This is a genomic window from Francisella salimarina (assembly GCF_007923265.1).
Taxonomy (GTDB): domain Bacteria; phylum Pseudomonadota; class Gammaproteobacteria; order Francisellales; family Francisellaceae; genus Francisella; species Francisella salimarina.
Genome location: NZ_VOJA01000003.1, coordinates 1 through 115343 on the forward strand (window position 1 = coordinate 1; position 115343 = coordinate 115343).

A 115343-nucleotide genomic window follows, 5' to 3' on the forward strand; every position below is an offset into this window, starting at 1 on the left:
AGAATATGATATCAATAATAGGTACATTAATAGCTTTTGCTACGTATAATTTTATTCTTTGCTTGCCAAAAAAATATTCAAGAGCTAATTAGTATTAGTGAAGATATATTAAGTATAATGAAAATATAAATAGAATGTAAGTAATTGGAAATGCAAATCTAGAGAATATATCTAGTCTCTTAGCAAAGCTTTGTTTATCTAGTTTTATCAGCCAGTATACAATTAGACTTTCTAGGACTGTTGAAAATAGAATAGTAAAGGATAGTAATAAGAAGCCGTCTGTGAAGGTTAGATAGTCAATATCTGGCATTTCCCCCTCAATCAAAAACTGGTATGCGATAACGGATAAAATCCCTATAAATGCTATATTTAACCTGTCTGATAATGCTTTAGTGTCCATCCAGAATACGGCCCACATTGCTAATACTAATAGTGTCAATGGGATTAATACTTTTAAGAGAATATTAGTAGGCTTTCTTTCCAATGAAATACTAAACTCCAGCATTGACACTTTCTCTGACTTTCCATAATAGTATTTTGTAGGATTTGTATTTACTAAATTAAAGTTAGTAAGGTGCCATTCTGCTATATTTACATTTGGATGGTCTTTAACGTAATCTTTAACAGTAATCCTATGATTTGGTTCTACTACCAATTTTACTTCGTTAGAGTCGTATCCAAACGGAATTATGTATGCTTTTAAGGTCTGCTTATCAAATGGGAATTTCTCAAGTTGCATAGGTGTTTCAAGATGTAGTGTTCGTTGTTCTGTATATACAACATTTCCATCAGGATAAATTTTTATTTGTCTTGCTTTTATTTGAGGAGACCCAACTTCATTTATTATTGATATTTGAGGTTTCCACCCTTCAAAAATTTCATCATATTGAAAGTCTCCTTGATATAAAATGTAAGGAGTTTTTTCTTCATTTGCATTAAACTTTAATCTTGGATCATTCCATCTGAATTTGAAAATAACATCAATTTGTAATTGCTCATTAACTTCATCTAAGCTTTGTATATCAGTAATGAATGCAGAAGTCTTTACAATTGTAGGTTCTTGTGGAGGAGTACTGCCATATCCGAACATATTTTTATAATAAGCTAAAGATATAAGTAGTAAAAAAAATAATTTTAAAAGATTATTGTTAAGCATGATTACTAACTAGTTTTTATTCTTTATAGATATTTTACTAAACTAGTATATTTAAACCAAATTTTGATCAATATTAATTAATAAATATATTTTTGTATTTAATTAGAATATGATTAATTGAATAATGTTGATTATTATATTAATAAAAGGCTTCATGATAGTAAACAATAAATTAGATCCGTTAAATGGGATTAAAACTAAAGCAAATAAAATATAAAAGCCATATTTTTGTAAATTACTATACTTATATGCTATGGCTTTAGGTAAAAAAGAAGCTACTATTTTACTACCATCAAGAGGAGGGATTGGTAGAAGATTTAGGATCATAAGCACAATATTAATCATTACGCCGTAAAAAGCCATTCCTTGTATATAGGGATATGAAGTTATATATTTTGCTATTATTGCCCATATTATTGCCATTAAAAAATTCGCTAGAGGGCCAGCAATGGCTACAAGAGCAATATCAAGTCTAGGATTTTTTAAGTTGCTATAATTTATTGGGACTGGTTTAGCCCAACCAAAAATAAAAGGAAATCCGGAAGCTAAAGATCCTATCAGCATTAACCCTGGTACTATGATAGTTCCAATTAAATCTATATGAGAGACTGGGTTTAAACTAACTCTTCCCAATTTATATGCAGTATTATCACCTCTATATTTTGCAATATAACCATGCGCAGCTTCATGTATTGTTATTGCAAATACTAATGGGATTATAGCCATTAGAGATGTTATTAAAATATGGTTAAGATCCATACGACATGTTTTAGAAATTTTAATTTTGCAATTATAGTTACTAGACGTATAAATATAAAGCTAAATAATTAAATTAATAAAAAAATCTAGAATGGTGCATATAAATACTTAATATTTAATATTTAGTGTGGTATAAATTTAAGTGTAGCCTAATTAATATTGAGTTTAATTAGATTTTATTAAATTTATAAGGAGTGTTTCTATGAAAAAAATAATAACTGTAATTTTGGTATCTTGTGTACTAGCTTCATGTGTCTCTACATATGAGCCTGTACCAGCAGATAAACAATCTCAACAATAAAATGAGGAGACTATTATGAGAAAAAATATTCTTAGAGTAGCAGTTATAACAATACTTTCAATGATTTTGATGTCTTGTGTTGTCAAGCATGAGTGTCCAACTAAATTAGATGCAAATGGTAATAAGTATATGGACAGAAATGCCTGTGCACAAAATACATATTTACTAGGGTTTATTCCGTTAGGTTAGAATCTTGGAGGAATAAAATGCTGATACTTAAATATTTTTTGGCAGTATTTTCTTAAGATTTCTTTAAAAAGGTGTGTCCTATAAATTATAAGATTTTATCAATAAAATTAAACTTCTAAATTTGCTGTATAAAAGGCTTGTTGCAGATAATAAAGTAGGTAATATCCTATCTGTGGGGGTCGATTTGTGTTTCATTTTATTTATAGGAGACTCGTTATATGGCAAATCAATATTCGGGAAATTTTGAACAAATTGTAAAAAATAGATTCAACTGTTCAGCAAAAGAAGTTTTGTTAAAATGTCAAAGAGAAGGTTTAAGTTATCAGGAAGCTGAAAAGGTTCTGGGATTTAAGCACGTAACTATTAGAAAGTGGGCGAAGAGATTTGATATTAAGTTGCCAGCTAGGTTTAGATTTGATGAAGATCGTTTTGGTCAAAGCAAAGAGATTGCTTATGTGAATGAGTGTAAGTCAAATAACATTAATAAGGCTAATATCTTTAGTCGTTGTTGGATAAATATGAATCTCTATTCGGCAATCAAAGCTAAATCCTGATTAACTGAAATTTCTGTATTATTTTCGCTTTGGCAAAATGTTATATTGTCATTAGGAGTTAAGATGATAACTGTTGAGCCAAAGTTAAACCAGCCAAGTGTATCTCCTTTTTTGAATTCTATATTAAAGTTGTCACTGTTGTAATTCCAAGTTTGTACATCTCTATAGTAGCTTGGGGCTACTTTGCCGTGCCAAACTGTTTCGATACCGGCAACAAGTAAAGCACCTACAAAAATCACTGCAACTTCACCAATTTCTGTATTGAAGTAACAAACTAATCTCTCATTTTTTGCAAATAAATTATCAACATTTTTTGCAGTGGTTTGGTTTACAGAAAAAAGCTTGCCAGGTATATAAACCATTTTTGTTAGCTTGCCATCGATAGGCATATGGACTCTATGATAATCTTTGGGAGATAGGTATATAGTTGCAAATTTTGTGAAATTGGTTGTTGAACTATCAGCTATTAGTGCCTTTAGTGTAAAAGTTTTTCCCTTAGCTTGAATTAAACTGCCATTAGTAATATTTCCAAACTCACTTAGAACGCCATCTGCAGGAGAGGAGATAACTTTTTTATCTGAAGATATAGGTCTTAATCCATCTTTTAATTCTCTTATGAAGAAGTTGTTAAAAGAAGAATATTTGTTTATATCAATTTCTTTAGCCTCATCTATATTGATTTTAAATTTTTTTATGGCTAAATTTATTAGATAATTTTTTAGATGTCTATTTTTTGATTCTGCTAATCTACTAACTAGTCTCGATGTTAAAGAATGAGGGATTATGTATTGCAGAAATATAAAAAGTTTATCTTTCATTGATCTTTTACTCTTGAAGCTTTTATTATTATTAGTATAGCACTGTGTTATAATGTTTAGTTAATTTAATTAGCTAGTTACTATATATTTGTAGATGAAAAAAAGTTTCCAAATTTTCATTTTAGTGAGTCTTGGTTTATTGTTACAAAACTGTGCAACTAATGATGTAGATAATGATTTCACTGCTGAAAGTCTTTCTAATGAGAGCTTTAGCTGGGATATATTTAGAAATAGGAAGTATGAGTATGCTAAAGTTCAGGTTAAAGAAGAGCCTTCTTTGATAATTCCTACAGGTTTAAATGGTGAAAAAATCAAACCAGCTTTAAAGCTTCCTGATGGTGATGATAAGTACGCTAGGTCACAAGTTCCTAAAGCATATCAGCAGATGTTACCTCCAAATTATACAGTCAAGTTTGATATGGCTAAAATAATAAGTGATCAAATATCAAAAGTTTCCATAAGTGTTGTTTATGATGATTCTGGATCTTTGAAACTTGTATTTAGAGAGCCACTATCTATAACCATAAATTTACTAGATGACTATTTCAAAGATCATCCTAATAGTTATACCATAACATCTGAGAAAGATGAAGTGTTATCGGGACATTTGATTACAGTTAAAGATGCTCAAAAAGATAGAATATTTGTTATTAAGGCACGTAAAATTGATGAGCTCTCTAGTTTGGTTAAGATAAATGCTGTCTTTACTGGAGATGGTCAGTCTCAAGCACCTGATCATATTTCAGAAGGTGTTCGATTACTAAGTGATATTCGTAAAGAATTAAATAATACCGAATTAAAAAGCGATAATAATCTAGAAATTGCTAAAAAAGCGGAGTTGGATATGGCGGCATCTGAAGCTAATGCGAGTAAAGGGCAGTCAAGTTTAGGAGGATTGTTAGGTTCTGCTAAGAAGAGCAAGTTCGGTTTTGGTTCATATGATAGGACTATTGATAAATCTATACAGCAAGATGAGACAGACCAGATTCAAAATCAGATGAAAGATTATACTAAAATTACTGCGCCATCCGACAATAGTGTCTACGATAGTCAAGCACAAGCACAAGAGTTAAATACATAGGTGATAGAATATGTATGATATTTCAGTTTTTATCGGAAGATTTCAGCCTTTTCATAGGGGGCATCTGTATAACATATTAGTAGCTTTGGAAAATAGTAAGAAAGTTATTATAAACGTAGGAAGTTCATTTAATGCTCCAAATATAAAAAATCCATTTTCATTTGAATTTAGAAGGCAGATGATTATTGAGGACTTAAAGGTAGCGGGCGTTGATTTAAGTTTAGTTGAAATTGAACCACTAGCAGATTATTTTTATCAAGAGCAAAAATGGGAAGAGTCTTTACGTCAAAATGTCTATAAGTACGCTAGGATAGATGAAACTATAGCTATTGTTGGACATATTAAGGATGACTCTAGCTATTATATTAAGAGTTTTCCAGAGTGGGGATATATACCAGTAGATAATTATAAAAATTATAATGCCACAGAGTTTAGAAAATATTTTTATAAAGGCGAAATTCTTGATGAGTATATGTGTAGTCGAACACTAAATCAGGGAGCATTTAAATTATTAAATGCTTTTATGCAAAGCGTAACATATCAAGATCTGGTTGCTGAAAATAATTATGTTGTCGACTATAAGTATTCATGGAGAAATGCGCCTTATAAACCAAACTTAGTTACAGTGGATGCTCTAGTTATAGTAAATAATCATATTCTTCTAGTCCAAAGGAAAGGTTTCCCTGGTAAGGGGTTGTGGGCGTTACCAGGTGGATTCTTGGAGTGTGAAGAGACTATATCTCAAGCGATAGTAAGAGAGTTGTTTGAAGAAACAAATATAGATTTAAGTATTGAGCAATTATCTTTAGCAAAAAGGTGTGAAAAAGTCTTTGACTATCCTGATCGTTCTGTTAGAAGTCGAACTATTAGTCATGTTGGTGTTTTTATATTGGAAGAATGGCCGAGTTTACCAATAATAAATGCCGCAGACGATGCTAATAAAGTTCAGTGGGTTTCTATAGATTCAATTATAAATAGTATGTATGATAGAATGCTAGAAGATCATTATCAAATTATCACAGTTCTGCTAGAAGAGTGTGGTGTATAGGGATATAAGGAGTTTTTTGTTATGAGTTTATCAGTTGTTATTTTAGCCGCAGGAAAGGGTTCAAGAATGAACTCTAATAAGCCAAAAGTTTTACAAACTTTAGCAGGAGAAACCTTAATTAGGCATGTGATAAATAGAGTTGAACCTTTAAAGCCCAGTAATATAATTGTTGTTACAGGTCATCTAAAAGAGATGGTTGAAGAAGAACTTACAGATAAAGGTGTTACCTTTGTAGAGCAAAAAGAACAGTTAGGAACAGGGCATGCAGTACTACAGGCCTTACCTCAGATTAAAGAGGATAAAGTCTTAATTCTATATGGTGATGTGCCTTTAATATCTACAGAAGTCTTGGCTAATTTGATTAAATCAGCAAGTAATGATCTAGCTGTTCTTACCGCTGTTGTAAACAATCCAACAGGTCTTGGACGTATTGTAAGAGACAAGTTTGGTGCAGTAAGCCATATAGTCGAAGAGAAGGATGCTACAGATGGACAGCGCCAGATCAAAGAGATAAATACAGGTATATATTGTGTATCTAGAGATCACTTGGAAAAATGGCTGCCTAATCTAGGTAATACTAATGCACAAGGTGAGTATTATCTTACAGATATAGTAGCAATGGCAAGAGAGGATAACATCTCTATAACGGTAACTCACCCTGTTGAAGAATTTGAAATACAAGGTGTTAATGATAGAGTTCAACTCGCGCAACTTGAAAGACAGTGGCAGAAGCATATTGCTGAAGTAATTATGTCAAAAGGTGTTAGTGTTGCGGATCCTAATAGAATAGATGTGCGCGGTAAACTTGAGGTTGGCAAAGATTGTTGGTTAGATGTTAATGTAATCATTAAAGGGCAAGTGAAGCTTGGCAATAATGTAGTAGTTGGAGCGAACTGTATTCTAAAAAACTGTACTATAGAGAATAATGTCAAAATAAAGGCTAATAGTATGGTTGATGGATCCATTATTCGTGAAGGAGCTATTGTTGGACCTTTCGCTAGAGTTAGACCGGAATGTGATGTCAAGGAAGGTGCTGTTATTGGAAACTTTGTTGAAACAAAAAAAACTATTTTAGGAAAGGGATCAAAAGCATCACATTTGACATATTTAGGTGATAGTGAAATCGGAGCTAATTGTAATATTGGAGCAGGTGTAATAACTTGTAATTATGATGGAGTTAATAAGCATAAAACAACAGTAGGAGATTATGCGTTTATCGGATCTGATTCACAGTTAATTGCTCCAGTTAATATTGGTCCTGGTGCAACTATTGGTGCTGGATCAACTATTGCAAAAGATGTTCCAGCTGATAATCTTGCTATCTCAAGAGCAAGACAGCGTCATATTGATACTTGGCAGAGACCTGTCAAAAAAGACGATAAGTAAAAACTAAGGTATATAATGTTATGTGTGGGATAGTAGGTGCCAATTCTACAAGAAATGTTACAAATATTTTGATTGAGGGGCTGAAAAAACTTGAATATCGTGGTTATGATTCTGCTGGTTTAGCAGTAGTTAATGATTATAATCAAATAGATATGTGTAAAGAAGTGGGTAAGGTTGTTGAGTTAGAAAATGCTGTTAATGACTTATCAGATTTCAAAGGTAATATAGGTATTGCCCATACTAGGTGGGCAACTCATGGTAAACCTTCAAAAGAAAATTCTCATCCGCATGCTTCGGAGAAATTTTGCATAGTACATAATGGTGTAATTGAGAATTTTGCTGAATTAAAAAGATCATTAATTAAAGAGGGCTATCATTTTAAATCAGACACTGATACTGAAGTTGTGGCTCATCTATTAGATAGAGAATGGGATGATTCTAAATCTATTATTGAGAATATCAAGATTATAACCAAGCTTTTAAAAGGAGCATATGCCCTAGCAATAATTTCACAGAAGTTTTCTGATAAGATCGTTGCCGTTCGCTCAGGCTCTCCTCTAGTTATAGGAGTGGGTATTGATGAGAATTTTATTTCATCTGATACATTATCGTTATTGCCAGTTACTAATAGATTCTCTTATCTTGATGAGGGCGATATAGCTATTATATCTAAACAGGATGTTGAAGTCTTTGATAGTAAAGGAATACCTAAAAATTTAGAAGTTGAAGAATATAACTACTCATCTTTAAGTGCTACTAAAGATGGTTATAAGCACTATATGCTTAAAGAGATATATGAGCAACCAGAAGCTATATCAAATACTATCATGGCATCATTAAATGATGGTGAAATTAGTTTAGATAATTTTGATAGAAAAGCTCAAGAGCTATTTGAGAAAACTAAACATATAAGTATAGTTGCATGTGGTACTAGTTATAATGCTGGTATGACTGCTAAATACTGGATAGAAAAGTATGCAAAAATTCCATGTAGTGTTGAGATAGCTAGTGAGATTAGATACAGAGATAATATTGTCGTCGATGGTTCATTATTTGTTAGTATCTCACAATCTGGAGAAACTGCGGATACTTTAGAATCTCTAAGAAAAAGTAAAAAGCAGAACTATATTGGTAGTATGTGTATTTGTAATGTACCAAATAGCTCTTTAGTACGAGAGTCTGATATTGCTTTTATGACAAAAGCAGGTGTTGAGATTGGTGTCGCATCAACAAAGGCGTTTACAACACAGTTAGTAGCATTAGCAATATTTACACTTGTAATGTCTAAATTGAAGGAAAGTTTATCAAATGGTGAGATTGTAAAATATACTAAAGAACTTAATAATATCCGCGCATTAGTTATGGGTGCATTGAAATTAGACCCTGAAATAGACGAGATAAGTGAGTACTTCTCTGATAAAGAGCATACAATATTTTTAGGAAGAGGATTGTATTACCCAATAGCAGTAGAGGGCGCTTTAAAACTCAAAGAAATATCTTATATTCATGCTGAAGCTTATCCTTCAGGTGAGTTAAAACATGGACCACTAGCATTAGTAGATAAAAATATGCCAATAGTTGCTATGGTACCTAATGATGATTTATTAGACAAAACGCTTTCTAATCTTCAAGAAGTTCACGCTAGAGGTGGAAAGCTAATTCTTTTCGTAGATAAGGAAATAAAAGATAAAGTTAGCTTTGATAATAGTATTGTTTTGGAATTAGATGGTGGACATGATTTTAGTGCGCCAATAGTATTTACAATACCACTTCAGCTTTTATCTTACCATGTAGCTATAATTAAAGGTACAGATGTAGATCAGCCTCGAAACCTAGCTAAGTCTGTTACTGTAGAATAATGATGCTGTAAATTCTGATAGCATTCCCTAAATTATTTTATATAAAAGGTATTCATTATGGATTTTAATAAATCTTTGTCATCTGAAAATATTAGACTTGAAATAATGACTAGAGGAGATTTTGATAGGTTATACAATATAGCTAAAGATCCTGAAATATGGGCTCAGCATAATGATAAATCACGTAGTCAAGTAGATGGGTTTAAAAAGTATTTTGATGATGGTTTAAAAAATCCTCAAAATTGTTATCTGATTTTTCATAATAAAGAACTTGTTGGTTCTACTAGATACTATGAGTATGACTGTATTAAAAAATCAATAAAAATAGGTTATACATTCTATGCTAAAGAATATTGGGGTACAGAGCTTAATAAAAAGGTTAAAAAACTAATGCTAGACTATGCCTTTGAATCAGTCGAAAATGTACTTTTTGATGTTTGGTATAAAAACATTCGTTCGCAAAAAGCTGTGTCCAAATTAGGAGCTAAACTTTGTGAGAATGATACTTCTCGTGAAAGACTAGTTTTTATATTAAATAAAAAAGATTGGGAAAATTTAAGAAATAATTAGATGTAAGCTCTTCTTTGAGCTATTCTAGCTCTTTTGATAGCTTGACGTTTTGCTATCTTTCTTTTTTCAGTTGGCTTTACGTAGTGCTGTCTATCTCTAAGCTCTTGCTTGATACCAGCTTTTTCGCAAGCACGTTTGAAGTTTCTTAGGCTTATGTCAAATGGTTTGCGCTCGTCTACTCTAATACTTGGCATTATAGTACCTCAATATTTATAGCTTCAGGGCCTTTTCTACCTTCTTGAGTTTCAAAAGTAACTTGTTGACCTTCAGCAAGTGTTTCACCATTAAGTTTTGAAATATGTACAAATACATCTTTACCACCATTCTCAGGAGTGATGAAGCCAAATCCTTTTTGATCGTTGAAAAACTTTACTGTACCTTGTGATTTATTATCCATTTTTATTCTCTTTAGTTATTTGTTTAGTTAGTTCTAGCACATTACTGCTAATTATTGTATGGATTTATGAAATGACAATTTAAGAGATTAAGCAAAAACTGAAATTAAATACTCAGAGAAACTTACTCATAAAGATTCCCTTGTTCCTTACTGTATAGATTGTATTATAAAATAGTGCTAAAAGATACAATTTAGAATAAAATATTTAAAACTCACTAAGTACATCTGAAGTAGTATTTAGTCTAGCTTAGACCTTTTAGCTTGCAGAAGATCTTTTGCACTTGACCATTGGTTTACTCGAGGTTCTAGATTTTTGATTTTTTTATCAAATTCTGCCTCAAGATTTATATCGTATAGATTAGCAATTTCAAGAACACATACCAAAACATCAGTTAATTCTGATTTGATTTTTTCATTATCTAAAGTTTCTTCATAGATTTCTTTCTGCATTATTTCATTAGCTAGCTCTCCAACTTCTTCTGTAAGAGCAATAAAACTAGCTAATCTTGGGTGAGAAATATCTTTAAAAAGCCTATCTATAATTTGTTGAGCTTCTTTGATTTGCATGAGATTTTTTAAGAATTAATTTCTGTTATTATTTATTCTACAACACTTATGTCTACAGAAGGACGTAAAGTTGAACAAACAGCTAAAGCTTCGTGTACTGGATGATCAGCGAACTTTTCAAAAGGAGCATTTGCGCCTGCCTTAGTGTTGATGCATGGGATAGTCTGTTGCATCAAGTTGTAGTCAAATCGAGGTGCCCATTTACGAGATCCAAGTCTAGCTGTAGTTGAACAGTTATCAACCATATGAGCAACACCTTTGAAGTGCATGTATGGGTTTAGTGAGTCAACTGCTTCAATGATAGACTCATTGACAATTTCAGAGTATGCATGGCCTTTTTGAGCTAAAACATCAGATTGAGCCATTATACAAGCTATATATACCCCTGCTGTAATTGGATCAATAGGAGTTGTGTGCTGGTCACGTTCAGCTCTTACCTTTTCACCAACTTTCCATAGTTCAGTTTTGTCAATTTTGCCCATTGGTAGACGATCATGACGAGCACCAGCCATTACAACTGAGCGAATTTCATTACCGCTTTCAACATCTTCATAACACTCAATTAAGATATCAAATAGAGGAGTGTAAGCAGCATTGTAAGCATTTTCAAACTTTTGCTTGTCTTCGGCAGATTCTAAGCTTTCGTACACTTTTTTCATTCCTTGCGTAGAGATAATCTTAGAAATAGGTCCAGTGATTGCTTCAGCAGTACGTCTGAAAGCTTCTTCTTTGTCCATACCATTATCAGTGAAGTAGCGATAAAGCACTTCGATGATGCCATGTACACCACCAAGTAAAACACCTCTTTCACCAAAGATATCAGAACGATATTCCATTTCCATAGTTGTTGGGAATACAAATGGTGCACCACAAGCTATAGCCCAAGCTAGAGCCTGTTCAGTTGCTCTACCGTTAACATCTTGATATACACCAATACTGCTATTGATACCGGCACCATTTACTGTCTTACCTTGCTCGTATAAGCGACGAACGGAAGGCCCCATACCCTTTGGACACATTGCAACGATATTTATATCATCTCTAACCTTGTAGTTAATGCTCTCAATAAAGCCAATTAAGAAACCATGAGAGAAACCTAGAGTTGCTCCAGGTTTAACAGCTGCAAAAATCTTATCGTAAAGTTTAGCTTGAGCAGCATCAGAGATTAGGATAATAGCCATATCTGACTCTTTAATAACATCAAACATTTCACCTAAAGTACCATTTTCTTTAGTGAAACCTACAGCTTCAGCTTGTTTTTCTGAGCTTGAACCAGCACGTAAGCCAACCTTAACTTTGATGTCTGTTCCCTCTAAAGAATCACGTAAATTCTGAGCTTGAGCTGGACCTTGAGATCCCCAACCGATTACACCAATCTGCTTAATTCCCTCAAATGCTTGAGGAAGTTTTTCAAATAGATGACGACCACCAGCAACGATAGTCTCATTTTGTCCACCTAAGTTATATTCTTTAACTTCAAAAATATTGCTTTGAATCTTCATTTTATTCTCCAGTATTAAGCTTTTTTATTATTAGTCTAACTATAAAGTTATACAAAGACTTGCTTGAAATAAAGTGAAAAATTTGCAACTATTTATTGCAGATAATGCAATAAAATACAGATATGATTGACAAAAAAGAATTAAAGGCCTTTAAAATTTTGGCTGAAACTCTACATTTTGGTAAGGCAAGCGAGAAATGTTTCTTAACACCGTCAGCATTAACCCGCCTTATCCAACGTATTGAACAAGAAATGGAAGTGGTACTTTTTGAGAGAGACAATAGAAATATTAGACTAACAGATGCTGGTAAGATTTATTATCAATTTGCTAAAGATATGCTACAAAAATATGAAGATTTAAACTGTATATTACACCCTAAAAAAGGTCAGGTAATAGGCGATATTAGGCTATCTTGTACCGTAACAGCATCATATGTGGTTTTACCAAATATCATTAAGAAATTGCATATTAATTATCCAGGCATAAAAATACAGCTAACTACAGGTTCAATAAAAAACTGTACTAGCCAGCTTGAAGAGGATGCAACAGATGTAATTATAGCTATTTTGTCAAAAGATATTCCTAGTAATCTTTGTGTTAAAGAAGTGTTGACTACAAAAATGGTAATGATCGCTCCTGCTGTAAAGAAAGTTAATAATTTAAAGCAAGCAATTGAAAATATACCTTTTATAAAGCCAGCCCATTATATTGGTGGTAGTAATTTAGATGAGTGGTTTAAAAAGCAAGATTTAAAACCTGAAATATATGGTGATGTGGATGGTAATGAGGCTATCTTGTCACTGGTATCATCAGGTATTGGAACTTCTATTGTGCCAGAGGTGATATTAAGACACAGTCATCTATCTAAATCTGTAAATATAATAAAAACTCAAGGTCTGCCAAGTATATCTGTTGGAGTGGTAATGAGAAAAGAAGCTTTATCTTCGCCTGTTAAAAAGATGTTTTGGGAGCTTGTTGAAAGCTTGGGTGTCATTGAAATTTAAATTTCTTATGCGTTAAACAATTTTTTAACATCCTTTTGCTGTATCTATATATTCACTTGTTGATAGTTTATAATGTATATCTAAATTTTTTGATAAAAGTAGTTGTATTACATGAGTGAAATAATAATAAAAAGTCCAGAAGAAATAGAGAAAATGAAAGTAGCTGGTAAATTAGCAGCAGAAGTTTTAGAAATGATAACTCCTTATGTAAAAGAAGGTGTGACAACAGCAGAGCTAGATCAAAGGTGTCATGATTATATAGTAACGGAGCAAGATGCTTATCCAGCACCATTGAATTATCATGGTTTTCCAAAATCTATTTGTACATCTATAAATCACGTAGTTTGTCATGGAATACCTGCTGATAAAAAACTTAAGAAAGGCGATATCTTAAATATAGATGTTACTGTAAAAAAGGATGGCTATCATGGTGATACTAGTAAAATGTTCATGATTGGTGAACCATCAGTTATGGCTAAAAAATTAGTTGAGGTTACTCATGAATGTCTTTGGAAAGGTATAGAAGTAGTAAAACCGGGTAATCATTTTGGTGATATAGGTGCAGTAATAGAAAAACATGCTAAGAAATTTGGATACTCTATAGTTGATGCTTTTTGCGGTCATGGAATAGGCGCAAACTTTCATGAGCCACCACATGTTATGCATCATGGTAAAGCTGGAACAGGAGCTAAGTTTGAAGAGGGTATGATTTTCACAATTGAACCGATGATAAATGTTGGTAAAAGAGCTGTATCTGTTTTAAAAGATGGTTGGACAGCTGTAACAAAAGATAGATCTCTTTCAGCTCAGTGGGAGCATACAATCTTAGTTACGAAAGACGGTTGTGAGGTCTTAACATTAAGAGAAGAAGAGAAGAATTTTTAAAAAAGTTTTTCACCACCTACCCCCTTTACAAGTGGTATGGTGAATGCGGCTTACTTTTTGCATTGCACAAAAAGTAAGCAAAATGCTAGCACTTAGCTAAAAGCCAATGATGTCTTCAAAACTTGTCAATTGTAAATTGATTCAAACAATTGAAGCCGTTGATACATTGACTTAATAACCGCTTGCTGCGATGTGCATGTAAATAAATGAGATTTCAATATAAGTTAAGATTGTGTAGGTTGTATTTAAAATGACAAAACAAGTAACTCAAAAACTCGTAAATCAGAAATGTGAACTTTTACGTTCGCAGAATGAAGAAATCACAGTCAATAAAGTTAGAAAACTTATTGGAGAGGGTGTTTCTATTATTGATTTGGTTGAGAAGGTTACTTTATACAAAGACAATAGAAAGCAAGCTATTGCAACTGGAGATTGTGAGCAGGAACTAACAATAAATACAGTTGCTAAAGATGAGTTACTAGAAGCTATTAAATCCACACTCAAAGAGTCAGATATTAAAGAAGATAAGCTCTCTTATGCTTTACGTAGCAATATAAAGCAGTATATTGATAAAGAAATATCTAAAAGCATAAATAAAATAAAGCAAAAACAAGTAGAGCTATCTAATAAAAATGATAGTTTAGAAATAGCAAATCTTACTTTAGACAGGCGTTATAAAGAGTTACTAGAGAAATACAATGAATTAAAAGAAGAGTCATATAGTTTGAAACAGAGCTACAACTCTAAGTCTATAAAATATATGGAGAAAGAAGCTAGTGAAAAGATGATGCTGGCTTGGGAAGACTTTAAAGGAGTTAAGGAGCAGTTATCAAGCCTTGGTGCGTATGCTAAAGTAGCTGTCTATGACAAAAGGGGAGTGATTGTTATAAAATTCCCTGCTACAGATTTTCTAACACAGGAGTGTCGAGCAGGTGTTAGTAGATATTTAAAAGCAAAAACTGTCTTTGACTATAATATTCAGGCTTGGGTTCTTTCTGGATTTAAAGATATACTTAAAACATTGGATTTTTTACAAAGAAATAAGTTCGTGTTCTCAAAAGAGCTAGAAACAATAGCTTATCTGAGAAGACAAAAAAGCTAAGAAACTATTTCTTTGTATACCAATATCTACTTATCTAGTATAGAACGTCTTGTTGATATATAATTTATTGATAAATATTTATATTTTTCTGTAAAAAATGGATTTATTCTCAAGCTTAGAAAGTACTCAGTCTGTAGGAGAGTTTTCTGAACAAGCATATTTAAATTACTCGATGTATGTAATATTAGATCGAGCACTACCGCATATTTCTGATGGGCTTAAGCCTGTACAAAGACGCATTATTTACGCGATGAGTGAAATTGGTTTAAGCCATTTGTCAAAATATAAGAAATCTGCTCGTACTGTTGGTGATGTACTAGGTAAGTATCATCCACATGGAGATAGTGCTTGTTATGAAGCAATGGTGTTGATGGCGCAGAATTTCTCATATCGCTATCCATTTATTGATGGGCAAGGTAACTGGGGCTCAATTGATGATCCAAAATCATTTGCTGCAATGAGGTATACTGAGTCGCGTTTATCTAAGTATGCAGTATTATTGTTAGATGAGTTGAAAAAAGGTACTGTTGATTGGGTCAAAAACTTTGATGGTACAATGGATGAACCAAAACTTTTACCAGCACAAGTACCAAATATCCTCCTAAATGGAGCAATGGGAATTGCGGTGGGGATGTCAACATATATACCTCCTCATAATATTACAGAAGTGATTAATGCTTGCTTACATTTATTGTCTAATCCCAAAGCTAGTATTGAAGAAGTATTAGAAATAATTGAGGCTCCTGATTATCCAGGTGGAGCTAATATAATCAGTAGCAAAGAAGAGATCGCTGAAGTATACAAGTCTGGTAATGGCTCTATACGTCAGCAAGCTGTATATGAGTATGATAGTCATGGTAATGTGATAATTACTCGATTGCCTCATCAAGTTTCAAGTGCTTCGGTAATGGAGCAAATTGCTAATCAGCTTAAGCAACAAAAGATCACATGGATTAAAAATATCCAAGATGAATCAGATGATAAAGAGCCTGTCAAAATAGTTCTATATTCGGCGTCGACAAAGAAGAATATCCAAAAAATAATGGGGCATCTATTAGCTACTACTGATCTTGAAAAAAGTTTCCGTGTAAATATGAATATGATTGGTCTGGATAATAGACCTCAGGTTAAAAATCTCTTAGATATACTTAATGAATGGTTAGAATATCGTAAGCGTACATTACGCAGAAGATTACAAACTAGTTTGGATAAGGTTTTAGATAGGCTACATATCTTAGAAGGTTTGTTAATAGCTTTTTTAAATATTGATGAAGTTATTGATATTATCAGAAACTATGATGATCCAAGTGTAGAACTCCAGAGTAGATTTGCACTTTCTGAAATTCAGGCTGAAGCAATTTTGAATATTAGACTACGTAAATTAGCGAAAATTGAAGAAATTGAAATTAAAAAAGAGCAAAAAGAGTTACAAAAAGAGAAAGAGTTACTTGAAGGGTATCTAAACAGTGAAGTTAAGTTTAGAAACCTAATGAAAAAAGAACTAAAGCAAATTCTTGCTGACTTTGGTGATAGTAGACGCTCTAAAATAATTCAAGCTGATAAAGCACAAGCTCTAGAAGAGAAAGATCTTATGCCTAGTGAGAGAGTAACGGTTATCTTATCAAAAGCTGGCTGGGTAAGATGTGCTAAAGGTGATAATATTGATCCTAAAGGTTTAAGCTATAAGCCTGAAGATAAGCCATACCTATCTACTTCAGGTAACAGTAATATTAGGCTAATTTTCTTTACTAAACTTGGCAAAGCATATTCGATGTATGTTGATAAATTTCCATCAGCTAGAGGGTATGGCGAGCATATAACCACATATATTCCTTTAGATAGAGAAGATGAAATTATCAGTATGGAGTTTGTTAATGCTTCTACGCATTTCTTAATTGTTAGTACTAGCGGAAAAGGCTTCGTGATACCAGCTGAAGATCTGATAGCAAATAAAGTTACAGGTAAGAATATATTTGATGCTGATGATGTCTTTAAGTTTATACCGTATGATAAAGGTTTGAAAATGCTTGCAGTTAGCTCACAAGGTAGAGCTATTATTCGTGATTTTGAAAGTTTTGCAGTGCTTAAAAAAGGTAAAGGTAAAGCTATAATTAAACTAGATAAAAAAGATAAACTTAAATTTATAGAATTATTCAAACCAGAGCAAGAGCTTACTCTTAGTGCGGGTAAGAGGTTTATTCGTATTGATAATAAAAACTTTGAAACATACTATACAGATAAGCCATCAGGTGGAGGTGTATTATTACCTCAAGGATTTAGAAAGATAACAAAAATAGATATAGAGAGTGTAGAATGAAAAAAATAGCAATATTAGGGGCTATGGAGATAGAAATCCAGCCGATATTACAAAAGTTAGAAAAATACGAAACTGTAGAATATGCAAATAATAAATATTATGTTGCTAACCATAATGGTATAGAGCTTGTTGTAGCTTATAGCAAGATTGGTAAAGTTTTCTCTAGTTTAACTGCAACAATAATGATAGAACATTTTGGCGCTGAAGCAGTTTTATTCACAGGTGTCGCTGGAGGGCTTCAAGATTTACAAGTGGGTGATATGATTGCTGCAACTGCTACAGTTCAACATGATGTTGATATTACAGCTTTTGGTTACCCTTATGGCAAGATTCCAATTTCTGAAGTTGAGATTGAAACATCAGTAGAACTATTAGAGCAAGCTAAAATTACTGCAAAAGAGCTTGATCTGAATCTACATACAGGTGTGATTGCTACTGGGGATCAGTTTGTTCATTCAGCTGAAAGAAAAGAGTTTGTAGTAAAAGAGTTTGATGCGAAAGCTATAGAGATGGAAGGAGCTAGTGTTAACCTTATTTGTAATGAGATGAATGTTCCTAGTCTTATATTAAGAAGTATATCAGATACGGCTGATGGCGATGCTCCTGATAATTTTGATGAGTTTGCAAAAATGGCAGCAAACCGATCAGCAGAGTTTGTAATGAAATTGGTTGATAAAATAAGATAGTAATATGATTTTTAAGTCTGGGCAAAAACTTTTAATATTGTTGCTAGTATTAGTATCGACCTATAGTTATAGCTTGACAGATAAGCAAATTAAAAATGTTCAACAGGCTATAGATCAGCTACAGCAAAGAAACTATCAAGATTATTTGATAGCTAAAAGTGAAAGTAAAATCTCTGATAAAAAAACAAAAACTTATTTAAAGTACAAAGAGATATCTCTGCATCCTGATAAATTCTCTCAACAGCAAATCCAAGATTTTTTTAAAACTCATAAAGATGAGTATTGGGCATCTGAGTTATGTGATGATTTAGCAATATACTATGCTAAAACTAAAAATTGGAAGATGTTTGAGAAATACTATGATGGTGATTTGCAAACTGTAGGACAGTGTTGGGTTGCAGATAATCAGAATAAAATAAATAAAAAGAAAGCAATAAAGCAGTTTGCAAAATATTGGCAAAAAAATAAGTTTAATGCTCCTGAGTGTGTTGGACTAGATAAAGATGTAAAAAAATACACTAAAAAAGAAAAGCAATGTATATTAGATAAAGCATATAACCTTGCGTTGGGTAATGATTTTGGCGATTCTTCTAAACTTTTATCAAAGTATGTAAAACAAGATCAAGAGTATGCTGAGTATATAAATCAATGGAAATATGTTAACTATAATCTTAGTGTTAGTACGTTAGATAAATTCATAAGAAAATATCATAAGTATCCAAAGTTTACAGAAGTGATTTTAGATATTGCTAGTGATAATGTAAAAACTGATGCTTTGAAATATGCTAAGGTTTGGCAAAAGTTAAAGTATAGAAAGTTTCTGAGCTATAAAATACAACAACAAATAGATGAGAAAATAGCAATTGCTCTTGCACAAAAGCATGATAGTAATGCGAAACAATGGCTATTAAAAATTGATAAAAAGCATATCTCTAAAATTGCAGAGCACTGGATCTTAAGAATTGACTTGTATAATTCTAACTACAGTGGTTATGTTGAAGATTATCTTGGTAGTTCGAAACAAGTACAACAAGGAGTAATATGGAAATATTGGTTAGCTTATAGTTATCAAAAACTTGGTATGCTCAAAAAAGCTAGACCAATATATACTGAATTAGCTAAGGCTCCTTATAACTACTATGCATACCTATCAGCTGATGCTATGGGATTAGGTTATAACTACGGTGATAATACCTATAATGGTATATCCTATTCTGAAATCCAGAAACTTGAATTAGATCCAGATGTTAAACATGCTATTGAACTTCACAAACTAGGCCAGTTTAAAGACTCCGTAAAACTTTGGAAGTGGGTGATTCGGAACAAGTTCTCGAGTGGACATAGAGATGAAATTCCTCTTTTGGCACAACTAGCTTGGCTTTATGAAATGTACTATCAAGCAATATTTAGTATGCATATGATGGGTATTGATAGTCATGTACACTTATTATATCCAGATGCATTTGATGATATTGTACAAGAGCAATCAACTAAATATGATTTAACTCAATCGTTAATTTATTCAATAATGAGAAAGGAGTCATTATTTGAAATTGAAGCAAAGTCATATATTGGTGCAAAAGGTTTGATGCAAGTCACGATACCTACAGTTAATTTTATATCTAATAAGTACAAATTAGGGTATAACATCAGTAACTCATCTGATGAAGTATTTGATCCTTATATAAATATTAAAATTGGCTCAGCGAATTTAGATTTTTTAGATAGTTTATTTAAGAACAATTTAGTTCTAGCTATTGCTGCTTATAATGCTGGACCTGGTAATGTGAATAAGTGGCTCACAAATAAACAAGTGCCTGTAAAACAATGGATTGAGAATATACCATTTGGAGAAACTCGCCACTATGTGAGAAAAGTATTAGTTAATATGGTTGTTTATAATAATGTTATTTTGAAGGATAGTAAAAAGATAAAGTTGAGCAATCTACTAAATACAGAAGTATCTAATAAATATAATTTTAAAAACTGATTTCGTATAGTAGTGTTGGGCTTTTATCATTAATAATGTTAGTATTTCTATCAAAATGATTCCTTATATTATTAAATTTCAATGAAAAAAGTTATTATAGGTAGTTTAGCACTTTTGTCTATCAGTGCCGGCTATACTCTCACAAGCCAACAAGAAAAATATTCTCAGCAAGCAATTAAAGCTTTAGATAAAAAAGATTATAAATCTTATTATTACTTAAAATCAAAACTGAAAGAAACAAGTATATATCCATACCTTCAATACAAAGAAATAATCGCAGATCCAGCTATTTTTGAGCCGGCGACAATTGATGATTATTTAAGAACACATCAAGATAGCTATTGGAATAATCAAATCAAAGAAGATCTTGCTAGTTATTATGCTAATAAAAAAGATTGGCAAGACTTTAAAAAGTATTATGCTGGTGGTTTAGGGATATCAGGGAAGTGTTGGTCAATGCAGGCTGAATATGAGTTAGGCAATAAGTCTAAAGCTATAGATGAGTACGGACAGCTTTGGCAAAATCGTATCTATATGCCATCAGCGTGTAATGATATGCAAAAGTATTGGGATAATTCTGAAGATAAATCAAGAGACTATCTAATTACAAAGGCATATACTCTAGCTTTTGCTAATAAGTTTGATGATAGTTTATGGTTACTAAATACTTATGTTAAAGACAATAAAGATTATGTGAACTATATATCAGCATGGCGAAATACGATAAAAAACCCTAATAATCTAGACGATTTTATAAGTAAATTTCACAATTATAGAAATTTTGACAAAATATTCGTTGATATATCGAAAGATTTGGTTAGAAAAAATTCTGAGAAATATGCAAAAATATGGGATAGTTTAAGAAATAAAAGATATCTTAGTAATCAGACCAAGCAGCAGTGTATTTCAGCTATAGCAGTTAGTTTTGCTAGGTCACAATCACCTCAAGCTAAACATTGGCTAGCGAGGGTTGATAAAAAATATCTTGATACCACTGCATGGGAATGGCTATTGAGAGTTGATTTATATAATCAAAATTTCAAAGATTATATAAAAACATATAATCAGTTACCTAAAAAGTCTCAACAGGATGAAGCATGGAGATATTGGCTAGCATATAGTTACGAACAAACAGGACAAAAAGCAAAAGCTAATGAAGTGTTTGAAAATTTAACTAAGACCCCTCTGGATTACTATTCATTCCTAGCATCTGACAAGCTTGGTAAGCCATATAACTTTGGTAATGATAATGCTGATAAATTAGATAGTCGTGAAGCCAAGAAGCTTGAATCAGAAGAAGCTATTCAACAAGCGATAGATTTATATCAGATTGAGCAATTTAAGGATTCTACAAGCCTTTGGAAATGGACAATACGTAATAAACTTAAGAATAAAGATATTACACAGATCAAAGAGCTAGCTAGATTAGCAGAAGATAATAAAATGTACTATGCTGCAATATTTAATATGGCTGTAATTGGTAAATACAATAATATTGATATGTTGTTCCCAAAAGCATTTTTGGCTACAGTTGAGAAGAATGCTAAAAAATTTGGCATAGACCAAGATCTTGTATTATCAATAATGCGTAAAGAGTCATTATTTGATGTTGAAGCCGGATCATGGGCAGGAGCAAAGGGGCTAATGCAAGTAACAGAGCCTACAGCCAAATTTATTGCAAAGAAATATAAATTACCTCTTATTGGTAATAAATCCGAAGGCATGGCTAGCCAGATATTTATACCGGAGAATAATATTAAGCTTGGTACAGCTAATTTATATTTCTTGGAAAAGCTCTTTGATAAAAATCCTGTATTGGGAATAGCTGCTTATAATGCTGGTCCAGGAAATGTTGCTAAATGGCTAAACAGTAAAGAGGTTCCAGCAACCATTTGGATAGAGAATATTCCATTTGGTGAAACTCGTCATTATGTTAGAAAGGTTCTAATGTATATGATTGTATATAATAATTTTGTATTTAAAGACAAAAAGAATCATATTAGTAATTTCTTGGACTATAAAATATCTGATAAACAGAGCTTTAGAAAATAAACTCTTAAAAATCTAAATAGTATATTATAATCAATGGTAATTATTTCGTTATAGTATAAAGCTAATGCGTGTAATAAGTGGTGTTAAAAGAGAGAATTTATTAGCATACTTTCTGACATACGTTGGGTATATGACTCTAACAATCTCAATGACCTTAACACCATCGTTAGCATCTAATTTGCATCTGTCTAATTATGTAACTCAGATAGCTATGAGTCTATCATTTTTTATGTTTAGTGTTTCTGCGATTTTATTTGCGACTTTATCAGATGTTTTTACAGCAAAGAGAGTACTATTTTTTTCACAGAGCTTGTCTATATTTGGTTTAGTTTGCATAGGACTATCAGATAGTATCTATACTGTATATATTGGTTTTGTGAGTTTGGGGCTTGGTACAGGATGTTACTCGTCTATCGCTAGAGCATTGGTATCACGTAATGCTGACAATAATAGCCAAATGAAAAAAGCATATTCGGTTTTATCAGTAATGATAATAGTTGCACCGATAGTTAGTACATATTTAGCTTTATTATTGATTCCGATTTCTTGGCGAGCAGCTTATTTTTGTATGGCAACAATTGAAGTGGTATTATTTATTTTTTCAATAAAGATATTAACTGCTGATGCTCAAAGACAGGTCGTAATTCCAGCATCTAAAATATTCTCTGGCTTTGCTCATGCACTATCTCAGCCTAGATACTTGTTAAATGTAATGATTGTAGCGATACTCTTTTCTTTTTATTTAGGTGTCTTGATGAGCTCATTTAAAGGTTTGTTAGTTGATGAATTAAATATGTCGATGGATGTCTTTACTATAGTATTTTTGGTAACATCTTTACTATATATTCTTGGGATATTTAGTTATCGTATTAAGGCAGATAGTAGTCATAAGAAACGCTATAATTTAGGTGTTTTAGCTATTATATTTATCTTTATAGCTCTATATAGTTTTTTAGAAATATCATCATATAGTACTGTGACAACCTTGCATTTAATATGTTATTTTTTAGGCTTTTTTATACCAATGGCTACAGGTGCTGCTATGAGCAATATCACTAAAGGGCATGGTACAGCGGCAGCGATGATAACATTCTCAGTGGCACTGTGTATGTCAATATGGGGATTTCTAAAAGCACACTTTAATATGTCAAATTATCATTTTATACTATTGGCTTTGTGGATTAGTTTTAGTCTAGCACTATTGCTTAAGATTATTATAGTTTTCGTCTTGGATAGAAATCAAAAATAAAATCGTAAATTTTATTTCTGGCCCTGATTATTACTAGATTCAAGCTGAATTTCTTTTGTGGAAACAAATTTGATTCCCATATCTTTTCCAATTTTCAAAACTTCTGAGATTAGGAACAACAAAATAAAAGCAATTTTCAAGAACCCATGAAATAATGAGTATTTTAAGTTTTTTGACATACTTATGTACTCAATAAAAGGTGTTCTTCTGGTGATTCCAAATTGACAGTATCTCATAGGCAATTTATTTAGCTAGGTATTCTTTTTTAGAAAGAATATTGTAAGCCTGATGTTACAAAATTCTGAGAGTCTCCAGAAAATGAAATGGTATATGTATATGTTACTTTTAGACTAAGGTTGTCGATATACTTGATAGGGAACATTACACCTACTGGGAAGACTGCAAATCCTCCCCATGTATTATTTGTATCTAAATAGCTACTAGGGGCGTTACGTTGGTTGGCTATACCGTTAATATTAGTATGTCCTATTCCAAGTCCAGCGGCAGCATAGGCGGTTATATAGTTATTTATTTTGTAATAGTATTTTGCAGCCCCAGCAAAGTAGTTATTAACTTGGGTTGTATTATATTGGCTAACAAGAAAGTTTTGGTATACAAACTCTACAGCATAAGATTCGCTAAATCTATATCCTAAGTTAGCAACTACAGTTCCACCACCTTTAGACATGTTAGTTTGTTGTCCCCAACCACCATTAATTGCTACATATATTGATGGTTTAAATGTTTTCTTAGTTATATCGTCAAGATCATTAATGTTATAGTAATTTGGAGGTAGTTGATAAAGGCCTCTAGTATCTTTTTCAAGCTTACTGGAGTCTGATTTAATATTAGTATCAAGTTCAGTATTTGCTAACGCTTGGTTTGCTATCAAAAAAAGAATTATACTAAATAAGAGGCTTTTTGTTTTCATACTTATCAATAAAGTTTTTAGGGTATGAGTTACTCTGAATAATTAGCATCAAACTGAATTTTTTGTGATGGTGCCAACTTGATACCGATTTCTTCAGCTAAATCTAGCACGCTCATAATAAATTGTTCCCTCTGTTCTAGCTCTTCTCCCCAATCTGTAGATATAAAGAAAACATAGACTAATATTTTGATAGATGCTGGTTTTAAATCATTTACACGTATATAGTATCCCTCTTTTCTCATATGAGGGGTGTTTAATACTAGCTCATTGATAGCGTCAACATAGGACCTGAGTTTAGCGGTAGTCGTTGATTCGTCAATTTCAAGAGTAGTCATATATCTTCTATATATTCTCTCACCCATATTATTGATTTGTGAAGTTACAAAAGCATAGTTAGGTATAATAAGAGCAGAGTCCTCGAAAGTTCTAATAGTTGTACTTCTTAGTCCTATTTTTTCAACTATTCCTTCTTTGTCTTTTATAATTACCCAATCACCAATTTTTATTGGTCTTTCCATAGCTAGGATTATTGAGCCAAAGAGATTTTCAATTGTATCTTTACCAGCTAATGCAATAGCAAGACCACCGATTCCAAGAGCTGTTAAGAAGTGAATCATATCAATCCCTAGCTCTTCGATTATGATTCCGGCAATTATTAATATAATAATAAGATTAATTACTTTATTAGCTATTACTATAGCAAACGCAAATCTTGCAGATCTATTTTGATCCTTAACTTTTTTGTAAGAAGAGATTATGAATGAGCATAGTACATTCATAATCTCTGTACATAAGAACATTATTACAATTCCATATACAATTTTAAAAATTATATCGAAATAGTTGGAAGCATTTGTGAATATGATTAATGAGTTAAAAAAGAAAAAATATGCAGCATACATTGATACTATTAGTGATGTCGCAATATTTAATTTCCTCATTGTTTTATAATCTTTATTTTCAAAAAGACTACGTGTGATTCTAAATATAGGCCTTAAAACTATAAATAATACTTTATAAATTACATAAAATATCATTAGTGAGATTATTGATATAATACTAATATACAGATTTGGTCCATACTCTTTTAGAAGGCTAGGAATATTTTCCCAGATAGAGTTACGTAGATTAGATCCAAAAGGAGCTCTTATATTGCTATCTAAATCATCTAAAAATATACTTACCCCATCTATCTGAGCATTTTTAGGGAAAATCCAGTTTTTAGTCTTGCTATCCTTATTTGTAATATTTTCTAAATATATACTTTTGCCTGAAATAGGTGAGGTGTAGACCATTACTAAATTACTACCTGGAAGAACTTCTCCAGGTATATTTCGTATAGTGATTTTAGCAGTTTTGAAGACTCTATCCATACTGAAAGCTATAAATGAAGCAAAATCTTTTCTAATATTCTCCTTAATCCAGCTGGTATCCATTATGTTTAAAGCATCTGCCATTTTGAACTTATATGCATCATTAGCTCCAAATATGAACTGCATGTATGATAATACTGGCATTGATATATTTCTTATATTATCTTCGCCTAGGCTCTTTTCTTTTTTGAAGTCGGCAAATTTCTTGAGTGTATTAGTGTCTGTGAAATTTTCTTTTGTAAAATACCAATTTCCATGACTATTTTTTGCTAAATAAAATGTTTGTTTGTCATTGCCTTTACCTAGCGTTAAATTTAGTTTATTTCCTATGGTATTAATAGGCACATCACTTATTTTAAAATCGGTTTTTAGTATGGCTACTAGCATGGTATCAATATCTATATCTTTTTCACTGCTAGTATAATCATTAACTTTGACAGGTTCAGGAGAGATAGTGTTTATCACATCATAATAGTAATTATGGTATCCCATCCATAGACTCAAAGCTTTGTATGTGAAATTAGTAAATAAATTTTGAGGTGTTTTATTATTGAATTTATCCATTTCACTCTTACTCAAGAACCCGAATGAGCCATCTTCTAGAGCTTTATATTGAGTCTCTGATAAATATGTGGCATTAATCATTGGTTTAATATAGAGGTATGCGGATACTATGAACAATATTAGAAAAACTATTTTAAAAATTAATAGTGCTTTAGATAAATTCTTATTTTTATTCATATTTTATAAACTTTAAGATAAGTAACTAAGTGATTTTAGATTAATGAAAAAAGCTATGCAATTTATTTTTAGCCTTGTGTGTTGATAAGGGTAGAAGATATTAACTAAGTTATCATACGTAAAGAGATATGATTTTAAATATTATTTATAGTAATATTTGTAGCTAAGTTTATAAATGATAAGTAACTAAGATGTTTTCTCACCTTCGTATCCATACTGGATTTTCTGTTGTTGATAGTACTGTTCGTTTGGGTGATCTCTTTGCCAGAGCAAAAGATAAGAATATCCCTGCAGTAGCACTGACGGACGTATGTAATTTATTTGCTGCAGTTAAGTTTTATAAGCAAGCTTTGTCAAATGGGATTAAGCCTATCTTTGGTGTAGAGCTAAAGATTGATACTGAGTTTGGTGTTTGTGATCTGGTTTTATTGGCAGAGAATAATCAAGGCTATCAAAATATTGTTGATTTAGTTTCAAAAGCATATCAAGAAGCTGAGAGGTTTGGCTCAATTCCACTAATTCCCAAAAGTTGGTTGAAAGATACTAAATTAGATAATGTTATTTGTTTAAATGGTGGTCAATATGGCGAACTTGGACAAGCTGTATTGGCTAAAGATATTGAAAAAGCAGAGCAAGTAATAGCTGAAAATATCGCAATATTTGGTGCTGATAACTATATCGTAGAGATTCATAAGCTTGGATATGAAAATGAGGGCTTGTATAACGAGAAAGCGCTTGAACTTGCAAGTAAGCATAATCTTATAGCTGTAGCGACAAATTTGACAGTGTTTATGGAGTCAGATGATTATGATATCCATGAAATCAGAGCTTGTATCAATGAAAAAACGACAATCCTTGATGAGTCGCGCAAATCTAAATTTACAAGAGAGCAATATCTAAAATCAGCTGATGAAATGTATCAAACTTTCTCAGAGTTACCAGTATTGTTAGAGAGTACTTTAGCAATAGCAAAACGCTGTAATGTAACATTTGATTTGGGTAAACCATGTTTGCCAACGGTAGATATTCCAGATGGTTTGACAGAAAGAGAGTACTTTTCAAAGCTATGCTATCAAGGTTTAGATAAACGTTTAGCAAAAATTTTAGAAAATAGACCAGCTGATAAGCATGAGCATATTATAAAAGTTTACAAAGATAGACTACAACGCGAGATCGATATTATCTGCGATATGGGCTTTCCTGGCTATTTCTTGATAGTTGAAGATTTCATTAGATGGTCAAAAGAGAATGATATACCAGTAGGTCCAGGGCGTGGTTCTGGTGCTGGCTCATTAGTAGCTTATTCATTGCTTATTACCGATATTGATCCTTTACCGTATGGTTTACTTTTTGAGAGATTTCTAAATCCTGAAAGGGTATCTATGCCTGATTTTGATATTGATTTCTGTATCCAAGGTAGAGATAGAGTTATCAAATATGTAGAGCAAAAATATGGTAAGCAAAGTGTTGGGCAAATTATCACCTACGGTACTATGGCAGCTAAAGGTGTAGTGCGAGATGTAGTGCGTGTAATGGGTCAGAGTTTTGGTTTTGGAGATAGGATTGCTAAGCTAATACCAGAAACACCAGGTACTACATTTAAAAAAATCTTGCATGAAGGTGAACCTCTATATGATGAAATGCAGGCAGATGAAGAAGTTGCTGAGATTGTTGAAAAAGCTCAAAAATTAGAAGGTCTACCACGAAGCTTGGGTAAGCATGCTGCGGGTATTGTGATATCGCCAACGGTGATATCAGATTTTGCTCCTGTATATTGTGAAGATAAAGGTGGAGATATAGTTACCCAATTTGATAAGGGAGATGTTGAAGATGTTGGTCTTGTTAAGTTTGATTTCTTGGGGCTGAAAAACTTAACAATTATCAAAAATGCTATTGCAAGTATCAATGCTAAAAGACCAGCTAATGAAGTGCCTCTAGATATTTCTGATATTCCTCTTGATGATGAGAAAACATTTAAACTGCTTCAAGCTGGTAAAACTATCGGTATATTTCAGCTAGAGTCACAAGGTATGCAACAGATTGTCAAAGATCTTGGCACATCAAACTTTGAGGAGATTATCGCCTTAGTAGCATTATATCGTCCTGGTCCGATGGAGAATATCCCAACATTCGTAGATCGCAAACATGGCAGAAAGCAAACTATCTACTTACATCCATTATTAGAAGAAGTGCTTAGAGAGACTTATGGTATCCCAGTTTATCAAGAGCAGGTAATGCAAATGGCGCAGAAGCTAGCTGGTTACACTCTTGGTGGAGCAGATTTATTGCGTCGTGCGATGGGTAAGAAAAAGCCAGAAGAGATGGAGCAACAGCGTAAAATCTTCAAAGAGGGTGCCGCTAAATATCATAATATCGAAGCTGGACTTGCTGATGAGATATTTGACCAAATGGAAGCTTTTGCTGGTTATGGATTCAACAAATCTCATGCCGCGGCTTACGCGTTGATTGCTTATCAAACTGCTTGGTTAAAAGCTCATTATCCTGATGAATATATGGCTGCTCTTATGTCAGGGGATATGGGTAATACAGATCAGTTGGTTAAATTTATTTTAGATGCTAAGAATATGGGTATAACAGTCTTAGCACCAAATGTAAATAAGAGTGTCTATGATTGTATTGCAGCTTCAAAAGGAACGATTTTATTGGGTCTAGGTGCTATCAAAGGTCTTGGTGGTGAGGCTATCAAGAGTATACTTAATGAGCGAGAAGCTTCAGGGGAGTTTAGTTCTATTTTTGACTTAACTCGTAGAGTGGACTTGCGTAAGGTTAATAAAAAAGCACTAGAAGCCTTATGTTTTGCAGGAGCTATCAAGGATATATCTAAAAATAGAGCAACAGCTTTTAACTCTATCGAAAAAGCTATCAAAAACGCTGGTTATGTGAATGAAATGGCTGCTGCTGGGCAAAATGATTTATTCGGTTTCACAGAACAAGAGAGTGATACTGATACAGAGCTTGAAAGAGAATGTATTGTAGAGGAGTGGAATCTTAGAGAGCTTTTGATTAATGAAAAAAAAGCATTAGGAATGTATTTCTCAGGGCATATTATTGATGGTGAAAGTCATTGGCGTAATCATGTTAGCTTTAGTGATCTTGAGAAAATCCAAAAACCAAATATGGATGGTAATTCTGTAAGAATTATTGCAAGTATGATAACACCACCAGCTAGACGAAAAACTAAGACTGGTAGAGTTCTGTATATTATTAATATTGATGATGAATTTGATAGAGCAGATTGTCTAGTTGGTGAAGATGTGTTTGCTGCAGTTAAGGATAATATCCAAGTTGATGATGTGGTTGTAGTAGAGGGTAAAGTTAGCTATGATAAACAACGAGAGTGCAATAAACTAAGTGTTGATAAGGTACAACCGATATCACAATATATTGATGAGAATTTTAGTAAAGTTGAGCTGAATCTTAGAAGTCAAAATGTAAACCCTACAAACCTAAAAAAAGTATTAGATAACCTCAAGAAAAATATAGCTACTACTGATATTCAAAGAGAAAATGTCTTAGAGATAAAAGTATCTCTAGATGATGTTGACGCTAAGTTTGAATATTTTCGAAAGCCATTCTCGGTGTATGAGTTTGTTAATGATATCAGTAGGTTAATAGCTGAGGGTACTACTGTTAGTTTGAGTGGGGTTTAAAATATATAAAGTCATTCTAGGCTTGAGCATAGAATCTAAAGAAAGGTTTAGCAATGGCATTTGTGTATATTCTTGCGAGTAAATGTAATGGAACACTTTATATAGGTGTAACATCAAATTTAATCAAAAGAGTTTACGAGCATAAGCAGGGTTATTCTGATGGTTTTACGAAAAAGTATGATGTCAAAAAGCTAGTATATTATGAGCAGTTTAACAATATAATAGACGCTATTTATCGTGAGAAAAGATTAAAAACTTGGCAAAGAAAATGGAAACTAGACTTAATAAATAAGTTTAATCCTAGGTGGTTAGATTTGTATGCTAGTATTTTAGCATAGTGGGTTTAATTTCACATTTTGGTTTTTGGATACTACGGTCGGAGCCGTAGTATGACGACTAGTGGATATATATTAGGACTTAGTAAAAAAGCTGTCATTCTACGATACTGAATCAAGTTCAGCACAGGCTTTGATCGTAGAATCTAAAGAAAGGTTTAGCAATGGCATTTGTGTATGTTCTAGCGAGTAAATGTAATGGAACGCTACATGGGCGCGTAACACTTGGGCAAATAATATAAAAAATTACAGAGGTAAAAAAATGCGATATGTAGTGATACTGATAATATTGATTATTCTAGCTCTACTTTTTTTGTAGAGGAGTAGATAGATGTCTAAATTTTTAAGGTATTTCCTCATTATTGCAATACTGATAATTACAGCGTCACTTATTACAAGTAAGAAAGATAATGAGATAGTTCCAACAGTTGTTAGCGTTCAAAAACTCGGTGAATTATCTACATTAAGAGTCATAGTCAGTGGTAATTCTTTATATGTCTCTGATAATGGTACATTAGTAGAAAATACTGCTAAATATAGCTACAAAGCATCTGCTAATTTATCAACGAATATTGATGAATCTGATATCAAAATTGATGCTAAAGATAAAACTATAATACTAAAAGTTAAACCACCCAAAGTAACATCCGTTACAATAGATTTTGATAAAACTAAGCAATTAAGTAGGCAAGCATATACATTTAAGGTATTGCCTAGATTAGGCGTTATAAATACTGATCCTGATAATCATCTGGCAAATATCGCATATAAAGAAGTTCAAAAGCTTACAGATAATGAAGCTTCATCAAAAGAGCATATTGAAGAGGCGAAAAATAAGTTTGTTAGTTTGATGAATAAACAGTATCAACCATTAGGTTGGAAAGTAGTAGTGGATTGGGTGGGGTAATATTTGAAACTCTTAAGGCAGAATTCCCTGGTTTTAAGCTAAAAATATCAACAATAGATTTACATTTAAAAAGTAATGATGCTAGTTATAAAGATTTTAGAAGTTGAAAAATCTTAGCGAATAGTGATTATTCAGAATCTAACTAAAAGCTTTTGAATATTGATGACTAAATAAAGATTTATTCTTTATCTTATTAGACACTTTATAATAATTTCTAACACCTAAAATCGGTACAAATACCTCAATATAGAATGTTAATATTCCAGCTAATGACATTGCAATTAAAAACATATTTTGAGAAAGACTCATTAAAACCAGTGGTGGAAAATAAGTGCAGATTAAGACTTTAATGTAAGCATTTTGTCCAAAGGCATCTTTTAAAGCATCGATCACACCTATTGAGATACAGCAGAAAGAGCCTATCATAGATATTAATTGAAAAGCGCTCAACATATTGCTAATAGTGTATGACTGAGTAAAAAAGCTAATACTATTATTAAAAGCTATAAGCTGATTTTTACTATTATAAATACTCATCATTCCATGACTACCTTCTGCTGGTATTGTAAAGAATATTGCTAAAATCCATGCTATATAAATCAGCGCTATGACTGTCGTACTAAAGATAAGCAAGAAAACAAAAGATTTAAAAGAAATACGATTATCATAAAACTTTGCTAAACTTGGGATAATAAAGTGATAACCAAAAGCATTAAATAATACAAATAAGAATGAAAATGCTCCTATTGATTGAATAGGATAGCTATCAATGCTAAGACTAATTTTGCTTGTAGAATAAAAAATTAGAAATATAGCTATGATAATAAGAGAGAGTTTAGCTACGACAAATATAACATTACTCTTGATTATAATTCTAGAGTTATAAGTTGTAATTCCACCTAGTATAAATACTAGAATCACACCAGATAATAAGTAACTTAAATTACTATTTTGTGCAAAGTATAAGCTTACGGATGAACTAATGCCAGATATGTAAGTTGTCAGTGTTAAATATAGTATTAATAGATAACCTCCAAAAACAGTAACCTTAGCTCCTTTAAAGTTTAAGAATTTGGTAGATAGCGAGAAATATGTATTGTGCTTAACTGGGAGGTTATAAGATATCTTTAATATACATAATCCTGTAAATGTCATTATTAACCATACTAAACATATTGCCAATAAGCTTCCCACAAATCCTAAGTTAACAGCAGCTATAGGTAAACCTATGATGCCACCACCTATAGTTGAACCAATAATCAAAAATACACCTATAAACTGCTTCATATTTCATTATTTTGAATAATTATTCATATATAGTAGTTTAAAAACATCTCTTTTGGAATATTTTTTATCATGGAAGTGAGATTTTTATTATTTTCTTGAATAAAAATTCACAAATCAGTTAAGCTTATTAGATGCTACCTACCGTGATAATTTAGTCTTATAGACTATTGTAAATTTGTCCTAAAATGCAAAATACTCTCCAAGTGGGTTGGTTCAAAGTTATTACTTTGATTGGATTTTTGTACTATACTTATTAGCAAGATTAAAAGTAGATTTTTATAATGAAGTATTATAAGCATATAGATGGTCTTAGAGCACTAGCAGTGTTAGCTGTAGTGTTATTCCATTTAAATATTAGTTGGATTAAGTCAGGCTTTCTTGGAGTTGACATATTTTTTGTTATTTCAGGGTTTCTAATAACTAGTATTATTATTCGTGATTTAGAAAATAAGACTTTTTCTATCAAGAACTTTTATCTAAGAAGAATGAGGCGTATTTTGCCTGCATTAATTGTGGTCCTTATATTTTCGACAATTTTTGCATGGTTAATTTTATTACCTCAAGATTTAAGAGATTATTCTAAGTCGTTAGTTAGTGCTTTGGGATCATTTTCAAATTTATATTTCTTTAGTTCACTAAGTTTTGGCTACTTTAGTACCGACTCAGAATTGATGCCTCTATTGCATACTTGGTCACTAGGGATTGAAGAGCAGTTTTATATTTTTTGGCCATTGTTTTTGATAGCCGCTTTTAATATTCCTGTTAAGCTAAAAAACCAAGTTGAGGTGTCTATACATCATAAACTATTGTATGGTTGTATAATTTTGACCATTTTGTCATTGGTTTCTTTGATATTTTTAAATGGCTCAGAGTATTACTACTTTCCGGTTACAAGAGCCTTTGAGTTATTGTTTGGCTGCTTTTTGGCGATATATTCAGTTAACAAAGAAATCACTATAAGCAAGTTGACAGCAAATGTCCTAGGATTAATATCTGTTGTATTGATGCTAGTACCTATACTCTTTGTAAAAGTATTTTATCCAGGTTTGGGTATGATAGAGGCTTGTCTTGGTGCTGCTTTATTTATATATGTGGGCTTAAATAATAATGTCTCTTTCATACACAGAGTTTTCTCACTTAAACCATTGATTGCGATTGGTTTAATATCATACTCATTATATTTATGGCATTGGCCGATAATTGCTTATGTTAATTATCTGAGTATTGATAGTACTTACCTTATCAAGGCTATTATTCTTATCGTTAGTTTTTGCTTAGCTACACTAACTTATTTCTTAGTAGAGAAACCTTTTAGATATAAGTTTAAGATGCCATTTTCTAAAACATTAATTGTATTATGGATAATCCCAGTATTACTAGCATCTTCATTTGCCTTATGTACTAAATATATCAAAAACTTTGCTGTTAATATTCCACCGCCGATTGTAGATCTTCGTAAATTAAATGGTATTTATGGTTTTGAGAGAGTTGATGAGAATAAATGTTTTTTACAAAACTCATCTCCAGAGTTTACATCAAAAATGCTGCCTCCGGAAAGTAAATGTTTAATAGGTGATGCTTCACAAGATAAAGATACAAATATACTATTTATTGGTGATTCTCATGCTCGTGCAGAGTTTCCAATGTTGGGGGTATGGTTATCAAATATTCATAAAAGTGCTTATTTAGTATCTCAAAGAAGTACTCCTTTTATAGAAAATCTTCCTAATACAGAATTAGGAGTATCAATGATTGATAGAAACAATGCGTTGAAAGACTTAATAAGAAAGCAGTCTTTTAAATATGTTGTTTTGGGTGGTGATTGGTCTGAGAAAAGTAATCAACCTTACATCTCAGGCATTGAAGAATCTATAAAATTGATAATAAAAAATCATGCCGTTCCAGTAGTAATACTGGATACACCAAAACTACCAAAAGGTTTTAATAACTATTGTATTGTTTCAACAGCTAAGTTTATTTTATTGTTTGATCCTCATCATTGTGAATTACCTTTGGAGTATGTGCAAAAGCAACAAGAAAAGTTTATTAAACTGATTTATAAGCTTAAAGCCAAGTATCCTGAAATGGTGTTGATAAATCCTAAAAAGGTCTTATGTAATGATAGTTATTGTAAGACCTCTCTAAATGGTATACCTGTATATTTAGATGGTCACCACCTAAATTACTTAGGTTCTCAAGAGATAGCTAAAGAGTATCTTAAAAAGTATGGTAATCCTTTAGCGCCTATAATTAAGTAAAGTTAGGAAATGTAGTTTTTAGTATGAAATCACAATTTATACAATACAATGACTCAAATAATGAGGTGCTATATCAAAGGTGCAAACCTATAAATGATATTCAAAGTTCTGAAATACAAAATATCATAGCTGAAATGTATGAAAAAATGCAAGGCAATGGTATAGGACTTGCGGCTAATCAAATTGGCTATCCTTATCAAATATTTATGATAGAGTTTGATAGTTCTAATGCAAGATATCCATTAAGTTTTGATAGTGTTCCTTTCCAAGTTTTTATAAATCCTAAAATTACAAAAGCGTCTGAGGAACGAGTTAGTTTTTGGCATGGCTGTTTAAGTGCCTTAGGAGAAAAAAGAGGTAAGTTAGCAACATATAAAGAGATTGAGTATGAAGCATATAACCAGCATGGTAAGAAAATTACAGGTAAGTTAGACTCTATAGCTGCGGTAATATTTCAACATGAGTTCAATCATCTGCTTGGTTCTGTGTATGTTGATTTTGATACTGAATATATGGATAACGAAGAGCTTCAATCAAGATTTGCTAGCGGAGAAATCAACGCTTATGAAGACTGTGGTGATGAAATACCATTGATCATAGATGATTATGTTATCGGTAACGATATTTAGGAAGTGCCTGTTTTTTGACAAAACTGTTAAATATAGAGTTGACATAATAATTAATGAGAGTATTATATCACGCATTGACGATAATAGCAGTCTGGAACCACCTGATCCCATTCCGAACTCAGAAGTGAAACGGTCTTACGCCAATGATAGTCTGGCAATGCCCAGGTGAAAGTAGGTAATCGTCAAACCTTTTTCAACTTTTTATCTTTTTTTCAAAATATTTTAAGTTTTTTTCCGAAGGAAGTTTAAATATGGCTGACCGAAGTTAGTTTTCAAGTTAGTTATGTATAGACTCGTTATATAGCTTTATGTGTCCAGTTGTGTGGGGGCGGATCAACATAAACCTTCTAAATCAAAACCTAACTAAGCCAGCCATATTTAGAACAACAAATTAGATATTATTGATGCTGTTACTATGTAAGCTATAGTTAGTCCACCTAAATATATTGGTAAAGCACAAAACTGAGATTTCAAATTTTTTCTCATATCTATTCACTTACATGTCTTTTTGTCAATGAGGCATATAATATAACAATATAAATATTTCAACAATTAGTAAAAATTAACAAGGCTAATCAAATTTTGATAATTAGATATTTTTTTGAAAAATTCAGCTAAGTTTATTTGAAATGTTTTTAGTCCCTTAATATGTTATTATACATGGTAATTTTATTTGCAAAACAAAGCTTAAATGTTTAGAAGTCTTCCTCTTTTTATAGGGTTAAGATATATCCGTGCTAAGAAGCGTAATCGGTTTATATCTATTATTTCTGCTATATCTTTTTTGGGTATATCTTTGGGAGTTGCTGTATTAATTACAGTAATGTCTGTGATGAATGGTTTCGATCAACAAATCAAAAATAGAATTTTGATGATGGTACCACCTTTGAAAGTATATCAGATGGGTGGGCAAGTTACTGATTGGCCAAAATTAGCAAAAGATGTTGAGAAAAGTGCGCCAAGTGTTACAGCAGCAGCTCCTATCGTGGAGTCTCAAGGATTGTTAAGTGCAAATAATGGTGGTAGTACAACTGCTTTTGTACAGATACAAGGTATAGAACCAAAATATCAAACTAAGGTGTTACCAATTGGTGATCATATCATAGAAGGTAAGTTATCATCACTAGATGATAATGAGGGGTATAATATCGTTTTAGGTAGTGCTTTAGCAAATAGCTTAGGTGTTACCGTAGGAGATAAAGTTACTTTAATAGTCCCTAAAGTAAGCTTAACACCTGCAGGGATGATTCCTAGAATCAAGCAATTTAAAGTATCCGGTATATTCTCAGTAAGCTATCAATACGATGCTTATTATGCGATGATTAATATCAAAAATGCTCAAAAAGTATTTGAGACTGGTAATTCAGTATCATCTCTTCAATTAGGCCTAGAAAATATCTACGATGCACCTCTCGTGAAAAATAAACTTAATGATGGCGCTATACCTCCGTATTATTTCACTCGTGATTGGACTGATGAAAACAAATCTTTCTTTGATGCTTTAAAAATGGAAAAGACAATGATGTTCTTTATCCTGTTGCTAATAATTACGGTTGCTGTATTTAATTTATTATCATCTTTAGTGATGGTTGTGACTGATAAGCGAAGTGATATAGCTATTCTTAGAACAATGGGTATGTCATCAAGACAAATTATAACTGTGTTTATCTACCAAGGATTTATAATTGGTTTAATTGGTACAGTTATAGGAGTTCTATTGGGGATTTTACTGTCGACTTATGCTACAGAGATTGTTAATTTCATCCAGCATGTTACAGGGAGACAATTCTTGAGTGCTAGCGTGTATCTGATTAATTATATCCCATCGGAGCTTATGTGGTCAGATGTATTTAAGGTTACTTTAGTTTCTATGTTTTTAAGTTTCTTAGCTACACTTTATCCGGCTTGGAGTGCTTCTAAGGTTCAACCAGTGGAGGCGCTTAGATATGAGTAATGTAGTTTTAAGTTGTAAGAATGTCTCAAAAAGTTACACAGAATTTAAGACAGATATAGCTATACTAAAAAATGTAAACCTTGAAATTAATAAAGGAGAAAAGGTTGCTATATTGGGTCTATCAGGATCAGGTAAGACAACATTGCTAAATGTTTTGGGTGGACTAGATAAATGTAGCTCAGGTGAAGTAATGCTTATGGGCGAGAGATTTGATAATCAGTCTGTTAATAAGCGTGCAAAGATGCGAAATAAGCATTTGGGCTTTATCTATCAATTACATCATTTATTGCCAGAGTTTACAGCTATTGAGAATGTAATGATTCCATTAGCTATTACCAAAAAATATACAAAAAAAGAGTCAATAAAGCTTGCTAATGAAATTCTAACAAAAGTTGGTTTAGAGCATAGGGCACATCACAAACCTGCCGAGCTTTCTGGTGGTGAGCGCCAAAGAGTTGCTATTGCGAGAGCTTTAGTTACCAATCCTAACTGTATCTTAGCAGATGAACCTACAGGAAACTTAGATAGCCAAAGATCTGAAAGTATATTTGCTTTGATGCAGCAGCTTAGTGATGATTTTGGAACTAGCTTTGTAATTGTTACGCATGATGAGAGACTAGCTAGTCGTATGAATAAAATCTATAGATTAGTAGATGGTGAATTAGAATTAGTTGAACATACTAACTAATTTATTATTTACTGATTTTCATTAGCAAAAAATATTTTTATCTGACTCACTTTTAGTATACTGCATAAGTATATAGTCTATAAGTGCTAAAGCTAATGAAGACAATTGTATTTGTATATAAAGACTCTTTAAAATCCTATAAAGAAAAATTTTTACTAAAGATTGAAAAAGATCTACAAAGTTATGAATATCATACTTTAACAGTAGATGATTTATCTGAGGTTGTAGAGATTCTCGAAGATAATTCAAGAATATGTTGTATCGTTCTTGATAGAACTAGTTTTAGTATTGAAGCATTTCATAATATTGCCCATCTTAACACTAAGTTACCAGTATTTGTAGTTTCTGATTATAACCAAAGTATCAAACTCAATCTGCGTGATTTTAACTTAAATATTAACTTCTTACAGTATGATGCTTTAGCTGGCGAGGATTCGGATTTTATTCATAGAACTATTACAAACTACTTCAATGATATTTTGCCACCTTTAACTTATGAGTTGTTTAAATATTCCAAATCTTTTAACTCATCTTTCTGCACACCAGGACATCAAGGAGGTTATGGCTTTCAGCGTTCGGCAGTGGGCGCTTTATTCTATGACTTTTATGGTGAGAATATTTTTAAGACTGACTTATCTATTTCAATGAAAGAGCTAGGAAGTTTATTAGATCATTCGGAAGCTCACAAAGATGCAGAAGAGTATATTGCAAAAGTTTTCCAAGCTGATAGATCGTTGATTGTTACCAATGGGACATCAACAGCTAATAAGATAGTTGGTATGTATAGTGTTGCTGATGGCGATACAATTCTTGTAGATAGAAATTGCCATAAATCAGTTACACACCTAATGATGATGGTAGATATTAATCCAATATATCTAAAACCAACAAGAAATGCTTATGGCATAATTGGAGGTATACCTAAAAAAGAATTTCAGCGCCAAACTATCCAAGAAAAAATTGATAATAGTAGCATTGCAGATAAATGGCCTGAATATGCTGTTGTCACAAATTCAACTTATGATGGTATTCTCTATAATACAGATACTATTCATCATGAACTAGATGTTAAAAAATTACATTTTGATAGTGCTTGGATACCTTATGCGATATTTCATCCAATCTATAAACATAAGTCTGCAATGCAGATTGAACCAAAGCCAGAGCATATGATTTTTGAGACACAATCTACTCACAAACTTCTAGCAGCTTTCAGTCAGTCATCAATGTTGCACATAAAAGGTGATTATAACGATGAAGTTTTGAATGAAGCATATATGATGCATACTTCAACATCTCCTTTTTATCCAATAGTTGCTAGTGTTGAGACAGCAGCAGCAATGATGGAGGGCGAGCAGGGCTATAATCTTATTGACAAAACTATCAATCTAGCGATAGATTTTAGACGAGAACTAGTTAAGCTTAGATCAGAAGCTGGTGATTGGTTCTTTGATGTTTGGCAACCTGATAATATTGCTAATAAAGAGGCTTGGCTACTAAGAAATGCTGATAAATGGCATGGATTTAAAAATATAGATGGTGATTTTTTATCACTAGATCCTATTAAGATAACAATCTTAACTCCAGGCATAAAAGATAACAATGTTGAGGACTGGGGCGTGCCAGCAGATATAGTAGCTAAATTTTTAGATGAGCATGATATTGTAGTTGAGAAATCTGGGCCTTATTCATTGTTATTTATCTTTAGTTTAGGCACTACAAAGGCAAAATCAGTAAGGCTAATATCAGTACTTAATAAATTCAAACAAATGTATGATGAAAATACATTAGTTGAGAAGATGCTACCGACATTATATGCTGAAGACCCTAAATTCTATGAAGATATGAGAGTTCAAGAAGTTAGTGAAAGGTTGCATCAGTATATGAAAGAGGCTAACCTTCCTAATCTTATGTATCATGCTTTTAATGTGCTACCAGAGCAGCGACTTAATCCTCATAGGGCATTTCAGAAGTTGCTAAAAGGTAGGGTCAAAAAAGTTCCTCTAGCAGAGCTATATGGACAGACTTCAGCTGTGATGATATTACCATATCCACCAGGTATACCAGTGATATTCCCTGGAGAAAAAGTAACAGAAGATTCTAAGGTAATATTAGACTTTTTATTGATGCTAGAAAAGATAGGATCAATGCTGCCAGGATTCGATACAGATATACATGGTCCTGAGAGAGCAAAAGATGGTAAATTATATATCAAAGTGATTGAAGAATAATATTAGATTTTTTTGAAATAAAACGCTTATATTCAGCTAAAAAAAAATGTATAGTGTTGCTTATCGAGTCTAATTTTAGGTGGAAAAATGCTTAAAACTCCTCTTTATGAATCGCACATAGCAGCAAATGCTAAAATGGTAGACTTCTCTGGATGGTCAATGCCAATCAATTATGGTTCACAAATTCAAGAGCACAATAATGTTAGAGAAAACTGTGGTGTATTTGATGTATCACATATGCTAGCAGTTGATATCCAAGGTAAAGATGCTGAAAAGTTTTTACGTCATATCTTAGCTAATGATGTTGCTAAACTAGAAGTGGGTAAAGCGCAGTATGGCTGTATGTTAAATCATGACGCAGGTATTGTTGACGATCTTATTACTTATAAAATAGATTCTGAAAATTTCAGAATTGTTGTCAATGCTGGTAATAGAGAGTCGGATGTAGCATGGTTCAAAGAAAACTCTCAGGACTTAGATGTTGCTATAACTCCACAACAAAGTTTAGCTATCGTTGCTGTACAAGGTCCAAAAGCAGTAGAGGTTGTCAAGCATACTGTGACTACTGAGATTGCAGAAGAAATAGCTAAATTGAAGCCTTTTACATTTAAGTTTTTTAGTAACTGGATGTTCGCTCGAACTGGTTATACTGGTGAAGATGGTTTTGAAATAATGCTGCCAGCAGATCAAGTAGCAGATTTTTGGGATAATTTATTAGAAAATGGTGCCGAACCAGTAGGTTTAGGTGCTCGAGATACTTTACGCTTAGAGGCAGGGATGCACTTATATGGGTCAGATATGAATACAACCACAACTCCTTTAGAGAGAGGGCTTGGTTGGAGTGTTGATCTCTCTGATGAGAGTAGAGATTTCATTGGTAAAAAAGCATATCTTGCGAAAAAATCACAGGGTATAGCTACCAAATGGACAGGGGTTGTTTTGAAGTCGAAAGGCGTGCTTAGAGCAGGTCAGGAGATTGATTTTGATAATGGTGAGAAAGGTTATATAACAAGTGGTAGCTTTTCACCTACTCTTAAAGTTGCAGTAGCATTAGCTTATGTACCTAAAGAGGGCGCTAATCCAGTCGTAAATATACGTGGTAAACAATTAGAAGTAGAATTAGTTAAGGCAAAGTTTGTCAAAAATGGACAATCTTTGATTTAAAATAAATATTTTCACAACAATAATTAATCGTAGTCAATACGGAGGTATAAAATGTCGAATATTCCTAATGAATTAAAATACACAAAATCTCATGAGTGGGTTAAAGTAGATGGTGAGGAAGTTACAGTAGGTGTTACCGAACATGCTCAATCTTTATTAGGTGATTTAGTATATGTTGAGCTACCAGAGGTTGGAGAAGAATTCTCAGCTGGAGATGATACTTGTGTTGTTGAATCTGTGAAAGCAGCTTCTGATGTGTATGCTCCTCTTGATGGCGAGGTTATTGATGTGAATGAATCATTAAGTGACGATCCTTCTCAAGTAAACCATGCACCATATAGAGATGGATGGTTATTTAAACTCAGAATTTCTGATGAATCTCAACTGGCAAATCTATTGTCTGCTGATGCTTATGCAAAAACTTTAGAAGACTAATTAGTATAAACCTTTAGAATTTCTATTTAGTCTTTATAAAATTCTATATACGAAGACATGGAGGAAATATGTCTTTTATTCCACATAAACCAGAACAAATCAAAAAAATGCTTGATACTATTGGAGCTAACTCCGTAGATCAACTCTTTGATGAAATTCCAGCTCAGTTAAGAGCCGATACTCTACAAATTCCTGATGGAATCAATGAGATGGAGCTAGCTAGAGTAGCTAGAAAAAGAGCAAATAAGAATCATCATAATACAAATTTTATAGGTGCTGGTGCTTATAGTCATCATATACCTGCTGCTATATGGGATATAGTAGCTCGAGGAGAGTTCTATACAGCATATACTCCATATCAGGCAGAGGCGTCTCAAGGTGGCTTACAAGTTATATATGAGTTCCAAACTATGATGGCAGAGCTGACAGGCATGGATGCTTCAAATGCTTCGATGTATGATGGGGCAACTGCTTTGGCAGAGTCAGTACTAATGGCGATTCGTTCAAATAAAAAAGCCAAGTCACAAAAAGTCTTAATAGCAGAAGCTCTACATCCAACTTATTTAAATGTACTTGAAACTATTACAAAGCATCAAGGTATCGAAGTTGATGTTGTAAATTTGGATTCTAAAAATGGTAAGACTGATGTTGCTAGATTAGATAGTTTTGCCGATACTCAATATGCTGCTGTAGTTATCCAGAGTCCTAACTTCTTAGGACAACTTGCAGATGTTGATGCTTTGACTAACTGGGCACATAAGCACGGTGCTTTGGCAATTGCCGTGACTAATCCTATGTCACTTGCGCTATTAAAATCACCTGCAGAATGGGGTGACAATGGTGCTGATATAGTATGTGGTGAGGGTCAACCTATGGGTGTACCTTTAGCTTCAGGCGGACCATACTTTGGTTTTATGACTTGTAAGATGCCTCATATTCGCCAAATGCCTGGTCGTATTGTAGGTAGAACAGTAGATTTAGATGGTAACGAAGGTTTTTGTTTGACGCTACAAGCTAGAGAGCAACATATACGGCGTGCTAAAGCTACTTCAAATATCTGTACTAACCAGGGCTTAATGGTAACAGCTGCAACTATCTATATGAGTTTATTAGGTGCCGAAGGTTTAGAAAGAGTAGCAAGTGTATCTCATGAAAATACTACTAAGCTAGCAAATGAATTATCTAAACTAGATGGAGTAAATGCTAGGTTTAATGATTTATTCTTTAATGAAGCAGTGATCGATTTACCTGTAAATGCGCAAGATTTTGTAACTGAGATGGAAAAAGAAGGTATAGATGCTGGTTATTTCTTAGGTGAGTATCATACTGATTTAGCTAACTCTATTATGGTTTGTGCTACAGAGATTCATACATCTGAAGATATCAAAGAGTACATAGAAGCTACCAAAAAAGTTTTAGCTAGGATAGGAGGTTAATTTAAATGGTTATTTTTGAAAAAACTAGAGGTAAAAACTCGCCATCTGTAATGCCTAGCAAAAAAGGTGATGTTTCAAATATCCCTACAAATATGCTTCGCTCTAAAAAACCTATCTTACCAGAGCAAGCTGAGTTAGATGTTGTTAGACATTACACACAACTTTCACGCAAGAACTTTTGTATAGATACGAATTTCTATCCATTAGGTTCTTGTACTATGAAATACAATCCGCGAGCGGCGCATAAGTATGCTTCATTAGCAGGATTTTTAGAAAGGCATCCTTATGCAAGTGTCCAGAGTGTTCAAGGTACTCTTGAGTGCTTGTATGATTTACAAGACCTAATCAAAGAGCTAACTGGTATGACAGGTGTATCATTAGCTCCTATGGCTGGTGCACAAGGCGAGTTTGCTGGTGTTTCTATGATTAAAGCATATCATCACAAGCGTGGGGATTTTGAGCGTAATGAGATTATTGTACCTGATGCTGCTCATGGTACTAATCCAGCTACTGCAAAAGTTTGTGGTCTGAAGGTTATCGAGATTCCAACTAAAAAATGTGGTGATATTGATATCGAAGCCCTAGATAAAGTACTTGGGCCCAAGACTGCTGGTATTATGTTGACTAATCCATCTACAGTTGGTGTGTTTGAGAGAAGTATTGCTGTGATCGCCAAGAAAGTTCATGAAGCTGGTGGTTTATTGTACTATGATGGTGCGAACTTAAACGCAATCATGGGTAAAGCTCGTCCTGGTGATATGGGATTTGATGTTTTACATATGAATCTTCATAAGACTTTTGCTACTCCTCATGGTGGTGGTGGTCCAGGTGCTGGTCCCGTAGCTGTTAATGATAAACTGAAAGAGTTTTTACCTGTACCGATGGTTGGTAAAAAAGATGATAGATTTGTATGGCTAGAAGAAAAAGATGTACCAAATACTATCGGTAGATTATCAGCATTTAATGGTAATATTGGTGTGTTAATTAGAGCATATATCTATGGAGCAATGCTTGGTGGCAATGGTCTAACAGAGGCCTCTGAAATAGCTACTCTAAACGCTAACTATATGATGGCTCGCTTAAAACAAGAAGGCTTCACGATAGCATATCCTGAGAGAAGAGCCTCTCATGAGTTTATTGTAACTTTGAAGCCTGAATTCCAAAATTATGGTGTAACAGCTACTGATTTTGCTAAGTGCTTGATAGATAGAGGGGTGCATGCTCCTACAATGTACTTTCCGTTATTGGTACCCGAGTGTCTATTAATAGAACCTACTGAAACTGAAAATGTTGATAGTATGGAGAAATTTATCCAAGCAATGGTAGAAATCAGAGATATTGCTAAGAAAGATCCTCAGTATCTAAAAGGAGCTCCTTATAATCTACCAGCGCGTCGTCTTGATGATGTCAAAGCAGCTAAAGAGCTTGATATTGTTTGGCAGCCTAAGTAAAAATATTATCTAAACTAAAGCATGAAGCTTTGTTTTTCGTTGCTTACTTCGTAAGCTATATACTAAATCACTAGTTGTTTGCATTAACTCGCATTGGAATTAGTACAAATTTCTTTATAATCCTTGTAGATTTATCAAAAAAACATATACATGCCTACAAATCTTAATCTAGTCAAAACTATATTTATTATAAATATAGTTTTTATAACTTTATCTTTTTATTTTCAGAGTGAATTATCTAGTAATCTTGCAATATTATGTGCAGCTATATCGTTTATAACAAGTGTGATTTTTGATAAGAGGATTTTCAATTCAAATCTATTTTTATTTTTATCAACCTTACCAATTTATTTGATAATACCTCTTTATCAAAATCCAATGCTTGCAACATTATTAGTTACATTATTAATATCTGCGCTAGTATACAAAAAGCAGATTTTTGGGCTATTTAATTTTGGAGAAATAAAAGATATTAAAATCTGGTTGGCAGTAGCGCTTGTATCTGTAGTAGCTTCAATCAGCTTGATAGTTTGGGGGATATTAACAAGTGAGCTAACTGGAGTTGGAGAGGCAACTTCTCAAGAGCTTGCGAAGCTTAGTACTATTGTAATTTTAATGCTAATACCTGTTGGAGCATTATTAAATGCAACTGTTGAAGAGGTTATTTTTAGAGGAATTCTCCAAACTGAATTGACTAAAGTTTTTAATATTTCAGTAGCAATATTTTTACAAGCATTTTTATTTGCCGGATTTCATTATGCGGGAGGGTTCCCTAATGGGTTAATAGGTTTTGCGATGACTTTTGTCTATGCTTGTGCTTTGGGTTTGATGAGATGCAAAGTCAAAGGATTATTTGCTCCTATCATTACTCATACATTTGCAGATATGACAATTTTAATATTTTTGTGGGTGTATTTTTAGAGCTAAAGTTTTTATGCTCATTAGTGTATAATTTTCGTTATATGCTAATCCTTTCCAACTATTAGATGCGTAACATTTTCTTAAAAATATCTAGTATTCTTTTATTGGCCTCTTTATCTATAAATTATACTTTTGGATATGCTCATACCAAACTAATGCTCGAGAATAACTGTAGTACAGATGCTGTATTTACCATCAAAGATAAAAATAACAAATCAACTTTTACAAAGACACTAAAACCACATCAATACCATATAACGAAAGAGCTAGCAAATGACAACTTCATGGATTCAACAACATCGTATTATGATATTGGCTTCAAATCTAAAGATTCATCAGGTTCTGTAGAATACGAGTTATCAAATGGATTTTTTTATTTTGGTAAAAAGGGTGCAAATAGAGCTTTATTTAAAGATTCAAAAGGCAATATAGAAATAAATCATCAGTTTCGCAATGATGATTATGAGTACTATTGGACTAATTATTCAGTGAATCTTAAAACATTGATAAACGGTAGTTTAATAACGCCAACTTTTACAGTTTCTGCATGTCATCAAGAGCTAGATATATTTGATAGTTTATTATTTGGTGTCAAAAGAATAATGATATTTGGTGATAGCTTAAGTGATAAAGGCAACTTATATAAGTACTCATTACAGCTTTTACCAAAATCAACACCATACTATAGAGGAATGTTTTCTAATGGAGAGGTATGGTCAGAACAGTTTGCAAATAGGCTTTATTTAAATAATATCCCTGTGAGTAATTATGCGGTAGGCGGTAGTTCGGTTATAGTGTTTCCTGAGTGGGCTGAGAATAGTACCCCATACGTTTTAGATAATCAGGTCAACTTGTACCTAGATTTAGAGGCTAATGATGATATAAAAGACAATTTAGCAATATTCTTTGTCGGAGGTAATGACTACCTAACTACTAATCCAGAGATGACTGATATTGATGGAGCAGTCAAACAAGTGACCGATGGTATTATCAATGCTATTGAAAAAGTATCAGCAAAACAGACAGTTATTGTTGGACTACCTGATCTAAGTATCACAGGAGAATCTAAATCACTTAGCAATGAAAAAATTCTCAAAAAAATATACAAACAGCATAATAAAATTTTAAGAGAATATGCAGATAAGCATAAAATGAAGTTTATAGATATTGCTACAGTATTTGATGAAATGGTAAATAATACTAAGAGCTTTAATAAAAAATATAATGCAACTATAAGCTTGGATCATATCAAAGATTCTTGTTGGTTAGGAGGGTATTTTTTATCTGAGAAATCTAATATTGATAATGCATATAATAGCCTAGAGGCTAACGCCAAAACAGACTCTAAAGTCAAAATGAATGATCTATTAGATCAGCCATCAATGCAAAGTGTTATAGATGCAGGATATGTTGGTAGTATGTGTGATAATCCCCAAGATTATGCGTTTTGGGATCATGTTCATCCAACCTATCAAGTGCATAGGGCATTATATAACTATATATTGTCAGAATTAGGAGTTAGGCCTGTCACAAGAGATAAGTGATAGTGATTTTTCAAAATTTTGTTAAATAATCATTTGACAAAGATAATTCTAAGTAATATGCTGAAAGGTATGGATTTAATTCCAGATGAATTATAAGCATAGTCTTATAAACGTGTTGATTTGATAACTCAGCTTGCGGACACGAAAAATAATCTGCTAAAAGGTGTTTTGGATTATTCCATCTTTCCCTCTCAGATTTCTCCCAAGCTAAAGAGTTTTATAAGTAGGAGAAAACTATGAGTAAATATTCTTTAGAAACATTAGCTGTACATCGCTCTATACCAGAAAAGAGCGGGTCGGTACAAACACCTATACATCAAACTTCTAGTTTTGTATTTGAAAGTACAGAGCATGCTGCAAATCTTTTTGCATTAAAAGAGTTCGGTAGTATATATTCACGATTAACTAACCCAACAGTAGATGAGTATGCTTCTAGGTTAGCTAATCTTCATGGAGCTGCTGGAGGATTTGCCTGCTCATCAGGACATGCAGCACAACTTTTGATTTTCTTAAATCTACTTCAAAGTGGAGATCATATAGTTGCTTCTAAATATTTGTATGGTGGTTCAGTAACACAATTGACACATACATTTCCAAGGCAGTTTGGGTGGCAGTCAACTCTAGTTGATATAAATAAATTAGATGAGGTCAAAAATGCTATCCAAGAGAACACCAAAGCACTATTTATAGAGTCTCAATCTAATCCTTCTGGAGTTATTGCCGATATCAAAGCACTTGCAAAAATTGCTCATGAAGCCGGTATTCCTTTGATAGTTGATAATACTGTTGCAACACCTTATTTATTAAATCCATTAGAACATGGTGCAGATATTGTCTCTTATTCTTTGACAAAATATTTAAGTGGCAATGGCTCTATAGTAGGTGGTGCAGTTGTTGATGGAGGAACTTTTGATTGGTCAGCTAATGATAAATTTCCTTTATTAGTAAAACCTGATAGATCCTATAATAATATTTCATTTCATGAAACTTTTGGCAAGTTGGCTTTTACCGTTAGGGGGCTTGCAGTTGGTTTGCGAGATATAGGTGCTACTCTTAGTCCACATACTGCTTTTTTGGCTATACAAGGTCTAGAAACATTAGGAGCAAGATTGGACAAGCATATCAAAAATGCTGAAAAAGTAGCAAAATTTTTAAATGCTCATCCAAAGATTAAAAAAGTTAATTATGCTGGTCTTGTTAATTCTCCATATAATCTTTTGGCTAATAAATATTTTCTAAGAGGTGTCGCTGGATTGCTAACCATAGAGTTAAATGAAGGATTTGATGCTGGTAAGAATTTGGTCGAGCAAACAAAGCTATTCACACACTGTGCTAATATTGGTGATGCTAGAAGCTTGATTATACATCCAGCTTCAACCACACATTCACAGTTAACAGAACAAGAGCGCATACAATCAGGAGTATCTGATGGTTTGGTAAGATTATCAATAGGGCTAGAAGATGCTAATGATCTAATAGAGGACTTAAAGCAGGCTTTGGATTATTCGGAGGTGCAGTATGACGATCAATGCAAAAAAGCCATTTGAGTTTTTTAGAGACTTACAGCTTAATTATCAAACTGAAATTAGTATCAAGAATAGCTCTAGTATCAAAAGATTAAAAGTTGCTATTGTAAACTTGATGCCAACTGTCAAAGAAACTGAAAAACACTGGGCAGATGTACTTTCTCATAATAGTTCTACAATTGTTGAGTTAGTGTTTTTTCATTCATTAGTACGTCCTAGTACTAGAGTTAGCGAGAATTACTTACAAGAAAATTATGCTAATTGGCAGGATTATGATTTTGCGGATTTAGATGGAATTATTATCACAGGGGCTCCAGTTGAGTTATTAGAGTTTGAGAGCGTTGATTTTTATCCAGAAGTTTGTGAGATAATTTCAAAAAGTCTTGAGTATAAATTATCTGTGATGTTAGTTTGCTGGGCTGCTCAGGCTGGTCTAAATTATCTATATGGTATAAACAAACAATGTCTAGAAAAGAAGTTATTTGGTGTATATGGGCATAAGCCTATTAAGCACGATCATCCACTATTAAAAGGTATAGATGGTGAGCTTAAAGCTTGTATATCTCGACAAACAAAAATTACAGATCAGAAAGTATTGGAGCATACAGATGTTATCCTAGCATCTGCAATAGATGGCTTAGATTGTTTAGCTGATAAAAAGTATGATATTACTTATATGTTTAATCATCTTGAGTATACTCAAGATACCTTAGAAGCAGAGTATTTAAGGGATAAAGCAACTACCGATAATATAGCTAAGCCATATAACTACTATGACAGCCAAAATAATATTGATTATTCATGGCAAAATGATAGAAAGACTTTTTATTCTAATTGGTTAGACATTATTAAAGATAATAAGTAGCAGAATTATAAATCCCAAGCTTTTATTATATCTTCTTCGGTGATTTTCTTTTGATTGAGATTTTCAAAGTAGATCATATATTGTTTAATTAGCTGGTTAATATACATATCCTCACCAGAGATATAGAAAATATCGTTTTTGTTACAATACTCGAGTAGATAATTTTTTTTATTATCCTTTTCAGGCATAGCGTGACAAAATACAATTTTTGCATTCTTAACTAAATCTATAAATTGGGTATTTTGCTCTAGCTCTGGTGATGATGATATTGGTGTAGCATCTACTACTAGGTCATACGGACCTTCAAAATGAGGGATGTTTTCTATACCTAGTTCTTTTCTTTTTTGAGCTACTTTCTCAGCATTTCTACCGACGATAGTTACTTTGATAGCTAAGTCTTGTAATACTTTAAAAGCAACTCCAGATACGCCACCATTACCGTATATTGCTGCGGTTTTTATAGTTTTGTTTGATGCTTTTACACCTTTTTTAAGAGCTGTTTGTAAGCCATGACAGTCTGTATTATAACCATAAAGCTTGCCATTTTTATTGATGATTGTATTGACTGCTAAAGTCTCTTTAGCTAGTGGTTCGATGTAATCTAAAAACGGTATTACTTTTGATTTTAGGCCATTGTGAGCCGTTACTGTACCACCATTGACAAAGGGTGCTCTAATAGCATCAGTATAAGTCTTGGCAGTTATATCACCAGAAAATGTAAAATAACAAAGATTTAAGTCTAGCTTCTGTATAGCAGCATTATGTCTTGATATAGATGAGTTACTCCCAGAAGTAGAAAATAAAAACTTAGTCTCAGTATTAAGAGGAGCTTTAAAATTATCAGTCATCTTGTTTCCTTAGCTATGAATAATTAACATTGAGTATGCTCTAAGAGGAGGGAGCTTGCCTTTAGTTGTTTTTTCTATAGTCTCCGTACCAGCTCTTTCATGATTTGCAATCACATGCCACACATTAGTTTCGGTAGTTGGAACAATATCGTTGATATCGTAATTTTCTATAGCTGTCGCATTATACACTACAACTATATTTTTCCACATATCGCCGTTAGCATTATCCTTGAGATGAGATACGATAACTCCAGAATGAAGATCATGGTATGCTGCTGAAACAATTAGGTGTTTACTGATATCCTCAGGGCTAGTCATTCTAAAAGCAGGGTGTTCTTTTCTTATCTTTATAAGTCCTTTTACATAATCAAAAAAAGGCTTGTATTGTAATTTATCTTGCCAGTGAAAAGCATTAATATCATCACCACTCTTATAACTGTTATGATCACCTTGCTTTGTTCTCAAAAACTCACAACCACCATGCAAGAATGGCACCCCTTGAGATGTTAATAAAATACCAAGGGCTAAACCGTTTTGGCGAACTCTACGACTTTCAAAGATATTTTCGGGAATATTTTTTCGATAATCTCCAGCTTGAATGTTCCTTTGCAGGCTTTTTTCAATTTGATCCCAAAGTGTATAGTTATCGTGAGCATCTACATAGTTGATAGTCTCTTTAGGGTTAGCAGTTAGATCATGTATAGAGCCTCTAAGACCTTCCATAACCTTGCCGATATTGGCTGGATTATGAGCATCTCCATTGATGTAACCATTACCTGGACTATTATTGCCTCTAATCGTATCCCTAAATGTATCATTAAATACACAGAAGTCTTGGTTTCTCTGCGTGCCCCTATATGTACCATTTCTTAGAGGTGAGTCACCAGCTTTCCATGGTTCTCCATAGACTATAATACCTGGATCTATTTGTTTTACTTCTTCAGTAATTTCTTTGATAGTATCAAGATCAATTAGTTCCATTAAGTCAAATCTTAGACCATTGACTTTATAGTTTTTGACCCAGTGCAGAACGGAGTCTTTGATAAACTTGCGCACCATTGGTTTTTCGGTATCAAGTTCATTACCACACCCAGAACCATTGGTAAAGTGGCCTTGGCTATCAGTCCTGAAATAATATTTTGGCACAATATTGTCAAAGTTCGATGTATCAGTCATATGGTTATATACCATATCCATAACGACACCAATACCTTTGTTATGGAATCCGGCAATCATTTCTCTAGCACCTTTGATTCTTTGAGTTGGATCAAAAGGATTAATAGAGTAGCTTCCATCTGGTGCATTGTAGTTTTGTGGATCATATCCCCAGTTTCTATTATCTTTGATATTGGCATTTGACTCATCAACCGATGAAAAATCAAATATCGGTAATAGATGTACATGAGTGACACCAAGTTCATGAAGACTGTCTATACCTGTTGAAACAGATAGTTCACCATTTGGAGTAGTTATTTCAGATCCTTCATATACTGTACCTAAAAATTTGCCTTTGATGTTTTCTGGTATTCCACTATTGGAGCCGATAGAGAAATCTCTAACATGTAATTCATAGATAACAGCATCCTGAGGGTTTTGAGGTGTATGGAAGTAGCTGTTTTTCCAGCTTTCAGGAGATAGCTCATCTGAGTTAAGGTCTAGTATGAATCCTTTTCTACCATTGGCACCAAGTCCAACTGCATAAGGATCTATAGCATAAGTTATTTTTGTATACTTATTACCACGATAGTCTATATCATCAAAGTAAAGTCGATATATATAGAATTTGTTTTCACAGAGATCTCTAGGTATACAGGCACTATGTGTACCATATTCTAATTCTGGAATTAAATTAAATGCATCATCAGGCATCTCGTGTTTGTCATTATCATCTTCATGATATATCAAAAGCTCAACGTGTTTTGCTGTCGGAGCCCATATCCTAAATGATACTGTGTCATTAGAGAAGACAACACCCATATCATCATTTGGATAGTAGTATTTATCCAAAAAGTTACCGAATAATACTTTCGTTGGCATAAAGGTATTATTTGCACGTATTTCTATTAAATCGCTTGGCTTAAGCTCAGAAGGCAAATTGGTAAATATAACTTTTTTAGACTTATACTTAACGATATTTACAGCGTTTGTAACTTTTTTCGAATTTATCCATAGTTCAAATATAGTACCTATCAGAGGAGTATCTGATAAATAAGCCTCTATTTTATTTGGCTCATCAAGTACAGCATAATTTATTCTGGCATTAGTTCTGTTGACAACATCACTTAGAGAAGTATAAATATCATGATCTCCATAAACTATATAATAGTTATCATGATCTTCATCTATTTTGAATGAGCTTGTTTGTTCAGCCCAATCGTTCTGCCAGTACGTGCTCCATGTTCTTTTGCGTGCTATTATGTTTTTATTTACACAATCAGCATATAGTCCAAAGTCGCTCTTTTTAGAAAGTGATTTTGGGCGTGTTTTTCCTTTTTCATCATACGTCCATAAATCCCAGCTAAAGTCCTGCCCTAGATATTGTTCATCTTTTTTTATAAAGTGAATAAGTTGACCTTTACGAGGTTCCCTAGCTACTCTAAAAATTCTTTCTGCTTTATGGTTAGGATTGTTTTTGCTACTACAATATACTTTGACTTCACTTATATCTGTTACAGAAGGGTCAACACTTAATTTATTATCTTTGACTTCAATAAGCTTTGATTTTGGCTCTACTCGCCATGTAACATCAACAATACTTCTTTTTTTTGTTAAAGACTCTGTTATCGCTATCAGGTCAACTTTATAACCTGGTACTATATAGTCTTCAGATGCTTTTATTGAAAGAATCTGAGGATTTACAAGCCAGTTGAAAGTCAGTGGTTCAAAAACTCTATTGCTTGCAGAAAGTCTTCTTTCATTGCCCTCTAGATCTATTAAAATAAAAGTATATTGATTTGAGCCATTGATAAGCCCAGAGATCTTAAGAATATTTTTTGTCAGCCATAAGCTACCATCATCAGGGTCAGCTTCCCATATTAGCCTATATCTATCTTCTTTTTTCCATTGATTAAATTGCCCTGTAACATAACCGTATGAGAAGCCATGCGCATTTATTCTAAATCTAATACTGTTTGTATCTGGGTCTTGGTCTAGAGAGTATTCAGCATCGAACTTTTCGAAGATGCTGTCTTTTTCTATCCATATATTATTTAATGACTGCATATTTACAACTTTTGCTTAATAATTTATATATTTTTTAAAAAATTTAGTTAAGCTATTATAGCCTTATTTTTTGAGTTTGAGAACAAGGGTGGCCATAGGCGGGATTCTTATGGCAATCTTTTGGTCAAAGCCATGCTGTGCTTCTGGAACTGATAGTATTTCATCTGAAATAACTTGGCCTGAACCACCAAACTCAAGGCTGTCAGAATTAAAAGCCTCAATATATGATCCTGCATCAGGAACACCTATGTTGTAGTCGTAATAAGTTACAGGAGTAAAGTTACAAACAAATATTAGCTTTTCTTGGTTATCTTTACTAGCTCGGACAAAAGATAAGATACTCTGTTCAGAGTTGTTGGCATCTATCCATTGGAAGCCTTGGTGATCGTAATCACACTCCCACAATGCAGTCTCAGCTTTATAGAAGTCATTTAATTTTTTGAAGAAATGTAGTGTTTCTTTATGTGTGTGATATTCATCAACAACCTGCCACTGTAATTGCTCATATTCTCGCCATTCAACAAACTGTCCAAATTCACTTCCCATAAAAATAAGTTTCTTACCAGGGTGACCAATCATATATGACATATATAGTCGTAGGCCAGCATATTTATTCCATAAGTCTCCCCACATTTTGTTTATGAGAGATTTTTTGCCGTGAACTACCTCGTCATGTGAAATAGATAAGATAAATTTCTCTGAATAGTGGTATACCATAGAGAAAGTGATTAAGTTGTGATGATACTTACGATAAACTGGATCTAAAGAGATATAGCGTAATGTATCGTTCATCCAACCCATATTCCATTTGAAGTCGAACCCTAAACCACTTTGCTCAACAGGTGTGGAGATATTTGGCCAAGATGATGATTCTTCAGCAATTGTGATCACTCCTTTGCAGGTATGCTTTAGGACACCATTGAGTTCTCTTAAGAAAGCAATACCTTCCAAATTCTCATGTCCACCATGAATGTTGGGTATCCACTGTCCATCTTCTCTATCATAGTTAAGATATAAGATATTTGATACTGCATCTACACGAAGTCCGTCTATATGAAACTCATTGATCCAATACATTGCATTTGAAATCAAGAAACATTTTACTTCATTTCTACCTAGATCAAAGTTATGCGTTCCCCAACCCTCGTTAACAGCTTTGGTAGGTTCTTGATATTCGTAACATGCACTACCATCAAAGTTGATTAATCCATGTTGATCTTTGCAGAAGTGTCCTGGTACCCAATCTAAAATTACACCTATATCATGTGTATGAAGTTTATCAACTAGGTGCTTCAAACCGACTAAATCGCCATGACGACTATTCACTGAGTAAAAACCTGTTGGTTGATAACCCCACGAAGCATCTAGTGGGTGTTCATGTAACGGCATAAACTCTATATGTGTGTATCCCATATCTTTGATATACTCAGGCAGTATCTGGGCTATCTCTTCATAACTCATAAATTCGCCATCTTTGGTTTTCCAAGAAGCAAGATGTAGTTCATATATATTCATTGGACTATTGTAATAGTCAGCAGTAGCACGTTTTTTTAGCCATTTATCATCATGCCATTTATATTCCATCTGAGTATTTATTATGGATGCTGTATTCGGTCTTAATTCTGAGAAAAAAGCATAAGGGTCACTTTTATAAACGTAATGATTAGTATCTTTATTTGTTACAACAAGTTTATATTTTTGTTCATTTTTGACACCAGCTATGAATACACTCCATAATCCTGAATTACTAATGGGTTTCATTTGATTTTTGCTTTGAATTTCCCAGTGACTAAAGTCACCTATGACACAAATACTTTTTGCATTTGGGGCCCAGGTTGTAAATCTAATACCATCAATACCACCTTCGCAAGCTGCATGAGCACCCATAAATTCATATGCATATATGTGCTTGCCTTCATGGAAGTAATGTATATCTTGCTCGCCAATAGTGGAATGTTTATTTTGTTTTGAATTTACGTTTTTCATAAAAGCTCCTAGTCAAAAGTATAGAATCAGTGTGTTTTTCAGCGTAGACGCTAATAAGTACTAAAAATCTCTATAATTACAATCTTAATCGTTTATATAAGCTTAGTAAACTGAATAATTAATTTAAAAAATAATTTTACCAGCAATACAGATATTGGTTATTTTAAATTCATAGAGATAGTGATAAGATGAAATGTATGGGCTTTCACCTATGCTCTATTAAGGTGACTAGGTAGTTCGCCAAATTAGTGTGTTTATTCTGTTAACATAATACTAGGGTAGAAAAATGGCAATTCAAAGAGTATTAACCAAACCTTTTGAAAATCAAAAACCAGGAACATCAGGTCTGCGTAACAAAGTCACTGCTTTTCAGCAAGCAGGATATTTAGAAAATTTTGTACAATCTATATTTAATTCTTTGGATGATATAGGAGGTAAGACTCTAGTTGTTGGTGGTGATGGTAGGTACTATAATGATGTAGCTGTACAAATTATTGTTAGAATGGCTGCAGCTAATGGTTTTAGTAAAATTATAGTTGGACAAAATGGTATCTTTTCTACTCCAGCTGTTAGTTGTGTTATTAGAAAGTATCAAGCTTTTGGTGGTATTGTGTTATCGGCTAGTCATAACCCGGGTGGTCCAAAAGGAGACTTTGGTATCAAATATAATGTTTCTAATGGTGGTCCAGCACCTGAGAAAATTACAGATAGAATTTTTTCAGAAACTAAAAAGATTGGCCAATACTTGATAAGTGACGCACCTAAAGATAGTGTTAATTTAAACAAGATAGGCACATACAAAATTGAAAATACAACCGTCGAGGTTATTAACTCAGTAACTGATTATGCTGAATTAATGCAACAAATATTTGATTTCGATAAAATTCGTGAACTATTTGCAAATGGTTTTAAGGTGCGTTTTGACTCTATGAGTGCAGTATCTGGTCCTTATGCAAAGTATATTTTTGAGACTCTTTTGCAAGCTCCAGCTGGTACAGTTGTCAATGCTGAACCACTTGAGGATTTTGGAGGTTTTCATCCGGATCCAAATCCTGTAAATGCTGAAGACTTAGTTAAGCATATGCGTAGTGGCAAGTATGATTTCGGTGCAGCTTCAGATGGTGATGCAGATAGAAATATGATTGTTGGTAAACAAATAGATGTATCACCTTCAGATAGTCTAGCAATTATGGCTGCAAATGCGCATCTTATACCAGCGTATTCAAAAGGAATTAAAGGTGTTGCTAGATCAATGCCTACATCAACTGCAGTAGACAGGGTAGCAGAGTCATTAGGTCTACCTTGTTTTGAGACTCCAACAGGATGGAAATTCTTTGGGAATTTATTAGATGCTCAGAAAATCACACTATGTGGTGAAGAGAGTTATGGAACAGGTTCAGATCACATTCGTGAGAAAGATGGAGTTTGGGCAGTATTGTTCTGGTTGAATTTAGTTGCTGCAACAGGCAAACATGTTGATCAGTTGGTTGAGGAACATTGGCAAAAATTTGGTCGTAACTTCTATTCAAGACATGATTATGAAGCTATAGATACTGTGATTGCTAACTCTATCATGAGTTCTTTAAGAGATAAATTATCTAGTCTTACAGGGACTCAATTAAATGGTGAGAAAGTGGCTAAAGCAGATGATTTTAGCTATACGGATCCTATAGATGGTTCAATTTCCAACCATCAGGGAATAAGAATTATTTTTGAAGATGGTTCTCGAATTGTGTTTAGGTTATCAGGTACAGGAACACAGGGAGCTACTTTACGTGTATATTTAGAAAAGTATGAATCTAACTCTTCAAAATTTGATACACCAACACAACAGGCTTTGGCTACTTTGATAAATATTGCTGGAGATTTAACCAATATTAAATCTTTAACAGGCATGGTTAAGCCAACAGTAGTTACTTGATTTAATTGCTATTATAAACACAAGGAGTTAATTATTATGAATAATCCTAATTCATCGCATCAGTTGTATAAAAAGGCTATGGCATTAGTGCTAGCAGGCGGGCGTGGTTCTCGTTTATATAATCTAACAGACACTAGAGCGAAGCCGGCTGTTTATTTTGGTGGTAAGTTTAGAATTGTAGATTTTGCCTTATCAAACTGCTTAAATTCTGGTATCAGAAGAATAGGTGTAGTTACACAATATAAGTCACACTCTTTACTTCGTCATATCCAACGTGGTTGGGGCTTCTTACGTGGTGAGCTAAATGAGTTTATAGATTTGCTACCAGCACAGCAAAGGGTTGATGAAGAGAGTTGGTATCGCGGTACTGCTGATGCTGTTTACCAAAATATTGATATTTTACGTTCTTATGGACCTGAGTATGTCATAGTTCTAGCTGGCGATCATATATATAAGATGGACTACTCAGTAATGCTAAGAGATCATGCCCAAAGCGGTTATAAGTGTACTGTAGGGTGTGTTGAAATTGCTGAAGAAGAAGCATTTGCATTTGGTATTATGGGTATTGATGAAGATCGTAAAATTACAAGCTTCGTCGAAAAGCCTAAAGATAATGCACCAACAATTCCTGGCACAACTGACAGATGTTATGCAAGTATGGGTATATATATATTCAATTCTGATTATTTGTATGATTTACTTGAGGAAGATATTGCAAATAAAGAATCAAGCCATGACTTTGGTAAAGATATAATTCCAAGAGTTGTTAGTGAAAATCAAGCTTTAGCACATCCATTTAGTATGTCATGTGTGCCTAGAGGTGAGGGTGTCGAGCCATATTGGAGAGATGTTGGTACTATAGATGCATTCTGGGAAGCTAACCTTGATCTAGCAGCTAATATGCCTGAGTTGAATATCTATGATAAAGATTGGCCTGTGTGGACAGCTCAAGAGCAGCTTCCTCCAGCTAAGTTTGTGCCAGATAGAAAGGGTAATCATGGTGTGATTACAAATACTCTTGCTTCAGGTGGTTGTATAGTGCTTGGTTCGCAAATCTCTAAATCTTTGATGTTCTCGAAAGTTAGAGTCTCAGCAGGTTGTGAGATTGATCAGTGCGTGATAATGCCTGAGGTAGTAGTGGGCGAAAATTGCCGTCTGAAAAAAGTTGTGATTGATAAAGGTTGTGATATCCCAGCTGGTATGGTGATTGGAGAAAATCCTAAAGAGGATGCTAAAAACTTTTTTAGAACCGACAAGGGTGTGGTGCTAGTAACTAAAAAGATGATAGATGAACTAAAAGAAAAATAAGAGAAGTTTATGCGCGTTTTACATGTATGTAGTGAATTATATCCAATTCTAAAAACAGGGGGTCTTGCAGATGTTACAGCTGCTTTGCCACCTGCATTAGCTAGTTTTGGGGTTGATAGTAGGGTTTTGGTTCCAGGGTTTCCGGCATTTATGAATGCTATTAAGGATAAGCAGCTTTTGATTAATATCCCTTCTCGTTTTGGTGCAGAAGAGATAAACATATTTTTAGCTAAGATTCCTAATACTAAAATCGACATATATGTAATAGATGCTCCTAGTTTATTTGCTCGACCGGGTAATCCATACGCAGATAGTAGTAATCAAGCTTATGCAGATAATTATCTCAGATTTGCTTTATTGGGTTGGGTAGCGGCAAGAATTTCTGAAGGCTTGGATGCTAAGTGGAAGCCAGAAGTTGTTCATAGTCATGATTGGCATGCTGGATTAGTACCTGCTTATATCAAAGCAAGTGAGCTGGCATCTGGCAAAAAAGCTGTAAAAACAGTGTTCACTGTGCATAACCTTGCTTATCAAGGTCTTTTCCCAATGAGTGTTTTTGCGGAGTTAGATTTACCAGGTATATTCTTGAGTATGAATGGTTTAGAGTTCTATGGTCAAGTATCTTTTATGAAGGCGGGCCTATATTTTGCTGATAAGATCACCACAGTAAGTCCTACATATGCTAAAGAGATTCAGTCTTATGAGCAGGGATGTGGATTAGAAGGGCTACTTGCAGATCGTCATAATGATCTATATGGAGTACTTAATGGTGTAGATCCTCAAGTATGGAATCCTAAAAAAGATACTCTTATAGAAGCTAACTATTCAGTTACTACAGCGAATGTTGGTAAAGCAAAATGTAAGGCAGCTCTACAAAAAATGACTGGACTTGCGAAAAAAGAGGATGCAGTAGTTTTTGGAATTGTAACACGCTTAACTGAGCAAAAAGGCCTAAATCTTTTAATTGAAGCAATAGGTGAAATCACTAGTAGAGGTGGTCAAGTTGTTTTATTGGGAAGTGGTGATAAAGCTTTAGAAGAAGCATTTTTAGCTGCGGCTAAGAAATCTCCTAAATCAATAGCTGTACAAATTGGTTATGATGAAAACCAAGCGCATCGTATAATTGCTGGTTCTGATGTGATAATGGTACCATCACGTTTTGAGCCTTGTGGATTGACACAACTATATGGTCTGACTTATGGAACTTTGCCTCTAGTACACAAAGTTGGTGGTCTAGCAGATACTGTTACAGATTCTTCATTGGAGAATTTGGCAGATGGTATGGCTACGGGGTTTGTTTTTGATGAGTTCAGTGTGGAGTCGCTCACTTTAGCAATTCGCCGAGCATTCGCATTATATAATCGTAAAGCAGACTGGAAGAGGGTTAGAAAAACTGCAATGCAGCAAAAAGTAGATTGGAATGCAGCTGCTGATAAAATACATCAAATTTATTCTCAACTGGTTTGATAGGCTTTCAAAAAAGTTCAAAAAATCAATATTTTTTTACCAAAAAAAATACTTAAATGATATTATAATTTTTAATGTAATTATTTTTTATCAATAAATTATTATCAAAGGTTTCTAAAAAAAATGGACAACAAAAATCAAATCAAGCTTTTTTTACAAGATGCTTTAGGATGTGATATAGCTAAAGCAAGTGATCAAGATCTATATTATGCACTATTATCTTATGTTAAAGAGCAAACAGAAAAACTACCAACGCCTGATTTTAAAAAGAAAATATATTATATATCTAGTGAATTTTTGATCGGTAGAATGCTAGCAAATAATCTTATAAATTTTGGAATTTATAATGATGTTAAAGAGCTATTTGAGGCTAATGGTAAAGATATAGCTTTGATCGAAGAGTGCGAGCCAGAACCATCTCTAGGTAATGGCGGTTTAGGTAGATTAGCGGCGTGCTTTTTAGATTCAATAGCATCGCTAGCTATTCCTGCAACAGGTGTTAGTTTGAACTATCATTATGGTTTGTTTAAGCAAAAATTCAAAAAGAATCTACAAAAAGAAACACCTAATCCATGGATAGAAGACAAAGGCTGGCTTAATAAGAGAAAGGCTGCTTATAAGATTGATTTCAATGGTTTTAGTATACAATCTCAGATGTATGATATTGAGATGGTTGGTTATCAAAATAATTTTGTTAATAAACTATGCTTGTTTGATGCTGAGAGCGTTGACTCTAGCATCGTTAAAAAAGGTATATCTTTTGATAAAACAGCTATCGAAAAGAATGTTACGCTTTTTTTATATCCAGATGATAGCGATGAAGCAGGACATTTATTAAGAATTTTCCAACAGTATTTCATGGTAAGTAATGCGGTGCATTTAGTTTTTGCTGATATGGATGCTAAAGGCTACTCAATTGAGAAGCTTCATGAACATGCAACTATCCAAATTAATGATACACATCCAACTTTAGTGATTCCTGAGCTTGTACGTCAGCTTATGACTAGAGGGCTATCTATAGATGCAGCTATCGAAATAGTTAAGAAAACAGTAGCGTATACTAACCATACTATCTTGGCTGAAGCGCTAGAGAAATGGCCTCTAAGATATCTTAAAAAAGTACTAACTCAAGAGTTAATCGATATTATTAGATATTTAGATGCTAAAGTTAAGCTAGAGCATATCGATGAGAAATTATCTATCATAGATGATCAAAGTATTGTACATATGGCTCATATGAGTATTCATTATAGCTTTAGTGTGAATGGTGTGGCAGCTCTTCATACAGAGATTCTTAAAAATGATGAATTGAAACATTTTAATGATATTTATCCAAACAAATTCAATAATAAGACTAATGGTATAACATTCAGAAGATGGTTATTACAATCTAACCCTGAGTTAACAAAATACTTAGAAAGTGTTATCGGTGATAGTTTTAAAACTAAAGCTACTGATTTAGAAAAACTTCTAAAATTTGATAATGATGATACTTTAAAAGCTCTTGAAGATATCAAAAAGGTTAAAAAAGCACAATTTATTAAATTTGCAAAAGAGCATTATGGTGTGGAGCTTATCAAAGATGGAATATTTGATGTACAAATCAAGCGTATCCATGAATATAAGCGTCAACAAATGAATGCTTTGTATATAATCCATAGATATTTGCAGATCAAATCAGGTAAGCTTAAGCCTGCAAGAGCTGTTAACTTTATATTTGGCGGTAAGGCAGCTCCAGCTTATATTATAGCTAAGGATATTATTCATCTAATCTTATGCTTACAAGAGCTTATCAATAATGATTCTGATGTTAATAAGTACATGAGAGTATTATTTGTTGAGAACTATAATGTAAGTGTTGCTGAGAAGTTAATCCCAGCTGCTGATATCTCTGAGCAAATATCTTTAGCATCAAAAGAGGCTAGTGGTACAGGTAACATGAAGTTTATGCTAAATGGTGCTATCACATTAGGAACTATGGATGGTGCTAACGTTGAGATTGCTGAGCTAGTTGGACAGGATAATATCTATACTTTTGGTAAGGATAGTGACACTATTATCAATCTATACAAGACTAGTGGTTATATTTCTAAAGATTATTACAAGCAGCCTGCAATCAAGCCGATCGTAGATTTTATAGTTTCTAAAAAACTTGTTAAGCTTGGTAAGAAATCTAACTTAAAAGAGTTGTATAACGAGTTACTTAATAAAGACTGGTTTATGACTTTGATAGATCTTGTAGAGTATGCACAAGTTAAGGATCAAATGATCAAAGATTATGAGAACCGTAAAGAGTGGATGTCTATGGCTTTAGTAAATATTGCAAAAGCTGGGTTCTTCAGTTCAGATAGAACTATTGCTGACTATAACAGAGATATCTGGAAGATTTAGACTTGTATTACACTTGTGATATAAGGATGATTAGTGTTATGAATAATATGTCATTCTACGACTTGATCGTAGAATCCAATAATTAACTTAGCTTATAGCCAATGGATCCTATGGTCAAGCCATAGGATGACTGCAGTTGAGTTTGTCACTCTTAGAATATTTTAGTACTATTTGGTTACCGCAATGTGCATTTTTTTATGATGTAGAGAGAGTATATGAAAAAATCTGGATTATTATTAGCTATCTCAAGTTTACCAAGTCAGTTTGGTATTGGTGATTTGGGTAAAAGTGCTTATGAATTTGTTGATATTATAAAACAAGCAAATACTAAGATTTGGCAGGTGCTGCCACTTACACCACTAGGTTTTGGCAACTCTCCATATCAGTCAAGCTCTTCTTTTGCAGGTGATGAAATCTATATTAGCTTAGAAAAACTAGCAGATTATGGTTTGCTTGAAGAATCATCTCTTAAAAGTCTAAATGTAAACTCTGACAAAGTTGAATATGAACTTGTTCGTAATTTCAAAGATAAGTATCTCGAAGAAGCATTTAGCAATTTTCAAAGTTCAAAAGATAAGTTTGAACAAGAATATAATAATTTTATAGCTCAAAACTCATGGGTTAAAAATTATGCTTTTTTTAAAGCTTTTAGAAAGGCTAATAATAACCAAGCTTGGAATTTTTGGCCACAAGAATATAAAAACTGGATCAAAGATAAAGCTATAGAACTTGATCAATTTCAAAACGAGATAGATTATCAAATATTTTTGCAGTTTATCTTTTATAAGCAGTGGTTTGAGCTAAGAGAATATGCTAATCAAAATAATATCGAAATCATGGGTGATTTGCCTATTTATCTTGGGTTTGACTCTGCCGATGTATGGGAGCATCAAGATATATTTCTATTAGACGAGAATCTAAATCCTAGTTTCGTTGCAGGTGTTCCACCTGACTTTTTCTCAGAAACTGGCCAGCTATGGGGTAACCCACTTTATGATTGGGATAAACTCAAAGAAACAAACTTTGATTTTTGGATAGATCGACTAAATGGTAACTTCAAGCTATTTGATATCGTTAGGATTGATCATTTTAGAGCTTTTGATACATATTGGAAGATACCAGCAGGTGAAAAGACTGCTATAAATGGTGAGTGGGTTGAGGCTCCTGGTTATGATTTCTTTGATACAGTCTATAAGCGTATTCCGGATGCTAATATTATTGCTGAAGATTTAGGAGATTTGCGAGATGAAGTATTTGAGCTACGCGATCACTTTAATTTAAAGGGTATGAAGGTTTTCCCTTTTCATTTTGATCTTAAGACTGGTAAATTTATCGAAAGTGTCAACATTATCGCTTACTCAGGCACACATGATAATAATACTCTCAAAGGCTGGTATTTTGATGAGTTAAACCGCTATCAAAGAAAGCTCTTAAAACGATATTTTAAAGCAAATGATAGAAATATTTTTAGAAAGATTATTAAGTATCTGCTTAATTGTGATGCTGAATATGTAATCCTGCCAGTACAAGATATATTAGAGCTGGGCAGTGAGGCTAGACTGAATACTCCTGGTACTGTAGGCGAACCTAATTGGCAATGGAAGTTGGTTGATTTTGACTTATTAAGAACAGAAGTTTAGGACTTGAATAAGAGAAATAGTTATGAAAGTTAAACATTTCAAAGGCTTAAAAGACTTTAGATATTTTAATCAGATAAAAGAACTTAGAAGGATATATAAATATTTTCCTTATCTATATAAATATAATAACCAAGAGGAAGAGGATTATTTTGAAAGTTATTTAGTAATGAGCTCTGACGTTGATATTTTTTATGTTGAAGATAATGGCGTAATATTAGGAGCATCTCTAGGATGTCCAATATCTAAAAGTTTTGGTTTAACAAAACCACTTTTTGATATGGATATAAATATGGACAAGGCGTATTATTTTGCTGATATTATGATAAAGAAAGATCATTGGGGAAAAGGTATTGCGTTTGATTTATATCAGAAACATATAGGCTATGTAAAAGAAAATAATTATGAAAAGATATGTGCTTTGATAGTTAATCGAGATAATGATCCAAGAAAACCAGAATTTTTTAAAAAGTCAAATATTTGGCAGGTTAACAAGTTTGAGAAAACTGATAAAAATGTTGTATATCCTTGGAGTACATATCAGGAAGATGGTTCTGTCAAGCAAGAGATTAATCAACTAGACTTGTATATTAAAAACTTAAGATAGTTACTTAATAATATAAAATTGATACTTTTATATAATATTTATTGATATCTAAATATGATAAAATCTTTTACAAAATTATAATTATGTAAAAATTTTAATTAGTATGCTTACATTTCAAGAAATTATTTTAAAACTACATCATTACTGGGCATCTAAAGGTTGTGCTATTATTCAGCCACTAGATATGGAAGTCGGTGCTGGAACATTCCATCCAGCAACAACTCTAAGAGCGATAGGTCCAGAGCCATGGACAGCTGCGTATGTTCAACCGTCAAGAAGACCTACAGATGGTCGCTATGGTGAGAATCCTAACCGTACGCAACATTACTACCAATACCAGGTTGTGATGAAGCCATCGCCTGATGATATCCAAGAATTATATCTTGGTTCACTTAGAGAGCTAGGTATTGATCCATTAGAGAATGATATTCGCTTCGTTGAAGATAACTGGGAGTCGCCAACACTTGGTGCTTGGGGTCTTGGTTGGGAAGTATGGTCAAACGGTATGGAGATTACACAGTTTACATATTTCCAACAAGTAGGTGGACTGGAGTGTAAGCCTGTGATGGGTGAGATTACTTACGGTCTTGAGCGACTAGCTATGTATATTCAAAATGTTGATAGTATGTATGATATCTTATGGGCTAATACGCAAAATGGTCCTTTGTATTATCGTGATGTATTTATGCAGAATGAAATCGAAATGTCGACTTACAACTTTGAAGAGGCTAATGTTGAAGAGCTTTTTAAACAGTTTGATTTATTAGAAAAAGAAGGTTATAGACTAGTAGGAAAAAATCTACCAATTCCAGCTTATGAGTTTGTATTGAAAGCTTCGCATACTTTTAACTTATTAGATGCGCGTCATGCAATATCTGTGACAGAAAGACAAGGCTATATTCTACGAGTTAGAAAATTAGCTCTAGAAGTAGCTAAAGAATATTATAGCGCTAGAGAAAAATTGGGTTTTCCAGCTTTTAAAAAAGACAATTGATTAAATGCTTTCGCTAACTTACGATGTGAGTTTTAGCGACATACTTTTTGCAATAGCAGAAAAAGTATGCAAAACTGCTTAGCACATGTTCGCGCTTTAATGTAAGTCATTGGTGCCTACAAAACTCGCAAGCTCAGACAGTTGTAGTCACTGGATCAATGACTTTGACATAAGCTTGCCACAAAGTGCTTTAATGTGGTGAAAATTAAAATGAAAAGTATAAATCAAATATTAAAATTTCTAGATATTCAAACCTTATCTCAAAATAATTTTGAAATTGAATCGCTATCTTTAGATAGTCGTAAATGTGACGCAAAATCAGTATTTATAGCTCTCAAAGGGCTATCAACTGATGGTAATAAATATATTGATAATGTTTTAACTAAGGGTACAAAACTTATTTTGAGTGATAAACTACCCCGTCAATCTTCGATTGCCACCCCTTCAGTAGCTGAAGGGGAATTACCTAATATTCTTTATATTCAAAATTTAAAAGAGAAGCTATCGAATCTTGCTAAATGGTTTTATGATTATAAAAAACCTCAAAATATAATTGGTATAACAGGCACAAATGGTAAAACATCGATTTCTAGTTATATTGCACAATTGCAAAAATTAATTGGTCAAAAATCATTATTACTAGGTACAAATGGCAATGGGATTTATCCAGATCTACAAGAGAGTACCCATACGACATTAGATATATTATCTTTATATCAAACTATTTCATATTATAAGAATTATCAAAATCTTGTTATGGAAGTATCTTCTCACTCATTGGATCAAAAGCGCACCGAAGGTTTAGATTTTGATATTGCAGTATTTAGTAATCTTAGTCATGATCATCTTGATTATCATAAGACTATGGATAATTATTTTGAGGCTAAAGCAAAATTGTTTCAGTTTAAAAGCCTTAAAAAAGCGGTAATAAATATAGATGATGAATATGGTCTGAAACTTTGGGAAAATACCAATAAATCGTCATTCCGTCAGGCTCCGACCACGGAATCCATAGATACTAACTTAAAGTATAGTATTGAGATTATAACAGTCAGCTTAAAATCAAGAAAAGCAGATATTTATCTAGAGTCTAAGAGTATAGAGAATATGCAAACAAGCTTTGATTTATATATTTCTCAAAAGCATATAGGTACTTATCAAACATCTTTAGTTGGCGAATTTAATCTAATGAATTTAGGTTTGAGCTTAGCGGCATTAGATGATAGCTCTACTAGAGAACAACTTCTAGAAAATATTTCTAAATTAAAACCTGTAAAAGGGCGTATGGAAGTAATTGCACTAGTAAATGGTGCAAAGATTATAATTGATTATGCGCATACTCCAGATGCTTTGGAAAAAGCTCTACAAACTCTAGTAAACTACCATCCAAATAATCTATGGTGTATCTTTGGCTGTGGTGGCAATAGAGATACTACCAAAAGACCTATAATGGCTCAAATAGCAGAAAAGTACGCTAATAAAATAGTCATTACAGAAGATAATAATCGTTTTGAAAATATTGAAAGTATTTTTGATGATATCAAAAAAGGTTTTAGGCATCCTGAAAGGCATACTTTTATTCATAGTAGAGAAAAAGCTATCAAATATACTATTGAAAACTCGAAAGCTAACGATGTTATTCTATTAGCTGGCAAAGGACATGAGTGCTATCTTGATAAAAATGGTATTAAAGAGTATTTTGATGAGCGAGAAGTTATCGCTAAGTATAATTTTTAAGAAAAGATAAAATGACAAATTTAGAAAAGAAAATAAGTTTTATCCAAGAGATAGATAAGCTAAAAGGCGTATATCGTAGAGCATTGATAAAATGTGATAATAATCGTAGAGAGAATACAGCAGAACATAGTTGGCATGTAACTCTTATGGGCGTTATATTAGAAGAATATGCAAGTGAAGAGCTTGATATGCTAAAAGTGCTTAAGATGCTATTGATTCATGATATTGTTGAGATATATGCGGGTGATACTTATGCTTTTGATAATCATGCAGTACTTGAGGACCAGAACGCCAAAGAACTAGAAGCTTTAGAGAAAATATTTTCATTGTTACCAGAAGATGAGGCTAATGAGTATAAAGCTTTATGGCTTGAGTTTGAAGATAATCAAACAGCGGAAGCTAAATACTCAAAAGCTATAGAGCGAGCAGTCCCAGTTTTGCAGAATATGCAAAATAATGGTGGTAGTTGGGTAGCTTATGGCAAAGTGCCTAAAGAAAAAGTTATCAGTAGAAACATAGGATTAAAAGACATTGCTCCAGAGTTATGGCAATATGTAAAAGGACAGATTGATTTAGCTGTAGAGAAAGGGTGGCTTGTTTAAGCAAATATTTGTAGTGACAGATCAATGATCTATCACTATGATAGTTTATTTAAAGCTATTTCCCCTTCACACTTCGACTTCGCTCAGTGATCGGAAGAGGAATTTGATATGAGTCTTATGGAGAAAAAATGATCAAATCACTAAAACAATTAGCAACACAAGCTGGCTTAGAATATATCGGCAAAGATGTCTCAATTCAAATTGTTAGTATTAATTCTAATGAAATTAAACAAGATGCTTTATTTGTCGCGATTGTGGCTAATCGTGATGGCCATGAGTTTATTCCAAGTGCTATTAGCAATGGCGCAAAAGCTTTGTTAGTATCAAAAAAACAAGATATAAATATTCCACAAGTGGTTTGTGGTAATACTATTAAGGGTCTTCGAGCGTTAGCAAAGGAATATCGTAAAAGTTTAAAAATGCCTATTATCTCCTTGACAGGTAGTTGTGGTAAAACAACGGTTAAAGAAATGATTGTAACTCTACTTGGTGGTAAAAAAGTTCATTTTACACAAGGTAATTTCAACAACTATCTTGGTGTGCCTATGACAGTTTTAGAAACTCCACAAGATGTCGATTTTGCTGTGATTGAAACTGGTACAAGCGTTGCAGGTGAGATAAAAGCTGCTGCTGAAATTATCCAGCCTAATGTTGCGATGATTACAAATGTTGGCGCTAGTCATTTAGAGAATCTTAAAACTCTAGATGGTGTAATGATTGAAAAAGGTGAGCTTCTCAAAGCTTTGCCAAAAGATGGTTTTTGTATTGTAAATCTTGATGATGAAAGAATACCAGCTTATGCAGATAAATTAGACTGTAACAAAATTACTTGCTCAATGAGTAATCAAGGTGCAGATATCATCATTTTAGATTATCAGGTTACACCAGAGTTATACGATGTTAGGATTAGAATCTTTGACAAAGAATATAGCTATCAGTTACCAAACATAGGTAAACATAATTTGTCTAATAGTATGCTTGCGATAGCAAGTGTGGTTGCTGCAGGACTAGAACCTAATGATTTCTTACAAAATACGCAAAATATCAAAAACTATAAAGGCAGATTCTCAACCGAAAAACTAAATGATAAGTTAACTCTTGTAGACGATACATATAATGCTAGTGCTGGTGCTGTCCAAGCTGCTATAGCAGATTTAGCTGAATTTGATGGTAAAAAAGTTATAGCAATTACTTCAATGAGAGAATTAGGTGATGAGGGCGAGAATTATCATCGTAAAATGGGACAATGGCTCAATAAGGCTGGCTTAGATAATATATTTTTATTTGGCGAAAAAAATTTAATAAAGTTTGCTTTAGAAGAGTATAAAGGTTCAAATGTTGAATATTATGATGATAAACAACAGTTAAATAATGATCTATTAAAAGCACTTGATGGGTATAAATCTCAAAATACTAAACTTACTGTCAAAGGAGCTAGAAGCTTTAAGATGGAAGAAGTTGTCAAATTTGTTAAGGAAAACTTATAAGGGACATTATGAAAAGACTTTTTGCCATATTAGTTTTTGTATTACTTGTAAGCGTATCTTTTGGTAAAGATATCATAAAGTATCCACTAATGGAGTCAAATGTACTTTGTGATTCTGTAAGACCATTTTGTGGCGATAACTGTAGTAATATGCCTTTTTATCCGACCTTATGTAAGCCTACTGAATATGGCTCAGCTTGGTCTGGCGGTGGAGCAACTAGTGCAACTAAACAACTATATTGTGCAAAAGCTACTTATGCAAATTGTCACTACTCAGGTTCTCCAAAAGCAACAGGTATAAATCCAAACAATCAAGCTATGCCATGTAAAGTAAGCGAAGATGGAAAAACAGCTAATTGTAGATGTAAGGTTTTCACAGGTCCTAATTATGTCAATATTGATGGAATTATGAACTTAGGCGTTTATTATAAGACAGTAGCAGTTTGTGGTAAAGATGGTTCAAAATGTAAAAATCTTTCTACTTGTTTACCGGATGGTAGTGGTGATTGTAAAGGAGTAGAAGCTCCAGTATGTAAATATATAGCTGATCAAAATACTCAAGATGATAATGTCTCTTTTATCCCAGGTGCTGACTTAATTTCAACTTATGGTTTTGATATGAATAAGGATTATGATATCGCAAAACCAGGTGAAGGGGTTAAATGTCAAAATATTGATGTAGCAGGTTGTATGACTCAACCATGTAAATATGAAAAAGGTTCAAAAGAGTATGCGAATTGTAGTTGTCCTATTACAAATATGAAAACTATGATGCTAAGTCAAAAAGGCGTATCTTGTGATTTGCCAAAAGGTTATGTTTGGGAATAGTCCAATAGGATTGATAATTATCTTCTAAACTTTCTAATATTTTATCTTAGATTTTATTTTTAATAATATTTAAAACTCTTCTTAGTGGTTCTGCAGCTCCCCATAGTAGCTGATCTCCTACCGTGAAGCAATGAAATATATCATCAGCTAATAGAGATGATTTGATACGACCTATAGCGATATCAAGAGTTCCTGAAGTTGCTTGAGGTGTTAGATGCTTAAGAGTATCTTCTTTGTTATTATCTACAACTTTAACCCACTCATTACCTTGAGATATTTTCTGCTTAATTTCTTCAGTTGTTAATTTCTGTCTTAGTTTGATTGTCAAAGCTTGAGAGTGTGATCTTAAGCTGGGAACTCTGACACATACGCCATCAACAGGGATTGCTTTTTTAGTATCTAGAATCTTGTTTAGTTCTGTAGCTGCTTTGTATTCTTCTTTTGTTTGTCCACTTGGCATACCAACATCTATCCAAGGCAATAGATTATAAGCTAAAGTTTGTACAGTTTTTTGTTGAGGGATTTTTGAAGAGTTTTTAGATAGTTCTCTTAGAGTTTTTTCTCTTGTTAGGATATCTGCATTTATATCATCAGCTTTACTCAAAAGATCAGCTTGTTGGAGAAGTTCTTGCATTGCTGCAGCGCCAGAGCCTGATATCGCTTGGTAAGTACTAGAGTTAACCCATTCAACAAGATCTTCTTTAAGTAGACCAGCGATTGCTAGAGACATTAAACTAACAGTGCAATTACTACCAATAAAATCTTTTTTACCACTATCAATAGCGTTGATTATTTGCTTATGATTTAACGGATCTAGCACTAGGGTACTTTCATTCTCTAGACGTAATGTAGATGCAGCATCTATCCAAAAACCTTGCCAACCATATTCTCTTAACTTAGAGTGAATTTCTTTGGTATATTCACCACCTTGACAGCTTAGAAGTATATCCATTTTAGCTAATTCTTCGATATTGTAAGCATCTTGCAGTATGCCATATTTCTCCATAAAACCTGAAGGCTGTTGTCCTGCTTGAGATGTTGAAAAAAACGTTGGTGATATATCATCAAAATCATTCGATTCAACCATACGAGACATCAAAACTGAGCCAACCATACCACGCCAACCAATAAAACCAACTTTAAGCATAAAACCCCTATAATTATTAGTGATAAAATTTATTGGTTAAGTATAATACAAAAGTAATCGATTTGATATTTGTTAAGAGTAAGAGTATAGAATATGATAGTACATAAGTTTGGAGGCAGTAGTTTAGCTACATCAGAGAAGATAAAAAATGTTTCGAATATAATTAGTTGTATCGATGAGGCTGTGGTAGTTTCTGCATCAGCAAAAACTACTAGTAATTTACAAAAAGCTATAGATCAAGCAATTGAGTCTCAAGATTATAGCGAAACACTTAATTTTATTTTTGAGCATCATAGTTCTATACTTCATGATTTAGTTCCCGCTGAGAATACCCTAAGAGAAACGATTCTTAAAGATTTAAGAGATATTAAGCATATTCTCAGTACTATAGTAATTACAGGGTTCTGCGCTGATAGTTTGAGATTCTTTATTTTGGGCTTTGGGGAAATATGGTCAGCTAAAATTCTTACGTTATATTTGCAATCAAGAGATAAGAATGCGTATTTTATAGATGCTTCAGAATGTTTGATTGTCAATGATAGTAATTATCCTGTTACAGTTAATTGGCAACAAAGTCTGGAGTCAATCGAGGCTATAAAATCTGAAAATCCTGCTGATGTATATGTTATCACAGGTTTTATTGCTCAAAATAAGCTTGGTAAGAGAACAATATTAGGCTTGAACTGTAGCGACTATTCAGCAGCTATTTTTGCAAAGCTATTACAAGCTGATAAGCTATATATTTGGACAGATGTGGCTGGTGTATACAGTGCTAATCCACAAGTAGTTCCAGAGGCAAAACCTCTTACACAATTAACATATAAAGAAGCTCTTGAGCTTGCTTATTTTGGTGCATCTGTTGTACATCCTTTAACTATAGCTCCAATGGCTCTAGAGAGAACACCTATTTATATAAAAAGTAGTTATTCACCAGATGAGGTTGGTACTAAGATTAGTGCTGACAAGGATGAAGACCAAGGTCTTATTAAAGGCCTAACAAGTGTCTCAGATGTGGCGATAGTGCGAGTGCAAGGTGCTGGTATGATAGGTGTTTCTGGTATATCGTTCAAAGTTTTTGGAGCACTAGAGAAAGCTGGTGTATCTGTAATGATGATATCTCAAGCGAGCTCTGAATATTCTATATGTTTTGCTATAGATAGTGTCAATGCTGATAGGGCAACTGAAACTTTAAAACATGAGTTTGCTAATGAGATAAAGAATAATCTTATTGAAGAGATTGCTGTTCATAAGCATCATGCTTTGATTACAGCAGTTGGTGAAGGTATGAAGTCTAAGACTGGATCGTTAGCAAAGTTGGTAAACTCACTTAAGTTAGCAAATATTAATATACATGCTATTGCTCAAGGATCCTCAGAGAGAAGTGTTACATTTGCAGTAAAAGCTGAAGATGAAGCTAGAGGTGTTCAAGCTATGCATCGTCACTATAATTCTGTAAGTGATGATATTGCAATTGCTGTAATTGGTGCTGGCAATATTGGTAAGGCTTTTATTAAGCAAATTAAACAAACTTATGAAAAATGGTATTCAAGAGGTATTAACTTAGTATTGGTAGGAGCTACTAACTCAAAGCAAATGCGTGTCTCTTATGAAAATTTATTATTTGAAAATATAGATAATCTACTTAATGAGAATACAGAGCAAGTTAATCTAGAGAAGTTGGCTGAATTTATGTCTCATGCTTCGGCTACCAAAAAAATTGTGATTGATGCTACAGCAAGTGAAGATGTTTCGAAAAGTTATGCTAATTTTTTAAACAACGGAATCAGTGTAATTACACCTAATAAATATGCAAATTCAGGGAACTATGAATTCTATCAAGAGCTTAGAAAAGTCGCTAAACAGAATGGCAGTAGTTTCTTATATGAAACAAATGTTTGTGCTGGCCTTCCTCTCATAGTTACATTGCAAAATATGGTTCAAAGTGGTGATCATGTTAGATCTATAAATGGTATTTTCTCAGGAACTTTAAGTTATTTGTTTACTCAGTTAAATAATGGTGTAATTTTCTCAGATGCAGTGAAGATGGCCTATGATGCTGGGTATACAGAGCCAGATCCAAGACAAGATTTATCAGGTATGGATGTCGCAAGAAAGACTGTGATCTTAGCTAGAGAAATAGGTCTAAATATAGGTCTGAATGACTTGGTTATTGAAAATTTAGTACCTGAAGAATTACGTGAATGTAGTGTAGAAGAGTTTTTTGCTAAACTTCCTGCATTTAACGAGCAAATAATGCATCAGATTGCAGACAAAAAGAAAGATCTTGCTGGGGTGCATTATGTTGGGTCTATCGTTAATGGTGTTGCAAATGTAGGTATCCAAGCTTACGATGAATCTAGTCCTTTTGCAAATGTGAAAGGTACTGATAATATCGTGATGATAAATACAGATAGATATACTCAACCTATGGTTATCCAAGGTGCTGGTGCTGGTGTTGAGGTAACAGCAGCGGGTGTATATGCCGATGTTATAACTGTGATAAGAGAAAAGTAGTCATGAAATTAGCTAATATTAAATCAGCTAAGGCATTTGCTCCAGCAACTAGTGCAAATTTTGCAGTTGGTTATGATTTGCTGGGTTTTGCTATAGATGGGGTAGGTGATACTGTCGAACTTATCAAAAGAGATGATGCCGAGTTGGTTATCAAACAAATTAGTGGAGCTACTGGCGCAGATAAACTACCTTTTGACAGTGATAAGAATGTTGCTACAGCTGTAATTAAAAAGTTTTTGGCTGATAAAGACATTGAAATGGGTTTTGATGTTTATATACAAAAAGGCATTACTCTAGGTTCTGGTATGGGTGGTTCAGCAGCTTCTTCAGTTGCTGCTCTAGTCGCGATGAATGCTTTTTTTGAAACACCGTATAACTATGATGATTTAATTGACTATGCTATCTATGGCGAGAGTTTGATATCAGGATCATTTCATGGTGACAATGCAGTGCCATGTATGTTTGGTGGGCTGGTATTATTACAAAGTTCAAAACCGTGTAAAAAAATAGATTTACCAATAGTTGATTGTAATGTGGTTATAATTTGCCCTGATCTTTCAATTGAGACAAAAAAAGCACGTGAACTTTTGAAAGAGCCTTATGATTTAACTACAATTGTTGAGCATAGTGCATGCTTAGCAGCTACGATAAGTGCTTTATATACACAAGATATTGAATTGTTGAGTCAAAGCCTGAAAGATATATTGATTGAACCAAGAAGATCGAAATTAATCACAGGATTTTACGATGTGCAAAAAGCGGCTTATGATACTGGTGTAATAGCTTGTGGGATATCAGGATCAGGGCCAACAATGTTTGCACTTGTAAAAAAACAAGATGATGCGAATGTTGTTGCTAAAACAATGCAAGATAAGTTTAAAGAATTTAACCTTAAGTCAGATAGTTGGATAAGTACTATGAGCGGTAAAGGTGCATACATATTAGAGAAAAAATAATAAAGGTAAGACATGAATTTTATTAGTACAAGAGATAAAAATATCAAAGTTTCATTAAGTGAGGCAATGCAGTCTGGATTAGCTCCAGGTGGAGGACTATTTGTACCTGAGAGATTTCCAAAGGTTGATTGGCAAAGTTTTACCAAAGATATCAGCTATGCTGAATTTGCTGCAAATACTTTGAGAGAGTTCTTTAAAGGAGATCAGCTTGCAGCTTCTTTAGATAAGATTTGTAATAATGCTTTTACTTTTGATGTGCCAGTTAAGCGCTTGGATGAAACAACATCTGTTTTAGAGCTTTTTCATGGGCCAACTTTATCTTTTAAGGATTTTGGTGCGAGATTTTTAGCAAATTGTCTAAGCTCTATCGATAGTGAGAAGCCATTTACAATTTTAGTAGCAACTTCTGGCGATACAGGTTCTGCAGTAGCGGCAGCTTTTCACGGTAAGGGTAATATTCGTGTTATAGTGATGTTCCCTAAGGGTAAAATCTCTAAAAGACAAGAAAAACAAATAACTTGCTGGGGCGATAATATCCAAGCTGTTGAAGTTGAGGGAGTTTTTGATGATTGTCAAAGTTTAGTTAAAGAAGCTTTTAAGACACCTTGGTGGACAGAAAGAACAAAACTAAATACATCTAATAGTATTAATATTGGTAGATTACTACCACAATCTACTTACTATGCTTATACCTCATGGCAGCATTATTTACAGACTGGAGAGAAAGCAAATTACATAGTTCCATCTGGTAATATTGGTAATATTACAGCAGCATTTTGGGCTAAACAAATGGGTTTCCCAATAGGTGAGATATCTATGAGCCTAAATGCAAATGATACAGTTATAGATTACTTGAATACTGGAGAATTTAACCCAAGAGCAAGTGTTGAGACACTGGCTAATGCAATGGATGTTGGTAATCCTAGTAATTTTGAAAGACTTTTATATCTGTTAGGCGGTTATGAGAATTTCAAAGCAAATGTTAAAGCTATATGTGTTTCTGATTTTGAAATCATAGAAGAAATTAAGCAAGTGTATCGTCAGTATAATGAAGTAGTCTGTCCACATACTGCAACAGGCTTTGTAGCTAAAAATCAGCTAGATGCAAATAAAGATTATATAATTGTAGCAACAGCTCACCCTGCTAAGTTTGAAAGTGTAATTGAGCCAGTATTAGACATACAAGTCTCAGCTACTCCGGCGTTACAGAAGCTACTAGATAAAGAACAATATAAAGTAGTAATAAATAAATCTATGGATGAGCTTTGTGAGGTTTACACAAAAGCTTTTGAATAAAAGTAACTTTTTTAATTCGGCACTGAAGTTAAATTAGTATCCATTTAATGTAGTAACTTGAATGATTTCACCATTATTTGAGATTTTTATATAGTTACCATCTTTGAACCAGTCGCCAAGTACATATCTAGTATAGTTATCCGCCATATGTATAGCCATTTTGTGCGTATGACCATGAATGATAATATCACAGTTGTTACGATATTTTTCGATACCTTTGGTCGTTACATCAACATTCGGATTTTTACGATTTTTTACATAACTTGCTTTTCGCACATTTCTTGCTGTATATTCTCTTATGAATAAAGGTAATCTTCTAAAAATAAATCTTAGAATAGGATTATATGCAATCCATTTTCTATAAGTTTGGTAGCTCTTATCGTCTGTACAAAATAGATCTCCGTGCGAGAAGAGTATTTTTTGATTAGATATATCTATATAATACGGATCTTTAATAAGAGTCACGCCACTTTGTTTAGCAAATTTTCTACCAATCAAGAAATCACGATTTCCATACATGAAAAATATTTCTAAACCTTGATCTGAAGCTTCTTTTAGCCAATTTGTGATTTTATGATAAAAGTCATCTCTATGGTTATCACCGATCCAATAATCAAAAAAGTCACCAAGAATAAAAAGCTGGTTTTGTGTAGATGTAATACTATCTAGAAACTTTTTAAAAAGATCAGCCATCTCAGCATGGTTAGCGTTTAAATGAAGATCCGAAATTAGATAAATATCTTTGTTATGAGCCATATTTTTGACGGTATTGTTTAAATTTTTCAATTATTGTTTCATCAAGATTTTTTTTGACATACTCAAAAATACTTTCAAAGTTTGTCACTGCTAAAACTGGGATGTTGAAATCTTGAGATATTTTCTTAGTTGCTGAAATATCGCTATCTTTAGCTTTTTCTTGACGATCAATAGACAGTACAACGCCAGCTATTTCAGCATTAATAGTTTTTAGCTTGTTGTATGATTCATGAAATGCTGTGCCAGCAGTCATCACATCATCTATGAGCAATACTTTTTTATTAGTCATATCGGCACCAACAAATACTCCACCTTCGCCATGATCTTTTGCTTCTTTACGATCAAAAGCGTAAGGCATATCTATGTTGTATTTCAGCGCTAATACAGTAGAAATAGCTGCAACTAGAGGGATTCCTTTATATGCTGGACCAAAAAGGATATCGTACTTCACATCGCTTTTGATAATCAATTGAGCGTAATAATCAGCAAGTGTGGCAAGTTGATCACCTGTGTTAAATAATCCAGCATTGAAGAAGTATGGACTAATACGTCCTGATTTAAGGGTGAATTCACCAAATTTAAGTACCTGATTCTTAAGGGCAAACTCTATAAACATATATTATGTCCTAACATATTCAAACTTGTTATAAATTATAGATAATAACTTTAGGAATACCAAGTAATTATAGTTTAAGATAAAAGATCTATTAATATATTTAAACTTAATAAGCTGATATAATTTAACTACTTTATTAGTTAGTTTCAAAAAAAAATTAATGTCAAAACATATTCATATTTTAGGTATCTGCGGTACTTTTATGGGCTCCTTAGCGGTATTAGCTAAACAAAAGGGGTATAAAGTAACAGGTTCGGACCTTAATGTATATCCACCAATGAGTACTTATCTTGAATCTCAAGGTATAGAGATACTACAAGGATTTGATTGTGATCAACTAGATACAAATCCTGATGAAATTATTATTGGCAATATTATGAAAAGAGGTATGCCAATAGTAGAAAAAATTCTCGCAGAAAAGCTAAATTATTTTTCAGGGCCACAATGGTTATATCAGAATATTCTTAAGTATAAAAAAGTTATTGCAATAGCTGGTACACATGGTAAAACTACAACTACAACAATGACTATCAAAATACTAGAGCAAGCTGGCTTAAATCCTAGTTTTTTGGTTGGAGGGGTTAGTAGTGATTTTGGAGTTTCATCGCGTTATACAGACTCAGAATATTTTGTTATCGAGGCTGATGAATATGATACGGCTTTTTTTGATAAACGCTCAAAATTGATTCATTATGATCCAAGTATTTTTGTGATTAATAATATTGAGTTTGATCATGCTGATATTTTCAAAGATATTGCTGCAATATTTTGGCAATTCCATCAATTACTCAGAAAAATGCCATCAACAGCAAAGATTATTTGTAATGACAAAGATGAGAATATTCAAAAGATAATATCAATGGGATGTTGGTCAGAAGTAGTTAGAGTAAATTCTGATAATGGAATCAAAATAGCTAAACATGTAGCAGATTATTCAAGATTTGAATTATGTGATTTCAATGATAATAATGTCGAAATATCTTGGGACTTAATTGGTGAGCATAATGCTCTTAATGCTATGAGTGCCTATGCTGTAGCAAAACAACTAAACATATCCGATGAAGTGATAAAAAATGCTTTAGAAAGCTTTAGAGGAGTTAAAAGACGGTTGGAAGTATTATCTCATCAGAATAATGTTACTTTGTATGATGATTTTGCCCATCACCCAACTTCTATTAAGCTAACTTTAGAAGCTGTGCGTAATAAAGATAAAGAAGCTTATTTAATAGCTCTTATAGATCCTCGCTCAAACACAATGCGTCAAGGTGATAATAAAGATAATTTGCCGATGTCAATTATAGAAGCTGATAGAGTGTTGTTGTATAATCATAGTTTACTAAAATGGGATGCGAAAGAAGTTCTTAAAAATAGTAGTAATGTTGATTTTATAGTTAGTGTTGATGATTTTGTTAATCGTATAAGTGAATTGTTAACTAAGTACCAAGACAGGAATATCCAGCTTGTGATGATGAGTAATGGCTCGTTTGATGGATTAAGAGAGAAGTTAGTTAAGTTTTTGGAGACTAAATGAGTTGTTTAATTTATGGTATTCATGCTGTTGATAGTTTAGTAGAAGCTAATCAAGCAAAAGAAATATTGGTATTTAAGAAGTCAAATGCTAGTCAAAAGATTGAAAGTATTATCTCTAAAGCTGAGTCAAAAGGCTTGAAAGTTACGTTTATTGATAGTTTTAAGCAACTTCCTGGACGAATCAGAAAAGATGCAAATCATCAAAATATCTTTGCCATAGAGATAAATGATTTTAAAACATATTCTGAGAATGATATTGAAAATCTAATTCCTCAGCATAAAAATGCTTTTATTTTAATATTAGATAATGTCCAAGATCCTCATAATTTTGGTGCGTGTATACGTAGTGCACATTCGGCAGGTATTGATTTTATAATTATTCCCAAAGATAATAGTGCACCAGTCAATGCAACGGTCAAAAAAGTTGCTTGCGGTGCTGCAGAGCATACAAAGATTGTAGTTGTTACTAACCTTGCTAGAGCAATCGAAAAACTCAAACAATTAGGGGTATGGGTTATTGGTTTAGCAGGCGAGGCAGATGATAGCTTATATTCGATGAATTTGGCAGATTCTGTAGCAATAGTTGCTGGTGCAGAAGGTAGTGGTATGCGTCAGCGTACAAAGGCTAGTTGTGATTTTCTTGCTAAATTACCAATGTTAGGAGAAGTTTCTAGCTTAAATGTTTCTGTTGCTACAGGTGTGGCATTATATGAAGCAGTAAGGCAAAGAAGCCTGTGATAACAGTACAAAGGAGTATTTATTTCAGGTAGATTTGTTAACTTTTAGAGCTAGTGCTGAGTAGTTAATTTATAAACTAAAGGTATTTAAATGCAATTTGCTTTTTTAAATAGTAATAAGTATGCAGCGATAAACGCTCTTAAAGCTACAATAGCTGTTGCGATTGCTTATACACTAGGTCTTCTGTTAGGAAATTTTTTTAATATAGAGCAAATGTATCTTTGGATGACAATTACAGTTGTAGTTGTGATGTCTACTCAGCCTAATTTAGGAGGAGCTCTAGATAAGGCACTAATGAGGTTTTTGGGGACAGTTGCTGGAGCCTTAGTGGCTTTAGTTATTATAGCTTCAGTCCAAAATCATATTTTACAAGTAGTGTTAATTCTACCATTTATATTTTTAGCTGTTTACTTTGCTGGAGCTTCTAAATATAGCTATGCTGGTACATTAGCGGGAATTACTCTTATAATTATTATTCTAAATAAACAGCCGGGTGTTCAAGTTGCTATTTATAGAGCTATTGAAATATCTTTGGGTATAGCGATCTCATTATTTGTGAATAGGTTTATATTTCCAATTAGAGCAGAAACAAGGCTTAAAGAAAGCTATATTAAAACAATTTCAGAGATTCATGATTTTTTTGATATTCTATTTATTGAGCGTAATCATTCTCATAAAAAGCTTAGAGTCAGTATATTTCACGAATTTGCAAAACACCTTACTCTTATTAAAGAGCTGAAGTATGAAAAATCTGCAAAAAAAGTGCATGAGTTTGAAAAGATGAGTTTATATATTCGTAGGCTATACAGATATATGATCGTTATGTATGAATACATAGAGTTTTCTTTTGATCCTCAAACAATTGCAGATCTTGATAAGGAGCCAGCTTTTATAGAATTTAAGAGTTATATTATGAAATCATTAACTGATGTGTCAGAAGATATTAAGAAACGTAAGCGCATAAGTTATAAGGAGTTGTTGCGTTTTGAAAGACATATTTTACCTTTATTAAAAGATGTTAAAGTTTTGAACGATAAGGATGAGAGTTTTATATTCTATATAAAGATGTTCCTTAATGCGTTGAAAAAGCTTTCTTTAGAATATAACTATATTTTGCAAATCTCTAAACATTGATAAAATAAGCTTGTTACGGTAGTATATACGCTTAAATTTTCTTATTAAAAAATCTTTTATTTGTACTTGTTACGAGGTTATAGAAGTTATGAACTTACACTCTAAAAATATTTTAATTCCCATACTTATCACGACAATTATTATAGATATTATGGGAGCAGGACTTGTTTTTCCAATTATGCCTTCGCTATTCTTTGGCCAATCTTGTGTCACATTTGGTGATCCAGGTGGTAACTTTCAAAACTGGTATTACTCTATAGCTTTGGCTTGTTGGCCACTAGGACTGATGATTGGTTGCCCAATAATAGGTGAGTTGTCTGATAAATATGGACGTAAGGTAATATTAGTTGTGGCTTTATCAACAACTTGTGTTTCTTATCTTTTATCAGCGTATGCGATATATTCACATGATTACTTATTATTTGTAGCTAGTAGATTTGTTTGTGGCTTAGCTGGTGGAGCTTTTGAAATTGCTCAAGCTGCGGTTATTGATGTATCCACGGAGGAGGATAGATCACGAAATCTGGGTTACATAACTATGGCGGCATCTTTAGGCTTTGTTGTTGGTCCAGTAATTACTAGTTTTGTATCAGTGATGGAAGTAAGCCATACAATACCATTTGTATTTGCTGCTGTCTTAGCATTAGTAAATATCACATTTATAGTTATTATCATGAAGAGAGATCTACCAAAAAATCCAGGTTTGGTTATTCAGCTGGGTACGATCTATAAAACTATATCTTTTCTACTATCAGATAAACGTGTGAGATTAGTTGGAGTTGTATATCTTCTTATTCAGTGTGCTTGGGGGTTTTATGCGCAGGGAGTAGCTCTATTCTTAAACCTAACATATGGTTATAATGTTTCTATGACAGGAGCATTTTATGCAGTGATGGGGTTAGCTACAGCATTAGCGAGTATTTTGATACAGCCCAAAATTTTTGCAAAAGTATCAAATCAAGTAGCTTTTGTGAGAGCTGCCGTTATTTGTGGTATCGGATTCATTCTGGTATCAATTATCTTTAATGAAATTGCACAATGGATGTTGACAATAGTTTTATCGGCTTCTCAACTTATATGTTATACAGCTCTTCTCTCAATGATTTCAGGGTCAGTATCTGATAAAGAGCAAGGTAAAGCTATGGGAGCAGCTGGTGCAGGTTTTGGTCTTGCATGGTTTTTAAATGATATTATGATGGGACACTTATCCTCAATATCGCCAAGTTCACCTATTACATTTGCTGGCTTTATGTATTTTATTGCTGCTATTATCTTTGTCTTTTCTATCAAAATCTTGCGTGAAAGGGTACAATAATCAGCATTAATTAAATTTGATTATTTTTCTTAAATGCAGCTAATCTCTCTTAAAAATGTAAGTTTAAACTTCGGCACTCAAATAGTCCTTGATAAGGTTAATTTAGAAGTTACAAAAGGACAAAGAATCTGTTTAATTGGACGAAATGGTACAGGCAAATCATCACTACTTAAAATTATTGAAGGTAATGTTATTCCAGATGGTGGTGAGATAATAGTTCATAATAATGCTATTGTTGCTAGTATGATACAAGAGGTTCCTAGTGATATCAGAGGAAGTGTTTCAGAAGTTATATTACAAGGTTTAGGAGAGCTCGGTGAGCATTTGATAGCATATCAGCAGACTTTAGTGTTAGATCCTGAATCTACTAAACTTGAAAATTTACATAGCTATATTGATGAAAAACATGGATGGTCATACTTAAATGATGTTGAAGTTTTGGCTTCTAAACTTAATCTTGATTCAGCTGCCTCTTTTAAAGATCTATCTGGGGGGATGAAAAGAAGAGTTATTCTAGCAAGAGCTTTGATAAAAAAACCAGACTTACTTTTATTAGATGAGCCAACAAACCATTTGGATATTGACTCAATCAGCTGGCTTGAAGAATTCTTAGCAAGCTTTACTGGCGCGATACTTTTTATTACGCATGACAGGAAGTTTCTAAATAATGTTGCTAAAAGTATTGTAGAACTTGATAGGGGACATTTATATTCATTTGATGGTAACTATACGAGGTTTCTTGAAAAGAAAGAGCAGATTCTAGATGCACAAGAAAAAGCAAATAGCGAGTTTGATAAAAAGTTAGCTCAAGAAGAGGCTTGGATTCGTCAAGGTATCAAAGCAAGACGTACCAGAAATGAAGGGCGTGTTAGAGCACTAGAACAAATGCGTCGTGATAGACAACAGCGTAGAGAAAGTATTGGAAAAGCTGATATCAAAGTGGCTCAAGCTAATAAATCTTCCAAGAAGGTTATTCAAGCTGACAATATTGGCTTTGAGTATGAAGGTGACTTTTTATTTAAAGATTTCTCCACTGAAATTCAAAAGGGTGATAAGATTGCAATTATTGGTCAAAATGGTTGTGGTAAAACAACCCTATTAAATTCGCTGCTCGGATTGGATAAACCTACGCAAGGTACAGTAACTTTAGCTGATAATATTAAAATTGCATATTTTGATCAGTTAAGGGATCAGCTAGATGAGTCTTTGAGTATAATTGACAACGTTAAAGAAGGTTCTGATTTTATTAATATAGATGGTAAGGAAACTCACGTAATTACATATTTACAAAAGTTTTTGTTTACTCCAGAGAGATTACACTCTCCCATTACACACTTATCAGGCGGCGAAAAAAATAGATTATTGTTAGCTAAGATTTTATCAAAGCCTAGTAATGTTATTATACTTGATGAGCCAACCAATGATTTAGATATTGAAACTTTAGAGATTCTTGAAGAAATGCTTATAAGCTATCAAGGAACTGTAATTATTGTCAGTCATGATAGAGAGTTTATAAATAATGTTGCAACTAGTACTATAGTTTTTGAGAATGGTAATTTGCAAGAATATATTGGTGGCTATGATAGTTGGGTAGCACAACGAAAGCAACTTGTGCAGCCAGTCAAAGAGACAAACAAAGCTCCACAGTCAAAAAATAAATTAACTTATGAGCAAAAAAAACAGTTACGTAATTTACCAAGTCAAATAGAAAAGCTAGAAGCAAATATTGCTTTGATTCAACAGCAAATGGGAGAGTTGGATTTTTATCAAAAGTCACAAACACAGCAAAATGAAATTCAGCAAAAACTTGATACTTTAAATACTGATCTTGAAGGTAAGTATCTTTTATGGGAAGAGCTTTTAGAGCTAGAGTAGTTTTTATAGTCTTAATTTACTCATATTTTGATTTCTAATTTTAACTTAATGATACTTGATATGCTATCATTGTATTATAGCTAATTTTAGAACAAATACTTCATGAGGACTTATAAGCGCGATATTCATGACGCTGCAGAAGAAAAAAAAGTTTTAACATTGACCGCTTTGGCAGAGTTTGCTGAAAGGTATGGTTATTATGTGGTTCAATCATTATTAATATTTTTTCTTATTGAAAAATTTAATATCTCTCAAGAGGTTTCTGCCTCACTAGTGGGAACAACATTGGCTATGATTTATATTTCAGCTATTGTTGGTGGCTATATTGCAGAAAGTTTGTTGGGGTATTATAGGTCGGGGTTACTCGGTTCCTTTCTTATGTTAGTAGGATTCTTTCTTTTAGCATCAACAGTAAGTCAGGCTGCACTATATCTAGGATTAAGTCTGGTATGTATAAGTAGTGGCTTAATAAAATCTAATATGGCGGCATTTATTGGAAGATTTTATGATCGTTCATCTTACGATCATACTAGAAGGGATTTTGGTTTTAATGTATTTTATATGGGGATTAATCTAGGTGGTTTTTTAGGATTAGTCTTAGCGATGTCTCTTAAAGATCATTTTGGTTATGATGCAGCATTCTACAGTAGTTTAGTGGTAAGTTTTGGAATGCTTATTTTATTATCAGTAGGCTATAAAATAATAGATAAACATTTACTAGATGTCACAATTAATCTGACAGTTATTTTAAAAGTTACTGTAATTTTATTTGTATATATAACTTTATTATTTTTTATATTTCAGTTTCCTGAAGTTGCAAACTTTTCTGTATTAGGATCCTTATTCGTTTCTCTAATTATCTTATTTATATCTGTTCGTAAGAGTAGTTTTACCAAGGTCTTTGTAGCAATGATATTCTTCGGATTGTCTATTATTTACTGGGCTTTATATTTCCAGATGTTTATAAGCTTACTACTATTTACTGAGTATACGGTTAAACAATACTTATTGAATTCCAGTCAGATATTAAGTGTGGTTTCGGTAACAATTTTGTTATTTGCTGTTGTTATGGGTAAACTCTGGATATATCTCGGTCGTAGAAACATTATGACTAATGATATAGATAAGTTTAATATGGCATTTGTGATAATGATTTTAAGTTTTCTTATAATAGAAATTTTTATCTATGCTACTCCAGGAGTAGATAAAGTATCTCCATTTGCATTTATTATTGGCTATTTTTTCATAGGAATATCTGAGTTATGTATTTCTGCGATAGGTTTATCATTGGTGACTAAAATAGCACCTAAAGGTTTTGTTGCTTTATATATGGGGATATGGCTCATTACATTAGGCATTGGAGGTAAGTTAGGTGGACTCTTATCTAGCTATTTCTATGTTCCAGAGAGTAATGTAGTTCTTGCTAAAGCAAATATTTCAGATGCATTAGATACTTTTGTTGTAATTGCTGTATTAACTTCTTTGTTTATTGTTTTGGTTAGAAAGTATGTTAATAGGAACGCTACATAGCATGGTTTAAGAAGAAATGGTTTAAGTTTATTTAGTTTCCCAAGTATTTCTAAGAGTAACAGTCCTGTTAAATACTAAATTTTCATGACTACAATCTTTTGAATCAGATATGAAGTAGCCAATTCTGTTAAATTGAAAGTGTTGCTCAGGTCTTATATTTTCTAGAGATTTTTCTACTTTAGCATTTTTAATAATCTTTAGAGAATCAGGGTTTAGTACATCTTCAACATTATCGAAGCTTGCAGGGTTCTCGTGATTAAATAGTCTGTCATATACTCTGACTTCAGCATCAATACAATTGTTTGCATCAACCCAGTGAACAATACCATTTGGTTTTACACCATCATCAGGTTTTTTACCGCCTAAAGTTTCGGGTAAATAAGAACATACTAGTTCTGTAACTTTACCTTCATCATTAGTTATAACTTCCTTACATTCGATTACATAAGCATTTAGAAGTCGTACCCTACCGTTTGGGCTAAGTTTTTTCATACCTTTTTCTAGTTCAAAGACAAAGTCTTCTCTTTCGATATAAATATCAGAAGATATAGTTATATCTCGACGACCAAACTCAGGATCTTGTGGATGGTTTGGTACATTTAACTCATGAAGAGGCATGTCTTGGATGCTCACCTTTATAGGATCTAAAACTGCATTTTTTCTTAGAGCATTTTTGTTAAGGTCATTTCTAATAGATTCTTCTAAAACAGATATATCTATTATTGAATCTTGCTTAGATATCCCTATCATGTCACAAAAATTACGGATAGATTCTGGAGTATAACCTCTGCGTCTAAAACCTTTGATTGTTGGCATACGTGGATCATCCCAATCATTGACAAGATTGCTATCTACAAGATATTTTAGTTTTCTCTTACTTGTTATAGTGTAGTTTAAGTTTAGCCTTGAAAATTCTATTTGCTGAGGCCTTTGTTGAAATTCAGTTTCTTCGATAACCCAGTCATAAAAAGGTCTTTGATCTTGAAACTCTAAAGTACACAGAGAGTGAGTAATACCTTCTATGGCATCTTCCAGTGGGTGAGCAAACGCATACATTGGATATATACACCATTTATTTCCAGTTTTTGGATGGTGTGAGAATTTTATTCTATATAGAGCAGGGTCTCTAAGATTGATATTACCAGAAGCCATATCTATCTTAGCACGCAGTGTTTTACTTCCTTCAGCAAACTCACCATTTTTCATTGCTTCAAAAAGCTTGAGATTCTCATCTACACTACGTTCTCTATATGGACTATTTTTACCAGCTTCTTTTAGTGTGCCTCGATATTCACGTACTTCTTCTGCTGATAGGTCGCAGATATATGCTTTACCTTTTTTTATGAGTAGCACAGCTAATTCATACATTCTATCGAAGTATTCTGAAGCGAAACGAGGCTCATTTTGCCATTTGAAACCTAGCCACTCTACATCATCTCTTATTGCATTAATATATTCAATATCTTCTTTATCAGGATTAGTATCATCAAATCTTAGGTTACATTTACCTTCAAACTCCTCAGCTACACCGAAGTTCAAGCATATAGATTTTGCATGTCCAATATGAAGGTAACCATTTGGCTCAGGAGGAAAGCGTGTTAGAACACTAGAGACTCTCTTTGTTCCAATATCTTTTTTGATTATATTTTTGATAAAATTAGTTTTATTTGCTTTAGTTTCATTATTCATTTTGTCAAAGAAATTATTTACTTAGTAAATTTAAGTAATAGTTTACTTTATTACAAAAACAATAACATATTTTTTTGAAAAAAAAGTATATACTGGATATAATTTGCAGTTAAAATCTAAATGCTTCGCAACATAGGAACTTTCATTATGGATCCTTCAACCATAGACGATAATAAATACTTATATACAATCAAGGAAGTACACAGAAATTTATCACTAGATGAATTAGCTCAACATGCCAAAGAGAATAGTGGTTTTGTTGGCTGCGAAGGCAAAACTCTAGTCGTTGACAGTGGAGATGTTAAGGGCAGACTTCCTGATGATAAGTATATCGTTGAGACCAAGTATGCTAAAAAGAATATATGGTGGAACGAGAATGGATCTGATAATAAAAGATTAAAAAGAAAAAGTTGGAAGTTAATAAAACAGAAGTTTCACGAGGATGTTTCAACGAAAGACATTTTTGTTGTAGAAGGTTATTACAACCATGATGAAAAAAATACAATTGCTGTTCGTTTGATAACAACTCAAGCATCTGCAGCATATTTCTTTAAGTTAATATCAATAGCTCCTAATCAGCAGCAATTAGATGAGTTTGAGCCTCAATGGGTAATTATGCACTCTCCAGAGACAGAGATTAGTGATTATGTTGAGATAGGTTTAAACTCACCTAAAATTATCGCTACAAATCTGAAACAACGTGAAAGCATACTTGTTGGGACGTTGTATTTGGCAGAGATTAACAAGGTTTTGTTATCTGTTATGAGTTATTATTTGTCCTTGAATAATATTGGTGTTTTTTATTGTGCAGTTGGTGTTGATGACGAAGCTAATAGCTCTATGTTTTTTGGATTATCAGGGAGTGGTAAGACAACTTTGGCACTAGATAATAATAAAAGACTAGTAGCTAATGAAGCTATAGCATGGACTGAAATGCGAGGAATATATAGTTTAGAGTCTGGCTTAACTATCAAATCAGCAAGTTTTAAGAAAAATGATGGACGTATAAAAAAAGCTCTTCAAGGTAACTTATTAATTGAAAATCCTAATTTTGATGACAGTCAAAATATTATTTTTGGAGAGAAATCAAAGTCACAAAGTAACACATACGTAACTTTCCCGAGAGAAAATTTTGAAAATATAGTAAATACAAATGATCCAAGTAAAATAATTTTTCTTGTAAAAGATGCCAAAGGAGTTCTGCCTCGAGTAGCTAAACTAAGTAAAGGTCAGGCAATTTATTATTTCTTATCAGGTTATACATGTACCTCTACAGGCATTGAGGCTGGAGTTACTGAACCTAAGCCAGAATTTTCTTGTTGTTATGCGCAACCATTTTTATTACTCAAGCCAACTCGTTATGCCAATATCCTACGTCAACGTTTGAAGCATAGTGATGCCAAAATATATATGATTAATGTTGGTTGGATTGATGGTGATTATAAAACTGGTAGACGAGTGCCTGTCGAAGAAACAAAAATGATTGTAAACTATCTTTTGACGGAGCCAGAAAATGTCAGTTTTAAGTTTGAACGACAAAAGTATTTTAACTTTAAAGCTTTGACTTCTATTTATGATAATGATGAAGTTATGCATTTAAAAAATATATGGGAAGATCAATCTTCATACAAGAAACAATATAAATCTCTAATTAAGAGTTTTATCAAAAACTATGAGCAGTTTGAAGATGATGATTTCGCTCTTAAATACAAGAAATTTGAACCAAGTATATAGATACTAATTTTCTCTCTATAAAAAACATAATATATCGATTATAATAGCGCCAATACACAGAAATTTTTTATTATATGTTAATTTATCTTTTTAATTGGTTAAGTCATTACTATAAAGGTCTAGAAGTTTTTAGCAGTTATGTATCTGTAAGAATTATAATGATTTCCATAACTTCATTGTTAATAACGCTTTTTCTCGGTAGGCCAATGATTAGATGGTTGCAGAAAATGCAAATTGGCCAAGTTGTAAGAGATGATGGACCACAAAGTCATTTTTCTAAGAGAAATACACCAACTATGGGTGGAGTTTTAATTCTTTCTTCTGTTATCATATCGGCTTTACTTTGGGGGAATTTGTCTAGCATATATCTATGGATTTTAATTTTAGTAGTTATCTTCTTTGGAGCTATTGGTTTTTTTGATGACTACTTAAAACTAGTTCTTAAGCATCCAAAGGGACTAAGGGCTAAGCACAAATTTGCTTTACAATCTGTTTTCTCAGTTATATTGGCTATAGTTTTGTTTTATCTTTTGGCTAAAAATGGACAAATGAGTCTTTCAATACCTTTTTCTAAGAGTCTATATATTCCTATGGGGATCTTTCTGTTTGTGATTTTGACGTTTTTCATTATTAATGGAAGTAGTAATGCTGTAAATTTAACTGATGGATTAGATGGTTTAGCGATAGTTCCTGTAGTTCTTGTTGCTGCAGGATTAGGTATTTATGCTTATATTGAAACAAATAGTATATTAGCTAACTATTTACTTTTCCCGTACATCGACAATAAAGGACTTGTTGAGGTAGCAGTTTTTTGTGCGGCTTTATGTGGGTCGGGCTTAGCATTCTTATGGTTTAATTCGCACCCAGCAGAGGTCTTCATGGGTGATGTAGGCTCATTGACGTTAGGTGCTGTTTTGGGTGTGATTGCTGTGATGATTCGCCAAGAATTGATATTTTTTATTATGGGTTTGTTATTCGTTATAGAAGCATTATCTGTGATGTTGCAAGTAGGATCATATAAGCTTAGAAAAGGTAAAAGAATTTTTAAAATGGCACCTATCCACCACCATTTTGAACTAATGGGCTGGCCTGAGACAAAAGTTGTAATACGTTTTTGGATATTCTCTTTGATACTTTTCTTAATCGGTTTGATAGCTATTAAGGTTAGGTAATGTTCAATTTCTATTTTGATGATAAAAAAATATCTAAACTACTTATGGTTGGTTATGGCTCTACAGGTAGGTCTGTTTGCGATTTTTTAGCTAATTTTATTGATCTTTCAGTTGATATCTCACAGAACGATAATGATTTTATAAATTGTGATTTAGAACAATATGATTTAATAACTGTAAGTCCAGGTATTCCACTTAATAAGTCGCCGTATAGAGTTTTATCTAAATTTAAACAAAAAATAGTTAGTGATGTTGATCTGTTTTATCAATCAATTAGAAACACTAAGGCAAAAATGATAGCTGTTACAGGATCGAATGGGAAAAGTACTATCGTCACAATGCTTGATTTTGTTTTAAGAGACTTAGGCTATAAAAGTATCCTTGTTGGTAATATTGGTACGCCACCCCTCAATAAGATTGGTGAGAGATTTGATTACTGTGTGGTTGAGGTTTCGAGTTTTCAAATAGATTTGTTTAATAGTGTAGAGTTTGATTTAGGGTGTGTGATTAATGTATCACCTGATCACTTAGATAGATATAACAATTATGAAGAATATAAACAGTCGAAGCTAAATTTAGCAAAATTTAGTAAAGATTTTTTTGTTTATGATGTGCATAACAATGGTCTTAAGTATGCTGGTGAATATCAGATAGTAAGAGGCTCTATCTATAAAAATGCGACGAAGTTGTTAGATATAGATGAGACAAATCTTTTCGGAGAACACAATTTAGAGAATATTATAGTTATTCTCAATATTTTTGATAGATTTGGTATAGATGCATTTAAGGTAGTAAATTCAGTTAAAAAGTTTAAGGGGCTTAAGCATCGTTGCGAAGTTGTCAAAAAAACAAACGGTGTTACTTATATCAACGACTCAAAAGGTACAAATGTTGGAGCTACTATAGCTGCACTAAATAGTATTACTAATTCGAAGAATATTATATTGTTATTAGGCGGTGTTGCTAAAGGTGGTGATTTTAATCTAATGAAAAAATCTTTAGACAAGTATGTTAAATACATTTGTGTATATGGTCAAGACAAGGAATATATAGAGAATTATATCAAAGATCTATGCCAGTATCAGATTTGTAATGATATGAAAGATGCATTTGACTCAGCTAATCAAAAAGCTCGGAATGGTGATACTATTCTTCTATCACCAGCGTGTGCAAGCTTTGATGAGTTTAGTGGATATGCGGAGCGTGGTGATGTATTCGAAAGATTAGTTGCTAAGCTAAAATAAAAAAATGGGAAAATGTAGTGCTATATAGATTAAAGCTTTTATTAAGTGGTCAAAATACAAAAAAAGAACGTGTTAGAGCAAAGCTAGAAATAGATATTTCAATAGTTTTTGTAATGTTAGGATTGCTAATTTTTGGTTGGGTAATGGTTACATCTGCTTCTATGGTTGTTGCGTTAGATGATTACAATAATCCATATTTTTATTCTATTAGACAAGGATTTTTTGCAGTTATTGCAATATTTCTTTTCTTATTGGCACTGTTGGTACCTACTAAGAATTATGAGAAAAACTATAATGCTTTTTTCTTTATAATGCTTATAGTATTGGTAGCTGTTTTGGTTCCAGGTGTAGGTAAAAGTGTAAATGGAGCCAGACGTTGGATACCTCTTATTATTATCAATATCCAAGTTGCTGAGTTAGCTAAGCTTTTAGCAATTATTTTTTTCTCTGGGTATATAGCTGAAAATTTACCTAAAATGACTAATTTTAAAGAAGGTATTCTTACGCCTATTACATTACTGGGATGTATTGCAGTTTTGTTGCTTATGCAGCCTGATTTTGGATCAACTGTAGTTATTTCAATATGTGTTATGGGGATGTTGTTTGTGTCTGGTAATAAGGTGCGGTGGTATGGTCTACTTATAGGAGCGATGCTTATCATGGCGACTATGCTTGTGATTATATCGCCATATCGAATGCATAGGATTACAGGATTTCTTCATCCGTGGGAAAACGCGAATGGTTCAGGTTATCAGCTTGTGCAGGCTCTTATAGGCTTTGGTCGAGGCGGTTGGTTTGGTGACGGATTAGGTAATGGAGTTCAAAAGCAATTTTTCTTACCTGAAGCACATACGGATTTTATAACATCTGTGATAGCTGAAGAGATAGGTGTTATAGGGTTGATGATTTTACTCATGGTATATTTATTTATAGTATTTAGGGCTATGAATATTGCAAAAATGGCTTTTGAGCTAAAAAGATATTATCAAGCATTTCTATCTTATGGGATAAGTTTTTGGATTGGTTTTCAGGTTTTTGTTAATATTGGTGTTAATACCGGATTGTTACCAACAAAGGGTCTTACTTTACCGCTTATAAGCTACGGCGGTAGTAGTTTACTTATTATGTGCTTTACACTTGGTATTCTAGTAAGGGTTGACTTTGAAAACAAACTCTTAGCGGATACTATCAATCCAAAATATATATATAAGAAAGTAAGAAAATAGTTGTAACAATTAATAATATTTTCTTTTGAAGAGAAACATTTTAAATTTCGCTAAATTGTTCTGGTTTATCCTCTTTGTTTTCAAATAAGAATTTTTGCATTTCGTCTTTAAGAAACTCCTTAGCTTTTGAATCCATTAAGTTTAAACGATATTCGTTGATTAAAATTGTTTGATGAGCTAACCAAGCCTGCCATGCTTTATTTGAAATCTCAGCATGTATTTTTTTACCAAGTTCACCAGGTAGTGGTTGAAATGGGATGGCATCTAGTTCTTCATTATATTTTTTGCATAAAATTTTTGTCATTATTCACTCCTTTGAATATTTAAATACATCTTTTAGGTTTTGGAAGTCCTGCTAGTTTTGCAGCTTGTACAGCAGGCGATACAGGAAATAGTATCTGTAAGTACAAACTATTGCCTATTTTTTCTCCATATTTTTCTTTTAGGGCCTTTACAAGTTCTCTTATAGCCGGAGACTTCTTATTTTGTTGATAAAAGTCGCGTAAGAAGTTGATGACTAGCATATGCTCATCTGTTAGTGATATGTTTTCATCATTAGCCATTTTAGCGCAAAAATTGACATCCCAACTGTCAAAGTCTAATAAAAAGCCTTGCTTGTCTATGTTGTAGTTATCCACAAATATGGTAAAATTTCATACTAGTTTTTATTATCTGACAATTATAGCAAACAAGAGTAATTGTTTTAATCCATAAAAAGGCATATTTGATGAAAGTTACATTATATACTACTAAATATTGTCCATATTCTTTGAGAGCAAGAATAGCTCTAGCAGAAAAGAAAATGGCAATGGATATTGTTGAGGCAGGAGATTTGGAACCAAAGGTTGTGAAAAAAATTTCTCCAAATGGTATTTTTCCTGTTTTAATGGAGAAAGACTATAGTATAAATAATAGAAAAGCATTATTAATATACATAGATGAGAGATTTCCGGCTCCAAGTCTACTGCCAAGTGTTGTTAATGATCGTATTAAGATACGCCTTTCTTTGGACAAAATTGACAATGAGTGGTATCCAGTACTTGATGAAATTAGAAAAAATAAAGAAAATAAAGCTAAGTTGAAAGCAATTTTTAAAGATCTTAAAGAGAGTTTATTAGCTATGGAAAAAGCTTTTTCGGACTCTGACTATTTCATATCCTCAGGTTTTACACTTGCTGATTGTTACATAGCTGCTTTAATTATTTGTTTAGAAGCAGAAGGTTTTGTAATTGATGAAGAGTATGGGTCAATTTTTAATTATAAGAAGCGTGTTTTTGCAAGAGATTCTGTCAAAAAAGCCAATTTAAAAGGTGGAGCTGGAGAGTCTTTGCTAAAGACTCTAAGAGCTCATCGATAGGATATAATAATTATGTGGTATCAAGGTTTTATAGATTTTGTATTTTTTGTTTTGAGTACAATCTTGGTTGTAATAGCTATTGTTTTTGTTGTAGGTAGCTTTTTTTCTTTACTCGCCAAGGCAAAGCAAGAAGTTGCAAAGTTAGCTAAAGGCAAGCTTGAGATAAATAAAATAGGCGATGAGTATAGATCTACTAAAGAGCAGATTTTAGGAACTATTCTTGATAAAAAAGAATATAAAAAGTTTGTTAAAGAGCAGAAAAAAGTTGATAAGCAAGAAAAGCCAGAACAAAGAAAGTTTGTTATCAATTTTAAGGGAGATGTTCACGCATCTCAGGTTGAAAATTTACGCAATGAAGTAACAGCAATTTTAGCAGTTGCGAAACCTGAAGATGAGGTTGTGGTCAGAGTTGACAGCCCTGGTGGTGTTGTTAATGGCTATGGTTTTGCTGCGGCTCAGTTGGAGCGTATTAGACAAGCAGGAATAACTTTGACAGTTTGTATTGATCAAGTTGCTGCTAGTGGTGGCTATATGATGTCGGCTGTTGCTAATAAGATTATTGCTGCACCTTTTGCAATAGTGGGCTCAATCGGTGTTGTTGGGACAGTTCCTAATGTCAGAGAATTACTTGAGAAAAATGGTATCAATGTTGAAATGCACACATCAGGTGAGTTCAAACGTACGCTTACAACTGTTGGTGAAAATACAGAGGAAGGGCGTAAGAAATTTAAACAAGATTTGGAAAATATTCACGAACTATTTAAAAAGCATATCTTGGCATATCGTCCGAGTTTGAATATACACGAAGTAGCTACTGGAGAGTATTGGTTTGGTAAAGATGCTTTAGGTTTAGGACTAGTTGATGAGATTAGAACTTATGATGACTATTTGATTGAGTTATTAAACAATCATTATTCTGTTTATGAAGTCAGTTATGTTAGGAAAAAGGATAAAGGACTAATAAAATCTAAGCTTGCTATGATTAAAAAAACTATTACAAGTTTTTTGTATGCACGTAAAATAATATAGGGCGAAAGTGTTATCTTTAGATATTCATCAACAACTTCTTGATAGTTTTTTTGAACAAAAAACTAAGAAAATGCTTCATCATGCTTTTATTTTTAGAGTTAAAGATGCTGTGTTACTAGATGGTTTTATAAGTTCCTTGTGCCAGCTATTGTTGGGTCAGAAGGTTGTAGACTATAAAGAATCTCCTTATATAAGTATAGCTGCTATAGAGAATGATGAAATTAAAGTTTCAGAAATAAAAAAGATAACCAAAAACTGTGAGTTAACTGCGCATAATAATTTATGTAAAATAATTATAATTGAAGAACTTGATTTCTTAAATGAGTCTGCAGCTAATGCTTTATTAAAAACATTAGAAGAGCCTTCAATAGGCACATTCTTTTTGATGTTTACCAAAAATTATACTGATATTTTGCCTACAGTTAAAAGTAGATCTTTAGTTTATGACATTAAATTTAGCCAAAAAGATAAATATAACTATTTAAAGTATACATTTGATATGTCTCAAGAAGCAGTTGAGAAATCATTGTTGATGGCTCGTGATGATGTGAATATTGTAGCTAAAATCAAGCTTGAACAACATTTTTGGACTCTTAGAAATAATCTAATGAAGGTTTTGGTTAAGCAAACAAACCTTAATGTGTTTTTGAAAGAGGTTAATCCACATTTTAGAGATGTTTTATATTGGTTAACGAGTGTAATAATTGATGCTTATAATTATAATCTCGATGAGCAAGCTAGTATTGCTAATTACGATAAATTGGCAGTTATAAAATACCTCTCAGCTAAGTTTACAGATGATTACATATATAAGCTTTATTATAAATCATTGGAAGCAAAGGGTTATTTTGCAAACTTTAAGAATGTTGATAAAGAATTGGTTATAGAAAATTTAATATTAGAAATTATAAAATAGGTGAAATAAAATGGATGTTAAACAACAACAAAAATTAAAAGCTCAAGCACACTCATTAAAGCCCGTTGTCCTAATGGGGGAAAAGGGCCTTACTGAGAATGTAATGTTAGAAATAGATTTGGCTCTAGCATCACATGAGTTAATTAAAGTAAAGGCAGGACGTCTACCGAAAGAAGAAAAACAAGAAATTGCAGCTGAGATTGTTAAAGCTACAAAATCTGAGATTGTGCAAATTATAGGGAATATTCTGGTGTTATATAGACATAATCCTAATAAGAGTAGAAAGTAATAGTAGTTATTTTTAATAGACTTCACTTAATTCAATAACTTATTTTTAGTACTATAAATATTTTAAAAAATTCTATAAAATTTAATTTATAAGTCTTTTCTGGATCTATTTGATAATGAAAAAAAAGATTAGTTTGATTTTTATAGTAATTCTGGGTCTAGCTTTGTACTCGTGTTCAACGATGTCCAGTGACGAGTTCGTTTATTTAGGTCATCCGAAGTCTTTAAGTGAATATCACATATACTATGATAAAACTCAAAATTTATATATGTTTGTTGATACTAAAGGCTGTTTCTACAAATCTGAAGAGTCTGGAACATGCTTTGCATTAGATGAAGATGAAACAAAATACTTCCTTGATAATGTGCTACCTAAGATGATAACCGCTGAGAATAAGATCTTAAAGTATAAGCAAAAGCTTTTAAAGTATATGAAGGAAACAAATAAAAAATCTATTAAAAAAGCTGTGAAGATAAACTATGAAGTTAGGCCTGTGAAGCAGATAGATATTGATAACCATAAGGAGTATCATTTAGTTAATCAACAGTATAACCTTGAAGCTAATTTAGTAGTTATAGAAAATGATGATGACATCTTGGTCTTATATTCTGTTAGAATTCCAGAAGCTATGAAAAGACAAAAAACACCTAATAAACCATTCTTGCTTGATCCTGAGTATCTGAAAAAAATCATGAACAAGGATTTTATAGCACGAGCAGAAAAATATCATTTAAATAAAAAAGCAGCAAAAAAAGCTAAGCAAGAAGAATTCAATAACTTTTTAAACAATGATATAGATATATAGAAATGATAAATATTGCATTATATGAACCTGAGATTCCACCCAACACTGGCAATATAATTAGATTATGTGCAAATGTAGGTGCTAAATTACACCTGATTGAGCCATTAGGGTTTAAGTTAGAAGATAAGCAACTTAGAAGAGCTGGTCTTGACTATCATGAGTTTGCAGATCTTAAGATTTATAAAAATTTTGATGAGTTTTATCAGAAAAATAAAGAAAATAAGATTTGGGCGTGTACAACAAAAGCGAAGCAGTACTATCATCAAGTAGATTTTGATAGTGATGATATTTTACTTTTTGGTCCAGAAACAAGAGGTTTACCAGCCGAAGTTTTAAGAATGCTTGAACAAACTCAGCTCAAGATTCCAATGCATGAAAACAGTCGTAGTTTGAACTTATCAAATTCTGTGGCAGTAGTTTTGTATGGAGCATTGAGTAATATAGGCTTCGATAAATTAGGCCTTTTGTAGTGAAACTCTATAGCTAATAATATTAGACAAATATTAGTGTTTATTTGAGCTATTTGGTTAAAGTTTGTGAAATTTACTGATTAATAAGTTTCTTTTTAAATGGTGAAAGACCAAAAGATATAAATGAAACAATTACTATAGCAATTCCAATCATTAAGAAAAGGCTGGTATAGGTATTTAGAGATAGAGTGAGGGTTTCTGAAGATACTTGCTGTTTACTTATCGCAGTTAATTGAGCAACTAATCCACCTAAAATCGAAGCAAATGCCAAGAATACCCACCACACTCCAATCATAAAGCCATTAACTTTAGCTGGAGCAAGTCTACTAAACATTGATAGTCCAATCGCGGATATTAGCAATTCCCCTAGTGCTTGAAGTGCATAACTACCAAATAGCCAGTATGATGAGATTACACCACTATGAGCTGTAAATTTAGAAACATACAGTAGTATGAAAGACAGGCCTATTACAAGTAACCCAGTAGAGAATTTGCTATATACATTTAAGCTAAACTTCGTGTTATTAGAGTGTACATAGTACATCGCTAAGATTGGACTTAAAACAAATATCCAGAAAGGATTAAGTGCTTGGAATGTCTCCGGTGCTATTATAAATCCTAAAATTGAATGATCTGTGTTTTTGATAGTAAAGAGGTTTATTGATGATGCCATTTGTATGTATGATATCTTATATACTATAGCTTCACACATTAGTATCAAAGCAAGCATCATCTTGTAGAAGTAGCCATCTTTCTTGTATAAAAATGCTAAATATATATAGATAAGTAGACAAGCAATAAAACTCAAAATGACTATTAATTTTGCTAAGAATAGATACGCAAGTAGAGCTTTGACTATATATATCATAGCAATTACCCCTATTATTACCCAGAATAAATAACTTAATCTAAGCTTTTGGGCACCTGCGTGAGTAGATATATGCTTCATTGTGAAACCAAAGCCTACAAAAGTAGCTATAGCAAAGATCAAAGCTATAGAGATAACTACAAAACTTGCAGAGTAACCATAATGTTTCGCAATCGTTGGAATCGCTAAGCTACCAAGTAGTGAGCCTAAATTTATAGCCATATAAAAAAGAGTGAAAGCATTGCTGATTTGTCCGGAGTCGCTTTTTTCATAACATTTTGATAGCAGGCTTGTAGGATTTGATTTAAATAAACCTGTACCAACACATATAAAAGAAAGCCCCCATAGTGTTGATTCCTTATCCCCGATCGTTAGAAGTACGTAACCACTTAACAAGACAATAAGTCCCAGAACAATGGTTCTTTTCGCCCCAAGAATTGCATCTCCAATATAGCCACCTAATACTATAAAAGCATATACTAGTGCTGCAAATGCAGCATAGGTCGCAATTGCCGAACTTTCACTTAATTGAATGCTACCACGTTGTAAATAAACAACTAAAATGGCAACTAAAGCCTGATAGCCAAATCGCTCCCATATCTCTAACATAAAGATAGTATAAAAAGCCTTTGGTTGTTCAAAGATTTTTAACATAAGTTTGTTTCCAGTTATTTCTACTTAATTTTGATAGTAGCGATTGAGGTTAAGTTTAATGAGCATGAAGTGATATTTATCTCTACATTCTTTCAGGAATAGAGATTCCCAACAAATCTGCTGCTGTAGTCATGGCTTTTATTGTTGCCATACATAATGCTATTCTTGATTTTTTTAGTTGCTCATCTTCAATATTCATTATAGGGCAGTTTACATAAAACTTATTAAAGCTATTGGCTAGAGAATATGCATATTCACAAATATGATGAGGTTGGGAGTTTTCATAAGCACGAGATATTGCAATAGGGAATTGTATTAACTGTAGTTGCAGTTTTTCTTCATGTTCATTAGCGGCTTTTGCTATTCTATATTCTTTAGCTAAAGTATTAATGTTGTAGTTCTCGCCGAAGATCTTTCTCAAAATAGCTTTTGCTCTAACGGTTGTATATAGTAAGTATGGCCCTGTTTTGCCTTCATATTGGGCGAATTTTTCTAAATCAAAAATGTAGTCATTAGAGTAGTTGTTAACTAAATCACCAAACTTAATGGTTGCCATAGCTACTTGATTAATGATATTTTCATCCTTCTCCTCAGGCATTCTTTTGTGAGCATACTCTTTTGCTTGAGATATTAGATCTGAAAGGTGCATTACGCCACCTTCACGTGTTTTAAATGGACGACCATCCTTACCATTTACTGTACCAAACGCAACGTGTTTAAGTTTACATTCTTCATTAACGACTTTTGTTCTCTTAGCTACACTAAATACTTGCTTAAAGTGAAGGGACTGTCTTTTATCCACTACATAAATTATTTCATCGGGATTTAAATCTTTAGCACGCTGCCATAGTGTTGCAAGGTCTGTTGTACCGTACATCACACCACCATCTTTTTTGATAACTATAAGAGGAGGAATTCCTTCCTTATTGGTGTCAATGACCCATGCGCCTTCATCTTCATATATGAAATTATTCGTTTTAAAATAGTCAATCATTTCATCTACGAACTTGTTCGCATCACTTTCACCAAGCCATAAGTCAAAATGGACATCTAAACTATCAAAATCTTTTTTAATAGCTTCTATAGATATTCTCACGAAATGCTGCCATAGAGCTACGTAGCCTTTACGGCCTTGTTGAAGTTCAAAAGTTGCTTGTCTTGCTTTATCCATTTCAGTTATATCTGATTTGCATCTTCTTGACGCTCTAGGATATATTTCCGCAAGTTCTTGAACTGTTACAGGAGAGCTTTTTGGATACTCACCGCTATAGTTCTCATCAAAGTATACAAGCTCTGGGGATTCTAGTTTTATTTCTTCTATTAGCATGCCCATTTGTGTGCCCCAGTCACCAAGGTGAACATCTGATATTACATTATCATTGTAGAATCTGTGTATTCTTTGTAGCGCATCTCCTAAAAGTGCTGATCTAATATGTCCAACATGCATTGGCTTGGCTACGTTTGGACCTCCAAAGTCTAAAACTACTTTTTTTGATTGGGCATTAGTTTGTACGCCAAATTTAGGTGAGTTGAGAAATTTGTCAGTTGTACTAGCCAGAAATTTATCTGATAATGATATGTTTATAAATCCAGGCCTAGCTACTTCAAGTTTAGAGAAAATATCTTCTCTATCAATTTGCTCTATTATCTCTTGGGCTATTATTAGAGGAGCTTTCTTAGCAAATTTAGCTAGTGGCATAGCACCATTGCATTGAAAGTGGCCCACGCCTTCACGAGTAGATGTTACAACTTTAGCAAAAGTTTGAGAGTACCCTAGCTTTTCAAATGCTTGAGCGAATATGTCTGATAAATAGTTTTCTATATTCATTGAAATAGTCCAGTTCTTTGTTTTAGAAGTTACCGTCTTTAAAATTAAAAATGGAAAAATTAAGTAAATGTAGATATAATATCACGGTTATTTTTAAAAACTCAATAAAATTAAGGCTTTTAAAGGTCAAATATGCTAAAGGGGATTCACAGGTATTTACTAGTATGTTTAGGTACTGTAGCGTTTACAGTGCAAGCGCATGCTGCGCGAATGATTAGTAAAAATCCTATCAAAGAAGATTGGAAGTGTGAAATTGTAGATGGTCAATGGAGCTGCAAAAGAGCAGAAAAGCCGAAGAACGTTTTTGATAAAGAAATTAGTGCAGCAGAAAAAGAGAAAGCTTTAGCTGATGATTTAGCGTGGGTTAAGAAACCAGAAACTTTTGTGGGAGGTTATTATAGTAATGACCCTCAGTTTACTCAAGCACTATGTGCTTCAAAGAAGACTGATCTTAGTTATGAAAATTCAGAATTTGACAATGACGGTACATTAATTGCTTCTGGTAATGTTCAAGTTCTTCAGTGTGATCAAGAATTATATGGGAATAATGCCATAGTAAATCTAACTAGTGATAATAGTGCAATTAGATCAATGGTCATGACAGGTGATGTTATTGCTAAACAACCATCTACTGGGATCGTAATTAGGACTAAAGAGCTAGACTCTGATATGACTAATGGTACTTATAGTACTGGCGAAGCTTACTTTAGAATGGCACGTGAGACACCTGATACTAGAATATATAATAAAGAGAACTTTACTGGTTATTTGCGCGGTTATGCGAAAACTCTTAAGAAAGAGGAAGATGGTAATATAATGCTTTCAGATGGTTATATTACTTCTGGTGGACCATATGATAATGCTTGGAAAATAACTGGTAGTGATATCGATATCGATACTAATACAGAGATGGCATATGTTAAAAATGGCTTCTTCAAAATAGATGATGTGCCAGTGATGTATATACCATATTTCTCACACCCGATAAATGATAAACGTAAATCTGGATTCTTATTCCCAGGTTTTGTTCAAAATAGTAATTCTGGCATAGGGGTTTCAGTACCATATTATTTCAACTTAGCACCAAACTATGATTTCTTACTTAATAACGTTATTTGGTCAGAAAGAGGTATTATGGAGAATGGTACATTCCGTTACATGACCAAATACTTTGAGGGACAGTTTGAAGGGTCGTTAGTTCCATGGGACTTCAAAGAAGGAAGAATGAGGGGAGCGTTCGATATAACCACGACAGGTAGTTATGCACTTGGCGATGGAACATTATCTACAAATCTAATATATGAGTATGTTAGTGATGAGAATTACTATAATGATTTCTCGTCAGGTAATGTTGATTTGGTTACAAAGACACTATTAACTAGACAATTTGACCTTAACTATGGTAATGAATATATAGACTCTGGGATAACAGTCCTAGATTATGGAGTTGTAAATCCAGCTATTGACTTAGCAAATATACCTTATGCTAAACTACCAGAAGTGAGGTTTAATATAACTTCTGATGGCTATACTCCTGATTATGTAACTCTTAGTGCAAATACTCTTAATACGTACTTTTATAAGTCTCCTTGGGAAATAAATCCTGCTGCTGGTCCTGAGAGAGGAACTAACGTGAGTGGTTTTAGATCTTATGAAGCGCCAAAGATCAAGGGTAACTTTAATAATGGTTGGGGGTATTTTAATCCATCTTTAGAACTACCTATTCGTTATTACCAGCTTGATAGAAAATCATCTGATACAATTAAGTTTGATAATAGTACAGTTACAAGTGTTTTACCTATATTCAATATAGATGCGGCTGCTTATTTTGACAGGGATTATACAACTGAAAGTGGCTCTTATACTCAAACAATTAAACCGAGATTATTCTACACATATATCCCGTATCAGAATCAAACGGATATTCCAATATTTGATACAAGCATGCAGAATGAACAATATATGCAGATGTTCCAGGTAAACAGATTTACTGGGTTTGATAGAATCAATAATGCTAATCAGTTAACTTATGCATTAGAGACTTATACAACGAGCCAAGACGATGGAAGTACTTTAGCTTCTGCTAAAATTGGCCAGATGGCATATTTTGAGGATAGAAAAGTTAACTTGTGCCAAGGTGATGCAAAATGTCCATATCCTGGAATGGAAGATAAGTATGCGAATGATATGTTTTCTCCGATTATGTCATCTTTTGAATTTCAGGTAATTAAAAATATTTATTTGTCAGCACAAATTAACTATAGGCTTCAAACATCAAAGTTTGATTATCAAGTCTATCAACTATCATATAAAGATGAGAATGAAAATATTTTCAATATTTCTTATAACAGTATAGAAGATAACTGGAACTCTATTACACAAGAGCAAATTAATAATGGACAGACTCCACAGCCTCAGGAGACAATAACGTTATCTACAATATTAAATATTACAGATCACTGGGGTGTTACAGCGTTGTGGAACTACAACTTTAAACAGCAGCAAATATCGAACGTATTTGCAGGTATTCAATATAATGCTAAATCTTGGGCTATTAGGGCTATGTGGCAGGCTAGTTCATATACTAACGAAGATCCTAACAATCCACAAAAGTTAGCTGATTTGACAAGTACATATATGTTAGAGTTCGAATTAAAAGGTCTTGGAGGTATTGGGGATACTAGTAATCTATCTTCACGTTTACAACAGATAAACGGTTATAAGGTTGGTGAATGGGGAGAAGGTATATAATGAAGAGGTTACTGTCTTCAGTTACTATAGTGCTATTAACTACTTCTGTGGGATTGTCTGATATTTCGTCTAGTTTGTTTCAAAATTCATTTAATTCTAGTATTAGTGCACCAGCAGATTCACCAGAAATGTCTGAAGATAAAAGACATTTAGTTAATAAGACAGTAGCGATAGTTAATAGTAAGCCTATTACTTCTTTTGAACTGGATCGAGAGGTAGCAAAGCTCGAAGCTATGAATCCAAATGCAAATTTTAATTCTGATTCATTACAAATTAGAAGGGAAGCTTTGCAAGAATTAATAGCTCAAAGCGTTTTGTTACAATTGGCTGAGCGAAATAATATTGTGGTTTCTAATCAGCAGCTTGACTCTGCAATAAAAGATATAGCTGCAAAAAATGGCGTTTCTGTTGACTCTCTCAAATTAAATATTGAAGCATCAGGCATGTCTTTTGATAGCTATAAGAAAAGAATCAGAGAGCAGCTTATGGTGAGCCAATTACAACAACAAGCTATTTCACAACAAGTATATGTTTCTCCGGAGGAAATCCAAAAATATATTAAAAAGCATCAAGAGCAATTCGATAAAGAAATGGCTCCTGTTAAGCTTTATACTTTAAAAAATCTGATTGTGGCTCTACCAGATTCAAAAAAAGCACGTCAAAAGAAAATAGATTTATTTAAGAAATTAGCAATTGCTGTTAATAAAGGCTATATTGACTTTTCTGAAGTTGTTAAGCAATTTTCTCAAGCTCCTAATGCCACTTATGGCGGTATTGTTAGCCAACAGGTAAAATTTGATTCAATACCTAGTATTTATAAAGAGTATGTAAAAGATTCGAAAGAACATCAAGTATCTGAGCCTTTTATAATAAACCATACTCTACAAATGATATATGTAGACAACATTGATGAAAAAGCTCCGATGCTCAGTAAAAAAGTTACTAAGTATTATGTTTATGCTATTGAAATAAAGCTAGATGGTGGCATGACAGAAGAGGGAGCTAAAAGCTCCTTAGATCGAGCTAGGCTTGCTATAGAGAGTGGTCAAAGTTTTACAAAGGTTGCTTTAAAGTATAATCAAGATTATGATCATGCGAATGGTAGGTTTAGATGGGTTTCAAGGTTAGATAGTCCACCTGTCATACCACCAGCAGCGTTTTCAAAATTAGAATCAATGAAAAAAGGAGAGGTTTCTGAACCTTTTCAGGCAGATTCTAAGACTTGGATGATTATCAAATATACTAAAGTAAAAGAACATGATGCGGCAGAGGAGCTTAAAGAACAGAAAGCACTGGAAGCAATATTCTCTGAGAAAGCCCAAGAAGTATATAAGACATGGTTAACCTCTATGAAGGATGATGCTTATATTGAAATATTAGAAAGTGATTTAAAGACACCAGAACTTTATTAAAATGCAATATAAAACAAAAGCTAAAAAATCATTAGGTCAAAATTTTCTGCAAGATGAAAATATAATAAGAAAGATAGTTCAATTAGCGAATATTAAAAAAAATGATATGGTGCTTGAAATAGGCCCTGGTTTAGGAGCATTGACTCGCTATATACTCACATACTCTAACCATGTAAGTGTAGTTGAGTTTGATGCTAGTGTCATTGATACTTTGTTACAAAACTGTCAAAAATATGGCAAGCCAAAAATTTTTAATGAAGATTTTTTGAAATTTAACTTAGATACCCTCAGAGTTGAACATCAGCAAAAAATAAAACTTCTTGGTAATTTGCCCTATAATATCTCATCACCAATATTGTTCAAAGTGATTGAGCAAAGCGACAAGATTATAGATGCTCATTTTATGCTTCAGAAAGAAGTTGTCGAGAGAATTATATCTCAACCGAACTCTAAGTCTTATGGGAGGCTATCAGTGGTTTTACAGTATCATTTTGATTGCAATATGATAATGAAAATTCCTCCTGAAGTGTTTTATCCTAAGCCTAAAGTTGATTCGGCTATTTTACGTCTTAAACCAAAAACTGATAAACTGATTATTAATGATTATCACTTTTTTGAAAGTATTGTTAAACAAAGCTTTGCGCAACGCAGAAAAACTCTGCATAATAATCTTAAAGGTATATTAAAAGAACTTAATGTAGATCCTAGTACTTTGCCCGTAAATACAAAGTTAAGAGCGGAAAATTTAAGTGTGGAGGATTTTGTTAGTTTAGCAAACTTTTTGAAATAAGGTGTAAGATAAATGGCTACATATGTTATTGGTGACGTACAAGGCTGTTACGATGAGTTGCAATTGTTGTTGCAAGATATAAAGTTTAATAAAAATAAAGATAAACTTATTTTTGCAGGAGATATTTTAAATAAAGGACCTAAGTCTCTTGAGACAGTTGATTTCATAATGTCTTTAGGAGAGTCAGCGCAAGTTGTATTAGGTAATCATGAGATATTATTTCTGGCTATTAGCTATAACTACTTGCCGTCAAGTAGTAAAAATACTTTCGATGATATTATTAAAGCTAATAACTTAAGAGAAATTCAAGAGTGGTTATGTAATCAAAGCCTTCTAATCAAAGTAAATGATACTTTTGTTGTTCATGCAGGAATTCCACATATTTGGTCGCCTAAAAAAGCTCTTAAAAGAGCTAATGAAGTAGAGTTTGTATTAAGAAACATAACGACTAGAAGGCTTTTATTAGCTAATCTGTTTAATAATGAAATGGAAAAGTGGAATAAAGAGTTAGAGGGTATAGATAGATGGTTGTGTATACTTAACTACTTTACTAGAATGAGAACTGTAGATAAAAATGGAAGATTAAATCTTAAGTTCAGCTCAACAATTGATCAAATCCCACAAAGTTTTAAACCATGGTTTAAGATCAAACATAAGAAATTTGAAAATAAGTATAAGATAGTTTTTGGTCATTGGGCAGCTATCAAAGGAGAAACAAAAGATAAAGGTGCTATAGCTTTGGATACAGGTTGTGTTTTTGGTGGTCGACTAAGTTGTTATTGTATAGAAACGCATAAGCACTATAGTGTTAAAGCTTTGAAAAGCTATAAGGATGTTTAATATGGATATTTTACTCATTAACGGTCCAAACCTTAATCTATTAGGTAAGAGACAACCTCATATTTATGGTAATAAGACTATTGAGGATATTAATAATGAGTTACTTAAAATAGCACAAAATAATAATGTAACTGTTGATTTTTTCCAGAGTAATCATGAGGGAGAGATCGTTGATAAAATTCAACAATCAGTATCTAAAATAATAATTATAAACCCAGCTGCATATACTCATACAAGCATTGCAATACGCGATGCTTTTTTGGCTATAGATAAGCCTTTTATTGAAATACATTTGTCGAATATATATAATAGAGAAGAGTTTAGGACTAAGTCGCTTCTATCAGATATTGCTCATGGATGCATATTTGGGTTTGGGCCAAACGGATATACATTAGCGCTAATAGAAGCAATTAACTATATTAATATGAAAGGAGAGTAGAAACATGGATTTATTAAAAGCGATAGATAGAGTAGCAGAGATTCTTAACTCGAGTGATATCAAAGAGATTAGAGTTAAAGATGGTGGCTCAAGCATCTTTATGACAAAAAATAATACTGCTGCTACGGTTGTATCATCAGCTCCTGCTGTAAGTAGTGTTGCTTCAGCAGCACCAGTAGCAGCTAGTGCTCCAACTACTGCAACTTCAGCTCCTAAGCAAGTAGAAGCAGAAGAAATTAACGGTGAAGAAGTTAAATCTCCAATGGTTGGTACTTTTTATAGTGCGTCTTCTCCTGATGCGGCACCTTATGTTAAAGAAGGTCAAGAAGTTAAAAAAGGCGATGTTCTTTGTATAATTGAAGCAATGAAAATTATGAACAAGATTGAAGCTGAGAAAGCTGGCAAAATTGTTAAAATTATCGCTAAAGATGGTGATCCTGTACAATTCGATCAACCTTTATTTATTATTGAATAATAAACAATCAGTAATTTAAGTAAAGACTTCATAAATCTAGTATAAACTTTTAAAGGTAATACAAAATGATTAAAAAAGTATTAATTGCCAATAGAGGTGAGATAGCTCTTAGAATATTAAGAGCATGTAGAGAGTTGGGGATTAAAACAGTGGCTGTTTATTCAACTGCTGATGCTAATCTTATGCATGTTAAGTTGGCTGATGAAGCAGTCTGTATAGGTCCAGCTGCACCTAACCTTAGCTATCTTAATATTCAAGCAATCATCACAGCTGCAGAAATAACTAATGCCGATGCTATTCATCCAGGATATGGTTTCTTATCAGAAAATGCAAAGTTTGCAAAAGCTGTTGAAGAGAGTGGTTTTATCTTTATAGGGCCACGTGCAGAAAGTATCGAAGTGATGGGTGACAAAGTTGAAGCTATTAAGTGGATGAAAAAAGCTGGTGTTCCTTGTGTTCCTGGATCTGGTGGCCCACTTGGTAGTGATGAAAAGAAAAATTTAGAGATTGCTGAGCAAATTGGTTATCCAGTTATTATCAAAGCAGCTGGCGGCGGCGGTGGCCGTGGTATGAGTATTGTTAGAAAGAAAGAAGATTTAATTAGTTCTATCTCTCTAACAAAAAGTGAGGCTAGAATTGCTTTTAATAATGATATGGTATACATGGAGAAGTTCTTAGAAAACCCTCGTCATATTGAAATTCAGGTATTTGGTGATGGTAGAGGAGAAGCAGTGTATCTATTTGAGAGGGACTGCTCTACTCAAAGAAGACACCAAAAAGTCATAGAAGAAGCTCCTGCAATTGGTTTGACTGATGAGCAAAGAAAGCGTATTGGTGAACAATGTGTTAATGCTTGTAAAATACTTAAATATCGTGGAGCCGGTACTTTTGAGTTCTTATATGAGAATGGAGAGTTCTATTTCATTGAAATGAATACAAGGATTCAGGTGGAGCATCCAGTTACAGAATCAATTACTTCTACAGATCTTATCAAAGAGCAAATTAAAGTTGCAGGTGGAAGTAACTTAAGCTGGAAGCAAGAAGATATTGCTATAGTTGGACATGCTATTGAATGTAGAATTAATGCGGAAGATCCTGAGAAAATGATTCCTTCTCCAGGTACTATAGATATGTATCATGCTCCTGCTGGTCCAAGAGTTCGTGTTGACTCCCATATATACTCTGGTTATACAGTACCACCAAATTATGATTCGATGATTGCAAAAGTAATTGTTCGTGGACATGATAGAGAGACTGCACTACAAAAAATGCGTGCTGCGCTTGAAGAAATGGTAATTAACGGAATCAAAACTAATATACCTCTTCATCAAGAAATTCTTAATCATGAGGAATTTATTAAGGGTGGAACTAACATTCATTTCTTGGAAAAAATGTTAGAAAAGAAAAAACAACCTAAGTAAATCTATTCTTTCACCTATATCTTCATTTAAATTTTAAATTTTTTCTTATATACTTTTATCAATATTTAAAATAATATCATATTTGTAAATTATGCATAGTTTTCAAACTTTTCTAAAGTCTACAAGAGAAGCAAAAGAGCTTCAAAGAGAGACAATTGCAGATGCTATAAACTTATCAGTACAAACAATTGAGATAATCGAAGAAGCTGATAATGATTCATTATTACAAAATTCTAGTAGTGTACTTAAAAATCAAGTGAGAAGATACTGTGAATATTTAGAAATTTCTGAAAAGAAGATAGTATCGATACTTAATAAAATAGATGTGTTGCACTATAAAAAGTCACGTTATGGTAAGTTAAAACTGTTTGATTATATAAATAGATTTGCAATTCTTATAATAGCTGTAGTAGTGATAATTTTAGTGATTAAACACTTAAAAGAGGATGTATATGTATCAGTATCAGAAGAGAGTCCTAAATCAGCTATAATCTATACGCCAATCAATTATGATTTAAATGAACCTGATCAACAACAGCAGACCGTAGAGCATAAGCCTGTCGCTGATATATCTGCTACTCAAAATGTCTCAAGTAGTAATATTGGAGTGGATAGTGGCTCTTCAGAAGTAACAAGGGCTGGGAATGATTCTCCTGATGCTACTATTAATCAAAGAGCTATGAAGGCACATCCACCTGCAACTGCTAATATGAATAATATTGTTATTGATGATGGTATTGATAATACTACTAAGTAATATTTAACTATAGTTTCTTTATAATGAATGTTTTAAATAATGTATTACTTAGAGTGGAGAACTACTCAGTTTCTTATATTCTATTTATAGATTTTATTTTATGCTTCGTACTTAGTGTAATTATTTCAGTTCTTGGTAGTATCTTAGTAATTAGGTATAAAAATACAATTAGATTTACATTTGTTAAATCATTTAAGTTAACTTTATATCTAATAATATGGGCTTATTTTATTAAGACTTGTGTCGACTTACCCGTAATAGTCCATCTGCCAAATTATAAAGAAGTTATAATTCTGTATTCTGACAAAATTTTTGATTTTTGCGTCTACTTGGCAATTATTATTAGTTTATTCAAATTCTTGTATAATAGTAAAAGTATAGCTATTGAAAAGAAAAAAGCACAAAATAAAGATGCGTATAGTGATTTTAGAGATATTAATGCCATATATAAAGCTTTTGAATTAGGAGCAGTGGCTATCTCTGTTATATTGGTTTTAGCAGCATTTAATGTTCCTTTAACAGCTTTGGGAGCCTTTAGTGGAGTTGCTTTTGCCGGACTGACTTTTTCTCAAAGTACTTTGATAACGAATTTTTTTGGTGGTTTATTTGTTGTATTTAATCGTAAGTATTCTGAGGGGGATGTGATTTCATCTGATATTAATTCATCGATAAAGTTTAGTGGAACTATTAAAAAAATTGGCACTCTTACAACACAGGTTGATAATTATGAAACAGCGCCAATGCATATTCCAAATTCAGTGTTTTTGAATACTTGTATAACAACAACTTCGCGTCGTACTCACAGACGTATAGTACAATTTATAACTATTGATTATAGATATATCGATAAAATACCAGTTGTTAAAGAAAAAATTCTTGCGGTGCTTAAATCTCATCCTAATATTGATCAGAATAAAACAGTATCAGTATCATTAGCTTCAAGTGGAAGTAATATCTCTGGTAAATTAGAAGGGAGTTTTGGAGCTAATGGCGTGAATTTGCAGGTCTATGCGATGGTAAGTAAAGTATTTTTTGTTGACTTCATAACAGTTCAGGATGAGATATTTTTGAGTATTGCAAAAGAGCTGAATAATTTAAATGTTGAATTTGCAATTAATCCAATTACTTTGAATAAGTCGCAGTAGCAATCTTAAGTATTAATTAGCGATTGTTTTAGTTTAAAATAGTCAAATTTTGTATCTTATCAATATTTTCTAAACTCATAATGAGTCTATCAAAACCTAATGCTACTCCTGAGCATTCTGGTATATTTTCTATACAGTTTAGAAGTTTGTGATCTATATCTAAAGTGGCTTTATCTTGTTGCTTTCTTATCTTTAAATCATTATTAAATCGTTTCAGTTGTTCATCTTTATCAATAAGTTCATAGTATCCATTTGCTAGCTCAATACCATTATTGAATACTTCAAACCTAGCAGCTACTAATTGATTGTTTGGATTATATACTTTTCTAGCTAGTGCGGATTGATGAATTGTATAATCATAAATAAAATAAATAGTATCTTTTTGGTTAAGATTTTTTTCAATTTTATAACTAAAAAGTATATCTAAACAATCTGCAATGGTTGGATTTGATAGTCCTTGAATATCTCCAACTGTTTCTTTGACCATATCCTGTAAATGCTCTAGAGAAATATCGTGGGGATTAATATTATAATATTTTTCAAATGCTTCATGATAACTTAAATATACAAAGTTTAAACTTGGTTTAAGCTCTAAGAATAAATTTTGCATTTCTTGCATTAGCTGTAGATAATCTATACCTGTTCGATACCATTCTATCATTGTAAATTCATGCTTATGGAGTTGTCCACAAGGCTCATCACGAAATGCTTTACAAATTTGGTATATACTACCACTACCTGCAGCCAATAGTCTTTTCATTGCATACTCTGGAGAACTTTGGAGGTATCTTTTACCAGAAACTGTCTCAATACTAAAAACATCTATAAAAGGGTCCGTTACACCAAACTCATATGCTAAGGGTGTATCCACTTCGAGTACTTCTAGGTTTTTGAAATAAGTACGAATTTTTTCTAAATATTTCGCACGTTTTTTAATATTCTCTAGGCTCATGGTATAACTCTTATTTTGCTGATATTTGCTAGATCAAATTCATGAAGATTGTTATTTTTATCTAAAATTCTTAGCATTAGATTATCAGTAACGCCTTTTGCGGTCCCTTGAAGACTCTTATCTGAATAGTTAAAGGTAATCTTTTTGTTTAGAGTGTAATCATATTCTGAAAAAGTCTCAAGAATATCTAAGTAAGATTTCTCAAAATTATTAATAACATATTTTACTAAATCAACTATAACTTTTGACGAGTCTATCTCATGGTTATTAATTATAGACAGTGATGTCCATTGCCTATCAATATCTTCGTTAATATTCTTCATATTTACATTTATACCGGTACCAATAACAATATCAAAACTATCTTTTTTAATATTTTTAGTTTCAATAAGTATTCCTGCTAATTTATGATCTTCAAAATACATATCATTTGGTAATTTTATTTTTAGTTTTTCTTGTTGATCAGCTGGAATATATTTCTTGATAGTTTCTAAAACTCCCAGTGCTATTTTAAGACTTATAAAAGAGTCTTTTACGATGCTAAAGTTACAGCTAAATGCTAGTGTTGAATAAATATTATCACTGTTATCAGAGATCCATTTATCACCACGACGTCCACGTCCTTTAGTCTGTTGATCTGCATAGCAAAAATGATATTTATGTGATAGCTCTCTTTCTAGTAAATAGTCATTAGTTGAGCCTATTGTAGTGAAATGTTCAACATATATATCATCAATAGCTTTACTGAGAGTTGTCTTAATATATTTATGATTTTTCATTTTTTGATAAGTTTAATATTGAGAGATAAGTTTGTCTGTCCGAGAAACTCTTCTTTTTGGAGCTCATAACAGGCTCTTATAGTATCGCCAATAGCTATATGTTTAGTTATTTTATTGTCTGAAGCATTAAACCATATTGCTTTGATTGAAGGAATGTTTTTATAGCGTAAAACTAGTTGAGCATGGTTTTTATCTTTACCAACTAAACGTAGATTTTCTATAGTGAAGCTATTGTAAAATAGAGGTTTTTCAAATTCTCTACCAAATGGTTCAAGAGATTCTATCTTTTCTAGAGTTTGTAGTCTGAAATCATTTTCGTCAAGCTCAAAATCATACTCTAAAATAGGCTCTAAAGATATATTATTGTTTTTAACGAAATTGATAATTTCACTTTCAAATAAATCATAAAAAGTATCGAAATCAGGTTTATTAATTGTTAAGCCAGCAGCTCCTTTATGACCACCATACTTTATCATCAAAGTAGGTGATTTAAGTGCTATAGTATCAAGTATCATTTTAATGTTAATACTATCTACACTCCTAGCAGAACCTGATATTAAGTTAGGATCATTTTGTGTTTCAGAAAAAATAATCACAGGTTTGCCAAACATTTCTTTGACTCTACTTGCGGTTATACCGTGAATTCCAGAATGACCATCATCAAGTAATATACACAAGGAGAAATTGTCGTCGTTCAGTTGATGTGCTTTAGTTATCGCTTCATGAGTGAGCTTTTTTTGAATTTCTTTACGTTGGTTATTTTGCTTAGTTAGATTTTCGTATGTTTCTTCAATTTTGCGTTCATCATTTTCAAGTAAGAAGCTAATAGATCCTAATGCATCAGAAACTCTTCCATCACTATTTAGCAAAGGGGCAATACTAAAGCTAATATACTCACTTGATAGCTTCTCTTTATCTAAGAAGTCCCAGCATAGACGATCATTATTCTTAAGTTGCTCTATACCTAGTTTTGTAACAATGCGGTTATTGTGACTATTTGCCATGCTAACACAGTCTGCAACTGTACCAATTGCAACAAAGTCAAGTAAATTACTTAATCCGTAAGACTTAGATAATGATTTAGCATTTTGCAGATATTTTCTACGAAGAGCTGCCATAAAAAGCCAAGCAACCATACAGCCAGCTATAGCTTTGTCTGGATAATTACAATCATGTTGAGTAGGATTTAGTACGGCGATAGCACTTTTAGGAGCTCCCTCAGGAGGAATACCATGGTGATCAGTTACGATAGTATCTATTCCATTTTGTTTAAGAGCTGCAATCCTAGGTTCATCTGTTGAACCATTGTCAGCCGTTATAATAAGATTTGGTCTAATACTATCTGTTAATATTCTATTCATCAAAGACTCAGACAGACCATATCCTTCCTGCATTCTGTGACCTATATATGAACGAATCTTATCTTTAGGGTAATTAAATATCTTTGTCAGTGCTTCATATAAAATTGCATGAGATGTTTGTCCATCACAGTCATGATCTGTTTCTAGTCCAATGACTTCATTATTTTGTAATGCTTGAAAAAGTCTATCTACGGCTTTATCGATATCTTTGAAGAGAAAGGGGGACGATAGATCTTTGATTGATCCTTTCAATATAAGATCAATATTCTCAAAATTATTTACTCTAGAAGAGATTATTTTTGATAAGAATGTATCGTAACCTTTTGATATCAAAGTATCTAAAACTTTTTGGTTAGTTTGTTTTTGTTTTATTAGCATAAATTTATATTAGAAAGATTTTTTTTACCACTGAGGTGGTTTCGACACATATTTACACCTGATATAAATAGTAAGCCTAGAGGTATTGCAAAGAATATACCCCATAAACCCCAAATACCCCCAAATATAAGAATAGATGATACAACTCCAACTGGATGTATATCTAAAACTTCTGAAAATAGAAGGGGAACCAGTAAATTACCATCTAAAGCTTGAATAATAAAAAATACAATCAGCATTGATACAAATGTACCATTTAGTCCAAATTGAAGGATACCAACCATAACAACAGGGATTGTGAT

Annotated in this window: 96 protein-coding genes, 1 rRNA gene and 1 riboswitch (1 of these 98 running past the window's edge); of the genes, 71 read left to right on the forward strand and 26 right to left on the reverse strand. The window is 32.9% G+C overall.

The window, feature by feature from the left end; translation table 11 throughout:
• Positions 1-94 precede the first annotated feature (94 nt).
• Together FQ699_RS02445 and FQ699_RS02450 are read right to left on the reverse strand one after the other, a co-directional pair.
• Positions 95-1090: a ligand-gated ion channel gene (locus FQ699_RS02445; RefSeq protein ID WP_369852837.1), complete on the reverse strand. Its 996-nt coding sequence runs from the start codon at positions 1088-1090 to the stop codon at positions 95-97.
• Positions 1091-1258: 168 nt separating this feature from the next.
• Positions 1259-1915, reverse strand: a complete 657-nt coding sequence (locus tag FQ699_RS02450) for a site-2 protease family protein (protein WP_146420978.1) — start codon at positions 1913-1915, stop codon at positions 1259-1261.
• Between the two features lie 316 nt (positions 1916-2231).
• Here FQ699_RS02450 and FQ699_RS09670 point away from each other — a divergent pair, with 316 nt between their 5' ends.
• On the forward strand, positions 2232-2405 hold the full coding sequence (locus FQ699_RS09670) for a hypothetical protein (RefSeq protein ID WP_179951654.1): 174 nt from the start codon (positions 2232-2234) through the stop codon (positions 2403-2405).
• Positions 2406-2623: 218 nt separating this feature from the next.
• Complete coding sequence (fevR, locus tag FQ699_RS02460; protein ID WP_013923617.1) at positions 2624-2959, forward strand: transcriptional regulator FevR; 336 nt, start codon at positions 2624-2626, stop codon at positions 2957-2959.
• On the opposite strand, the gene asd (FQ699_RS02465) is transcribed toward fevR, so the two are convergent.
• Positions 2932-3777 (reverse strand): archaetidylserine decarboxylase, encoded by an 846-nt coding sequence (gene asd, locus FQ699_RS02465; protein ID WP_146420980.1) that lies wholly within the window; start codon positions 3775-3777, stop codon positions 2932-2934. The genes fevR and asd (FQ699_RS02465) overlap by 28 nt on opposite strands.
• A 94-nt stretch (positions 3778-3871) precedes the next feature.
• Here asd (FQ699_RS02465) and FQ699_RS02470 point away from each other — a divergent pair, with 94 nt between their 5' ends.
• Genes FQ699_RS02470 through FQ699_RS02490 form a run of 5 tightly spaced genes read left to right on the forward strand, consistent with a single transcriptional unit; the run spans position 3872 to position 9721 of the window.
• Positions 3872-4858, forward strand: coding sequence for a hypothetical protein (locus FQ699_RS02470; RefSeq protein ID WP_146420981.1), 987 nt, complete (start codon positions 3872-3874; stop codon positions 4856-4858).
• A gap of 10 nt (positions 4859-4868) precedes the next feature.
• On the forward strand, positions 4869-5906 hold the full coding sequence (locus tag FQ699_RS02475; protein WP_146420982.1) for a bifunctional nicotinamide-nucleotide adenylyltransferase/Nudix hydroxylase: 1038 nt from the start codon (positions 4869-4871) through the stop codon (positions 5904-5906).
• A 21-nt stretch (positions 5907-5927) separates the two neighbouring features.
• Positions 5928-7292, forward strand: coding sequence for a bifunctional UDP-N-acetylglucosamine diphosphorylase/glucosamine-1-phosphate N-acetyltransferase GlmU (glmU, locus tag FQ699_RS02480; RefSeq protein WP_146420983.1), 1365 nt, complete (start codon positions 5928-5930; stop codon positions 7290-7292).
• Positions 7293-7312: 20 nt separating this feature from the next.
• A complete protein-coding gene (gene glmS / locus FQ699_RS02485; protein ID WP_146420984.1) occupies positions 7313-9151 on the forward strand; it encodes a glutamine--fructose-6-phosphate transaminase (isomerizing) in 1839 nt (612 codons plus the stop codon).
• 57 nt (positions 9152-9208) lie between these two features.
• Positions 9209-9721 carry a GNAT family N-acetyltransferase gene (locus tag FQ699_RS02490; protein WP_146420985.1) on the forward strand — a complete coding sequence of 171 codons (513 nt, stop codon included), beginning with the start codon at positions 9209-9211 and terminating at the stop codon, positions 9719-9721.
• Here the strand turns inward: FQ699_RS02490 and rpsU are convergent.
• The 4 genes from rpsU to FQ699_RS02510 form a co-directional block, all read right to left on the reverse strand.
• Positions 9718-9915, reverse strand: coding sequence for a 30S ribosomal protein S21 (rpsU, locus tag FQ699_RS02495; RefSeq protein WP_013923610.1), 198 nt, complete (start codon positions 9913-9915; stop codon positions 9718-9720). The two genes, FQ699_RS02490 and rpsU, sit on opposite strands and share 4 nt — an antisense overlap.
• Positions 9915-10118 (reverse strand): cold-shock protein, encoded by a 204-nt coding sequence (locus FQ699_RS02500; RefSeq protein ID WP_004286368.1) that lies wholly within the window; start codon positions 10116-10118, stop codon positions 9915-9917. Before FQ699_RS02500 ends, rpsU begins: the two co-directional genes overlap by 1 nt.
• Before the next feature lie 237 nt (positions 10119-10355).
• Entirely contained in the window at positions 10356-10685 is a 330-nt protein-coding gene (locus FQ699_RS02505; protein ID WP_146420986.1) for a MazG nucleotide pyrophosphohydrolase domain-containing protein, read from the reverse strand.
• Positions 10686-10717: 32 nt separating this feature from the next.
• Positions 10718-12187, reverse strand: coding sequence for a ketol-acid reductoisomerase (locus FQ699_RS02510; protein WP_146420987.1), 1470 nt, complete (start codon positions 12185-12187; stop codon positions 10718-10720).
• A 122-nt stretch (positions 12188-12309) separates the two neighbouring features.
• On the opposite strand from FQ699_RS02510, the gene ilvY reads away from it, so the two are divergent.
• The 8 genes from ilvY (at position 12310) to FQ699_RS02550 (ending at position 23472) form a co-directional block, all read left to right on the forward strand.
• Positions 12310-13191 carry an HTH-type transcriptional activator IlvY gene (ilvY, locus tag FQ699_RS02515; protein WP_146420988.1) on the forward strand — a complete coding sequence of 294 codons (882 nt, stop codon included), beginning with the start codon at positions 12310-12312 and terminating at the stop codon, positions 13189-13191.
• A gap of 111 nt (positions 13192-13302) precedes the next feature.
• Positions 13303-14076 (forward strand): type I methionyl aminopeptidase, encoded by a 774-nt coding sequence (map, locus tag FQ699_RS02520; RefSeq protein ID WP_146420989.1) that lies wholly within the window; start codon positions 13303-13305, stop codon positions 14074-14076.
• 250 nt (positions 14077-14326) lie between these two features.
• Positions 14327-15178, forward strand: coding sequence for a hypothetical protein (locus tag FQ699_RS02525; RefSeq protein ID WP_146420990.1), 852 nt, complete (start codon positions 14327-14329; stop codon positions 15176-15178).
• Between the two features lie 97 nt (positions 15179-15275).
• Positions 15276-17495: a DNA topoisomerase IV subunit A gene (gene parC / locus FQ699_RS02530; RefSeq protein ID WP_146420991.1), complete on the forward strand. Its 2220-nt coding sequence runs from the start codon at positions 15276-15278 to the stop codon at positions 17493-17495.
• Positions 17492-18181, forward strand: a complete 690-nt coding sequence (locus FQ699_RS02535) for a 5'-methylthioadenosine/adenosylhomocysteine nucleosidase (protein ID WP_146420992.1) — start codon at positions 17492-17494, stop codon at positions 18179-18181. Before parC ends, FQ699_RS02535 begins: the two co-directional genes overlap by 4 nt.
• A 4-nt stretch (positions 18182-18185) precedes the next feature.
• Entirely contained in the window at positions 18186-20171 is a 1986-nt protein-coding gene (locus FQ699_RS02540) for a lytic transglycosylase domain-containing protein (RefSeq protein WP_146420993.1), read from the forward strand.
• A 75-nt stretch (positions 20172-20246) separates the two neighbouring features.
• Positions 20247-22223 (forward strand): lytic transglycosylase domain-containing protein, encoded by a 1977-nt coding sequence (locus FQ699_RS02545; RefSeq protein WP_369852838.1) that lies wholly within the window; start codon positions 20247-20249, stop codon positions 22221-22223.
• Between the two features lie 64 nt (positions 22224-22287).
• Positions 22288-23472: an MFS transporter gene (locus FQ699_RS02550; protein ID WP_146420995.1), complete on the forward strand. Its 1185-nt coding sequence runs from the start codon at positions 22288-22290 to the stop codon at positions 23470-23472.
• Positions 23473-23483: 11 nt separating this feature from the next.
• Here FQ699_RS02550 and FQ699_RS09675 read toward each other — a convergent pair whose 3' ends face one another.
• From FQ699_RS09675 to FQ699_RS02560, 3 genes are all read right to left on the reverse strand, one after another.
• Positions 23484-23651 (reverse strand): hypothetical protein, encoded by a 168-nt coding sequence (locus FQ699_RS09675; RefSeq protein WP_179951655.1) that lies wholly within the window; start codon positions 23649-23651, stop codon positions 23484-23486.
• Positions 23652-23737: 86 nt separating this feature from the next.
• Entirely contained in the window at positions 23738-24403 is a 666-nt protein-coding gene (locus FQ699_RS02555) for an outer membrane protein (RefSeq protein WP_013923599.1), read from the reverse strand.
• A 29-nt stretch (positions 24404-24432) separates the two neighbouring features.
• Positions 24433-26517, reverse strand: coding sequence for a mechanosensitive ion channel family protein (locus tag FQ699_RS02560; protein ID WP_146420996.1), 2085 nt, complete (start codon positions 26515-26517; stop codon positions 24433-24435).
• A gap of 191 nt (positions 26518-26708) precedes the next feature.
• Between FQ699_RS02560 and dnaE the strand changes: the two genes are divergently transcribed.
• The 3 genes from dnaE to FQ699_RS02575 all read left to right on the forward strand — a co-directional run bounded on the left by dnaE (position 26709) and on the right by FQ699_RS02575 (position 31430).
• Entirely contained in the window at positions 26709-30188 is a 3480-nt protein-coding gene (dnaE, locus tag FQ699_RS02565; protein WP_146420997.1) for a DNA polymerase III subunit alpha, read from the forward strand.
• A 53-nt stretch (positions 30189-30241) separates the two neighbouring features.
• Positions 30242-30526, forward strand: a complete 285-nt coding sequence (locus FQ699_RS02570; protein ID WP_146420998.1) for a GIY-YIG nuclease family protein — start codon at positions 30242-30244, stop codon at positions 30524-30526.
• A 328-nt stretch (positions 30527-30854) separates the two neighbouring features.
• A complete protein-coding gene (locus FQ699_RS02575; protein ID WP_146420999.1) occupies positions 30855-31430 on the forward strand; it encodes a DUF4230 domain-containing protein in 576 nt (191 codons plus the stop codon).
• Positions 31431-31568: 138 nt separating this feature from the next.
• On the opposite strand, the gene FQ699_RS02580 is transcribed toward FQ699_RS02575, so the two are convergent.
• Entirely contained in the window at positions 31569-32717 is a 1149-nt protein-coding gene (locus FQ699_RS02580) for an aromatic amino acid transport family protein (RefSeq protein WP_146421000.1), read from the reverse strand.
• Positions 32718-32998: 281 nt separating this feature from the next.
• Between FQ699_RS02580 and FQ699_RS02585 the strand changes: the two genes are divergently transcribed.
• The 14 genes from FQ699_RS02585 (at position 32999) to FQ699_RS02650 (ending at position 49819) form a co-directional block, all read left to right on the forward strand.
• The gene (locus tag FQ699_RS02585) at positions 32999-34975 is read left to right on the forward strand and encodes an acyltransferase family protein (RefSeq protein WP_146421001.1); all 1977 of its coding nucleotides are present in this window, start codon (positions 32999-33001) and stop codon (positions 34973-34975) included.
• A 23-nt stretch (positions 34976-34998) separates the two neighbouring features.
• Complete coding sequence (locus FQ699_RS02590) at positions 34999-35604, forward strand: peptide deformylase (protein WP_146421002.1); 606 nt, start codon at positions 34999-35001, stop codon at positions 35602-35604.
• Positions 35605-35677: 73 nt separating this feature from the next.
• A 5S ribosomal RNA gene (gene rrf, locus FQ699_RS02595) occupies positions 35678-35792 on the forward strand.
• A gap of 503 nt (positions 35793-36295) precedes the next feature.
• Positions 36296-37558 (forward strand): lipoprotein-releasing ABC transporter permease subunit, encoded by a 1263-nt coding sequence (locus tag FQ699_RS02600; RefSeq protein ID WP_146421003.1) that lies wholly within the window; start codon positions 36296-36298, stop codon positions 37556-37558.
• Entirely contained in the window at positions 37551-38246 is a 696-nt protein-coding gene (lolD, locus tag FQ699_RS02605) for a lipoprotein-releasing ABC transporter ATP-binding protein LolD (RefSeq protein ID WP_146421004.1), read from the forward strand. The genes FQ699_RS02600 and lolD overlap by 8 nt, the downstream gene beginning before the upstream one ends.
• Before the next feature lie 95 nt (positions 38247-38341).
• Entirely contained in the window at positions 38342-40477 is a 2136-nt protein-coding gene (locus FQ699_RS02610) for a lysine decarboxylase LdcC (RefSeq protein WP_146421005.1), read from the forward strand.
• An 87-nt stretch (positions 40478-40564) separates the two neighbouring features.
• On the forward strand, positions 40565-41641 hold the full coding sequence (gcvT, locus tag FQ699_RS02615; RefSeq protein ID WP_146421006.1) for a glycine cleavage system aminomethyltransferase GcvT: 1077 nt from the start codon (positions 40565-40567) through the stop codon (positions 41639-41641).
• A gap of 51 nt (positions 41642-41692) precedes the next feature.
• The gene (gcvH, locus tag FQ699_RS02620; protein WP_013923583.1) at positions 41693-42076 is read left to right on the forward strand and encodes a glycine cleavage system protein GcvH; all 384 of its coding nucleotides are present in this window, start codon (positions 41693-41695) and stop codon (positions 42074-42076) included.
• Between the two features lie 68 nt (positions 42077-42144).
• A complete protein-coding gene (gcvPA, locus tag FQ699_RS02625; RefSeq protein ID WP_146421007.1) occupies positions 42145-43512 on the forward strand; it encodes an aminomethyl-transferring glycine dehydrogenase subunit GcvPA in 1368 nt (455 codons plus the stop codon).
• Between the two features lie 5 nt (positions 43513-43517).
• On the forward strand, positions 43518-44963 hold the full coding sequence (gene gcvPB / locus FQ699_RS02630) for an aminomethyl-transferring glycine dehydrogenase subunit GcvPB (RefSeq protein ID WP_146421008.1): 1446 nt from the start codon (positions 43518-43520) through the stop codon (positions 44961-44963).
• A 150-nt stretch (positions 44964-45113) separates the two neighbouring features.
• Positions 45114-45884: a CPBP family intramembrane glutamic endopeptidase gene (locus tag FQ699_RS02635; protein ID WP_146421009.1), complete on the forward strand. Its 771-nt coding sequence runs from the start codon at positions 45114-45116 to the stop codon at positions 45882-45884.
• Positions 45885-45949: 65 nt separating this feature from the next.
• Positions 45950-47428 carry an SGNH/GDSL hydrolase family protein gene (locus FQ699_RS02640; RefSeq protein ID WP_146421010.1) on the forward strand — a complete coding sequence of 493 codons (1479 nt, stop codon included), beginning with the start codon at positions 45950-45952 and terminating at the stop codon, positions 47426-47428.
• Positions 47429-47530: 102 nt separating this feature from the next.
• Positions 47531-47608: riboswitch (SAM riboswitch) on the forward strand.
• 56 nt (positions 47609-47664) lie between these two features.
• Positions 47665-48975, forward strand: coding sequence for an O-acetylhomoserine aminocarboxypropyltransferase/cysteine synthase family protein (locus FQ699_RS02645; RefSeq protein ID WP_146421011.1), 1311 nt, complete (start codon positions 47665-47667; stop codon positions 48973-48975).
• Positions 48947-49819 (forward strand): homoserine O-acetyltransferase/O-succinyltransferase family protein, encoded by an 873-nt coding sequence (locus FQ699_RS02650; protein ID WP_146421012.1) that lies wholly within the window; start codon positions 48947-48949, stop codon positions 49817-49819. Before FQ699_RS02645 ends, FQ699_RS02650 begins: the two co-directional genes overlap by 29 nt.
• Before the next feature lie 5 nt (positions 49820-49824).
• Here FQ699_RS02650 and FQ699_RS02655 read toward each other — a convergent pair whose 3' ends face one another.
• The 3 genes from FQ699_RS02655 to glgB all read right to left on the reverse strand — a co-directional run bounded on the left by FQ699_RS02655 (position 49825) and on the right by glgB (position 55875).
• Entirely contained in the window at positions 49825-50667 is an 843-nt protein-coding gene (locus tag FQ699_RS02655; protein ID WP_146421013.1) for a shikimate dehydrogenase family protein, read from the reverse strand.
• Between the two features lie 9 nt (positions 50668-50676).
• Entirely contained in the window at positions 50677-53889 is a 3213-nt protein-coding gene (pulA, locus tag FQ699_RS02660) for a type I pullulanase (protein WP_146421014.1), read from the reverse strand.
• Positions 53890-53952: 63 nt separating this feature from the next.
• Positions 53953-55875: a 1,4-alpha-glucan branching protein GlgB gene (gene glgB / locus FQ699_RS02665; protein WP_146421015.1), complete on the reverse strand. Its 1923-nt coding sequence runs from the start codon at positions 55873-55875 to the stop codon at positions 53953-53955.
• 286 nt (positions 55876-56161) lie between these two features.
• Between glgB and FQ699_RS02670 the strand changes: the two genes are divergently transcribed.
• The 11 genes from FQ699_RS02670 to FQ699_RS02720 all read left to right on the forward strand — a co-directional run bounded on the left by FQ699_RS02670 (position 56162) and on the right by FQ699_RS02720 (position 70853).
• Positions 56162-57796 carry an alpha-D-glucose phosphate-specific phosphoglucomutase gene (locus FQ699_RS02670; protein ID WP_146421016.1) on the forward strand — a complete coding sequence of 545 codons (1635 nt, stop codon included), beginning with the start codon at positions 56162-56164 and terminating at the stop codon, positions 57794-57796.
• Between the two features lie 36 nt (positions 57797-57832).
• A complete protein-coding gene (gene glgC / locus FQ699_RS02675; RefSeq protein WP_146421017.1) occupies positions 57833-59104 on the forward strand; it encodes a glucose-1-phosphate adenylyltransferase in 1272 nt (423 codons plus the stop codon).
• A gap of 9 nt (positions 59105-59113) precedes the next feature.
• Positions 59114-60571, forward strand: coding sequence for a glycogen synthase GlgA (gene glgA / locus FQ699_RS02680; RefSeq protein ID WP_146421018.1), 1458 nt, complete (start codon positions 59114-59116; stop codon positions 60569-60571).
• Positions 60572-60694: 123 nt separating this feature from the next.
• Entirely contained in the window at positions 60695-62962 is a 2268-nt protein-coding gene (gene glgP, locus FQ699_RS02685; protein ID WP_146421019.1) for a glycogen/starch/alpha-glucan family phosphorylase, read from the forward strand.
• A 215-nt stretch (positions 62963-63177) separates the two neighbouring features.
• The gene (gene malQ, locus FQ699_RS02690; RefSeq protein ID WP_146421020.1) at positions 63178-64602 is read left to right on the forward strand and encodes a 4-alpha-glucanotransferase; all 1425 of its coding nucleotides are present in this window, start codon (positions 63178-63180) and stop codon (positions 64600-64602) included.
• A 22-nt stretch (positions 64603-64624) separates the two neighbouring features.
• Complete coding sequence (locus tag FQ699_RS02695; RefSeq protein ID WP_146421021.1) at positions 64625-65206, forward strand: GNAT family N-acetyltransferase; 582 nt, start codon at positions 64625-64627, stop codon at positions 65204-65206.
• Between the two features lie 103 nt (positions 65207-65309).
• Positions 65310-66200, forward strand: coding sequence for a glycine--tRNA ligase subunit alpha (glyQ, locus tag FQ699_RS02700; protein WP_013923567.1), 891 nt, complete (start codon positions 65310-65312; stop codon positions 66198-66200).
• Between the two features lie 210 nt (positions 66201-66410).
• On the forward strand, positions 66411-67937 hold the full coding sequence (locus FQ699_RS02705; protein WP_146421022.1) for a UDP-N-acetylmuramoyl-L-alanyl-D-glutamate--2,6-diaminopimelate ligase: 1527 nt from the start codon (positions 66411-66413) through the stop codon (positions 67935-67937).
• 11 nt (positions 67938-67948) lie between these two features.
• Complete coding sequence (locus FQ699_RS02710) at positions 67949-68539, forward strand: HD domain-containing protein (RefSeq protein ID WP_146421023.1); 591 nt, start codon at positions 67949-67951, stop codon at positions 68537-68539.
• Positions 68540-68667: 128 nt separating this feature from the next.
• A complete protein-coding gene (locus FQ699_RS02715; protein WP_146421024.1) occupies positions 68668-70026 on the forward strand; it encodes a UDP-N-acetylmuramoyl-tripeptide--D-alanyl-D-alanine ligase in 1359 nt (452 codons plus the stop codon).
• A gap of 8 nt (positions 70027-70034) precedes the next feature.
• Positions 70035-70853, forward strand: coding sequence for a hypothetical protein (locus FQ699_RS02720; protein ID WP_146421025.1), 819 nt, complete (start codon positions 70035-70037; stop codon positions 70851-70853).
• A 46-nt stretch (positions 70854-70899) separates the two neighbouring features.
• On the opposite strand, the gene asd (FQ699_RS02725) is transcribed toward FQ699_RS02720, so the two are convergent.
• Positions 70900-72000: an aspartate-semialdehyde dehydrogenase gene (gene asd, locus FQ699_RS02725; RefSeq protein ID WP_146421026.1), complete on the reverse strand. Its 1101-nt coding sequence runs from the start codon at positions 71998-72000 to the stop codon at positions 70900-70902.
• Between the two features lie 93 nt (positions 72001-72093).
• On the opposite strand from asd (FQ699_RS02725), the gene thrA reads away from it, so the two are divergent.
• Genes thrA through thrC form a run of 3 tightly spaced genes read left to right on the forward strand, consistent with a single transcriptional unit; the run spans position 72094 to position 76766 of the window.
• Entirely contained in the window at positions 72094-74514 is a 2421-nt protein-coding gene (gene thrA / locus FQ699_RS02730; RefSeq protein WP_146421027.1) for a bifunctional aspartate kinase/homoserine dehydrogenase I, read from the forward strand.
• Positions 74515-74516: 2 nt separating this feature from the next.
• Positions 74517-75470, forward strand: coding sequence for a homoserine kinase (locus FQ699_RS02735; protein WP_146421028.1), 954 nt, complete (start codon positions 74517-74519; stop codon positions 75468-75470).
• A gap of 12 nt (positions 75471-75482) precedes the next feature.
• Positions 75483-76766: a threonine synthase gene (thrC, locus tag FQ699_RS02740; protein ID WP_146421029.1), complete on the forward strand. Its 1284-nt coding sequence runs from the start codon at positions 75483-75485 to the stop codon at positions 76764-76766.
• Between the two features lie 33 nt (positions 76767-76799).
• Here the strand turns inward: thrC and FQ699_RS02745 are convergent, their stop codons facing one another.
• Together FQ699_RS02745 and pyrE are read right to left on the reverse strand one after the other, a co-directional pair.
• Positions 76800-77522 (reverse strand): UDP-2,3-diacylglucosamine diphosphatase, encoded by a 723-nt coding sequence (locus FQ699_RS02745; RefSeq protein WP_146421030.1) that lies wholly within the window; start codon positions 77520-77522, stop codon positions 76800-76802.
• Positions 77512-78138, reverse strand: a complete 627-nt coding sequence (pyrE, locus tag FQ699_RS02750; protein ID WP_146421031.1) for an orotate phosphoribosyltransferase — start codon at positions 78136-78138, stop codon at positions 77512-77514. Before pyrE ends, FQ699_RS02745 begins: the two co-directional genes overlap by 11 nt.
• Positions 78139-78298: 160 nt before the next feature.
• Between pyrE and mpl the strand changes: the two genes are divergently transcribed.
• The 6 genes from mpl to FQ699_RS02780 all read left to right on the forward strand — a co-directional run bounded on the left by mpl (position 78299) and on the right by FQ699_RS02780 (position 86260).
• Positions 78299-79669, forward strand: coding sequence for a UDP-N-acetylmuramate:L-alanyl-gamma-D-glutamyl-meso-diaminopimelate ligase (mpl, locus tag FQ699_RS02755; RefSeq protein ID WP_146421032.1), 1371 nt, complete (start codon positions 78299-78301; stop codon positions 79667-79669).
• Positions 79666-80406 (forward strand): 23S rRNA (guanosine(2251)-2'-O)-methyltransferase RlmB, encoded by a 741-nt coding sequence (gene rlmB, locus FQ699_RS02760; protein ID WP_146421033.1) that lies wholly within the window; start codon positions 79666-79668, stop codon positions 80404-80406. Before mpl ends, rlmB begins: the two co-directional genes overlap by 4 nt.
• A 90-nt stretch (positions 80407-80496) precedes the next feature.
• Positions 80497-81540, forward strand: coding sequence for an FUSC family protein (locus FQ699_RS02765; protein WP_013923554.1), 1044 nt, complete (start codon positions 80497-80499; stop codon positions 81538-81540).
• 88 nt (positions 81541-81628) lie between these two features.
• Entirely contained in the window at positions 81629-82855 is a 1227-nt protein-coding gene (locus FQ699_RS02770) for an MFS transporter (RefSeq protein WP_146421034.1), read from the forward strand.
• Positions 82856-82888: 33 nt separating this feature from the next.
• A complete protein-coding gene (locus FQ699_RS02775; RefSeq protein WP_146421035.1) occupies positions 82889-84730 on the forward strand; it encodes an ATP-binding cassette domain-containing protein in 1842 nt (613 codons plus the stop codon).
• Between the two features lie 102 nt (positions 84731-84832).
• The gene (locus tag FQ699_RS02780) at positions 84833-86260 is read left to right on the forward strand and encodes a peptide MFS transporter (RefSeq protein WP_146421036.1); all 1428 of its coding nucleotides are present in this window, start codon (positions 84833-84835) and stop codon (positions 86258-86260) included.
• A gap of 27 nt (positions 86261-86287) precedes the next feature.
• On the opposite strand, the gene FQ699_RS02785 is transcribed toward FQ699_RS02780, so the two are convergent.
• The gene (locus FQ699_RS02785; RefSeq protein WP_146421037.1) at positions 86288-87949 is read right to left on the reverse strand and encodes a glutamine--tRNA ligase/YqeY domain fusion protein; all 1662 of its coding nucleotides are present in this window, start codon (positions 87947-87949) and stop codon (positions 86288-86290) included.
• Positions 87950-88096: 147 nt separating this feature from the next.
• On the opposite strand from FQ699_RS02785, the gene FQ699_RS02790 reads away from it, so the two are divergent.
• The 4 genes from FQ699_RS02790 (at position 88097) to ftsW (ending at position 93325) form a co-directional block, all read left to right on the forward strand.
• Positions 88097-89683, forward strand: a complete 1587-nt coding sequence (locus FQ699_RS02790) for a phosphoenolpyruvate carboxykinase (ATP) (RefSeq protein WP_146421038.1) — start codon at positions 88097-88099, stop codon at positions 89681-89683.
• Between the two features lie 74 nt (positions 89684-89757).
• Entirely contained in the window at positions 89758-90855 is a 1098-nt protein-coding gene (gene mraY, locus FQ699_RS02795) for a phospho-N-acetylmuramoyl-pentapeptide-transferase (protein ID WP_146421039.1), read from the forward strand.
• Positions 90855-92099 carry a UDP-N-acetylmuramoyl-L-alanine--D-glutamate ligase gene (gene murD / locus FQ699_RS02800; RefSeq protein ID WP_146421040.1) on the forward strand — a complete coding sequence of 415 codons (1245 nt, stop codon included), beginning with the start codon at positions 90855-90857 and terminating at the stop codon, positions 92097-92099. Before mraY ends, murD begins: the two co-directional genes overlap by 1 nt.
• Before the next feature lie 17 nt (positions 92100-92116).
• Positions 92117-93325, forward strand: coding sequence for a putative lipid II flippase FtsW (gene ftsW / locus FQ699_RS02805; protein WP_013923546.1), 1209 nt, complete (start codon positions 92117-92119; stop codon positions 93323-93325).
• A gap of 40 nt (positions 93326-93365) precedes the next feature.
• On the opposite strand, the gene FQ699_RS02810 is transcribed toward ftsW, so the two are convergent.
• Both FQ699_RS02810 and FQ699_RS02815 read right to left on the reverse strand, forming a co-directional pair.
• Positions 93366-93629, reverse strand: a complete 264-nt coding sequence (locus tag FQ699_RS02810) for an oxidative damage protection protein (protein WP_013923545.1) — start codon at positions 93627-93629, stop codon at positions 93366-93368.
• 19 nt (positions 93630-93648) lie between these two features.
• On the reverse strand, positions 93649-93963 hold the full coding sequence (locus tag FQ699_RS02815) for a TusE/DsrC/DsvC family sulfur relay protein (protein ID WP_041263830.1): 315 nt from the start codon (positions 93961-93963) through the stop codon (positions 93649-93651).
• An 86-nt stretch (positions 93964-94049) separates the two neighbouring features.
• Here FQ699_RS02815 and sspA point away from each other — a divergent pair, with 86 nt between their 5' ends.
• From sspA to trmL, 6 genes are all read left to right on the forward strand, one after another.
• A complete protein-coding gene (sspA, locus tag FQ699_RS02820) occupies positions 94050-94682 on the forward strand; it encodes a transcriptional regulator SspA (protein ID WP_440137195.1) in 633 nt (210 codons plus the stop codon).
• A 12-nt stretch (positions 94683-94694) separates the two neighbouring features.
• Positions 94695-95711: a protease SohB gene (sohB, locus tag FQ699_RS02825; protein WP_146421041.1), complete on the forward strand. Its 1017-nt coding sequence runs from the start codon at positions 94695-94697 to the stop codon at positions 95709-95711.
• Positions 95712-95718: 7 nt separating this feature from the next.
• Entirely contained in the window at positions 95719-96627 is a 909-nt protein-coding gene (locus tag FQ699_RS02830) for a DNA polymerase III delta subunit-related protein (protein WP_146421042.1), read from the forward strand.
• A gap of 10 nt (positions 96628-96637) precedes the next feature.
• Positions 96638-96916, forward strand: coding sequence for a ribosome assembly RNA-binding protein YhbY (yhbY, locus tag FQ699_RS02835; protein ID WP_146421043.1), 279 nt, complete (start codon positions 96638-96640; stop codon positions 96914-96916).
• A 115-nt stretch (positions 96917-97031) separates the two neighbouring features.
• The gene (locus FQ699_RS02840) at positions 97032-97721 is read left to right on the forward strand and encodes an FTN_0109 family protein (protein WP_146421044.1); all 690 of its coding nucleotides are present in this window, start codon (positions 97032-97034) and stop codon (positions 97719-97721) included.
• Positions 97722-97723: 2 nt separating this feature from the next.
• Complete coding sequence (trmL, locus tag FQ699_RS02845; protein ID WP_146421045.1) at positions 97724-98191, forward strand: tRNA (uridine(34)/cytosine(34)/5-carboxymethylaminomethyluridine(34)-2'-O)-methyltransferase TrmL; 468 nt, start codon at positions 97724-97726, stop codon at positions 98189-98191.
• Between the two features lie 73 nt (positions 98192-98264).
• Here trmL and FQ699_RS02850 read toward each other — a convergent pair whose 3' ends face one another.
• Together FQ699_RS02850 and argS are read right to left on the reverse strand one after the other, a co-directional pair.
• Positions 98265-99713 carry an oligopeptide:H+ symporter gene (locus FQ699_RS02850; RefSeq protein WP_146421046.1) on the reverse strand — a complete coding sequence of 483 codons (1449 nt, stop codon included), beginning with the start codon at positions 99711-99713 and terminating at the stop codon, positions 98265-98267.
• Between the two features lie 82 nt (positions 99714-99795).
• Positions 99796-101541 carry an arginine--tRNA ligase gene (gene argS / locus FQ699_RS02855; protein WP_146421047.1) on the reverse strand — a complete coding sequence of 582 codons (1746 nt, stop codon included), beginning with the start codon at positions 101539-101541 and terminating at the stop codon, positions 99796-99798.
• Positions 101542-101673: 132 nt separating this feature from the next.
• Between argS and FQ699_RS02860 the strand changes: the two genes are divergently transcribed.
• From FQ699_RS02860 to FQ699_RS02900, 9 genes are all read left to right on the forward strand, one after another.
• Positions 101674-104292 (forward strand): LPS-assembly protein LptD, encoded by a 2619-nt coding sequence (locus FQ699_RS02860; RefSeq protein WP_146421048.1) that lies wholly within the window; start codon positions 101674-101676, stop codon positions 104290-104292.
• Positions 104292-105704, forward strand: coding sequence for a SurA N-terminal domain-containing protein (locus FQ699_RS02865; protein WP_146421049.1), 1413 nt, complete (start codon positions 104292-104294; stop codon positions 105702-105704). The genes FQ699_RS02860 and FQ699_RS02865 overlap by 1 nt, the downstream gene beginning before the upstream one ends.
• A 1-nt stretch (position 105705) precedes the next feature.
• Positions 105706-106494 (forward strand): 16S rRNA (adenine(1518)-N(6)/adenine(1519)-N(6))-dimethyltransferase RsmA, encoded by a 789-nt coding sequence (gene rsmA / locus FQ699_RS02870; RefSeq protein ID WP_146421050.1) that lies wholly within the window; start codon positions 105706-105708, stop codon positions 106492-106494.
• A gap of 12 nt (positions 106495-106506) precedes the next feature.
• Positions 106507-107334, forward strand: coding sequence for a symmetrical bis(5'-nucleosyl)-tetraphosphatase (locus FQ699_RS02875; protein WP_013923532.1), 828 nt, complete (start codon positions 106507-106509; stop codon positions 107332-107334).
• 1 nt (position 107335) lies between these two features.
• Positions 107336-107773, forward strand: a complete 438-nt coding sequence (gene aroQ / locus FQ699_RS02880; RefSeq protein ID WP_146421051.1) for a type II 3-dehydroquinate dehydratase — start codon at positions 107336-107338, stop codon at positions 107771-107773.
• A 4-nt stretch (positions 107774-107777) separates the two neighbouring features.
• A complete protein-coding gene (gene accB / locus FQ699_RS02885) occupies positions 107778-108248 on the forward strand; it encodes an acetyl-CoA carboxylase biotin carboxyl carrier protein (RefSeq protein ID WP_013923530.1) in 471 nt (156 codons plus the stop codon).
• Positions 108249-108313: 65 nt separating this feature from the next.
• Complete coding sequence (accC, locus tag FQ699_RS02890) at positions 108314-109669, forward strand: acetyl-CoA carboxylase biotin carboxylase subunit (protein WP_146421052.1); 1356 nt, start codon at positions 108314-108316, stop codon at positions 109667-109669.
• Between the two features lie 91 nt (positions 109670-109760).
• Entirely contained in the window at positions 109761-110426 is a 666-nt protein-coding gene (locus FQ699_RS02895) for a helix-turn-helix domain-containing protein (protein ID WP_146421053.1), read from the forward strand.
• Between the two features lie 23 nt (positions 110427-110449).
• Positions 110450-111571, forward strand: a complete 1122-nt coding sequence (locus tag FQ699_RS02900) for a mechanosensitive ion channel family protein (RefSeq protein WP_146421054.1) — start codon at positions 110450-110452, stop codon at positions 111569-111571.
• A 28-nt stretch (positions 111572-111599) separates the two neighbouring features.
• Here FQ699_RS02900 and epmA read toward each other — a convergent pair whose 3' ends face one another.
• The 4 genes in view from epmA to FQ699_RS02920 are tightly spaced (each overlapping or abutting the next) and all read right to left on the reverse strand, a layout consistent with a single transcriptional unit that may run on beyond the window.
• Positions 111600-112523 carry an EF-P lysine aminoacylase EpmA gene (epmA, locus tag FQ699_RS02905; protein WP_146421055.1) on the reverse strand — a complete coding sequence of 308 codons (924 nt, stop codon included), beginning with the start codon at positions 112521-112523 and terminating at the stop codon, positions 111600-111602.
• Positions 112520-113302, reverse strand: coding sequence for a biotin--[acetyl-CoA-carboxylase] ligase (locus tag FQ699_RS02910; RefSeq protein WP_146421056.1), 783 nt, complete (start codon positions 113300-113302; stop codon positions 112520-112522). Before FQ699_RS02910 ends, epmA begins: the two co-directional genes overlap by 4 nt.
• Positions 113299-115041, reverse strand: coding sequence for a single-stranded-DNA-specific exonuclease RecJ (gene recJ, locus FQ699_RS02915; protein ID WP_146421057.1), 1743 nt, complete (start codon positions 115039-115041; stop codon positions 113299-113301). Before recJ ends, FQ699_RS02910 begins: the two co-directional genes overlap by 4 nt.
• A protein-coding gene (locus tag FQ699_RS02920; RefSeq protein WP_146421058.1) for an AI-2E family transporter crosses the window boundary here: on the reverse strand, positions 115035-115343 show its final stretch. The gene runs 798 nt beyond the window's last position; only the last 309 of its 1107 coding nucleotides appear in the window; the start codon falls outside the window, past its right edge — the gene reads right to left on this strand; its stop codon occupies positions 115035-115037. Before FQ699_RS02920 ends, recJ begins: the two co-directional genes overlap by 7 nt.

Bases quoted from the DNA above. Each gene is read 5' to 3' on its own strand.
- FQ699_RS02650 (WP_146421012.1), top strand. From the start codon at position 48,947: ATGACGATCAATGCAAAAAAGCCATTTGAGTTTTTTAGAGACTTACAG.
- FQ699_RS02720 (WP_146421025.1), top strand. From the start codon at position 70,035: ATGAAAAGACTTTTTGCCATATTAGTTTTTGTATTACTTGTAAGCGTA.
- FQ699_RS02735 (WP_146421028.1), top strand. From the start codon at position 74,517: ATGAAATTAGCTAATATTAAATCAGCTAAGGCATTTGCTCCAGCAACT.
- FQ699_RS02695 (WP_146421021.1), top strand. From the start codon at position 64,625: ATGAAAGTTAAACATTTCAAAGGCTTAAAAGACTTTAGATATTTTAAT.
- FQ699_RS02575 (WP_146420999.1), top strand. From the start codon at position 30,855: ATGTCTAAATTTTTAAGGTATTTCCTCATTATTGCAATACTGATAATT.
- yhbY (WP_146421043.1), top strand. From the start codon at position 96,638: ATGGATGTTAAACAACAACAAAAATTAAAAGCTCAAGCACACTCATTA.
- trmL (WP_146421045.1), top strand. From the start codon at position 97,724: ATGATAAATATTGCATTATATGAACCTGAGATTCCACCCAACACTGGC.
- glgC (WP_146421017.1), top strand. From the start codon at position 57,833: ATGAATAATCCTAATTCATCGCATCAGTTGTATAAAAAGGCTATGGCA.
- FQ699_RS02525 (WP_146420990.1), top strand. From the start codon at position 14,327: ATGACAAAACAAGTAACTCAAAAACTCGTAAATCAGAAATGTGAACTT.
- FQ699_RS02790 (WP_146421038.1), top strand. From the start codon at position 88,097: ATGGATCCTTCAACCATAGACGATAATAAATACTTATATACAATCAAG.
- FQ699_RS02775 (WP_146421035.1), top strand. From the start codon at position 82,889: ATGCAGCTAATCTCTCTTAAAAATGTAAGTTTAAACTTCGGCACTCAA.
- gcvPA (WP_146421007.1), top strand. From the start codon at position 42,145: ATGTCTTTTATTCCACATAAACCAGAACAAATCAAAAAAATGCTTGAT.
- aroQ (WP_146421051.1), top strand. From the start codon at position 107,336: ATGGATATTTTACTCATTAACGGTCCAAACCTTAATCTATTAGGTAAG.
- FQ699_RS02745 (WP_146421030.1), bottom strand. From the start codon at position 77,522: ATGGCTCATAACAAAGATATTTATCTAATTTCGGATCTTCATTTAAAC.
- ilvY (WP_146420988.1), top strand. From the start codon at position 12,310: ATGATTGACAAAAAAGAATTAAAGGCCTTTAAAATTTTGGCTGAAACT.
- rlmB (WP_146421033.1), top strand. From the start codon at position 79,666: ATGAGTTGTTTAATTTATGGTATTCATGCTGTTGATAGTTTAGTAGAA.
- FQ699_RS02500 (WP_004286368.1), bottom strand. From the start codon at position 10,118: ATGGATAATAAATCACAAGGTACAGTAAAGTTTTTCAACGATCAAAAA.
- gcvT (WP_146421006.1), top strand. From the start codon at position 40,565: ATGCTTAAAACTCCTCTTTATGAATCGCACATAGCAGCAAATGCTAAA.
- glgA (WP_146421018.1), top strand. From the start codon at position 59,114: ATGCGCGTTTTACATGTATGTAGTGAATTATATCCAATTCTAAAAACA.
- FQ699_RS02865 (WP_146421049.1), top strand. From the start codon at position 104,292: ATGAAGAGGTTACTGTCTTCAGTTACTATAGTGCTATTAACTACTTCT.
- FQ699_RS02570 (WP_146420998.1), top strand. From the start codon at position 30,242: ATGGCATTTGTGTATATTCTTGCGAGTAAATGTAATGGAACACTTTAT.
- FQ699_RS02765 (WP_013923554.1), top strand. From the start codon at position 80,497: ATGCAATTTGCTTTTTTAAATAGTAATAAGTATGCAGCGATAAACGCT.
- parC (WP_146420991.1), top strand. From the start codon at position 15,276: ATGGATTTATTCTCAAGCTTAGAAAGTACTCAGTCTGTAGGAGAGTTT.
- FQ699_RS02850 (WP_146421046.1), bottom strand. From the start codon at position 99,713: ATGTTAAAAATCTTTGAACAACCAAAGGCTTTTTATACTATCTTTATG.
- fevR (WP_013923617.1), top strand. From the start codon at position 2,624: ATGGCAAATCAATATTCGGGAAATTTTGAACAAATTGTAAAAAATAGA.
- FQ699_RS02510 (WP_146420987.1), bottom strand. From the start codon at position 12,187: ATGAAGATTCAAAGCAATATTTTTGAAGTTAAAGAATATAACTTAGGT.
- FQ699_RS02535 (WP_146420992.1), top strand. From the start codon at position 17,492: ATGAAAAAAATAGCAATATTAGGGGCTATGGAGATAGAAATCCAGCCG.
- FQ699_RS02580 (WP_146421000.1), bottom strand. From the start codon at position 32,717: ATGAAGCAGTTTATAGGTGTATTTTTGATTATTGGTTCAACTATAGGT.
- recJ (WP_146421057.1), bottom strand. From the start codon at position 115,041: ATGCTAATAAAACAAAAACAAACTAACCAAAAAGTTTTAGATACTTTG.
- FQ699_RS02550 (WP_146420995.1), top strand. From the start codon at position 22,288: ATGCGTGTAATAAGTGGTGTTAAAAGAGAGAATTTATTAGCATACTTT.
- asd (WP_146420980.1), bottom strand. From the start codon at position 3,777: ATGAAAGATAAACTTTTTATATTTCTGCAATACATAATCCCTCATTCT.
- glyQ (WP_013923567.1), top strand. From the start codon at position 65,310: ATGCTTACATTTCAAGAAATTATTTTAAAACTACATCATTACTGGGCA.
- glgB (WP_146421015.1), bottom strand. From the start codon at position 55,875: ATGAAAAACGTAAATTCAAAACAAAATAAACATTCCACTATTGGCGAG.
- thrA (WP_146421027.1), top strand. From the start codon at position 72,094: ATGATAGTACATAAGTTTGGAGGCAGTAGTTTAGCTACATCAGAGAAG.
- accB (WP_013923530.1), top strand. From the start codon at position 107,778: ATGGATTTATTAAAAGCGATAGATAGAGTAGCAGAGATTCTTAACTCG.
- FQ699_RS02560 (WP_146420996.1), bottom strand. From the start codon at position 26,517: ATGAATAAAAATAAGAATTTATCTAAAGCACTATTAATTTTTAAAATA.
- rpsU (WP_013923610.1), bottom strand. From the start codon at position 9,915: ATGCCAAGTATTAGAGTAGACGAGCGCAAACCATTTGACATAAGCCTA.
- FQ699_RS02810 (WP_013923545.1), bottom strand. From the start codon at position 93,629: ATGACAAAAATTTTATGCAAAAAATATAATGAAGAACTAGATGCCATC.
- argS (WP_146421047.1), bottom strand. From the start codon at position 101,541: ATGAATATAGAAAACTATTTATCAGACATATTCGCTCAAGCATTTGAA.
- mpl (WP_146421032.1), top strand. From the start codon at position 78,299: ATGTCAAAACATATTCATATTTTAGGTATCTGCGGTACTTTTATGGGC.
- dnaE (WP_146420997.1), top strand. From the start codon at position 26,709: ATGTTTTCTCACCTTCGTATCCATACTGGATTTTCTGTTGTTGATAGT.
- FQ699_RS02860 (WP_146421048.1), top strand. From the start codon at position 101,674: ATGCTAAAGGGGATTCACAGGTATTTACTAGTATGTTTAGGTACTGTA.
- accC (WP_146421052.1), top strand. From the start codon at position 108,314: ATGATTAAAAAAGTATTAATTGCCAATAGAGGTGAGATAGCTCTTAGA.
- FQ699_RS02840 (WP_146421044.1), top strand. From the start codon at position 97,032: ATGAAAAAAAAGATTAGTTTGATTTTTATAGTAATTCTGGGTCTAGCT.
- mraY (WP_146421039.1), top strand. From the start codon at position 89,758: ATGTTAATTTATCTTTTTAATTGGTTAAGTCATTACTATAAAGGTCTA.
- FQ699_RS02585 (WP_146421001.1), top strand. From the start codon at position 32,999: ATGAAGTATTATAAGCATATAGATGGTCTTAGAGCACTAGCAGTGTTA.
- glmS (WP_146420984.1), top strand. From the start codon at position 7,313: ATGTGTGGGATAGTAGGTGCCAATTCTACAAGAAATGTTACAAATATT.
- thrC (WP_146421029.1), top strand. From the start codon at position 75,483: ATGAATTTTATTAGTACAAGAGATAAAAATATCAAAGTTTCATTAAGT.
- FQ699_RS02785 (WP_146421037.1), bottom strand. From the start codon at position 87,949: ATGAATAATGAAACTAAAGCAAATAAAACTAATTTTATCAAAAATATA.
- glmU (WP_146420983.1), top strand. From the start codon at position 5,928: ATGAGTTTATCAGTTGTTATTTTAGCCGCAGGAAAGGGTTCAAGAATG.
- FQ699_RS02555 (WP_013923599.1), bottom strand. From the start codon at position 24,403: ATGAAAACAAAAAGCCTCTTATTTAGTATAATTCTTTTTTTGATAGCA.
- gcvPB (WP_146421008.1), top strand. From the start codon at position 43,518: ATGGTTATTTTTGAAAAAACTAGAGGTAAAAACTCGCCATCTGTAATG.
- FQ699_RS02780 (WP_146421036.1), top strand. From the start codon at position 84,833: ATGAGGACTTATAAGCGCGATATTCATGACGCTGCAGAAGAAAAAAAA.
- murD (WP_146421040.1), top strand. From the start codon at position 90,855: ATGTTCAATTTCTATTTTGATGATAAAAAAATATCTAAACTACTTATG.
- FQ699_RS02505 (WP_146420986.1), bottom strand. From the start codon at position 10,685: ATGCAAATCAAAGAAGCTCAACAAATTATAGATAGGCTTTTTAAAGAT.
- FQ699_RS02645 (WP_146421011.1), top strand. From the start codon at position 47,665: ATGAGTAAATATTCTTTAGAAACATTAGCTGTACATCGCTCTATACCA.
- gcvH (WP_013923583.1), top strand. From the start codon at position 41,693: ATGTCGAATATTCCTAATGAATTAAAATACACAAAATCTCATGAGTGG.
- FQ699_RS02445 (WP_369852837.1), bottom strand. From the start codon at position 1,090: ATGTTCGGATATGGCAGTACTCCTCCACAAGAACCTACAATTGTAAAG.
- FQ699_RS02670 (WP_146421016.1), top strand. From the start codon at position 56,162: ATGGCAATTCAAAGAGTATTAACCAAACCTTTTGAAAATCAAAAACCA.
- sohB (WP_146421041.1), top strand. From the start codon at position 94,695: ATGTGGTATCAAGGTTTTATAGATTTTGTATTTTTTGTTTTGAGTACA.
- pyrE (WP_146421031.1), bottom strand. From the start codon at position 78,138: ATGTTTATAGAGTTTGCCCTTAAGAATCAGGTACTTAAATTTGGTGAA.
- epmA (WP_146421055.1), bottom strand. From the start codon at position 112,523: ATGAGCCTAGAGAATATTAAAAAACGTGCGAAATATTTAGAAAAAATT.
- FQ699_RS02655 (WP_146421013.1), bottom strand. From the start codon at position 50,667: ATGACTGATAATTTTAAAGCTCCTCTTAATACTGAGACTAAGTTTTTA.
- FQ699_RS02635 (WP_146421009.1), top strand. From the start codon at position 45,114: ATGCCTACAAATCTTAATCTAGTCAAAACTATATTTATTATAAATATA.
- FQ699_RS02710 (WP_146421023.1), top strand. From the start codon at position 67,949: ATGACAAATTTAGAAAAGAAAATAAGTTTTATCCAAGAGATAGATAAG.
- FQ699_RS02910 (WP_146421056.1), bottom strand. From the start codon at position 113,302: ATGAAAAATCATAAATATATTAAGACAACTCTCAGTAAAGCTATTGAT.
- FQ699_RS02705 (WP_146421022.1), top strand. From the start codon at position 66,411: ATGAAAAGTATAAATCAAATATTAAAATTTCTAGATATTCAAACCTTA.
- asd (WP_146421026.1), bottom strand. From the start codon at position 72,000: ATGCTTAAAGTTGGTTTTATTGGTTGGCGTGGTATGGTTGGCTCAGTT.
- malQ (WP_146421020.1), top strand. From the start codon at position 63,178: ATGAAAAAATCTGGATTATTATTAGCTATCTCAAGTTTACCAAGTCAG.
- FQ699_RS09670 (WP_179951654.1), top strand. From the start codon at position 2,232: ATGAGAAAAAATATTCTTAGAGTAGCAGTTATAACAATACTTTCAATG.
- lolD (WP_146421004.1), top strand. From the start codon at position 37,551: ATGAGTAATGTAGTTTTAAGTTGTAAGAATGTCTCAAAAAGTTACACA.
- FQ699_RS02600 (WP_146421003.1), top strand. From the start codon at position 36,296: ATGTTTAGAAGTCTTCCTCTTTTTATAGGGTTAAGATATATCCGTGCT.
- FQ699_RS02715 (WP_146421024.1), top strand. From the start codon at position 68,668: ATGATCAAATCACTAAAACAATTAGCAACACAAGCTGGCTTAGAATAT.
- rsmA (WP_146421050.1), top strand. From the start codon at position 105,706: ATGCAATATAAAACAAAAGCTAAAAAATCATTAGGTCAAAATTTTCTG.
- FQ699_RS02540 (WP_146420993.1), top strand. From the start codon at position 18,186: ATGATTTTTAAGTCTGGGCAAAAACTTTTAATATTGTTGCTAGTATTA.
- FQ699_RS02475 (WP_146420982.1), top strand. From the start codon at position 4,869: ATGTATGATATTTCAGTTTTTATCGGAAGATTTCAGCCTTTTCATAGG.
- FQ699_RS02770 (WP_146421034.1), top strand. From the start codon at position 81,629: ATGAACTTACACTCTAAAAATATTTTAATTCCCATACTTATCACGACA.
- map (WP_146420989.1), top strand. From the start codon at position 13,303: ATGAGTGAAATAATAATAAAAAGTCCAGAAGAAATAGAGAAAATGAAA.
- glgP (WP_146421019.1), top strand. From the start codon at position 60,695: ATGGACAACAAAAATCAAATCAAGCTTTTTTTACAAGATGCTTTAGGA.
- pulA (WP_146421014.1), bottom strand. From the start codon at position 53,889: ATGCAGTCATTAAATAATATATGGATAGAAAAAGACAGCATCTTCGAA.
- FQ699_RS02895 (WP_146421053.1), top strand. From the start codon at position 109,761: ATGCATAGTTTTCAAACTTTTCTAAAGTCTACAAGAGAAGCAAAAGAG.
- FQ699_RS02490 (WP_146420985.1), top strand. From the start codon at position 9,209: ATGGATTTTAATAAATCTTTGTCATCTGAAAATATTAGACTTGAAATA.
- FQ699_RS02610 (WP_146421005.1), top strand. From the start codon at position 38,342: ATGAAGACAATTGTATTTGTATATAAAGACTCTTTAAAATCCTATAAA.
- FQ699_RS02590 (WP_146421002.1), top strand. From the start codon at position 34,999: ATGAAATCACAATTTATACAATACAATGACTCAAATAATGAGGTGCTA.
- FQ699_RS02450 (WP_146420978.1), bottom strand. From the start codon at position 1,915: ATGGATCTTAACCATATTTTAATAACATCTCTAATGGCTATAATCCCA.
- FQ699_RS02875 (WP_013923532.1), top strand. From the start codon at position 106,507: ATGGCTACATATGTTATTGGTGACGTACAAGGCTGTTACGATGAGTTG.
- FQ699_RS02640 (WP_146421010.1), top strand. From the start codon at position 45,950: ATGCGTAACATTTTCTTAAAAATATCTAGTATTCTTTTATTGGCCTCT.
- FQ699_RS02900 (WP_146421054.1), top strand. From the start codon at position 110,450: ATGAATGTTTTAAATAATGTATTACTTAGAGTGGAGAACTACTCAGTT.
- FQ699_RS09675 (WP_179951655.1), bottom strand. From the start codon at position 23,651: ATGTCAAAAAACTTAAAATACTCATTATTTCATGGGTTCTTGAAAATT.
- FQ699_RS02470 (WP_146420981.1), top strand. From the start codon at position 3,872: ATGAAAAAAAGTTTCCAAATTTTCATTTTAGTGAGTCTTGGTTTATTG.